This is a genomic window from Klebsiella sp. CN_Kp106 (assembly GCF_040064575.1).
GTDB classification, from domain to species: domain Bacteria; phylum Pseudomonadota; class Gammaproteobacteria; order Enterobacterales; family Enterobacteriaceae; genus Klebsiella; species Klebsiella michiganensis.
The window spans coordinates 1-98,945 of the sequence record NZ_JBEAIG010000007.1 but is presented as its reverse complement, the minus strand read 5'-3'; the positions used below and the strand labels follow the sequence as shown (position 1 = coordinate 98,945).

At 55.4% G+C, this 98,945-nt stretch carries 87 protein-coding genes, 1 tRNA gene and 2 pseudogenes; 45 read left to right on the top strand and 45 right to left on the bottom strand.

All coding sequences use genetic code 11. From position 1 onward, the window contains the following. The 6 genes from ABLU96_RS05680 to ABLU96_RS05655 all read left to right on the top strand — a co-directional run. A partial coding sequence (locus ABLU96_RS05680; protein ID WP_348862372.1) for a type I secretion C-terminal target domain-containing protein occupies positions 1–3,125 on the top strand: 3,125 nt, incomplete at its 5' end. 167 nt (positions 3,126–3,292) lie between these two features. After that, positions 3,293–4,729: a TolC family outer membrane protein gene (locus ABLU96_RS05675; RefSeq protein ID WP_014228671.1), complete on the top strand. Its 1,437-nt coding sequence runs from the start codon at positions 3,293–3,295 to the stop codon at positions 4,727–4,729. Further along, on the top strand, positions 4,726–6,873 hold the full coding sequence (locus ABLU96_RS05670) for a type I secretion system permease/ATPase (protein ID WP_046877472.1): 2,148 nt from the start codon (positions 4,726–4,728) through the stop codon (positions 6,871–6,873). The genes ABLU96_RS05675 and ABLU96_RS05670 overlap by 4 nt, the downstream gene beginning before the upstream one ends. Then, positions 6,870–8,075: an HlyD family efflux transporter periplasmic adaptor subunit gene (locus tag ABLU96_RS05665; RefSeq protein ID WP_064405591.1), complete on the top strand. Its 1,206-nt coding sequence runs from the start codon at positions 6,870–6,872 to the stop codon at positions 8,073–8,075. Before ABLU96_RS05670 ends, ABLU96_RS05665 begins: the two co-directional genes overlap by 4 nt. Positions 8,076–8,272: 197 nt before the next feature. Next, positions 8,273–11,416, top strand: coding sequence for a glycosyltransferase (locus tag ABLU96_RS05660; RefSeq protein ID WP_064405589.1), 3,144 nt, complete (start codon positions 8,273–8,275; stop codon positions 11,414–11,416). A 42-nt stretch (positions 11,417–11,458) separates the two neighbouring features. Next, the gene (locus tag ABLU96_RS05655; RefSeq protein WP_064405587.1) at positions 11,459–12,397 is read left to right on the top strand and encodes a hypothetical protein; all 939 of its coding nucleotides are present in this window, start codon (positions 11,459–11,461) and stop codon (positions 12,395–12,397) included. A 13-nt stretch (positions 12,398–12,410) separates the two neighbouring features. Here the strand turns inward: ABLU96_RS05655 and ABLU96_RS05650 are convergent, their stop codons facing one another. The 3 genes from ABLU96_RS05650 to rlmI form a co-directional block, all read right to left on the bottom strand. Beyond that, positions 12,411–13,112, bottom strand: coding sequence for a helix-turn-helix domain-containing protein (locus ABLU96_RS05650; RefSeq protein WP_032749730.1), 702 nt, complete (start codon positions 13,110–13,112; stop codon positions 12,411–12,413). A gap of 459 nt (positions 13,113–13,571) precedes the next feature. After that, positions 13,572–13,889: a heat shock protein HspQ gene (hspQ, locus tag ABLU96_RS05645; protein WP_009651933.1), complete on the bottom strand. Its 318-nt coding sequence runs from the start codon at positions 13,887–13,889 to the stop codon at positions 13,572–13,574. Positions 13,890–13,949: 60 nt separating this feature from the next. Then, positions 13,950–15,152: a 23S rRNA (cytosine(1962)-C(5))-methyltransferase RlmI gene (gene rlmI, locus ABLU96_RS05640; protein WP_009651924.1), complete on the bottom strand. Its 1,203-nt coding sequence runs from the start codon at positions 15,150–15,152 to the stop codon at positions 13,950–13,952. 191 nt (positions 15,153–15,343) lie between these two features. On the opposite strand from rlmI, the gene ABLU96_RS05635 reads away from it, so the two are divergent. The 3 genes from ABLU96_RS05635 to yccX are packed head-to-tail and all read left to right on the top strand — an operon-like array spanning position 15,344 to position 17,034. Beyond that, the gene (locus ABLU96_RS05635; protein WP_014228676.1) at positions 15,344–15,898 is read left to right on the top strand and encodes a YbhB/YbcL family Raf kinase inhibitor-like protein; all 555 of its coding nucleotides are present in this window, start codon (positions 15,344–15,346) and stop codon (positions 15,896–15,898) included. A 16-nt stretch (positions 15,899–15,914) separates the two neighbouring features. Further along, a complete protein-coding gene (locus ABLU96_RS05630) occupies positions 15,915–16,703 on the top strand; it encodes a helix-turn-helix domain-containing protein (protein ID WP_014837988.1) in 789 nt (262 codons plus the stop codon). Between the two features lie 49 nt (positions 16,704–16,752). Further along, complete coding sequence (gene yccX / locus ABLU96_RS05625; RefSeq protein ID WP_004849561.1) at positions 16,753–17,034, top strand: acylphosphatase; 282 nt, start codon at positions 16,753–16,755, stop codon at positions 17,032–17,034. On the opposite strand, the gene tusE is transcribed toward yccX, so the two are convergent. Both tusE and yccA read right to left on the bottom strand, forming a co-directional pair. Then, entirely contained in the window at positions 17,031–17,360 is a 330-nt protein-coding gene (gene tusE / locus ABLU96_RS05620) for a sulfurtransferase TusE (protein WP_004849563.1), read from the bottom strand. The two genes, yccX and tusE, sit on opposite strands and share 4 nt — an antisense overlap. A gap of 88 nt (positions 17,361–17,448) precedes the next feature. After that, the gene (yccA, locus tag ABLU96_RS05615; protein WP_004100829.1) at positions 17,449–18,108 is read right to left on the bottom strand and encodes an FtsH protease modulator YccA; all 660 of its coding nucleotides are present in this window, start codon (positions 18,106–18,108) and stop codon (positions 17,449–17,451) included. A 267-nt stretch (positions 18,109–18,375) separates the two neighbouring features. Between yccA and ABLU96_RS05610 the strand changes: the two genes are divergently transcribed. Together ABLU96_RS05610 and ABLU96_RS05605 are read left to right on the top strand one after the other, a co-directional pair. After that, on the top strand, positions 18,376–20,004 hold the full coding sequence (locus ABLU96_RS05610; RefSeq protein ID WP_064405585.1) for an ABC transporter substrate-binding protein: 1,629 nt from the start codon (positions 18,376–18,378) through the stop codon (positions 20,002–20,004). 141 nt (positions 20,005–20,145) lie between these two features. After that, positions 20,146–20,233: transfer RNA gene (locus tag ABLU96_RS05605), tRNA-Ser, on the top strand. Between the two features lie 178 nt (positions 20,234–20,411). Here the strand turns inward: ABLU96_RS05605 and ABLU96_RS05600 are convergent. The 11 genes from ABLU96_RS05600 to ABLU96_RS05550 form a co-directional block, all read right to left on the bottom strand. Then, positions 20,412–21,704, bottom strand: coding sequence for a haloacid dehalogenase-like hydrolase (locus ABLU96_RS05600; protein WP_064407432.1), 1,293 nt, complete (start codon positions 21,702–21,704; stop codon positions 20,412–20,414). 441 nt (positions 21,705–22,145) lie between these two features. After that, a complete protein-coding gene (locus ABLU96_RS05595; RefSeq protein ID WP_348862370.1) occupies positions 22,146–23,558 on the bottom strand; it encodes an OprD family outer membrane porin in 1,413 nt (470 codons plus the stop codon). Positions 23,559–23,608: 50 nt separating this feature from the next. Beyond that, positions 23,609–24,361, bottom strand: coding sequence for an SIS domain-containing protein (locus ABLU96_RS05590; RefSeq protein WP_024359664.1), 753 nt, complete (start codon positions 24,359–24,361; stop codon positions 23,609–23,611). A gap of 2 nt (positions 24,362–24,363) precedes the next feature. Then, positions 24,364–25,530 (bottom strand): glycoside hydrolase family 88 protein, encoded by a 1,167-nt coding sequence (locus tag ABLU96_RS05585; protein WP_064405583.1) that lies wholly within the window; start codon positions 25,528–25,530, stop codon positions 24,364–24,366. A gap of 9 nt (positions 25,531–25,539) precedes the next feature. After that, positions 25,540–26,244, bottom strand: coding sequence for a sugar isomerase domain-containing protein (locus tag ABLU96_RS05580; protein WP_014837994.1), 705 nt, complete (start codon positions 26,242–26,244; stop codon positions 25,540–25,542). Positions 26,245–26,247: 3 nt separating this feature from the next. Further along, the gene (locus ABLU96_RS05575; RefSeq protein WP_014837995.1) at positions 26,248–26,739 is read right to left on the bottom strand and encodes a PTS sugar transporter subunit IIB; all 492 of its coding nucleotides are present in this window, start codon (positions 26,737–26,739) and stop codon (positions 26,248–26,250) included. A 27-nt stretch (positions 26,740–26,766) separates the two neighbouring features. Then, positions 26,767–27,546, bottom strand: a complete 780-nt coding sequence (locus tag ABLU96_RS05570) for a PTS system mannose/fructose/sorbose family transporter subunit IID (RefSeq protein ID WP_014228686.1) — start codon at positions 27,544–27,546, stop codon at positions 26,767–26,769. Then, on the bottom strand, positions 27,539–28,321 hold the full coding sequence (locus ABLU96_RS05565) for a PTS sugar transporter subunit IIC (RefSeq protein ID WP_014228687.1): 783 nt from the start codon (positions 28,319–28,321) through the stop codon (positions 27,539–27,541). Before ABLU96_RS05565 ends, ABLU96_RS05570 begins: the two co-directional genes overlap by 8 nt. A 3-nt stretch (positions 28,322–28,324) precedes the next feature. Beyond that, positions 28,325–28,762: a PTS fructose transporter subunit IIA gene (locus ABLU96_RS05560; protein ID WP_014228688.1), complete on the bottom strand. Its 438-nt coding sequence runs from the start codon at positions 28,760–28,762 to the stop codon at positions 28,325–28,327. Then, positions 28,759–29,490 carry a GntR family transcriptional regulator gene (locus ABLU96_RS05555; protein WP_348862369.1) on the bottom strand — a complete coding sequence of 244 codons (732 nt, stop codon included), beginning with the start codon at positions 29,488–29,490 and terminating at the stop codon, positions 28,759–28,761. Before ABLU96_RS05555 ends, ABLU96_RS05560 begins: the two co-directional genes overlap by 4 nt. A gap of 324 nt (positions 29,491–29,814) precedes the next feature. Next, positions 29,815–31,023, bottom strand: coding sequence for a pyridoxal phosphate-dependent aminotransferase (locus ABLU96_RS05550; protein WP_014837999.1), 1,209 nt, complete (start codon positions 31,021–31,023; stop codon positions 29,815–29,817). Between the two features lie 68 nt (positions 31,024–31,091). Between ABLU96_RS05550 and ABLU96_RS05545 the strand changes: the two genes are divergently transcribed. Beyond that, positions 31,092–32,189 carry a CTP synthase gene (locus ABLU96_RS05545; RefSeq protein WP_048263177.1) on the top strand — a complete coding sequence of 366 codons (1,098 nt, stop codon included), beginning with the start codon at positions 31,092–31,094 and terminating at the stop codon, positions 32,187–32,189. Here ABLU96_RS05545 and ABLU96_RS05540 read toward each other — a convergent pair. Genes ABLU96_RS05540 through ABLU96_RS05510 form a run of 7 tightly spaced genes read right to left on the bottom strand, consistent with a single transcriptional unit; the run spans position 32,173 to position 38,852 of the window. Beyond that, on the bottom strand, positions 32,173–33,096 hold the full coding sequence (locus tag ABLU96_RS05540; RefSeq protein ID WP_004849574.1) for a dihydrodipicolinate synthase family protein: 924 nt from the start codon (positions 33,094–33,096) through the stop codon (positions 32,173–32,175). The genes ABLU96_RS05545 and ABLU96_RS05540 overlap by 17 nt on opposite strands. A gap of 10 nt (positions 33,097–33,106) precedes the next feature. Further along, on the bottom strand, positions 33,107–34,276 hold the full coding sequence (locus ABLU96_RS05535; protein ID WP_048263175.1) for a Xaa-Pro peptidase family protein: 1,170 nt from the start codon (positions 34,274–34,276) through the stop codon (positions 33,107–33,109). Beyond that, the gene (locus ABLU96_RS05530; RefSeq protein WP_064405581.1) at positions 34,263–35,363 is read right to left on the bottom strand and encodes a mandelate racemase/muconate lactonizing enzyme family protein; all 1,101 of its coding nucleotides are present in this window, start codon (positions 35,361–35,363) and stop codon (positions 34,263–34,265) included. Before ABLU96_RS05530 ends, ABLU96_RS05535 begins: the two co-directional genes overlap by 14 nt. Beyond that, entirely contained in the window at positions 35,360–36,535 is a 1,176-nt protein-coding gene (locus ABLU96_RS05525) for a M20 family metallopeptidase (RefSeq protein ID WP_064405579.1), read from the bottom strand. The genes ABLU96_RS05530 and ABLU96_RS05525 overlap by 4 nt, the downstream gene beginning before the upstream one ends. Before the next feature lie 13 nt (positions 36,536–36,548). Next, entirely contained in the window at positions 36,549–37,289 is a 741-nt protein-coding gene (locus ABLU96_RS05520) for an amino acid ABC transporter ATP-binding protein (RefSeq protein ID WP_025106180.1), read from the bottom strand. Next, complete coding sequence (locus ABLU96_RS05515) at positions 37,286–38,011, bottom strand: amino acid ABC transporter permease (protein ID WP_025106181.1); 726 nt, start codon at positions 38,009–38,011, stop codon at positions 37,286–37,288. Before ABLU96_RS05515 ends, ABLU96_RS05520 begins: the two co-directional genes overlap by 4 nt. A gap of 28 nt (positions 38,012–38,039) precedes the next feature. Continuing rightward, the gene (locus ABLU96_RS05510) at positions 38,040–38,852 is read right to left on the bottom strand and encodes an ABC transporter substrate-binding protein (RefSeq protein WP_064405577.1); all 813 of its coding nucleotides are present in this window, start codon (positions 38,850–38,852) and stop codon (positions 38,040–38,042) included. Between the two features lie 190 nt (positions 38,853–39,042). On the opposite strand from ABLU96_RS05510, the gene ABLU96_RS05505 reads away from it, so the two are divergent. Further along, positions 39,043–39,939: a GntR family transcriptional regulator gene (locus ABLU96_RS05505; protein WP_014838004.1), complete on the top strand. Its 897-nt coding sequence runs from the start codon at positions 39,043–39,045 to the stop codon at positions 39,937–39,939. A gap of 51 nt (positions 39,940–39,990) precedes the next feature. Next, a complete protein-coding gene (locus ABLU96_RS05500) occupies positions 39,991–40,776 on the top strand; it encodes an SDR family oxidoreductase (RefSeq protein ID WP_014228700.1) in 786 nt (261 codons plus the stop codon). 165 nt (positions 40,777–40,941) lie between these two features. Here ABLU96_RS05500 and ABLU96_RS05495 read toward each other — a convergent pair whose 3' ends face one another. Then, the gene (locus tag ABLU96_RS05495; RefSeq protein ID WP_025106184.1) at positions 40,942–42,378 is read right to left on the bottom strand and encodes a DHA2 family efflux MFS transporter permease subunit; all 1,437 of its coding nucleotides are present in this window, start codon (positions 42,376–42,378) and stop codon (positions 40,942–40,944) included. Between the two features lie 163 nt (positions 42,379–42,541). Here ABLU96_RS05495 and ABLU96_RS05490 point away from each other — a divergent pair, with 163 nt between their 5' ends. After that, positions 42,542–43,132: a TetR/AcrR family transcriptional regulator C-terminal domain-containing protein gene (locus ABLU96_RS05490; protein WP_064405602.1), complete on the top strand. Its 591-nt coding sequence runs from the start codon at positions 42,542–42,544 to the stop codon at positions 43,130–43,132. Positions 43,133–43,222: 90 nt separating this feature from the next. Then, positions 43,223–43,585 (top strand): RamA family antibiotic efflux transcriptional regulator, encoded by a 363-nt coding sequence (locus ABLU96_RS05485; RefSeq protein ID WP_032749715.1) that lies wholly within the window; start codon positions 43,223–43,225, stop codon positions 43,583–43,585. Between the two features lie 184 nt (positions 43,586–43,769). Here the strand turns inward: ABLU96_RS05485 and ABLU96_RS05480 are convergent, their stop codons facing one another. Then, the gene (locus tag ABLU96_RS05480; protein WP_025106186.1) at positions 43,770–45,077 is read right to left on the bottom strand and encodes an alpha-glucosidase/alpha-galactosidase; all 1,308 of its coding nucleotides are present in this window, start codon (positions 45,075–45,077) and stop codon (positions 43,770–43,772) included. A 200-nt stretch (positions 45,078–45,277) separates the two neighbouring features. Between ABLU96_RS05480 and ABLU96_RS05475 the strand changes: the two genes are divergently transcribed. Then, on the top strand, positions 45,278–46,117 hold the full coding sequence (locus ABLU96_RS05475) for an AraC family transcriptional regulator (RefSeq protein WP_064405600.1): 840 nt from the start codon (positions 45,278–45,280) through the stop codon (positions 46,115–46,117). Positions 46,118–46,159: 42 nt separating this feature from the next. On the opposite strand, the gene ABLU96_RS05470 is transcribed toward ABLU96_RS05475, so the two are convergent. Continuing rightward, positions 46,160–46,720: a TetR/AcrR family transcriptional regulator gene (locus ABLU96_RS05470; protein WP_014228707.1), complete on the bottom strand. Its 561-nt coding sequence runs from the start codon at positions 46,718–46,720 to the stop codon at positions 46,160–46,162. Between the two features lie 216 nt (positions 46,721–46,936). Here ABLU96_RS05470 and ABLU96_RS05465 point away from each other — a divergent pair, with 216 nt between their 5' ends. The 5 genes from ABLU96_RS05465 to ABLU96_RS05445 all read left to right on the top strand — a co-directional run bounded on the left by ABLU96_RS05465 (position 46,937) and on the right by ABLU96_RS05445 (position 54,190). Further along, complete coding sequence (locus ABLU96_RS05465) at positions 46,937–47,761, top strand: oxidoreductase (RefSeq protein ID WP_064405575.1); 825 nt, start codon at positions 46,937–46,939, stop codon at positions 47,759–47,761. Positions 47,762–47,927: 166 nt separating this feature from the next. Beyond that, positions 47,928–48,935: an NADP-dependent oxidoreductase gene (locus ABLU96_RS05460; RefSeq protein ID WP_064405573.1), complete on the top strand. Its 1,008-nt coding sequence runs from the start codon at positions 47,928–47,930 to the stop codon at positions 48,933–48,935. Positions 48,936–49,313: 378 nt separating this feature from the next. Next, positions 49,314–49,928 carry a TetR/AcrR family transcriptional regulator gene (locus ABLU96_RS05455; RefSeq protein WP_025106190.1) on the top strand — a complete coding sequence of 205 codons (615 nt, stop codon included), beginning with the start codon at positions 49,314–49,316 and terminating at the stop codon, positions 49,926–49,928. A 75-nt stretch (positions 49,929–50,003) separates the two neighbouring features. Next, a complete protein-coding gene (locus ABLU96_RS05450; RefSeq protein WP_049102213.1) occupies positions 50,004–51,113 on the top strand; it encodes an efflux RND transporter periplasmic adaptor subunit in 1,110 nt (369 codons plus the stop codon). After that, positions 51,110–54,190 carry an efflux RND transporter permease subunit gene (locus ABLU96_RS05445; RefSeq protein WP_047724135.1) on the top strand — a complete coding sequence of 1,027 codons (3,081 nt, stop codon included), beginning with the start codon at positions 51,110–51,112 and terminating at the stop codon, positions 54,188–54,190. Before ABLU96_RS05450 ends, ABLU96_RS05445 begins: the two co-directional genes overlap by 4 nt. Positions 54,191–54,381: 191 nt before the next feature. Here ABLU96_RS05445 and ABLU96_RS05440 read toward each other — a convergent pair whose 3' ends face one another. From ABLU96_RS05440 to ABLU96_RS05425, 4 genes are all read right to left on the bottom strand, one after another. Next, a complete protein-coding gene (locus tag ABLU96_RS05440) occupies positions 54,382–54,573 on the bottom strand; it encodes an aromatic amino acid transport family protein (RefSeq protein ID WP_048263158.1) in 192 nt (63 codons plus the stop codon). 217 nt (positions 54,574–54,790) lie between these two features. After that, positions 54,791–56,020, bottom strand: coding sequence for an aminotransferase class I/II-fold pyridoxal phosphate-dependent enzyme (locus ABLU96_RS05435; RefSeq protein ID WP_048263155.1), 1,230 nt, complete (start codon positions 56,018–56,020; stop codon positions 54,791–54,793). Next, the gene (locus ABLU96_RS05430; RefSeq protein ID WP_064405568.1) at positions 55,993–57,132 is read right to left on the bottom strand and encodes an MFS transporter; all 1,140 of its coding nucleotides are present in this window, start codon (positions 57,130–57,132) and stop codon (positions 55,993–55,995) included. Before ABLU96_RS05430 ends, ABLU96_RS05435 begins: the two co-directional genes overlap by 28 nt. 44 nt (positions 57,133–57,176) lie before the next feature. Continuing rightward, positions 57,177–58,079 carry a DMT family transporter gene (locus tag ABLU96_RS05425; RefSeq protein WP_014228716.1) on the bottom strand — a complete coding sequence of 301 codons (903 nt, stop codon included), beginning with the start codon at positions 58,077–58,079 and terminating at the stop codon, positions 57,177–57,179. Between the two features lie 213 nt (positions 58,080–58,292). Here ABLU96_RS05425 and ABLU96_RS05420 point away from each other — a divergent pair. Next, positions 58,293–59,388: pseudogene (locus ABLU96_RS05420) on the top strand (iron-containing redox enzyme family protein). Here ABLU96_RS05420 and ABLU96_RS05415 read toward each other — a convergent pair. From ABLU96_RS05415 to ABLU96_RS05395, 5 genes are all read right to left on the bottom strand, one after another. Further along, complete coding sequence (locus tag ABLU96_RS05415) at positions 59,364–59,942, bottom strand: TetR/AcrR family transcriptional regulator (protein ID WP_004849617.1); 579 nt, start codon at positions 59,940–59,942, stop codon at positions 59,364–59,366. The pseudogene ABLU96_RS05420 and the gene ABLU96_RS05415 sit on opposite strands and share 25 nt — an antisense overlap. A gap of 433 nt (positions 59,943–60,375) precedes the next feature. Continuing rightward, a complete protein-coding gene (locus ABLU96_RS05410) occupies positions 60,376–61,341 on the bottom strand; it encodes an aminotransferase class IV (protein ID WP_064405567.1) in 966 nt (321 codons plus the stop codon). Positions 61,342–61,356: 15 nt separating this feature from the next. Beyond that, complete coding sequence (locus ABLU96_RS05405; RefSeq protein ID WP_064405565.1) at positions 61,357–62,136, bottom strand: amino acid ABC transporter ATP-binding protein; 780 nt, start codon at positions 62,134–62,136, stop codon at positions 61,357–61,359. A gap of 16 nt (positions 62,137–62,152) precedes the next feature. After that, on the bottom strand, positions 62,153–62,818 hold the full coding sequence (locus ABLU96_RS05400) for an amino acid ABC transporter permease (RefSeq protein ID WP_014228720.1): 666 nt from the start codon (positions 62,816–62,818) through the stop codon (positions 62,153–62,155). Positions 62,819–62,831: 13 nt separating this feature from the next. After that, positions 62,832–63,503 carry an amino acid ABC transporter permease gene (locus ABLU96_RS05395; protein ID WP_025106197.1) on the bottom strand — a complete coding sequence of 224 codons (672 nt, stop codon included), beginning with the start codon at positions 63,501–63,503 and terminating at the stop codon, positions 62,832–62,834. Positions 63,504–63,645: 142 nt separating this feature from the next. Here ABLU96_RS05395 and ABLU96_RS05390 point away from each other — a divergent pair, with 142 nt between their 5' ends. Next, complete coding sequence (locus ABLU96_RS05390) at positions 63,646–65,055, top strand: MmgE/PrpD family protein (protein ID WP_064405563.1); 1,410 nt, start codon at positions 63,646–63,648, stop codon at positions 65,053–65,055. Positions 65,056–65,059: 4 nt separating this feature from the next. On the opposite strand, the gene ABLU96_RS05385 is transcribed toward ABLU96_RS05390, so the two are convergent. Continuing rightward, a complete protein-coding gene (locus ABLU96_RS05385) occupies positions 65,060–65,884 on the bottom strand; it encodes a transporter substrate-binding domain-containing protein (protein WP_014228723.1) in 825 nt (274 codons plus the stop codon). Between the two features lie 399 nt (positions 65,885–66,283). Further along, positions 66,284–67,210: a LysR family transcriptional regulator gene (locus ABLU96_RS05380; RefSeq protein ID WP_004131117.1), complete on the bottom strand. Its 927-nt coding sequence runs from the start codon at positions 67,208–67,210 to the stop codon at positions 66,284–66,286. Positions 67,211–67,368: 158 nt separating this feature from the next. On the opposite strand from ABLU96_RS05380, the gene ABLU96_RS05375 reads away from it, so the two are divergent. The 12 genes from ABLU96_RS05375 (at position 67,369) to ABLU96_RS05320 (ending at position 80,812) form a co-directional block, all read left to right on the top strand. Beyond that, positions 67,369–68,457 (top strand): 4-oxalomesaconate tautomerase, encoded by a 1,089-nt coding sequence (locus tag ABLU96_RS05375; protein WP_064405562.1) that lies wholly within the window; start codon positions 67,369–67,371, stop codon positions 68,455–68,457. Between the two features lie 94 nt (positions 68,458–68,551). Next, positions 68,552–69,790, top strand: a complete 1,239-nt coding sequence (locus ABLU96_RS05370) for an MFS transporter (protein WP_004849622.1) — start codon at positions 68,552–68,554, stop codon at positions 69,788–69,790. 79 nt (positions 69,791–69,869) lie between these two features. Then, positions 69,870–70,772, top strand: coding sequence for a fumarylacetoacetate hydrolase family protein (locus ABLU96_RS05365; protein ID WP_032749698.1), 903 nt, complete (start codon positions 69,870–69,872; stop codon positions 70,770–70,772). 21 nt (positions 70,773–70,793) lie between these two features. Next, positions 70,794–71,867, top strand: coding sequence for a [citrate (pro-3S)-lyase] ligase (gene citC, locus ABLU96_RS05360; RefSeq protein ID WP_014228728.1), 1,074 nt, complete (start codon positions 70,794–70,796; stop codon positions 71,865–71,867). Positions 71,868–71,891: 24 nt separating this feature from the next. After that, on the top strand, positions 71,892–72,182 hold the full coding sequence (gene citD / locus ABLU96_RS05355) for a citrate lyase acyl carrier protein (RefSeq protein ID WP_004849626.1): 291 nt from the start codon (positions 71,892–71,894) through the stop codon (positions 72,180–72,182). After that, positions 72,182–73,057 (top strand): citrate (pro-3S)-lyase subunit beta, encoded by an 876-nt coding sequence (citE, locus tag ABLU96_RS05350; protein ID WP_014228729.1) that lies wholly within the window; start codon positions 72,182–72,184, stop codon positions 73,055–73,057. The genes citD and citE overlap by 1 nt, the downstream gene beginning before the upstream one ends. 33 nt (positions 73,058–73,090) lie before the next feature. Then, positions 73,091–74,611: a citrate lyase subunit alpha gene (gene citF, locus ABLU96_RS05345; RefSeq protein ID WP_064405560.1), complete on the top strand. Its 1,521-nt coding sequence runs from the start codon at positions 73,091–73,093 to the stop codon at positions 74,609–74,611. Further along, positions 74,608–75,156, top strand: a complete 549-nt coding sequence (gene citX / locus ABLU96_RS05340; RefSeq protein ID WP_014228731.1) for a citrate lyase holo-[acyl-carrier protein] synthase — start codon at positions 74,608–74,610, stop codon at positions 75,154–75,156. The genes citF and citX overlap by 4 nt, the downstream gene beginning before the upstream one ends. After that, positions 75,131–76,003, top strand: coding sequence for a triphosphoribosyl-dephospho-CoA synthase CitG (gene citG / locus ABLU96_RS05335; RefSeq protein ID WP_064405557.1), 873 nt, complete (start codon positions 75,131–75,133; stop codon positions 76,001–76,003). Before citX ends, citG begins: the two co-directional genes overlap by 26 nt. Positions 76,004–76,035: 32 nt before the next feature. After that, positions 76,036–76,602 (top strand): alpha/beta hydrolase, encoded by a 567-nt coding sequence (locus ABLU96_RS05330; RefSeq protein WP_064405554.1) that lies wholly within the window; start codon positions 76,036–76,038, stop codon positions 76,600–76,602. 67 nt (positions 76,603–76,669) lie between these two features. Continuing rightward, positions 76,670–79,270, top strand: coding sequence for a bifunctional aconitate hydratase 2/2-methylisocitrate dehydratase (gene acnB / locus ABLU96_RS05325; protein ID WP_064405552.1), 2,601 nt, complete (start codon positions 76,670–76,672; stop codon positions 79,268–79,270). A 108-nt stretch (positions 79,271–79,378) separates the two neighbouring features. Next, on the top strand, positions 79,379–80,812 hold the full coding sequence (locus tag ABLU96_RS05320) for an anion permease (protein WP_025106207.1): 1,434 nt from the start codon (positions 79,379–79,381) through the stop codon (positions 80,810–80,812). A 137-nt stretch (positions 80,813–80,949) separates the two neighbouring features. Here ABLU96_RS05320 and ABLU96_RS05315 read toward each other — a convergent pair whose 3' ends face one another. Beyond that, a complete protein-coding gene (locus ABLU96_RS05315; protein ID WP_004849644.1) occupies positions 80,950–81,162 on the bottom strand; it encodes a cold-shock protein in 213 nt (70 codons plus the stop codon). A 663-nt stretch (positions 81,163–81,825) separates the two neighbouring features. On the opposite strand from ABLU96_RS05315, the gene ABLU96_RS05310 reads away from it, so the two are divergent. The 3 genes and pseudogenes from ABLU96_RS05310 to ABLU96_RS05300 all read left to right on the top strand — a co-directional run bounded on the left by ABLU96_RS05310 (position 81,826) and on the right by ABLU96_RS05300 (position 84,220). Continuing rightward, positions 81,826–82,047, top strand: a complete 222-nt coding sequence (locus ABLU96_RS05310; protein WP_004849645.1) for a cold-shock protein — start codon at positions 81,826–81,828, stop codon at positions 82,045–82,047. 579 nt (positions 82,048–82,626) lie between these two features. Then, the gene (locus ABLU96_RS05305) at positions 82,627–83,004 is read left to right on the top strand and encodes a RidA family protein (RefSeq protein ID WP_048263131.1); all 378 of its coding nucleotides are present in this window, start codon (positions 82,627–82,629) and stop codon (positions 83,002–83,004) included. A gap of 191 nt (positions 83,005–83,195) precedes the next feature. Next, positions 83,196–84,220 (top strand): annotated as a pseudogene (locus ABLU96_RS05300) (LLM class flavin-dependent oxidoreductase). 43 nt (positions 84,221–84,263) lie between these two features. Here the strand turns inward: ABLU96_RS05300 and ABLU96_RS05295 are convergent. The 5 genes from ABLU96_RS05295 to ABLU96_RS05275 form a co-directional block, all read right to left on the bottom strand. Continuing rightward, complete coding sequence (locus ABLU96_RS05295; protein WP_014228743.1) at positions 84,264–84,599, bottom strand: gamma-glutamylcyclotransferase family protein; 336 nt, start codon at positions 84,597–84,599, stop codon at positions 84,264–84,266. Between the two features lie 107 nt (positions 84,600–84,706). After that, positions 84,707–85,465 carry a thiol:disulfide interchange protein DsbG gene (dsbG, locus tag ABLU96_RS05290; RefSeq protein WP_025106210.1) on the bottom strand — a complete coding sequence of 253 codons (759 nt, stop codon included), beginning with the start codon at positions 85,463–85,465 and terminating at the stop codon, positions 84,707–84,709. A gap of 44 nt (positions 85,466–85,509) precedes the next feature. Continuing rightward, positions 85,510–86,232, bottom strand: a complete 723-nt coding sequence (locus ABLU96_RS05285) for a DsbA family protein (RefSeq protein ID WP_064405551.1) — start codon at positions 86,230–86,232, stop codon at positions 85,510–85,512. A 6-nt stretch (positions 86,233–86,238) separates the two neighbouring features. After that, positions 86,239–88,263 (bottom strand): protein-disulfide reductase DsbD domain-containing protein, encoded by a 2,025-nt coding sequence (locus ABLU96_RS05280; protein ID WP_064405550.1) that lies wholly within the window; start codon positions 88,261–88,263, stop codon positions 86,239–86,241. Positions 88,264–88,309: 46 nt separating this feature from the next. Continuing rightward, positions 88,310–88,690 (bottom strand): hypothetical protein, encoded by a 381-nt coding sequence (locus tag ABLU96_RS05275; protein ID WP_064405547.1) that lies wholly within the window; start codon positions 88,688–88,690, stop codon positions 88,310–88,312. Between the two features lie 908 nt (positions 88,691–89,598). Between ABLU96_RS05275 and leuO the strand changes: the two genes are divergently transcribed. The 5 genes from leuO (at position 89,599) to ABLU96_RS05250 (ending at position 95,441) form a co-directional block, all read left to right on the top strand. Then, the gene (gene leuO, locus ABLU96_RS05270) at positions 89,599–90,546 is read left to right on the top strand and encodes a transcriptional regulator LeuO (protein WP_014228748.1); all 948 of its coding nucleotides are present in this window, start codon (positions 89,599–89,601) and stop codon (positions 90,544–90,546) included. Positions 90,547–91,056: 510 nt separating this feature from the next. Then, entirely contained in the window at positions 91,057–91,536 is a 480-nt protein-coding gene (locus tag ABLU96_RS05265; RefSeq protein WP_162763189.1) for a hypothetical protein, read from the top strand. Between the two features lie 261 nt (positions 91,537–91,797). Beyond that, positions 91,798–92,814 carry an iron ABC transporter substrate-binding protein gene (locus ABLU96_RS05260; RefSeq protein ID WP_025106214.1) on the top strand — a complete coding sequence of 339 codons (1,017 nt, stop codon included), beginning with the start codon at positions 91,798–91,800 and terminating at the stop codon, positions 92,812–92,814. 23 nt (positions 92,815–92,837) lie between these two features. Beyond that, positions 92,838–94,412 (top strand): iron ABC transporter permease, encoded by a 1,575-nt coding sequence (locus ABLU96_RS05255; protein ID WP_064405546.1) that lies wholly within the window; start codon positions 92,838–92,840, stop codon positions 94,410–94,412. After that, positions 94,413–95,441 carry an ABC transporter ATP-binding protein gene (locus ABLU96_RS05250; RefSeq protein ID WP_064405544.1) on the top strand — a complete coding sequence of 343 codons (1,029 nt, stop codon included), beginning with the start codon at positions 94,413–94,415 and terminating at the stop codon, positions 95,439–95,441. It abuts the gene before it with no gap. Positions 95,442–95,451: 10 nt separating this feature from the next. On the opposite strand, the gene ABLU96_RS05245 is transcribed toward ABLU96_RS05250, so the two are convergent. Together ABLU96_RS05245 and hpxD are read right to left on the bottom strand one after the other, a co-directional pair. Then, the gene (locus tag ABLU96_RS05245; RefSeq protein ID WP_064405542.1) at positions 95,452–96,420 is read right to left on the bottom strand and encodes a PDR/VanB family oxidoreductase; all 969 of its coding nucleotides are present in this window, start codon (positions 96,418–96,420) and stop codon (positions 95,452–95,454) included. Positions 96,421–96,433: 13 nt separating this feature from the next. After that, on the bottom strand, positions 96,434–97,471 hold the full coding sequence (gene hpxD / locus ABLU96_RS05240; protein WP_014228754.1) for a molybdenum cofactor-independent xanthine hydroxylase subunit HpxD: 1,038 nt from the start codon (positions 97,469–97,471) through the stop codon (positions 96,434–96,436). Positions 97,472–97,596: 125 nt separating this feature from the next. Here hpxD and hpxR point away from each other — a divergent pair, with 125 nt between their 5' ends. Next, positions 97,597–98,529, top strand: coding sequence for a LysR family hpxDE operon transcriptional regulator HpxR (hpxR, locus tag ABLU96_RS05235; protein WP_025106218.1), 933 nt, complete (start codon positions 97,597–97,599; stop codon positions 98,527–98,529). Positions 98,530–98,945 lie beyond the last annotated feature (416 nt).

Sequence of the window (98,945 nt, the reverse complement as noted above, 5' to 3'; positions counted from 1 at the left end):
ATTCGGATTCGTACAGCGACTCGGATTCTGACAGCGACTCGGATTCGGACAGCGACTCGGACTCTGACAGCGACTCGGATTCTGATAGTGATTCCGACAGCGACTCCGACTCTGACAGCGACTCGGATTCTGATAGTGATTCCGACTCCGACAGCGACTCGGATTCCGACAGCGATATCGAGGCCATCCCCGATAGCAACAGCCCGGACGTTGTCGCGCTGGAAGGTAACCTGAACAACGTCAGCGGTACCAGCGGTCAACTGGTTGGCCTGACGTTACTCAGCACCGTCGATGTCTCGCTGCTGTCGGGCAATAATCTGCGCTTTAGCGTGGGTTCCGGAACCGTTGAGGATATGACGGTATCGGTGAACGGCAACTCGCTGCTGACGGCGAGCGGATTGCTGACCACTATCGTCAACCTGCTGGGAGCAGGAAATACCCTGACGGCCGATCTGTCGGTGGTGAATACGGCCACCGGCGAAGTCGTGGCGATTGCGGAAAACAGCGTCTCTATCTCGGCGAGCCTGCTTGGCGGGCTCTCCTATAACGGCACGGTCTCCTTCGCCAATCTGCCGGCGGGCGACTACACCATGGTTATCTCTGCGCCGGAAAGTAACGGCCCCCTGGTATCGTTGATCAACGCGCTGGCGGCGGCCCAGGTGGCAAGCTTCGTCAACGTGGACGTGACGGATTCCGTTGGCTACAGCGTCGGCGCCATTGAAGGTAACGTGCTGGATACCACAGCCAGCGGCGATATGCAGGATAGCGGTCAGGGCATCTCGGTCACCAGCGCGGTATCTGACTCCGTCGACGGATCGACCCCGGTTAACGTGACCAGCGCTGGCGTCAATATCACCGGGGCTTATGGGGTACTGACGATTCACTCTGATGGCAGCTATAGCTACCAGTTGACCAAAGGCGGGGCCGCTATCGGTCAATCGGATGTCTTTAGCTATACCATTACCGATGAAGCGGGCAATACCTCGACGACTAACCTGACGATTAATATCGGCGGCAACATCGAACCGGCGCAGGCCAATCCGGATGCTCAGGAAACAGATCTGACCGCGACGTTCGATACCCTCAACGGAGAAAGCGGTACCGTTGGCCAACTTGTCGGCGTCTCGTTACTTGGTTCCGTCAACGTTGGCTTACTCAACGGCAATAGTTTTGACTTTGACGTCGCCGCGGGGGCAAACGAAAAAGTGCTGCTCGCTGTCTCTGGGACCACCGGCCTGAGCCTGGGCGCGGCCCTGAGCACGTTGCTGAGCCTGCTGGGTGGCGCATCGTCCTTTACGGCGGATCTCTCTATCGTCGATAAGGCGACCGGCGAAGTGGTGCAGGTTCTGACCAACGCCGTCAACATTAATGTTAATGGACTGGGTCTCAGCCTGGGCTATAGCGGCGGCGGCTGGTCCTCAATGTTACCTTCAGGGTCGTACACGGCGGTGGTCTCTTCACCGAATACCGGCGGTCTGTTGGGCGCGCTGCTGGACCTGAACCTGGGCACCTTTGTCAACGTGTCGGTCACCGACTCTGAGGGCTATCACACCGACAGCCTGACGGGGAACGTCCTGCAAAGCGATGGCGACGGCGATGTGGCGGACACCGGGGTAAATATTAAGGTGACGAGCGTCACCGCCACCTCGGTGACCGACGCCGATCCGGTATCGGTCACCAGCAGCGGAACGACGATAGCCGGTGCCTGGGGATCGCTGACCATCCATAGCGACGGTAGCTATACCTATCAGCCGTACGGCGGAGTGAATAGCGTCGGCCAATCGGAGGTCTTTACCTACACCATAACCGACAGTCTGGGCCACACGGCGAGCACGACGCTGACGATCGATATCGACAGCCCGGCTTCGCTGGCGGTGAATGATGTCGTTGCGCTGAACGTGGCAACGGCGCTGGCAACGGTGAATGTTCCGGCGATTGACACCGCGGGGCTGAACACAAGCGGTAAGTCGACAACGGGCGGAGTATCAGCGAGTAAGTCGATTAGCTTTAGCGTGGGGGCCGATCGCGAAATGGATACCCTCTCGGTGAATGTGAACTACACCGCAAGTGGCTCGGTGGTCAATACCGTCAGGATTGACAGCACGGTCAGTATTTATCATGTGCTCGGCGACGGCAGTAAGGTTCTGGTGTGGCAGGGGGTACCGACAGAAAATCTGACCACGATTATCGGCGCAACAGCTAGCGCTACGGATACGCTAACGCTAACGGGTGTGGCATTGAGCGAAGGAAATTACGAGATGGTCCTGGCTTCGAAAGCCACCGCCACTCTGGATTCTTTCTTAACGCCAGCGCCGAATTATACGGTTGGAGCTTCTATCACCGGTACAACGTTCGATACCGCAACGCATTATACGGTGGCAGGAACCAACGTCAGCGGGAATATCCAGAACGGAAACAACTCGGGCGGTACGGAAGATTTCCATGGCGTGCTGTATGCCTCATACACCGTCGCCGGACATACTTCCTCTGGCAGTGCCGAATCCTGGACCTTCAACAGTAATGGCAGTATCACCACCAGCAACGGTAGCGCAGTAACCGGAAGCAGCGTCACAATTTACGGTGACTATGGCACCCTGACGATGGCGAATAATGGTTCTTATACCTACAGTCTGAAGGCAGGGATGGATGTGTCGACAATCAGGCACAAGGAGGTCTTCGCCTACACGGTAAACGACAGCAATGGCGTTTCTTCCGCGGCGACGCTGACCATCGATCTGCATCCGCAGATTACCGGCAGCGTGAACGGCGACGATATCCACAGCACCGCTTATGACGATACCTTCACCCTGGGTATCGGGGCCGACACGGTGGTTTACAACCTGCTGGCCGATGACAATACCGGCGGCAACGGCAGCGATACCTGGAAGGATTTCTCGGTTGCGCAAGGGGATCATATCGATGTGTCGGCGCTGCTGGTTGACTGGGATGGGAACAGCAGCAGTCTGGGCAACTATGTGACCCTGAGCTACGTTGGCAATAACACGGTGGTATCCATCGACCGCGACGGCGGGGCCGGTGACCATCAATCAACAACCTTAATTACGCTGGAAGGGGTGCATATCAATTCGCTCAACGAGCTGCTTGATACAAATAACTCCAACTAATCGGCGTTATAGCGAACGGCACACGGAAGTGCCGTCCAGATTATTTATTGCGGAGGAATGAATCGGGCAGCGATCCGGGAGATAGCAGACCGTTATTTAATAAAAATAATGATGCGGAAATTATTATATCCGTTTTTTCAGTGCGTGAATTCTGAAGGGTAAATTTGATGCGTCTATTTAAACAAAAAAGGAATGTCATAACCTGCGGCTATACCGCTCTCTTTATTGCTTTGAATCCGCCGTTTTCAGGTCATGCGGAAAATTCATACTTGATGCCGAATGATATTAGCAGCCAGCGTTTAACCGATAGCCAACAGGTCGCGGGGTACAATGAAGAGATTATTAATAGCCAGACCCGAATATCCGGCCCGCTGGATATTAAAAAAGCGGTAAAAAATGCGGTCAACTGGCATCCGGCGATTACCCAGGAGGTCAGCAAACTCCAGGAAATGGCGCAGAAAGTTGACGTGGCGAAAGCCAAATATTACCCGCAAATTAGTGCGGGTATGAATAATGGTTATAGTAATACTTATTCTGATGCCGGATATACGCCATCGCTGGTCGTCTCGGTATCGCAAATGCTTTACGACTTCGGCAAAGTGTCCAGTTCGGTCAGAGCCGCCGACTCCGGCGTGGCCCAGCAGCAGGCCACCGTCATGCTGAATATCGACCAGGTCGCTCACGACACCGCCGCGGCGGTAGTGCAGGTGCAGGGCTATCAAAAGCTGGTCGACATCGCTAAAGCGCAGGTCGATTCGCTTAAACAGATTGGCGATCTTATTCGCCAGCGCAACGATGCGGGGGCGTCATCATTATCGGACGTTGTGCAGACCGATACCCGCGTGGAGGGCGCGCAATCTACGCTCCTGCAATATCAGGCGGCCCTTCAGCGCTGGAAAGCCACGCTCGCGACCTATATCGGCATCGGCGGCATTGCCACGGTGACGGATGACCTTCCGCAGGGGATGGACGCCGCCTGCGCGGTATCCAAAATCGATTACCGCTCTGTTCCGGCGGTATTAGCGGCGCTGGCCCAGGCCGGCCAGGCTCAGGCTCAGCTGGATAACGCCAACGCGCAAATGCTGCCGACGATTTCCCTTGAGCCGGAAGTCACCCATTACCTCAACGATAACTACGCCAACAGCGCGGTACTGAATAAAACGCAATACTCCGCCTGGGTGAAAGTGCAAATGCCCATCTATCAGGGCGGTGCGATGACCGCCTCCCGCGACGCCGCCCAGCAAAGTCTGGCGGCGGCGAATGCGGCGATCAAAACCGCCCAGCTGGACGCCAGCCAGAAGCTGAACGCCTCTCGCGATGAAGCGGTTAATCTTGCCCAGTCGCTGGGGATTCAGAAACGTCAGCAGCAGCTGGGTGAGCAAACCCGGGCGCTGTATCAGGATCAGTATCTTCAGCTCGGCTCGCGGCCGCTGCTGGATCTGCTCAACGTCGATCAGGAAATTTACCAGGCCAGATTTAGCCAGGTCCTGACGGAATCACAACTGCGTTCGCTGGAGCTGGACTGCCTGTTCAGCACCGGCAAGATGCGCTCGGTGTTCGCGCTGGAAAAACAAAATATCCAGGGCGTGGAGATCCGCCCATGACCTCACAAAACGAACGCGCCGGGATACCGCATTTGCTCGATTGGTCTAATGCGATTGCTTTTATTGCCAACCACTATCGACAAAGCTTTTCTCCCGGCACGCTGCATGCCGCCGCCGAGTGGGCGACGCAGAAAACCCTGCCGGAGGCGCTCCGGCACCTGGCGCGCCACGCCGGGCTAAACTGCCAGTTTTTATCTCCGGGCGATGAGAAAATGTCGGCCTGGCGGCTACCGCTGGTCGTCCAGCTGCGCGACGGGCAAGTCGCCGTGCTCGAAAGCTTTGACGTTAATAACGCCGTCGGGGTGCGGTTTGTGAAGGAGCTCGCGCTGCTCAGCTACTGCCCGCTGGAAACCCTGCTGCCGGAAATTGAAAAGACCATTGCGTTTCGCCCGTCAGCGCCGGAAAGGGATATTCGCACCGAGAGCTACCTGGCCCGCTTTCAGCCGGACTGGCTGCGCAAAATTGTGCTGAAAGATATTCGCCCCTACCTGCACGTGATGCTGGCGTCTTTTGCCATAAACGTTCTTGCGCTGAGCGGTATTCTGTTTTCGATGCAGGTTTACGATCGGGTGATCCCGGCGCAGTCTTATCCCACTCTGTATGTCCTGTTCAGCGGCGTATTGCTGGCGGCGGTATTTGCTTTTGTGCTGAAAATTATGCGCGGGCACGTCACGGATCTGCTCGGCAAACGCGGGGATATTCGCGTTTCTGACCGGGTCTTCGGCCACGCGCTGCGCCTGAAAAACAGCGCGGTACCGCGCTCGACGGGGAGCTTTATTTCGCAAATCCGCGAGCTGGAGCAGGTGCGCGAAATGATGACCTCAACGATGATGACCATCGTGGCGGATTTACCGTTCTTTTTGCTGTTTCAGGTGGTGCTGTTTATCGTCTCGCCGTGGCTAAGCTGGATTGCGCCGGTGGCGACGATTCTGATGATCCTGCCCGGCCTGCTGCTGCAGCGCAAGCTCGCGGCGCTGGCCAATAAAAACCAGCATGAAAATACCTTGCGTAACGCCATTCTGGTGGAAAGCATTCAGGGGTTGCAGGACATCAAAATGATGCAGGCGGAAAGCCGCTTTTTGCATCAGTGGAATAGCTATATTGCCATTACCGCCGAGTCGGGGGTCAAAACGCGCAGGCTCACCCACGGCCTGGTCAGCTGGGGAATGTCGGTGCAAAACCTGCTCTATGCCACGGTGGTGGTGGTCGGCGCGCCGCTGGTGATTAATGGCGACATCACCACCGGGGCGATGGTGGCGGCATCAATGCTCTCGACCCGCATGGTGGCGCCGATGACCGCGCTGTGCGGCGTACTCGCTCGCTGGCAGCAGGTGAAAACGGCGAAGGCCAGCCTCGATAATCTGATGGCGCTGCCGGTCGAAGGGGGGCAGGACGAAACCCGGGTTCACCGCGCCGTGCTGCACGGCAACTACGAGTTCCGGCAGGCGGAATTCCGCTACGGCCTTAACGATGCCGCGATCCCGCTGCGTATCAACCAGTTATCCATTAAAGCCGGCGAGAGAATCGCCATCCTTGGGCGAATCGGCGCCGGTAAATCGACCCTGCTGCAGGCGATGATGGGCAACGTCGAGCTGGTTTCGGGCGAGCTGCGGCTGGATGATTTAAGCCTGCCGCAGATCGACCTCGCGGATATTCGCCGTAACGCCACCTTGCTGACCCAGGAGGCGCGGCTGTTCCACGGCACCCTGCGTGAGAACCTGATCCTCGGGCGACCGGCGGCGACGGATGATGAAATCTTCTCGGTGCTTACCCTGTGCGGCGCGCTGGAGTTTGTGCGCAAACTGCCCCTCGGTCTTGAACACGTCATTATGGAAGGCGGGCTGGGGCTTTCAGGCGGCCAGCGGCAGTCGCTGCTGCTGGCCAGGACGCTGCTGCGCGATCCGAACATTATCCTGCTCGATGAACCGACCTCGTTTTTCGACGAGCGAACGGAAAAGGCCTTTGTGGAACAGCTGGCGCAGTGGGCCGGCGATCGAACGATGATCATCGCCACGCATAAAGCGGCGGTGCTTAATATCGTCGACCGGATCCTGGTTATCCAGGACGGGCAGCTGGCGCTGGATAAACCCAAAGCAACGGTTTTTGAGCAAGAGAAAGCCCGCGGCCAGGTGGTGAATATATGAATAAAATCCCCCTGATGGCCGATCACGACCCGGTGGCGCTGCTGCCGGATAGCGAAGAAGACGAGGCGAAAATTGTTAAATCGCGGCGGCTGATTCTCCTGCTGGCCATTATGCTGCTGGTGGGCGGCGTCTGGGCATGGTTCGCGGTACTGGACGAAGTCTCAACCGGTACCGGAAAAGTGATCCCCAGCTCGCGGGAGCAGGTGATACAAACCCTCGACGGCGGTATTTTAACCGAGCTGAACGTACGGGAAGGCAGCAAGGTACAAGCCGGACAGGTTGTGGCGCGCCTCGATCCCACCCGCAGCGAATCTAACGTCGGCGAAAGCCAGGCGAAATATCGCGCCTCGCTGGCGGCGAGCATTCGCTTAACCGCCGAGGTGAACAATCAGCCGCTGGCGTTTCCCGACTCCCTGAAAGCCTGGCCCGCGCTGCTGGCGGAGGAGACGCGTCTGTACCATAGCCGCAAAGAGCAACTGAGCAAATCGACGCGCCAGCTGGATGAGTCGTTAAAACTGGTGAATAGCGAACTGGCTATCACCGAAAGGCTGGCGAAAACCGGGGCGGCGAGCAATGTCGAAGTGCTGCGTCTTCGCCAGCAGGTCGCGGATATTAGTTTTAAAAAGATCGATCTCAATACCCGCTATTTTGTTGACGCGCGTGAACAGCTGTCAAAAGCCAATGCCGACGTGGCCAGCCTGGCGGAAGTGATAAAGGGGCGCGCCGATTCGGTCACGCGCTTAACCGTCCGTTCGCCGGTGCAGGGGATCGTTAAAAATATTAAGGTCAATACGATTGGTGGGGTTATTGCGCCCAACGGCGAGCTGATGGAAATTGTTCCGGTCGATGGCCGGTTATTAATCGAAGCGCGGATTTCACCTCGTGATATCGCTTTTATTCATCCTGACCAGCAGGCGCTGGTGAAAATTACCGCCTATGATTATGCCATCTATGGCGCGCTGAACGGCGTGGTGGAAACCATATCGCCGGATACCACTCAGGATGAAGCTAAACCGGATGTTTACTACTATCGGGTGTTTATTCGCACTGACTATGATTACCTGGAAAATAAAAGCGGCAAGCGTTTTTTAATTGGCCCGGGAATGATTGCCACCGTTGATATTAAGACCGGCGAAAAAACGGTCATGGATTATCTGGTCAAACCGTTTAATCGGGCAAAAGAAGCCTTAAGGGAACGTTAATCAACGGGCGAGCTTCTTATCGGCTACGGGCCATCGCCGTTTGCGGTCCGCCAGCCCGGACAAGACGCGTTGAGCGCCGCCTCCGGGGAGTGTGCCGGGACGAGCCATCGGCGCAATATCTAAAATGGGTTTGTTTGCAGTCTCTGATAATAATTTTTAAACATTCAACGCATTCTTGAATAAACGGAGAGGGGAAGATGGCGCTAAGTGATTTACTGCAACAAGCCTGCTTTCAGGCGAAAAAATTAAAATCCACCGTATTGCCCTCTGACTATCCGGCATGGGTAATCTTCTTTAGCGTCAGCGATGGCCAATCACGCGCGCATATGCATATTTCTCGCGGTACCAGCTTCGATCTCGCGTGGCTGGCGGGGGCCAGGGCGCTGCAGGAGTGGCGTAAAAAACAGGACAGCGAACCGCAGTGGCTGCGGGTTGACGTCGTGGACAGCGTGGAAAAGCTCAGCTGGCAATCCCTCAATGAAAAATTCATGGTCACCAAGCGTAACTATTTTCGCTTTGGCCTCGCGTTTGACCCGCAGTTTAATTGCGCAATGCTCGAGCAGGAAATTGCCGGCAACGCGCTGCTCTACGATGGTGATAACGGCGTCGTGGCGCCGAATAGCGTCAATCTGGAAAACTACGCCCGGCGGCGGTTTAAACAGACGCTTAGCTGGCCGCAGGATCCGCAGCAGCCGCTCTGGCGCTTTAAAACGCAGGGGATCTTCTGCGATCGTTTTGGGTCAAAAGTGATGGAGCAGAGCGGGCGAGGTTCCGGCTATCGCGTTATCGGGGAAAACTGGCAGGACGAGTGCCTCGCCGAGGTGATTAAAAAAGGCACCGATTATCTGGCCCGTCAGGTAAAGCAAGACGGCCTCTACCATTACGGCTGGTTTCCCTGTTTCGACCGCCCGGTTCGATCCTATAACGCGCTGCGCCACGCCAGCTCCACCTATTCGCTGATTGAGGGCTGGGAAGCGACCCGTCAGCCGTCGGTTCGTCAGGCGATAGACCGCGCGATTGCGTACCTGGTTAACACGCTGATTGAAGTACGGACGCTGGACGATGGCCGCGAGGCGGCGTTTCTCTGCGACGTGGGCGATGAGATCAAGCTCGGCGGTAACGCGGTAAGTATCCTGGCGCTGGTGAAATACACCGAAACGACCGGAGACCGGCAATATCTGCCGCTGATGGCGCAGCTGGCGACCGGCATTGCCTTTATGCAGGATCCGCTCAGCGGCCAGTTTGTTCACGTATTGAATAGCCACGATCTGTCGCTGAAAGCCAAATTCCGCATCATTTATTACGATGGCGAAGCGGCTTTTGCCCTTATGCGCCTGTACGGCCTGACCAAAGCGCCGCAGTGGCTGGAGATGGTGGAAAAAGCCTTCGCCTATTTCATTAAAAATAAGCACTGGCAGCACCATGACCACTGGCTGAGCTACTGCGTTAATGAGTTAACCCGCTTTCGCCCGGAAGAGAAGTACTTTCGCTTTGGCCTGAACAACGTGCACGATCATCTTGATTTTGTGCTGCATCGCGTCACCACCTATCCCACGCTGCTGGAATTAATGATGGCGGCGTCTGAGATGGTGACCCGTCTGGACGCTTCTCCCGAGCATCGCCATCTGCTGGCGGATTTTGACCAGCAGAAGTTCTGGCAGGCGCTGGAAGTTCGGGCGCGCTATTTGCTGAACGGCTTCTTCTGGCCTGAGCTGGCGATGTTTTTTAAAAATCCCGCACGGATCGTCAACAGCTTCTTTATTCGCCACCACAGCTACCGCGTGCGTATCGATGACGTCGAGCACTACCTTTCCGGCTTTATCGCCTATCAGAAATACCATTTAGCGGCAAAAAAGCCGCTGCTCCCGCAGGACGACGCGCCGCCGTCGAATAACGCGATCCCCATTTTTCTGCTGGAGACGCTGCGCGACGTCGGCAACGGTATTGAGGTGGCGGCCATGCGGCGGGCGAAGCTCTTTACCGAACATTTGCGCACCGTGCCCTGGATAGTTACCGCGACGTGGAATCCCGAATTGTCCAGAGCGGTGCGGGCGCTGAAAGCACGCGGCGCGCTGCCCGAAGAGGTGCCGGTTTATAACCTCTATGAGTGGCTCAGCGATTGCTTTGAGATGAACGCGATCGCTGCGCTGGCGCCGCTGGTGGGCAATATCGAGCTCAGGCATGCCGTCAATCCCGGCGCGGATGTCGCGGTGGGTAAACACAACTTCCTGCTGCGTCCGCAGGGGAGAATCATCGAAGACTACATTGATAGCGCCGGCAATATTCTGCTGCGCAAAAGCTTTGACGAGAAAAAGGGCAACGTGCAGCTAAGCCATCTTGAAATTGCCCTGGCGGGCGGTGAAGTCAAACGCTTTGCTCAGGAAGAGGCGTTTTATGCGTGGATGCTGGAAACCCGGCTGGCGGAAAAAGGGCGCTGGCATTTTATCGTCGATAAAAATAAAACGTGGAAAAGCTTCGTCTGCTCGCGGCCCGCACAGCGCATGGCGTGTACGCTGAGCGCGATTATTCACTCCCATCATCAGCTGTCTAACGGCGCGCTGAAAAGCTCCTACCGGCATATCCTCGAACAGCCGGAGCTTGTCGATCGGCTGATTGTCCTCACCGATGAGCAGTGGCAGGACCTGCAGCTGGAGGGTTTCCCGGCCGCGCGGATGGCGGTGATCCCCAATCATCTCGATAACGGCAATATTCCGGCGAACCCGCAGAAAGCGCCGTCGCAGACGGTCATTTATCTGGCGCGCTACTCGGAAGAGAAGCAGCATGCCTTGCTGCTGAACGCCTTTCGTAAAGTGCTGACGGCGATCCCCGATGCGCAGCTGCACACCTACGGGGTCGGTCCGCTGCGGCGCAGCTTAAGCGCGCGGGTGGCGGAGTGGGGGCTGGAGAAGGCGATCCATATCAACGGCTTCACCTCCGACATCGCGCAGGCGCATAAAACGGCCTGCTGCGCGGTACTTTGTTCGACTCAGGAGGGGCAGTCTCTCTCCGCCGTGGAGGCGATGGCCTACGGTACGCCGCTGATTAGCTTTGCCATTAAGTACGGCCCGCGCGACATCCTGCAGGACAGGGAGGCGGGGATTCTGGTGCCCTGCGGCGATGAGGAGGCCCTGGCGGCGGCGCTGATCGCCGTTATCTCCGACAAGTCGCTGCAGCAAAGTATGCAGCAGGCCGCGCTGCGCAACGCCCAGCGCTACTACGGCAGCGCTATCGCCGGACGCTGGGCGGCATGGCTGCAGACAAGCGAGCGTCAGCTGGATGCCGGCGCGGAGCGCGGAAACGGCCTGGAAAAAAAGCGTCCTCGGGTGGTTAACGTTGGCTAACCGTCAGCGCCTTTTTTATTCCCGCGGCCCTCAGGCGTGGCGATGAGGCGAGTCATCGCGCTCCTGCTGGCATCCTGCTGCTGTTCGCCGCTGCTGGCGCGCGATGTGGTGCAGGTTTCCCGCTGCGTTCCCGGCTCTTTGCTTCATGCGCATCGCCTGGAAAAAGCGCACGTCGTGGATGACTTTCATATTTACTACAGCCTGCAGGGTAGGGACGCCCTGCAATATCCGCAGGATAGTACCGGCGACGGCGTGCCGGATGTCGTGAAAGACATTGCGAGCCAGCTCCAGGCTGCGAAATATCTCTACACCTCGCTGCTGGGCCTGCGCTCGCCGCTGCAGCAGAAAATTTATCGCCAGGCCCGACAGATCAACATCTACCTGCTGACGCTCCCCAAAGGTCACGGCCTGGCCTTCGATCGGGTGGCGGCAGAAACCACGGGTGACGGAACGGCGCTGCCCTGCGGCTTAAAAATTGTCCTTAACGCCGCGCTGTGGCCGGCGCGCAACATTACGCCAGCGCATGAATTATTCCATTTGTATCAATACGGCTACGGGGTTTTTAAACAGAAATGGTACCTGGAAGGTATGGCGCGCTGGATGGAAAATGCCTTCAGACCCGCGCAGGAAAGAGTCGTGCCTTCACCCGGGGAGGTTACCTGCGAGAGCAACGTTTCTCGCGGCTATAGCGCGGCCACCTTTTGGGCCAGCTATGCGCAGCAGGCGTTTGCCGCCACGCTAGTGCCGGATAACGCGCTGGCGTATCGCTATGTCGACGGCAGCCCGGTGTTTCAAACCCGGACGGTGCCCGGCGGCGCGATGCTGGCGCCTTTTTTTCAGCAGCTTGCGCTCAGCAGCCGGCGCATTTCTGGTGAAATGAAGCTGCCCAATATCCGCTGGAGTGAACAGCAGCAGCGCGACGGGCGGTTCAGTCGCCTGATTTGCCAGGCGTTAGCCGCGACGGCGCAGAATAAAAAATAAGCGGTATGCATACTCATTCTGCTGGCTGCGCGGGCCCGGATTTTGAATAAAGCCTGTTCATCTTTTCCGGCAGATCAATAATATCCGTCAGGATGCCGCGCGATAAATGGATATAGCCGTCACTCTTCAGCTTCGATAATACCCGCATGATGCCGCTGCGGGACAAAAAAGAGTGGTCCATAATATAATTCACAGCAGTGATGTTATTCTTAATTGCATTTGGTTCATCAATAAGTTCGAGCAGATGGGTACGTATAATTTCGTATGCGGAGAGTTGTGATATCGTCATGCAATGGGCATAGACTTTGGCCGAACTATAATCCTGCAGCATCGCCAGCGATTGCCAGAGATGATATTTGACGACCTGCTCATGAAAAAAACGTTGTGGAATCAAAAGCAAGCGCGATGTTTCTTTCGTTTTAACATACAGGTGGCGGGTATATGCCAGCTGGCAGCTGGCGCCAAAAATAAACGGTGCGCTTTCAGCATTAAGGATCATCCCATCGCTTATGCGGTTTAACGCCACGCTCCCGTCGAATAAAATGAGGCACTGTCTTTCACCATTCCGCGTCAGGCTGATGTTGCGTTTTTTGCTAATGGTGCAGGGCGTATGCTCTTTAGCGATTATCTCAATCAATTTTTCAATATGATCGGTGGGCTTCACGACTTTGCTTAAAATTTCATCGCGGAGCAGCGAGTGATTATTCCTCTTCATTGTTACCCTTTTAAAACAATGAGTTGAAAATATTATTGAATGGATATTGTACGCGTCTAATAATCAATAATATGCTTTCTGTTGGCAACTTATCGAACATTGCCAGGATTATTTTCCTGCTATAAATTACGATTTGTAATCTAAAACCTGTAATTCATATTAGTCAATATAAATTGATTTTTTTTATTGTTTTTTTTAAGCCAGGTAGATCTTTTTTTGCGGCTGGTCTTTTTGCGCAAAAAGTCACGTTATTGCGCGTGAGGAATTTCTCGCTTCGTTTTTGATTTTTTAACGCGGCGATAAGCGGAGTGAGTCAGATAGGTATATGTGTTTATTAAATAAAAAAGCGCGGCGTTTATTTTTTATCCTATTTGCCGCATACGCGGCGGCAAGGAGGAGATGAAAATAGCCAACGGGGTTTTAAACCTGGCGGTATCCAGGCGTAAAACCCACAAATGACTAGTTGCGCAATCGAGGCGCCTGCAGCTGCTGGCGAATGGTTCTGGCCAGTTCGTCCAGCGACGGCTGTTCAGGATGTTCGTCGCTGGGCTCGCTGCTCAGCTGCGCTTCTGCGAGATAAGTGTGAATCGGCTGGCCATCATCGTCTTCCATCACCACATGATACCAGGGCGCAAGGCGCAGTTCGTCATTAGCGGCGATTTCATCCTCTTCCGGCTCCGTGAGCGAGTACTCGGGATCGACATCGACGATCACGCCCAGGTAGCCCAAAAGCGTGTGGCGAACTTGTTGGCCGATACCGAATTTGCTGGCTATCATAAGCACCTCCTGGGAGACATGATTACCTGCTATATGCGGGCCGATTCTCCACTTTTCAAGTTACATGATGCGGCAAGCAAACCCTTTCAGATACAGTCCTTCGGGGTAGGTTGCTATCACCGGGTGGTCGGCAGCCTGGCGGAACTGTTCTATAAATTGTACATCACGTCCGGCATCCAGGGCGGCATCGGCAATGATTTTCTGAAATAAATCGGTGGTCATCAGGCCGGAGCAGGAGAAGGTCAGCAGGACGCCGCCGGGATTCAGGAGCTGAATCGCCAGCATGTTGATGTCCTTATAGCCGCGGCAGGCGCCCATCAGCTGGCTTTTGTTTTCAACAAACTTCGGTGGATCCATCACAATCACGTCAAACTTTTCGCCGGCGTCGCGATATTTCCGCAGCAGCTTGAAGACGTCGTCGCGGATGAACTCCGCTTTAGACAGATCCAGCTTGTTCAGCTCAACGTTCTGCTTTGCGACGTCCAGCGCCTCCTGCGAGGTGTCAACGCTGACAACCTGACGGCAGCCGCCCATCAGCGCGGAGATGGCAAAACCGCCGGTATAGGAGAAGCAGTTCAGCACGCGCTTATCGGCGACGTAGCGACGGGTCGCCAGGCGGCTGTCGCGCTGGTCAAGGTAATAGCCGGTTTTGTGGCCGCCCTGAATATCTACCAGCAGCTGCATACCGTGCTCGGTAATCGGCAGCAGGGCAGGCGGCAGTTCGCCGACAACCGGCCCCTGCGCCAGCTCCAGCCCCTCTTTTTTACGCACCGCGACGTCGCTACGATCGTAGATAGCGCAGTTCGGAAACAGCGTTTGCAGCGCGCTGACAATCGACGCCCGCTGGTATTCGGCACCGGCGCTCAGCAGCTGCAGTACAAAAAAGTCGCCAAAACGATCGATGGTCACGCCCGGCAGGCCGTCGGACTCACCGGCTATCAGGCGATAGCTATCGAGCCCGTCGCGGGCCGCCAGCCACTCGCGCCAGGTTTGCGCCTGCTGCAGGCGACGTTCGAAAAAGGCGTTATCAATGGCTTCATTGCGATCGAAGCTCCAGACGCGGGCGCGGATCTGTGAAGACGGCGAATAGGCGCCGCGGGCCAGCCATTTTCCCTGCGAATCAACGATATCGATGGTCTCACCTGAACGGGCTTTACCTTCCATCCGGGCGACGGCGCCGGAGAAGATCCAAGGATGGCGACGCAGCAGGGATTTCTCGCGTCCTTTGGTTAACACTAAGCGGGGGAAAATGGAGTCTGTCATGGGGCTACCTTTAAGCAACGGGAATGTCGGCACCGAAAAAATGGCGCGTAGGTTAGCACAAGTGGCTGAGGCAAGCACCATTCCACCGGTATCGACAAGTGAGCGTTTCGGCACAAAACGCAGGCGCTTTGGCACAATAAAAAACATGCCGGGATCTTACAGTATTTCCTCACCTTACGGAGGAAAATACGATGAAAACAGGATTGAAGGTCGCAGCCGCGATGATGGTTATTATGAGCGGGACGGTGATTGCCGCGCCGTTTAGCGTCAGCAGCGCGGATATGCGCGACGGCCAGACGCTGGCGCAGACGCACTGGTTTGGCGGTTTTGGCTGCACCGGCGGCAATATTTCACCGCAGATCGCCTGGAAAAATGCTCCGGCGGGTACCCGCAGTTTCGCGGTGACCGCTTACGATCCGGATGCGCCGACCGGGAGCGGCTGGTGGCACTGGACGGTGGTGAATATTGCCCAACAGGTGACTGGCTTAGCCGCTGGCGCCGGAGACAAAAATAACGCTAAACTGCCCGCCGGGGCGATACAGGGGCGCAATGACTTTGGCTATGCGGGTTTTGGCGGCGCGTGTCCGCCCGCCGGAGATAAACCGCATCGCTACCGCTTTACGGTATGGGCGCTTGATACCCCGACGTTGCCCATTGATGGCGAGGCCAGCGGGGCGTTAGTCGGATTTATGTTACACAGCCACGCTATCGCCAGCGCGCAGTTAACGGCGCTGGCCGGAAGATAATAAAAAGGGCGGCATGATGCGGAACATCCATTTTCACCATAACGCGTTAACGGCGGCGGAAATCACTACCCGTCGTTTATGCAAACTGCACCGCGTCACGCTGTTCTCGCCCGCGATCTGCCGGGTAAACCGCGGCAGTAAGGTCATTGTGCAGGGCGCCAGCGAGATGCTGGCAACGCCGCAGCAGCTGATTATTTTGCCCGCCGAGGTTGAGCTCGAGGTGATTAATCAGCCGGAAAACGGGCTGTTTTGCTCCGACCTGCTCTCTCTCACGCCGGAACTGCTGGCGGATTTTAAGCATCGCTATATGAGCGAGCCGCAGACCGGTCGTCTGACGTCGCTTTGCGCGCCGCTGGCGCCGGAAATGTCGTTTATGTGGCAAAGCGTCCTGCGGGCGGTACGGGAGGGGCTCAGCGCCGAGCTGCAGCACCATCAGGCGATGGGATTGCTGCTGGCGCTGTATCAGGCTGGCTACGCCGGGCCGCTGCTCAACGAGCGGCGCGAGGACATAACCGGTCAGGTCAGGCAAATTATTATGCTGTCGCCTGCCGAAGCGTGGAGCGTGGCGAAAGTGGCTAAAATGCTCTTTCTTGGCGAATCGACGCTGCGCCGTCGTTTGCAGCAGGAGTCCCGGAGCTTCCGCCAGATCGTGGAAGAGGTCCGTATGGCCTACGCGCTGGGGCAATTACAGTCGACGTCGCGACCCATTGGCGACATTGCGCAAAGCAGCGGCTACCTGTCAGGCTCGCGCTTTAGCGCCCGTTTTCGTCAGCACTATGGATTATTACCTAAGCATGTACGTTGACGGAATTTGCTATCCTCTGTATTGAGTCATTGGCCGAAAAGGGGGGAACATGGCAACGGTTTGCACGATGGCGTGGGTATACGGCTCCGTTCAGGGCGTCGGGTTTCGCTATTCGACCCAGCGCGAGGCGCTGCAGCTGGGATTAACGGGATACGCGCGCAATCTCGACGACGGCGGCGTGGAGGTTCTGGCCTGCGGAGAACCGGACCAGGTGGAGAAACTTATTGCCTGGCTGAAGGCCGGTGGGCCGCGCAGCGCGCGGGTGGACAGGGTTCTGACCGAGCCCCATCAGCCCACCAGAGAGTGGCAGAAATTCGCCATTTTGTATTAGATGCATTTAACCGGTTTAGGCAGTCCGGCGATTTTTGTCGCCTGCTTAGCCGGGCCTTTCGGGAACAGGCGGTAGAGATAGCGGCTGTTGCCTTTCTCTTCGCCAAACTTGTTCGCCATGGCCTTCACCAGCATACGAATCGCCGGTGAGGTGTTAAATTCCAGATAAAAGTCGCGCACAAAGCGCACCACTTCCCAATGCTCAACGGACAGGCTGATGCCCTCCTGTTCAGCGATAACGGCCGCCATCGCTTCGTTCCACAGGGTTGTGTCCTTTAGATAGCCTTCGCTATCGGTCTCTATTTCATTGCCTTCAAAGATAAACATGATTCTTCACATACCGCTGAAAATGGCGGCAGTGTAGCAAAAAATAAGGCCCCGCATAAGCGGGGCCTGAGTACAGACGGGGAGAGGATTAGTCTCTGCTGGCGAAGCCAAGGATGCTCAGCAGGCTGACGAAGATGTTGTACAGCGAGACGTACAGGCTAACGGTCGCGCGGATGTAGTTGGTTTCACCGCCGCGGATGATGTTGCTGGTCTCAAACAGAATGGCGCCTGAAGAGATCAGGATAAACACCGCGCTAATCGCCAGATGCAGAGCCGGCAGCTGCAGGAAAATGTTGGCAACCATACCGATAAGCACGACCACCACGCCCGCCATCAGCATTCCGCCGAGGAAGGACATATCTTTACGGGTGGTCAGCACGTAGGCCGAGCAGCAGAAGAACACCAGCGCGGTACCGCCCAGCGCCAGGCCAATCAGATCGCCCATACCCGCAGACAGGTAGGCGTTAAGCATTGGCCCCAGGATGTAGCCCAGAAAACCGGTAAAGGCGAACGCGGAAATGATACCCGTTGGCTTATTCGCGGTTTTATAGGTCAGGAACATCAGGCCGTACATACCGACCAGCGTCAGAATCAGACCCGGAGAAGGCAGCATCAGCACCGTGCTGGCCGTCGCCGTAATAGCGGAAAATGCCAGCGTCAGGCTAAGCAGGAAATAGGTGTTCCGCAGAACTTTGTGCGTGCTAAGTAGCGATGAACGGTCTCGCGACGATGTAATTATACGATCCATGAGTCACTCTCTTATGACAGATGTAATTAATAACGAAGCATAAAAAAAACAGGGCCTAAGCCCTAATGCTTTTACCCATCTTTACTCAAAGTCAGCGGGCTGAATGCAGCACATTATTCCAGGAAAATCGGGATAAGTGGCATTTTTATTTGTTCGCCTTCCGGAGTCAGATCGAAATCTGATAACTCACTGAAAAATATTGCGTTATAGCCATTCTGCGACTAACTCTGGAGAGGGTACTCACGAAGCGTAACAAAGGCAAGGGATATGAAAACACAAAAATATAATCACATCACACGCGTACTGGTGGCCGTCGGTCTGTTCTCCATGGTCATCCCGGCGCTGGCCGCTCAGGTACCGCCGGGAACGGCGTTGGCCGAAAAGCAAGAACTGGTCAGAAATAACGGCAGCGAACCGTCGTCGCTGGATCCGCATAAAGTGGAAAGCGACGTTGAAAACAACATTATCAGCGATCTTTTTGAAGGGCTGGTCAGCGTATCGCCAACAGGAGAGATTGAGCCCCGGCTGGCGGAGAAGTGGGAGAATAAGGACAACACCGTCTGGACGTTCCACCTGCGTCCCGGGGTGACCTGGTCCGACGGTACGGCGATCACGGCGCAGGATATTGTCTGGAGCTGGCAGCGTCTGGTGTCGCCGCTCACGGCGTCGCCTTACGCGAGCTATCCCGGCAATATGCATATCGTCAACGGGGCAGAGATAGCGCAGGGCAAAAAAGCGCCCGAGACGCTGGGCGTCAAGGCGCTGGATGATGCCACCTTCGAGGTGACCTTAACTCAGCCGAATGCGGCGTTTTTGGCGATGTTGGCGCACCCGTCTCTGGTTCCGCTCGATAAAGTGCTGATATCGCGCTACGGCGACAAATGGACCAAACCGGAGCATATCGTAACCAGCGGGCCCTATAAGCTGTCGCAGTGGGTGGTGAATGAGCGCATTGTGGCCGAGCGCAATCCGCGCTACTGGGATAACGCGCATACGGTCATCAATAAGGTGACCTACCTGCCGATAAGTTCTGAAACCGCCGACGTCAACCGCTATAAGGCGGGAGAGATCGACATCGTGTATACGGTGCCGATTAATCAGTTTGCCCAGCTCAAAAAAACCATGGGCGATCAGCTGGATGTTTCGCCGCAGCTGGCCACCTACTATTACGAATTCAACACCACCCGGCCGCCGTTTAACGACCCCCGCGTACGACGGGCGCTCAATATGGCTCTCGATAAAGACATTATCGCGGAGAAGGTGCTGGGGCAGGGGCAGCGTCCGGCCTGGCTTATCAGCCAGCCTGACATCGGCGGGGTAAAGCTGCACAATCCAGAGTACGCCAGCTGGCCACGCGATAAGCGTATCGCCGAGGCGAAAAAGCTATTAAGCGAAGCCGGGTATAATGAGACCCATCCGCTGGTCTTTAATCTGCTCTATAACACGTCCGAATCTCACCAGCGAATTGCCATCGCCGCCAGCTCAATGTGGAAAAAGAACCTTGGCGTTGAGGCGAAGCTGCAAAACCAGGAGTGGAAGACCATGCTCGACGCCATGCATACGCATAATTTTGACGCCGTGCGCTACGCGTGGATAGCCGACTATGACGACGCCGCGACGTTTCTCAATAACTTCCGCACCGGCGACAGTGAAAATACCAGCCAGTACAGCAACCCGGCCTACGATGAGGCGCTGCGCAATGCGGCAAAAGCCTCTGACACGACGGCACGGGGCAAGTTCTACCAGCAGGCGGAGGATCTGTTAGGTCAGGATGTCCCGGCCATTCCGGTCTATCACTACGTGCGCACCCATCTGGTCAAGCCATGGGTAGGGGGATTTACGCCGGATAAGCTGGGGTATTACTACACCAAAGATATGTACATCAAAAAACATTAACGCGAAGAGGGCGGTTTGCGCTGAAAATCTGCGCAAACTGCCTGAATTTCAGACGAATAACGCGTTTTTGTTTAATTTTAAGGCAGTTGAATAAATTGGTGCTTTACAGCCTGAACAGAGGTGTTTATAGTGCGCCTCATTGGAAGCGTGGCCGAGCGGTTGAAGGCACCGGTCTTGAAAACCGGCGACCCGAAAGGGTTCTAGAGTTCGAATCTCTACGCTTCCGCCAAATTCTAAATAAAATCAATAGCTTGAAGAATGATTTTGATTTTATGGTACATAGAGTGATGTAAAAAAGCCCGTTTATACGGGCTTTTTTACATCTAAAGTCCGTCCTTTGCTCAATAAATATCCTTTCAGTAGCAATGCCCCCTTTTCAGGTAAGAGGCATTACTGTAAGTCGATACCTATGGTAAAGATACTTTGTTATTAGTGCCCATCAATATGCTACTTTGTGATGGTAAAAATTCCCCTTTATTTTCATCTCTTCCTTGTAATAATATTTTTGCATCATCTTTATTATAGTCACGAACGGCTTTAGCTGATAACTCACCGATAATAGTGTCAGATGAGCGTAGCCGGTTAATAATGAGAACACAGTTTGTGTCATTAAAGTCGGACATCATGTTTTGATCTCCTTCGCTATCGCCAGCAACTAATATTGGTCCTGTATTTTTGTAATGTTGTTGTATAAATTTCTTTATAGTTTCGGTTTTACCTTTACCTTGCGTCTGGGGATAGTATGGATCGAGGCTGTGAGTCAATCTACCTTCTTTATCATATAAGGGATGCATTGCATAGACATGAGACTCAGGAACAGAAAAACCATATTTTTCTGTAGTAACGATGCTTTTTATCACATCTAAAGCAGAAGCGGAAATGACATAAACATCAACACCTGCCTGCTGTAGGTTTTTATATAATGTCTGCATTTCTGGGATCAGCCTGAATCCATTTTTCCATGTTACTGATACGATACCAGCTCGGCCTGCCATATCTGCTGGGCTTACCCATGTCACCTTTCCGATAGGCTGGTTATTTTGCCACTCAATAGTATCGTGCACTAAATCAGCTACTTCTTTTTTGGACATGCCAGAAAAGAGATACGTCACCCATGGATAAGATACCTCATGGTCGAATGACCCACCGATTGCATCATATAAATATCTCATTTTCACTATAAAATTCATATAATTGGAATTTTTTTTAATTTCATCAAGCGTTTTATTACCCGCAAATCCGCTGTAATTATTGTATAGCCATGTGTAGCTATCAATAATGTCTTGACCAATGAGGTTTATATTAACCGGTTGATGATTTTTATTATTATAATCCGAGTTAAAGTTTGAAGGCGGTATATCTTTGTAAATTATCTCTTTCAATATCTCAGGTTTCATCGAAAATTTAAGGTTTTCTAGTTGATAGATAAGCGTTGCCTCTTCGATATCCAGAAAAGCTGTTGTGTTGTCAAAATCAAAAACAGCATATAAAGAATGCGCAGGCTTCTGCTTTGCTTCTTGAATGAGTCTGTCAATTTTTCTTGAGTTGAACTCGTCCCAATTGCCGATAACTATTTGCTTTTGTTGGGGAATCGCAGTTTCTAAATTTTGTGACACTTGATTTGTGTTACTGGCACTGGCCGTTGTTCCATATACTCCAAAAAATACGGATAGTAGTGCATATATTATTGTCATTTTCATGATTAATTCCTTTTTTAGGGTGCATTACCATCTGTAGCAAAAAGTAAAAGCCAGCTATATCAAAAATTGGCACCCTGATCATGAATGTGATGGTTATCATATTTTATGAATATATGAAAATGGTGAGGGAGTAAGCCAGAATTATCTACAGAGAAATGTTTAGTATGACAAGGTAGCAGGTCAAAAACAGTTCGAACTATCTCCGAGTGTTATTTTAATGTCACTTATCTATCTACGGCTAGTCCTGATGGTTCTTTTGCTTTCTTCGGCATCGTGCAAGCCGGTCATACAAACCCCGAGCTCTTTAATCGCTCGGGGTTTTTTCTTATGTGCCGCTATTCTGTATGCCATTCGGTTGAGTAACCCGCTCTGGCCGTTTGAAGCTGACAGGTGCGGTTCCCCTCGCAAAGTCCCCCTCATGCGCTGTTGAGGGGGGCGGGCTCAGAAGATATTGATGCTGTAGCCGACGATAAACTTCACGTCGTTACGATCGGTTTTATAGTTGCTGTCTGTCGCCCGGAAGAGCGCCGGGAGCAGGGTAAAGGAGAGGCCTTTCGCCATGCCGTCCGCCACCTGATAGCGAGCGGAAAGATCGAACGACACCATGCTCCCGTCGTACTTTCTCGTCGAACCGGTTTTACTGACATCGCTAACCACGTGCCAGCCGTAGGTTCCGGCACCGGCCAGGGTTAACTCCGGTAGATTAAGATCGGCAAAGTTATAACTCACGCCAAAACGAACCGCGCGGGCGCCGGAAACGTTAAAGTCTTCCAGCTGCGACAGCGTCGGCTGATAATCACGCTTATCGGAGTTCGCCCACGGGGTTAAGCGGAAGTTGTAATCTCCGGTGTTCGGGGCGTAGTTCTGACTATAGCCAAGGGACCACACGGTGTTGTCGTGGCTCAGGTTAAAACCAACCCCCACATAATATTCCGTTGCAGGATCTTTAATTTTCGACAGATCTTCAATGTAGCGCGCGCCCTGGTAGAAGAGCTTACTCTGCAGGGAGACATCCTTTGTCAACGTATCGTGACGCTCTACCTGTGCCTGCCAGTTGCGACGGTAGCCTTTACCTTCGCCATAGCCCACGTCAAGCACGGTACTGCCAAAGTTATAGACTGCGCCCACCGTGTGAATGTAATCGATGATTGCACCGGCTTTAATGGTTTTGCCGTTGTCATCGAGTCCGGCGGCGTTGTTCTGGTGCCAGGCCGTAGTCATCGGTTTAAAATCACGGCTCCAGTCGTTCTTGAAGCGGTCGGCCCAGGCGTAGGTCAGCCTCAGTTTGTCGAGGGTCAGGGCACTGTCAAACCCGCGAAAAGCGTGAGGGTTGAGGCCCCAGCTGCTTTTTACGGTACCGGAGTTAATGGGGGTATAGCCCGCGGCCAGCTTGAAGTTGGTGCCTGCATCGCCAAGGTTGAGCTTGAGTGCGGCAACCGACACGCTCATGTAGGACTTCTCGCACGGGCTGAACTTGCCCGGCTCGCCGCAATCGTAGTCGTAGTAAAGGATCTCCGACTGACCGACGGTATGCCCGAGCTTAATGTTGGCGTTGCCCCAGAAATCAAAGCCAATAACGTCCTGGTAATAGCCTGAAATATAGCTAATTGCCACGTTACCGGTCTGGTTCTGGATCCCGGCTGGACCCAGTCCGTATTTACCGGTCGCGGGGTCTTTTACAGCACGATGACGAATATATAGTGAGGTATTGAGATTTAATTTGCCTTCATCATAAAACGCTTTCTCAAACTGAGAAGGCGCTTCATAATCCGTTTCTTCTTCCGCAAAGGCATCTGCGGCAATAAAAAGAAACAGCGGTGTACACAGAGAAACTCTGAGTCTATGACTTGTCATTATTATATACCTTATAAAACCATGTATTATAGGGCGAGGGGATGTACTGCTTATTTAAAACTCGTGTTATTTATGAGCTCCGGGATTTGCGCACCGTATTTTTCGAGAAGATATTCATTATGTTTTGCGGAATTCGCAATGTTACCGCTCAAAAATACCGGCAGAGATTTATTTTCACTCCCCAGGTTCGCTATGATTTCCGCGAACAGGGTGTGCATAATAAACAGCCCGGTCATTGAGGAAACCGGCGCGAACGGCGTTGCATGCTCCGTAAGGGAAAGCACCGCATCACCGATGGGCACCTGGTTATCAATGGCGACATCCACGCAGTCCCGCAGCTTAAGGCCAGCCTTGTGCTTCGACGGTTGGGTCTCGGCATACAGAAAGCTGGTCAGCGCCAGGGTAAATGCCCCGTGCTGTTTTGCCCAGAGCGCTGCATCGACCGGAGCGGGGTTAATCCCGGAAGTTGAGATAACAATCAGCGCATCTTTACTGGTGATCGAGAATCTCTCCAGGTGCTCAGCAATATAGTCATTCTGTTTTTCATAATATGATGAGGCCGCCGCCCCCTGATGTAACATTAAAGGTTCGATAAATATTGGCCGAACCGGGGCGATTCCTCCGGCACGATAAAATACATCTTCAGCGAAAATATGTGAGTGGCCGCAGCCGAAAATATAAATTACACCTCCCTGGTTAATGATTTTTGCCAGTTCCACGGCGGTGGAAGTGATTTTATGGCTTTGCTGTTGAGTAATGTCGTTAAGTTTTTTCTGGACGATATCTAAATAGCTCTGAATCATTGTCATAACCAGTATCCTGACCATTGTGGTTGGTAGACTCGGTATAACGCTTCCATATAGAAGTAATCTCCCCAGAGATTACATTCATCGATGCCTTTACCGAGGGCATAGGCGTAAACACCATGTTTAAGTAAGCCTTCGCAGACATCATCATCGCGGGCAGACGCGCCGCGCATTAATGCCAGCAGACACTGACGCGCCAGTTTCTGGTAACCGGCATCCGGAAAGTGCTTATGCGCTTCCAGCAGGCCGCAGACCGCAATCGCCAGCGCGGAGCTGTCTTTCGGGGCGTCCGGATCTGCAGCCAGCAGCAGATCCCAGGCGGGAACGCCGTCCTCCGGCAGGTAGCGGAAGAAATACTCGCAGGCCTGCTGCCACCGTTCGTAGTGGTCGGTTTCGCCGGTAGCCGACCAGTGAAGCGGGATGCCGAGAATGGCCCACGCCTGGCCGCGGGCCCAGCAGGAGTTATCGCTGTAGCCCTGAAAGGTTTTCCCGTGCGAAGGCGCACCGCTTGTCTGGTCAAAATAGAAGGTATGGAAAGTGGAGCCGTCTTCGCGAAAAATGTTGTTGATGACCGCCGCATAGTGGCGTTCAGCCACTTCCCGATAACGTGATTCACCGCTGATCTTTGCCGCCACGTGGAGCAGGGGAAGGTTAATCAATGAATCGATAATAAGCCGGTACTCCTGCGGGTCGTTAAGCGTCCCCCAGGCCTGGATAAAACCGGCGCTGGGGTGAAAACGGTTTACCAGCAGATCGGCCGCCGCCAGAATAAGCGGGGTTAGCGCTTCGCGCTCCGTCAGTTTCCAGTACGCGACTGCCGACAGGCTATAAAGGAAGCCGATATCGTGGTGATCGAGGACGTGGTGCGCCGCCAGGCGGGCTTTAAAACTCGCCACGTTGCGTTCAACGCCGTCCAGGTAGGCGCGATCGCCGCTGAACTCCCAGGCCATTGCCTGCATCCCGGTCCAGAATCCGTTGGTCCAGTCGTTATTCTCTTTCAGAACGTAGCGATTATGGATCGTGCAGGCTGAGGGGAATTTCTCGCCGTACAGACCCATGTTACGCGCGATGCGCCGCGCGCACGCCGTCAGCTCATCCCGACAGGCGTCGGGCGTGAGGGCAGGAAAGGGCAGCGGTGTGAGGCGATTCGACAGACTCTCTTTCATGATTTTTCCCTACAGCGTGAATACGCGCTCTTTGTACTGACTCATCAGCATGTCGTTGTATTCTTTACCGCCGGGCAGATTGATGCTGCGCATCACCGGCGGCGCGATACCTTGTTCCAGCAGCATCTCGATGCAGCGGATCACCACGTTATTGATGATGAAGGCCGCAGACAGCGAGGACACCGGACCGGTCATGATGTTGCCGTTATCCATACTTAGCGTGCAGTCACCGGACGGGCAGCCGTTATCGAGAATGACATCGGCATAGTCGCGAATGCTCTCGCTCGTTGGCGTCGACTCACCGGCGTAGCGGGTGATAACCACCAGCTTCAGCCCCCTCTCTTTGACATTGCGTGCCAGCTCAACGTGCAGCGGTTTAGTGCCGGAGTTGGAGATAATCACAAAGCAGTCTGACTCGCGCAGATCGAGCAGCCCGGAGAAGATGTCGCCAATCCCTTTCAGCGAATCAAACCAGCCGGTTGGCCCATAGAACTGGTCAATGGCTTTGGTATTGACCAGGCCGCCCGCACGACCGGCCAGCTCAACCGCCGCGGCAAACGAGTGGCCGGAGCCAAAGCCGTGAATAATGCCGTTGGCTTTGACGCACTCGGCAAACAGCGCCGCCGCCTGCTCAACTTCAGCGCTCTGAGTAAGAAACACCTGATTCAGCGTCGCTAAAACATGCTGATAATACTGCTGCTGATGTGGTGACATCCCTTATCCCTTATCGGCTTTTAAAAACGTGGTGATACAGGCGTTCGGCTCTTCCGGCGTCATCTGCGCCGTCACCGCCACGCCTTTTTCCAGCAGCGCGTTGATGGCCGCAATCTCAGCATCGTTGACGCTGACCGAGCGTTTGATCTGGCGGCGATCGTCTTTGTTGGACATATTGCCGATATTGAGCTGGGGGAGGGCAATCCCGGCGTTCATTAGCTTCAGCGCCAGCTCCGGGGTCTTCAGCAGGATCAGTACGCGCTGACCGTCGTAGTTGCCGGCGAGGATATTGGCGCTGGCTTTCTCAAAAGAGAGAATAGAGGTGTTGCAGCCTTCCGGGGCTGCACTGCGCAGCAGCATTTTCTCTACGTCGTTTGCAGCTACGGCGTCGTCAATCACCATAATACGGTTGGCGTTGAAGTGGCTTACCCAGCGGGTGGCCACCTGGCCGTGGATCAGCCGGTCATCGACACGAATATGCACAATACCTTTCATGATAAGTTCCTTAAATCAATGTGTTACTTAACCGAGAATATTCAGGTTGTAGCCGATAATACCTAAAGCAATCAGGACAAAAATGACCCGAGTCGAGTTCATCTTTTTGAGCCCCAGCAGCCACCAGGTGAACCCCACAACCAGCAGCGGAATAAGCCCGGGCATAATCTGGTCGGCAATGCTCTGCAGCTTGAGCGACACTTCGCCGTAGCTGAATTCGAAATTAAGATTCGCCTTCACCACCGAGGGGATAAGCGCCCCGATAACCGTCAGTCCGAGAATATTGGCTGCGCGGGTAATTTTGTTGAGGCTATTGGTCAAAGACCCCAGCAGGTTGACCCCTTCCTGATACCCTTTGCTGATGCTAAAGCGCATAAACAGCATGCGAACCAGGGCGAACAGTAGCCAGAGAACAAGCCCCACCGGGTTGCCCTGCAGCGCGAGGTACGACGCGACAGAACCGATAATGGTGGTCGGAATAACAAAGAACAGCGTATCTCCGATGCCCGCCAGAGGCCCCATCAGACCGGTTTTGATCCCGGCAACCGCATCTTTGCCCGCAAGCCCGGTCTGCTCTTCCAGGGCGATGTTCACCCCGAGGATCCCCGGCGCCATGGTGTTGTTGGTGTTAAAGAACTGGCTGTGTACCTTCGCCGCGTCCTTCTGCTCTTCGGGTTTTGCGTACTTTTTCTCAAGGAACGGATAGATGCTGTACAGATAGCCCAGACCCTGCATTTTTTCGTAGTTCCAGCCTGACTGACCGAACAGGAACCAGCGCCAGAACACGCGTTTTAATACTTTATTCATCGCCCATTGCTCCATTTGCCGGGGATTCGGTAGTTTGCGTTACCTGTTTTTCTGAGTTGAAGACGTAAAGCGCAATTGCCAGACCCAGCAGCGCGGCGCCCAGCACCGGCACTTTCAGATAGGCCGCCAGGAAAAAGCCCAGAATCAGAAACGAGATGTTTTTCTTAATCGGTAAATAGCGCAGCAGGATGGAGATACCCAGCGCAGGCAGTAGGCCACCGGCGACTTTAAGACCGTTCATGATGGACGCGGGGATCCAGGTCACGACGTCATTAACAAAGGTTGCCCCGAGGATCAGCGCCAACAGCACCGGCAGCATACGCGAGAGCGAAATAGGCACCTGGCCCAGCAGGTTCATCCTGGCCGCCGCCTTCACCTGACCCTCTTCAATCAGCCTGTCGGCCTTATGATGTATAAAGGTGTTGCTGAAGCGGGCGAGGATATCCAGCTGTACCATTAAGAGACCAATCGGCACCGCAATGGTGGCGCCAAACGCCGCGCCCTGGCCGCTGATGATCGCGAAAGTGGTACCCAGCACCGCACCGGTCATGTAGTCCGGGATCGACGCGCCGCCGAAGTTGCCCACGCCCAGTACCAGCAGGTTCAGGGTGCCGCCGACGATAAGCCCGGTGGTCATATCGCCCATAATGAGACCGGCAAAGAAGCCCGCCATGCTCGGTTTCACTAACCCAAGCGTCGTGTTGTTGCCGTCGTATATCGCCAGCCCTGAATAAAGCGTCAGTAACGCTATCTGCCAGACCGCAATGTGCTCCATTTTTTACTCGTCTCCGTCGTCTGTGTGGGCGGCAAGCGCTGCCTGCTGTAAATGGTAAATACCATCACGCGCCGTAGTTATTATTTCATTCAGCGAGGCTGGCGAGTGACTTTCATCAATTGCCATGGCCATTTCCAGAATTAAGTTTAAATTCATCCCAGAGAGTAGGGTGATATTATTCCATAGGTTGTTAGTGACAATAATCTCCATTGCGGAGTTATACGGCGAACCACTTTTTAAATCAGAGAGGATAATAATTTTGGATTTTGCTGCGCTAAGGATGGTGATTTTATCGAGAAGTTCCTGTTTAAATACTGCTATCCCTTTCTCACCATCCAGTTCAACTACATGAAGGTTTGGCTGCGCTCCGAGTATTAATTCTGTGGCCTGTCTGGCACCGCTGGCGAAACCCCCATGAGAGATTAATAATAATTGGTTCATCCTGCCCCCTTATCTGGCGTTCTTATTTCAATATAAAATGATTCTAACCGTTTCCAGGTCTCAATATATTCAATCACCTGACCTTGCTCGTCGTGGGTATAGCGTTTCATCATGATAACGGGCTGGTGAGCCGTGAGCTCAAGGTGCTGCAGGACTTCTGGCGCAGCATCGGTCAGGGCGCAGATGGTCTGCCGATAGGGCATGGTGTACATATCAAGACCATTGTTAACCTTAAAAGCCTCATAAATAGAGCTGAGTACCGAATTCTTAATCGTCAATTGACTGGCGAAGTAGCGGGCCGGAATATGCGAAATCTGTAATGCATAAGGTTTGTTATTATCAAACTTTAAGCGCGCAATACGATAATATCTTTCATCATCATTTAACCCGAGTTTTTCTTTAATACACGGATCGTTTTCCAGTTCACAGGCGATAACTTTAACCGACTGCATGCCTTTTAAATCGTTATCTGATTCTGAGAAAATAATGTTCTCATTACGTTTGGCTTTCGAAACAAAAGTGCCTTTACCCTGATAGCGAATCAGGTAGCCTTCATTGACCATTTCGTGAATAGCGCGAATAACCGTGGCGGAACTGACGGAGTAACGCTCTTTTAATTCCGACTCACTGTAGAATTTTTCCCCGGGTTTAAAAGTACCGTTTCTTATTTCATCTAACAGTGCTGCCTTTATCACCTGGTATTTCGTTGACTGTGCCGTTGCTTTCATTGTTTCGCCAGTTTCTGTTTACATTTATTTTATTTCGTAGGCTTACGATACCCGTACCCGATTGTCCGATCAACCTCTCAACCCAACTTAACCGGTTAACCTGTTAAGTTATTTCCTGGACTGTGATGCATTTCGCAATTTCGCCCCGACGGAGGGGGCAGGGGCGAGGAATTTTTGCCGCAGCGGCCGGGCGTGAACGCAAACTGATTGCCGCGCTATTGCGCTGGCGAGCTGAGAAAACGGAGCGCCCGCATTCAACAACCCCGGCCAGTACATCGCGCGGGGTTTTCTTTTTACAGGGCGCCATTGTGGTGCTTGCGTGCCCTAACGCAGCTGCGCGCAGGCTTCGGCAATCCGCTGACAGGCCTGCGTCAGCAGCCCATCTTCCACCGCGTAGGCAATACGTAAATACCCCGGCATGCCGAATGCGGACCCGTGTAACACGGCCACCTGAGTGTGTTCTAACAGCCAGTTCGCCAGTCCGCTGTCGTCGCGGAGAGTTTCGCCGGTGGGCGTCACTCGCCCAATGAGCCGCTGGCAGTTGGCAAACACATAGAATGCGCCCTGGGGAATGCCAGCGCTCAGGCCCTCGGTGGCGGCAATCATCCCCAGCACCTGCTGACGGCGCTTATCCAGCGTGTGCAGCCAGCCGTCTAAGAAGTCCGCCGAATGGTTAAGGGCAGCGACCGCCGCAGCCTGCGAAATCGCGCTTGGGTTGGAGGTGCTTTGTGATTGCAGGATCTGCATGGCGGCAATGAGCCACTGCGGCCCACCCGCATAGCCCAGACGCCAGCCGGTCATGGCGTGGCTTTTGGACACGCCGTTCACCGTCAGCGTACGCGAAACCAGCTGCGGCGCGGCCTGAGCAAACGTGGTGAACGGGGTATTGTCGTAACGCAGCGGCTCGTAAATGTCGTCGGCCATCACCAGCACCTGCGGGTAGTCCGCCAGCACGTCTGCCAGCGCGCGCAGCTCCCGTTCGCTGTAAATCGCCCCGGTCGGGTTGCCCGGCGAATTGAGGATCAACCAGCGCGTTGACGGGGTGAGGGCGGCGGCCAGTTGTTCCGGCGTCAGCTTCCAGCCGTGTTGTTCATCGCAGGGCACAATCACCGGTTCGCCGTCGGCCAGAGAGACCATATCCGGGTAAGAGACCCAGTAGGGCGCGGGAATAATCACCTGCTGCCCGGCGTCCAGGGTTGCCAGAAAGGCGTTGAAAATAAGCTGTTTGGCGCCGCTCCCGGCGATGATCTCTTCCGGACGGTAGCGCAGCTGATTGTCGCGAGCGAACTTGGCGGCAATGGCCGCCTTGAGCGCTGCGGTGCCGGAAACGGCGGTATACTTAGTCTGGTGATGCACGATAGCTTCAATGCCCGCATAGCTAATATGGGGCGGGGTAGCAAAATCCAGTTCCCCTTCGCCCAGGTTGATAACCTGCTTGCCTGCGGCTTCCAGTACCCGTACCTGGTCAGAAATGGCCGCGGTCGGAGAAGGCCGTACGGATTGCATACGACGGGCGATTTGACTGTTATTCATAAATCCTCTTTTGTATCTAATGATTCAATTAATACAATTAGGTACCCAACATCAGCAGGAAACTCGCCGTGTCACCGATCTTTATTCTCGATAACAGCTCCGCGCCCGCCCGCTACGGTATCACCGCCAGCCTGTGGGCCAATCGTCTTGGGTTGCCCCTCTGGAGCCTTCGCCCCGACTTCGCCGGGGATGTACCCGATAGCCACCAGCACGTCATTCGTGCAGGGTACTGCGTGACCAGCGGCCTCTGGCGCAGCGATACGCTGCGTGAAGAGGTGCGCGATATCGCCCGCCTGCCGTCATCAGATGCCGTCATTGTGCTGGCGTCCTCGCAGGCGCCGCTTATCGCCGACCTGCCTGGCCAGCGGCTTTACAGCGACGACAGCCGCCACCGCCTGACGCTCAGCGATGGGCAACACACGCTGTTAGATCTCACCACCGACCGCTACGGCCGCTGGGATAGCGGCGTGTCGTCGTCTGCCGGCGGGTCCTTGCGCATCGCGCTGATTGGCCGCGAGGCGGACCACCGTCTGGTCTATCCCGCCACGCTCGGCTCGCTGGGCGATGCCGCGGCGTCGCTGGGGCTGAACCTGGAGGTCCATTTCTTTGCGCCGGTCAGCCTGTCCACGGGATTACACGAGCTTCAGGCCTTCCAGGGCGTGGTGCTGCCAGGCGGTTCCTCGATGGCGGCGGTCAACGGACAAATCCGCGTGGCGGAAGAGACCCTGGCCCGCGGGCAGCCAACGCTGGGGCTGTGCCTGGGAATGCAGAGCATGATGACCGCAGCCGTGCGCCGAAGCCCGGGTTTCGAATCGGCCATTCCCGCGGAAGTCGCCCCCGATGAAGCCCTGCACAGCTTTGTTCCCTTTGCCGATGGCCGTCATCGCTGCGGCGTATTCCCTTTTTCCTCCGGGCTTATCCCCGGCGATATCCGCGAAATGCACTACAACCATCGCTACTGCTTTAACCCCGAGTTATTGCCGGCGCTGTCTCCCGGCGGGGTCAGCGTGAGCGCGCAAAGCGACGGTATCGTGGAAGCCGTTTCCCAGCCTGAGCTGCCGTTCTGGCACGGGGTTCAGGGGCATCCGGAACTGATGTCCCGCCCGGATGCGCCCCATCCGCTGTTCGTCGCGTTCCTACAGGCGGCGCTTAACGCGCCAGCGTAACCCCGCTGCGATGGTCGCTGGCAAGCTCCTGCATTACGCGGGTCAGCTCTGCCAGCGCCGCGTCGCCGATCGGTTTTAACGGTGCGCGTACGGTGCCGCCGTTAAAGCCGCGCAGCGCCATCGCCGCTTTCACCAGCTGCGGCTGACCGTGTTTGCGCGCCAGCGCCCGATACGCGTACCACAGCTGATGCAAATCGCGGGCGGTGGCGGCGTCGCCCCGTTCTACGGCGCGGAAGGTATTGACGATCAGCTCCGGCAGCGCGCCGCTGTTGGTCGTGCTGATGCCGTCAAACCCGGCCATCATCGGCCCGAGGAAAGCCAGATCGGAGGCACAGAACAAACGCAGCCGCCCGCGCAGGCGGTTGGCAATCTGATCGATGGCGGTTGGGTTGAGATCGCCCTGTTTGATGCCGACCACGTTCGGGATCTCTGCCAGCCGTTCCAGCAGCGCCGGGGAGAGGGTGATGCCGATGCCCGGCGCGTTGTACACCAGAATGCCGGTTTTGGATAACGGCGCCATCTCATTGAAGTAGCTGACGATCTGTTCGTCAGTGATTTCGCTAACAAAGGGGGCGGTGACCATCGGCAGCCCGCCCAGTTCGCTTGCCAGCAGGGTCAGCTCGCGGGCGTCGCGCGGGTCGGAACTGGCGCTGCACAGCATCACCGCCACGCGGTCGTCCACGCAGCCCATCACCTCATGAAACAGCTCGCGGCGTTCTTCGACGGTCATTACCGGAAACTCACCGTAGGTGCCGCCAATCAGCAGGCCGTCATAGCCCAGATCAATCACGCGTTCGATATTTTCACGCAGCGCCGGGAAGTCGATCGCGCCGCTGGCGGTGAACGGGGTGACGGTGATGTTGAAAATGCCGCGCAGACGTTCACGGCACTCGTTGATATCTTTCATCTTTCTTTCCTTACAGCAGCGTTAATGGGCGAGCCAGGGAACCCAGCTGGCGATATCCGGTTTCAGTCACCACCACGGTTTCGCTGACGCCGACGGTGAATTGACCGTAGATACGCAGGGCCGGCGGGATGTGGAAGGTCATGCCAGGCTGCAGCTCGGTGGTGACGCCGCTGTACAGGCTGAGAATGCCGCCTTCGCCCCAGTCCGGCGCGAAGGCGATACCGATGGAGTAACCTGTGCGTTTTTTGAAGTTTTCGGTGAATCCCGCGCGGTCGATCACCTTCTGGCAGGCCAGGTGCGGCGATTCGCAGGTGGCGCCCGGACGAATGGCGTCGAGGGCGGCCTGCAGGGCTTCCTGACAAACTTTTTCCATTTCGATGGCGATAGCGGGCGGACGGCCCAGCCAGGCGGAGCGCATCATCGCGGCGTGGTAGCGATCGTGGGCGGCGGACATCTCCAGAAAGACCGGATCGTTATCCTGCATCACCCGACGTCGCCAGGTGCCGTGCGGCACGCCGCTGCGTGGGCCGGTAGAAACCAGCGGTTCCATGCCGACATACTCGGAACCGGCGGCAATAGCGGCCCCCATCATCGCGGAGACCAGCGCGTTTTCGTCCGCGCCGCTGCCAATCGCCGCCATCCCGGCGCGCATGCCCGCATCCACATAGCGCGCCGCGAGGGCGATTTTTTCCACCTCCGCCGCCGATTTCACCGCGCGCAGCGGTTCGATGACGCCCGCGGTATCGGCGATGGTGCCGAGCTTCGCCTGCAGGGCTTCATAGACGGCAATCGGCAGGAACCAGCCGCGTTTGTCCAGCCCAATGCGTTTGTTGAGCCAGCCGCGCTGTTGCAGCATGCCCACCAGAAAATCCACCGGGTTATCGCCATCCTGGTAGATGGCGGCGTCTGAAATAAAGGTGTTGGCGATAAAGTTAAAGTATTCGAGCTGGCGAATCACAAAGACCGGATCCCCTTCTACCGGCAGCAGCAGCGCCTGAAAGGTGTAATAGCCCGGCGTTTGCTGACCGGTAAGCCAGAAAATGTTTTCCGGGCCGGTCACGATCATCACGTCCACGCCCGCGCGGCTTAAGCGTTCGCGGGTACGCTGAATGCGCTGCGCATATTCGTCGGCGCGAAAGGCGGACTCGCTGCCCTGAATCACATTGTTAACATCTTGCATCATTAAACTCCTGGAGTAAGTTGGCCCGCGCGGCATCGAACTGCACGCCCAGACCGGGAGAGTCGTTAACGGCGACCATGCCATTGCGGTATTCCAGCCCGCTGACGGGATCGTCGGTTAATCCATCGGCGCCATACAGTTCGGCAAATGCCGGTTGTACCACGCGGCACAGCTGGAGCGCGGCGGCGGTGGCGGCATGGCCTTCATTCATCTGGCCAATCATGAACGGCACGTCGGCGAGTCGCAGACGACCGGCGGCGGCAAGCGTCGGAGCAAGTCCCCCCAATTTCACCAGCTTGAGATGCCCCCACAGCGCACCTTTGGCGGCGATAAGCCGGGTGATGGCCGCCTCGCTGTTGAGGCTTTCGTCGAGCATGATCGGGATGCCGTAGCCGTACAGTTCAGCAAGCTGGCTATCGTTTGCCGGGCTTAACGGCTGTTCGATATAGCTGAGATTCAGCTCGCGCAGATAAGGGAACGCCGCGTGAGCCTGCGCCAGCGACCACTGGCCGTTCACGTCAATCGCCAGCGAAATCTGCTGACCAAACCGCAGCCTCAGCTTTTGCAGGCGGGCCAGGTCGGTGGCGAAATCCGCTACCCCCGTGCGTAACTTCAGCTGGGTAAAACCGCGATCGACATAGCGCTGCGCCTGCGCCAGCATCTCTGCTTCGCTGCCCCAGAACAGCGTCTGATTGGTGTGCCAGGCGGGCAGGCCAGCTGGCGCCCCCAGCCAGGCGGCAACGCTGACCCCGTTCTGACGCGCCATCAAATCGTGCAACGCCATATCCAGCGCCATGCGCGACGGCGGCAGCAGCGTGCGGTCCTCCTCGTGCAGCGCGGCAAGTTGCGCCGCGGGCTCCTGGCGCCAGTCCCAACCGTTGAGACGCTGAAGCAGGTTGTTCAGCACCTGCTCTTCGCGGTAGCCGTGCAGGTAGCGAATGTTGAGACGCACTTCGCCAATCCCCGTCACGCCACGGTCCTCCAGGCGCAACCAGAGGGTGTCGAGCGCCGTCACCGGGCCGGAGGCGGCGGTATGCAGCGTCACGCCGGCGTAATGCAGGTCTCCCCGAAAGAGCTGCGCTTTCATAAATCGGACGCCGGCGGCAGCATGGCGAGCGCAATATCGAGATAGATATCTGCCGCGGCGATAAATTCATCGACGGGGACGAATTCATCGGGCTTGTGGGCCACGGCCAGCGAGCCGGGGCCAATCACCACGCCCTTTGCGCCCAGCGAACGGAAATGCACCAGGTCGCAGCCGCCCTGAAAACCAAACGGGCCGGGTTCGCTCTGTCCGTGACGGCGGCAGGCGGCAAGGCTTTGCTCGACAATGGCTTCGCTGCTGTCGGTTTGCGTCGCGCCGCCGGTGGTGGGCTGCCAGGCGATAATTTCCGCTTCCACGTTTGCCCGCGCGTACGCGTGGTCGAGCAGCTGTTGCAGTTCGGCTTTAACAACCTCTTCGTCTTCCCCCGGTACCATGCGGCGATCGAGCAGCAGCTCGCAGCTGTCTGGCACCACGTTGTCCGCATGGCCGCCGTGGATGCGGGTCACCGTCAGGCTGGCGTTGCCGACCAGATCGTGGCAGCGGCAACGCACCTGCAGGTGGTGGGCCTCTTCGATCAGCCCTAAAAGGCGCGCGGACTGGTAAATGGCGTTAACCCCCAGCTCCGGCGTGCCGGAGTGCGCGGTGACGCCTTTTACCCGCACGCGAGGGCGCAAGCTGCCTTTGTGAGCCGAGAAGGTCGCATTCGATGTCGGCTCGCCAATCACCGCGAAATCAATCGCCGGCGGGGTGTCGCGTACGTAAAATTTCGCCCCTTCGCTGGCGACCTCTTCATCGGCGGTGAACACGCCCATCAAGGTGCCGGACCAGCGCTGACGGTTGGCGGCCAGCAGACGCAGGGCTTCAACCATCGCCACCAGCGGGCCTTTGGCATCGCAGGCGCCGCGCCCGTACAGGCGGCCATCGCGTTCGCTGAGGGTGAAGGGATCGCTCGCCCAGCCGCTGCCCGCCGGAACGGTGTCGATATGGGTGTTGAAGGCGAAGCACGGTCCCGGTCCATTGTGCAGGACGGCGATAACGTTGGTCCGCCCCGGCGCGTATTCGCTAAAGGAGAGATCGAACCCGGCGGTCAGCAGCCAGCCTTCCAGACATTCGGCGGCTTCACGCTCATGGCCCGGTGGATTTTCCGTATTGATGGCAACCAGCGTCGCTAAATCCTTTTTCATTCGTGCGCTGTCAACCTGGTAACTGGACATAGGAACTCCATAATTAATGTAATATTTGCGTCAGGAAGCGCTGCGCGCGCTCGCTGACGTGGCCGGCGAAGAAATCACCGGTGCTGGCGCGATCGATAATTTCGCCGTCTTCCATAAAAAGAATGTTGTTGGCGGCCCGCCGGGCGAAGCCCATCTCGTGGGTCACCACCATGCTGGTCATCCCTTCCGCGCTGAGCTCTGCCATCACTTCCAGCACTTCGCGGATCATCTCCGGGTCGAGAGCTGAGGTAGGTTCGTCGTAGAGCATCAGCTCGGGCTTCATCGCCAGGGCACGGGCAATCGCCACGCGCTGCTGCTGGCCGCCGGAGAGCTCGTCCGGAAAGTGGTCCGCGCGTTCGTTGATGCGCACCTTCGCCAGCAGGTTGTCCGCCAGCGTGCGGGCATCAATGCGGTTCATCCCCAGCACCGTCATTGGGGCCAGCATGATGTTTTCCGCCGCCGTCAGGTGCGAGAACAGCTCGTAGTTCTGGAACACCATGCCAATACGCTGACGCAGTTTGTGCACCGGCACTTCGCCCCGGCTGATGTGCTGGCTGGCGAAAAAGATGTCGCCGCTGTCGGCAGGTGAGAGCATGTTGACGCAGCGTAGCAGGGTGGATTTTCCCGAGCCCGATGGCCCAATCAGCACCACGGTTTCCCCGCGCTGCACCTCAAGTGAGCAGTTCTTGAGCACGGTCTGGCGACCAAAAGTCTTATCAATGCCGATCATCTCCAGCAGCGGTTTCTCGCTCATGGTTCCTCCCGGGCGATTTTCGGTAATTTAAACAGGCGGGTCAGTCGCTTCTGGCTCTTGCTGCGCCGCTGTTTGGGATCCAGTACGCTTTCAAGCCACGACTGGAAGATCATGAACAGGCTGGTGAGCAGCAGGTAATAGAGACCGGCGGCGCAAAGCGCTTCGAAGTAGCGGAAGCTGGCGCTGGCGGTCTGGTTGGCGACCAGCAGCAGCTCCTGAACGGCGATAACCGACACCAGCGCGCTCGATTTCAGCATGCTGATCATCTGGTTACCCATCGGCGGCAGAACGATGCGTGCGGCCTGAGGCAGCACGATTTTTCGCATGATCTGCCCGTGGGTCATCCCGAGCGCCATGCCGGCGGTGCGCTGGCCGCTTTTTACGGCCTGCAGGCCAGAGCGCAGAATTTCCGCCATGTAGGCGCCTTCATTAAGCGAAAGCGCCAGCACTGCACAGGTAAACGCGGAGAAGCGTAAGCCGAAGCCTGGCAGCACGTTGTAGACAAAGATTATCTGGAACAGCACCGGCGTCCCGCGAAACAGCCACAGGTAGAAAAAGGCCAGCCCTCTCCCGGCGCGAAACGGCGCTTCCTGCAACAGCGCCAACACCAGGCCCAGCACCACGCCACACAACAGTGAGCAGAGGGTAATCAGTAGCGTCATCCACGCACCCTGAACAAACTCGGGTGAGAGGAAGTACTGCCACATTAGTTCGATCGACATAGCTTTCTCCGGTTAATGGCAAAACGGTTTAGAAAAGGGCAACGGAGTCAGGGAAGTTCCATTTCTCAATCAATTGTTTATAGGTGCCATTTTTGACGAGACCCTGGAGACCTTTCTCCAGCAGGGCCCGGGTTTCGGTGTCGCCTTTACGCACGGCAAACGCGATATGGGTATCCGCTTCGAATTCGTCGCCAACCGCGGCAAACATGCCCGCTTTTTCGGTTAACAGGGCGACGGTCCCCGGCGTGGAGAGGAACTCGGCATCGGCGCGGCCCTGGGCGACGGCGACGGCGGAGTCGGTGGCGGCGGGGAAGGTCATGACGTTAATGGCCGGTTTTTTGGCGTCCAGGCAGCGCTGGTTGTCTGCCCGGGCCTGGCTCTCTTCGATCCCGCCGAGCGTCACGGCGATGTTTTTGCCGCAGAGGCTCAGGTCGCGTCCGGTGATTTTTGCCGGGTTACCTTTGCTCACCACCACGCGGCTGCCGATTTTCAGATATGGCACGAAGTCGACCTGCGCGGCACGGGTAGGATTGACGTACATGGCGGAGTTGATGATATCGAGACGTTTCCCCTGCAGCGCTGGGATAAGCCCTTTGAATTCCATCGGCATCGGCGCAGGCGTCAGCCGGATCTCTTTGCTTAGCGCATTAATCAGGTCGATATCGAAGCCGGTGAGCTTGCCCTCTTTCATGAACTCAAAAGGCATAAACGTCGCCGCCGTGCCGTAGGTCAGCTTGCCTGGGGCGATGGTTTCCACCGCTGCATGGCTTACCAGCGGAAGTGCGGTCAGCGCGAACATCAAGGTACGCACGCGGCGAAACAGTAAAGAATTGCTGGACATAGTCGTCTCCTGGTTAAGATTTAAATTGAATTTATTGAGTCAATAAATACAATCAAGCGTGTGAAAAAATGTCTCATCCTGGTGCGTATTGCACGCTAATCGTGCAGTCCTTGCTTTGTTTTGCTGCGTTTTGTTGCCCGTGATATTGTATATATCGATCACAACAATGCATTTCAGGGAACCGTTCTCCATGCAGCCTGACTCCACTGCGAGCAGTCGCCGGATTGCCCGGCAAATACTCGACCTGATATCCGAAGCAAAATTCGATCCAGGTCATCATTTACGGGAGCAACATCTTGCCGATGCGCTGGGCGTGTCGCGTACGCCGGTGCGCGCCGGGCTAAAAGAGTTGACCCGAATGGGGGCGGTTGAAGCGCGTCCGAATCAGGGCTTTTTCCTGCTTAAACGCAGCAATGAGCTGGAGCTGCTGGAGATTGAGCAGTCCAAGAGCAATGATCAGAAGCTGTACGAGCAGCTGGTACACGATCGTATTGCGGGTGCGCTGCCGGAATCGTTTACCCAGACCGAAATCAGCCAGCGCTATGATGTCGATCGCGGCGTGCTGACCCGTACGCTGGTGAAGCTATCGGAGGACGGCCTGATTGCCCGTAACGCGGGGCACGGCTGGCGCTTCCTGCAAACCCTCAACTCCGATGTCGCCCTGCGCAACAGCTACGGTTTTCGCCTGATGATTGAACCAACGGCGCTGCTGACGCCCGGCCTGCATGTGGACAGGCAGATGCTTAAACGCCTGCGCGCCCGGCATCTGCGGCTCATCACCCACCCGGACATTACGCAGGTGCCGGCAAAAGAGATTTTCGAAACCGACGCTGAGTTTCACGAGCTGCTGGCAGAAGCCAGCGGCAACCTGTTCGTGTTACAGGCCATTCAGCAACAAAACCGGCTGCGCCGTCTGCTGGAGTTTGGCAGCTATCACAATAAGCGCCGCGTAAAAGCTTGGTGTGAAGAGCATGTTGCCATCATCGATGCTCTGCGAGAGAACAAGCCGGAACTGGCGGCAGAGTTGATGAGAACGCATCTGCAATACGCCTTTGACCAGGTCAATGTTAAAAACGCCCGCGCATAACTGGCATCGTTCTTGCACATGTTGCTTCTGAAAATACAATCAGGAGCACTTATGGATTTTCAGATACAACAACGTGTGGCGCTGGTCTGCGGTGCCGGCAGTGGTCTGGGACAGGCTATTGCCCTGTCCCTGGCGCAGGAAGGGGTGAAGGTGGCGGTCACCGGCCGCAGCGCGGAAAAACTGGCGCAAACGGTGGAACGTATCACCTTATTGGGCGGTACTGCCCGCGCCTGGCGGTTGGATCTCGCCGCCCCGGAGCAGTTTGATCGAGTGATTGCCGATATCCGCGAGCGGTGGGGCGATATCGATATTCTGGTTAACAACTCCGGTGGTCCGCCGCCCGCACCGGCGCAGGGGACGGATGGCGCAGTCTGGCAACAGCAGTTTTCAGTCATGGTCGCCTCGTTGATTCAGCTCACCGATAAACTCCTGCCCGCCATGCGCAGCCGCGGCTGGGGACGCATTATTACCACCACTTCATCCGGCGTGATAACCCCCATTCCCGGACTCGCCCTGTCGAACGCGCTGCGCATGAGCCTGCTCGGCTGGTCGAAAACCCTCGCCAGCGAAGTGGCTGGCGACGGCGTGACGGTGAATGTGATGGTGCCAGGGCGCATTGCGACCGACCGCGTCAGTCAGCTGGATGCTCTCAAGGCGCAACGGGAAAACAGCAGTGCGGAAGCGGTCGCCGAAAAGAGTCGTCAGAGCATTCCGGCCGGGCGCTATGGCGAACCGCAGGAGTACGGCGCCGTCGCTGCGTTTCTGGCAAGCCAGCCTGCCGGCTACATTACCGGCGCGGTGATTCGGGTTGATGGGGGATTGATCGGCGCGATTTAGTCACTGAGAATGCGTCATGCCGGTCGGTTTCGCAGTGGACCGGCATGACTGCCTATCAGCCGCTCCGAATGGTTTATTTTGCAGGCAACGAAATCCATTACTGCAAATTTAACCAGCAGGCATTGGGATCGGGTCTGACAGCGATTCATTTTCTGTATAACGGGTTTATTCTTCCGGCGTTGTTAAAGTGGAATGGTTCACCATAAATAATGCGCAAAGCGCGAGCAGTACGGCCCCGCCGGTAAGTAGCCACCCGGCGTGGTGAAACGCGGCTAAGCTCCCCCGGGTATGGGCAAATCTGACGTAGCAGGCGGTCACCAGCGCCGCGCCCGCCATCGCCCCAACGCGCTGGAGGATATTCAGAACAGGTGCGGCATCAGCGACGTGACGGCTGCCAGCCATAGCCAGGCCCGCAGCCATCGCGGGCACAGTTGCCAGGGCTAAACCGAACCCTCTGACCGCTATTGCGCCCCCCACAAGCGTATAGCGACTTCCCGCATCAATCATTGTCAGTGGCAATGTGGCAAATGCCGCGAGCAAACCGCCAATGATAAGCACCGTTCGTGGCCCCAGCTTATCAGCGAAGTAGCCGGCCACCGGAAATCCTATCGCCGAGCCGATTAACTGAGGGGTGAGAAGCAGGCCCACTTCAGCAAGCGTTACATGGCAAACGTCGCGGAAATATAAAGGAAGCAGGAACTGACCGCCAAAATTCACCGCGCCGCCGATAGCCATCAATACGGCAGATAAAGTGAAACCCCGATGCTTGAAAAGCTCGAGATGCAGTAAGGGGGACTCAATGCGCAAAGAGCGATAAATAAACAAGCAGGTGAACAGGGCGCCCACGCTGAGCATGATGACGTTCCAGCCATATTTACCACTATTCAGGCTGAGCTCTTTCATGCCTTCCATCAGCATCGGCAGGCTGCAGAAGACCAGCGCCAGTCCCAGCCAGTCCAGGGAGAGGGGCCTGTCAGTTTTTATTGTTGGACGGGGAAGCAGCTTCCATCCGGCAAGACAGGCGCACAGACAGAACGGCACCGTGATCCAAAATAACCCTCGCCATCCGCAGATTTCAAGCAGGACCGCGCCCAGCGATGTTCCCAGCAAGGGAGCAATGACGATCGCCACGCCAATCGTGCCAATCACCCGCCCCAGACGTTCGCGTCCGACGACCAGACCAAGGATCGTTTGCCCTGCCGGTACGAGTAATCCCCCTGCCAGGCCTTGCATAACTCTTGCGGCAAGCAGCACCTCAAAACGCGGGGAAAGGGCGCAAACTGCCGAAAAAATCGCAAATAAAATAAGGCCATAGAGCCAAAGCTGCGTAGCGCCAAACCGCCTGGCCGCCCATGCGCTAAGCGGAACGCCTGCCGCAAGGGCCATAAGATACGCCGTTGCTATCCATTGTATTGCCGTGTCCGTCACGCCAAGGCCGGCGGCCATCGCGGGCAGCGCCGCGCTCAGCATCGTTGATGAGAGCATCGTTGCAAACGCCCCCAGGGTAATGATGGCCGCCTGCATCCACAGCGTCGGAGGTATGGCGTTTATCGGTCGTGGATGGGTCGTTTCCTTGACCCGCTTGTCTTGATTGATATTCATAAAAAGCCCCCTAAGGACGATGAGCGAAGAAATCTATCATTGATCAATAAACCTAACAATGATAGATTTATTTGCATTAAAGATTCCGTCAGGCGCTGAGTTCAGACAAAATGGCGCTTCACAGACCACTGGCCGGTTTGATGCATCAATAAAGGGGAATATCATGGCGAAAATCCAGCGAGATCAGGTGATTGAGGCAGCATTAGCATTATTAGATGAGGTCGGCCTGGAAGCGATTACGACCCGTAAGCTGGCACAAAAACTGGGGGTGGAATCAGCGACGTTGTACTGGCATTTCAAGAACAAGGCCAGTTTACTTGAAGAAATGGCTTCCGCGGTTTTAGCCAAACACCATTCCCTGCCTGTCCCCGAAGACATTGCTGAATGGGCAAACTGGCTGGCGGAAAACGCCCGTAGTTTCCGGCGCGCTCTGCTCGCCCATCGGGACGGCGCCCTGTTACATGCCGGGACATCACCGGCCCGGGTGGGAGGGGATACGTTTCGTCCCAAGGTGGCGTATCTTGCGCGCGTCGGTTTCACTGAAGCCGACGCCGCAATGATATTACTCACTCTGAGTGAATACACCCTGGGATGCGTATTAGAGGAGCAGTCCCGCTCGGGCGGTGATGGTAAGCAAATTTTATCAAAGACATCGCCAGGAAGTCCCTCTATCGAATCGCTGGTTTATCCCCATCCGGATACTGCGTTCGAATTCGGTCTGTCGTTGATAATGAGAGGGTTATTAGTGCCCTGAGCTTCACGCTGTGTCGGTGACAACATGATGTGCATACCTTACGCAAAAACTATCTTGATAAAACCGGCAGCATTCAGAAGGGGAGGCGACATGTTTATTTCCGAAGCAGTGATAGCCGTCATCATTGACTGGATCGACAATAACTTACATAAACCACTGCGTATAGAACAGATAGCCCGTTATTCAGGGTATTCCAAATGGTACCTGCAGCGTTTGTTCTTGCAATATAGAGGCGAGAGCCTCGGGCGCTATATCCGTAATAAAAAACTGGACTCAGCGGCCCGCGATTTACGCGAGACCGATGAGAATATTTACAGTATTGGTTTGCGCTACGGCTATGACTCGCAGCAAACATTCACCCGATTATTTACGCGTCATTTTCATTTGCCGCCCGGTGAATATCGCAAGAAAAACAAAACAGCCTGTTACGTACCGGGTAAGGCTGAATCTTAATCTCCTTTCCGATAGCCCTCGCAAAGCCGCCGCAGAAAAATCGATGCGAAGAGATTTATCAAAAAATAGAAAAACAGACAGCGCCGAAAAGACAAAACCTCCTGTTCTTTGAGTAAACATGGGGAACGGCGCGGAAAACGCCGCGCCTGGTGAGTTATCAGGAGGTTGCTGGTCAGCAGAGCGATTAATGGTAGGCGGGAAGCCAGCTGCCGTGTGCTTCAATAAGTTCGTCGCACAGTTTGCGGATGTCATCGATCGACAGCTCTGCGGAAGTATGCGGGTCGAGCAGGGCGGCATGGTAGATGGCTTCGCGTTTGCGCGTCACCGCCGCTTCGATGGTCAACAGCTGAGTATTGATGTTGGTCCGGTTCAGCGCTGCCAGCTGCTCCGGCAAATTGCCGACGTAGCATGGCGTGACGCCCTGGCCATCGACCAGGCAAGGGACTTCGACGCAGGCCTCGGAAGGTAAGTTGGTAATCAAGCCGGTGTTGAGCACGTTACCGCCAATTTTGTAAGGCCGATCGGTTTCCATCGCTTCGATGATGTAAGACGCGTATTCATGGGTACGGCTGTGGGTCAGGCTGGTGTCATGGGTCAGCGACACTTTCTGCTGCTGCCATTGGTCAATCTGTTCAATACACCGGCGCGGATATTCATCCAGCGGGATATTGAAGCGTTCAATCAGCTCCGGGTAGCTGCGTTTGATCCAGTAAGGCATGTATTCGGCGTTGTGCTCTGACGATTCGGTGACGTAATAGCCGAAAGTTTTCATGATTTCATGGCGCACCATATCATCATGCTTGCCCTGCAGGGCGCTGGCCCGGCGCTTGATTTCCGGGTACAAATCCTCGCCGTGACGGCGAATGTCCAGCAGCCAGGCCATGTGATTAATACCCGCGATATGAAATTGCACGTCGTCGGTTGGCATATCCACGCTTTTCAACAGCGTTTCAGCACACACCTGAACGCTGTGGCACAGTCCTACCGTTTTCACTTCCGTATGGCGCAGCATGGCGCCGGTTATCGTGGCCATCGGGTTGGTGTAGTTCAGCAGCCAGGCGTCCGGGCACACGGCTTCAATATCCCGTGCGAAATCAAACAGCACGGGTAGGGTGCGCAGCGCGCGGAAGATACCGCCAATGCCCAGGGTATCGGCAATAGTTTGCTGAAGACCATATTTTTTCGCGATCGTGAAATCGGTGATGGTACACGGATCGTAGCCGCCAACCTGAATAGCATTCACCACGTAATTGGCGTTTTTCAACGCCGCGCGGCGGTTCTCAACGCCAAGGTAGGCGGCGATCTTCGCTCTGCCCGCATTGGTATTGCGGTTGATATTATTCAACATGGCGAGGGATTCATTGAGACGGGCGCTGTCGATGTCGTACAGCGCAATCTCCACCTCTTTCAACGCCGGCGTCGTCATAATGTCGCCGAGTACGTTCCTGGCGAAAATGGTGCTGCCTGCGCCCATAAATGTCACTTTAATCATGGTATTTCTCCGTTCCTGCTGTTTTCACCAGGCAGAATGTACGCTGCGGCATGAACAGGAAATATGGCTAAATGTGATATTGGTATGGCGAAAAATGATGTCGATATGAAAGTGTGAGCCAGCTCCGAATCTGGCTGAAACGCGGTGACTTTACTGCAGGCATCTCTGATAACGTGGGTGAAAAAGAGAGAGCGCGACTGATGCACAAGACTTTTACCCTTAATCATACCGACAATATCGAATTGAATTTGTACCAGTACGGCGAGGAGAATTGTCATAAGGGACACCGCTTTGGCCCCGCAGTCCGCCAGCATTACCTATTTCATTATGTGATAAGTGGAACCGGCACATTTTACAGTGAGTTTGGCGCTTTTCCTGTCGGCGCCGGGGAGGGGTTTCTGATTCATCCCCATGAGGTGACAACCTACTGCGCTGATAATAGGGATCCGTGGCATTATATGTGGCTTGAGGTCGATGGCCTGATTGCCGCCAGAATTTTCGAGGAGTGTCATCTTAGTCGGCAATCTCCGGTTTATCGCCCCAACCTGAATAAAGACGACTCCAGCGCCTCTGGCTACCTGCGGCAAATTGTCGAACATGGCGATGAACATCCGCTGAAGGTGCAGGGATTGTGCTATCTCTTCTTTTCTTCGCTAATCAGCAATAGGCCCGGCGAAAAGGCTTCCCTCCCTGATGACAAAACCCGGCATCTGCAAAGGGCGATCAAAAAAATTGAAAATCGCTACCACGAACATCTGACGGTTGATAGCCTGGCCGCCTATTGCAATATCAATCGCAGCTACCTCTGCCGGTTGTTCAAAGGCGCCTACGGTATAGGTCCTAAGGAATACTTGCTAAATTTTCGTATGAACATCGCAGTAAGCCTGCTGAAAAACAGCGCTACGGCGATTAAAGTCGTGGGCATTTCCGTAGGCTATGAAAATCAGCTGCATTTTTCTAAAGCCTTCAGGAAGCTGTACGGCGTATCTCCGGCTAAATGGCGGCAAAAATACCTTTCTGAACAGCAGGCGCTGAGATGACGTTCAGCGCTTATTCTCATCGGCGGTGACTCTGCGCGATCGCTATTTTGCGGGCGTATCCTGATTGAGAATGCGCGATCGACAAACATCCAGAATTTCATCTGCCAGAGAGGAGCTATCAGGACAGGCGCGGGAAAGGACCAGCGCGCCGACAAGATGCGCAATCGTATCGATCAGGTCGGCACGCGTAAGGCCTTCCGCGGCTTTCTCATTTGCTAAGGTGGCCAGCTGAGCTTCAATGCCAGCCGCAAAGGTTGCCTTAATGGCTTCAGATTGACGCGCGGCGTCACTACCCAGAGCCGACATCACACACCCCTTTGCCATGTCATCACGATGTTGGCGGGAGAGGTAATACTCCACAAACGTTTTCCGGCTCACATCGGCCGTACGTTCTGCCGAACGCGTAAAGCCGCAATGCATCGCCTCCGATAATAAATCGGCCTTGGAACCAAAGTGTTTGTAAAACCCTCCGTGGGTTAAGCCAGCCGCTGACATCAGCTCCGCTACGCCTACGCCGTCGTAACCGCGCTCACGAAAAAGTTCTGAAGCCGTTTCAACGATTCGCATCCTGTTTTCGCGAACCTGCTCTTTTGACACTTTCATGGCTTACCCCCCTCAAAACAAAGGCTAAGTATACATTGATGATGATCATAATCAAACCAGTTGACTTTATAGATGATGATCATCATCATTAATCCTGCGCCTTTACCCGCTACCCAGCAGAGGAATAAACATGACGAATTCCCCCTTATTTCACCCCTACGAACCTGGAACGATAACGCTTGCTAACCTGAACAACATCCTGAGAGCGTACTCAGAATGAACAATAAACGTGTGGCTCTGGTGACGGGCGCTTCTTCAGGCATCGGCGAAGCGACGGCCCATCAACTTTTAGCGGCGGGTTATAAGGTTTATGGCACCAGTCGGCGTGGCTCTCAGGCGGGTACACACCGCTTTCCGCTGCTGACGCTTGATGTGACTGACGATGCTTCGGTCGGGGCCGCTATTGACGATCTGCTGCGCCTGGAAGGGCGGATCGATCTTCTGGTCAATAATGCGGGCTTTGGGGTCGCGCCTGCCGCCGCGGAAGAAAGCTCTATTGAACAGGCCAGGAGCATTTTCGATACCAACTTTTTGGGCATCGTCAGGCTGACGCGGGCTGTGCTCCCTCATATGCGCCATCAGGGCAGCGGGCGCATCATCAATATCGGTTCAATTCTCGGGGTCGTGCCGTTGCCGTATGTCGCGCTTTATGCGGCCAGCAAGCATGCGGTCGAAGGGTACACGGGAGCACTCGACCATGAACTGCGCACCCAGGGCATCAGGGTTTCCGTGATCGAACCTGCCTACATAAAAACGCAGTTTGAAGCCAATAACAGAGAAGCGGATGCAAAGCTGGAAGAGTATGACCTTATCCGGGCTAAGCTGACGAAAGTGGTCAGTAAGGCAATGGCCGAAGCGGAAAGTCCGGAGGTTGTGGCTAAGGTGGTGGTTAAAGCGGCCCAGGCTCTACGGCCCAAGATCCGCTACACGGCAGGAGCGCTGGCCGGTAAATTGAATTTCATTCTCCGATTCGCGCCTGCAAAAATCCTGGATAAGGTCGTGCGCAACAGCCTTCAGCTTGATGCGAGAGAGTCATCATGACATTTTCGCGACTGGCCGCGTCAGGCATCGTCGAGCGGCGTGAAGGATATGCTAACGGGCAAATTCTGTTTGCCGTATTTATCGAGCCGTTACTGGGAACCGCTTTTTTACTCGGCAATAGCGGCGCCAGAAAACATATCAGGACAAATACCAGGAAACCAGCACCATGAAAGCCTTCACGTTTAAACGCTACGGTAAATCCCCGGCGCTGGGATTTGATGACGTCGATTATCCCACCCCCGCGGCTGATGAACTTCTGGTTAAAGTTTACGCCGTTGGCCTGAATCCCATTGATAACGTGATTCCTGGCGGCCTGTTCAAACCGATTTTGTCTTTTAAACTTCCCGCAACGCTGGGCAGCGACTTGTCCGGGGTGGTTGTGGCAACGGGAAGCCGCGTGACGCGTTTTAAGCCAGGCGATGAAATCTTCGCCAGTATTTTCGACAGGGGAACCGGTTCTCTTGCCGAATTTGTGCGAGTACCTGAAAATCTCGCCGCCATGAAACCCGCAAACCTGGATTTCGAACAGGCAGCGTCGCTCCCGATGGTGAGTCTCACCGCCTGGCAGGCGCTGACAGAGAGAGCCGGACTGCAGCCAGGGCAGAAGGTGTTCATCCCGGCGGGGTCCGGGGGAATAGGCAGTTTCGCGATCCAGCTGGCAAAGCATCTTGGCGCAAAGGTGGGAACGACCACAAGTTCAGGCAACCTTGCGTGGATGAGTCGTCTTGGCGCAGATGAGGTGGTTGACTACAAAAAGCAGGCGTTTGAAAACGTGCTGAGCGGCTACGATATTGTACTCGGCACTCTCCGGGGAGATTCGATTGAAAAAGCCGTTAAAATACTCAAGCCTGGTGGCAAGATTGTTTCCCTCACCGGACCATTGGATGCCGCGTTCGCCCGTGACCGGGGGTTAAATTTCTTTTTGCGTTTTATCTTTGCGCTGATGAGCCGAAAGATCCTGCGTCTTACACGAGTGCGGGGTCTTAGCTATTCGTTTTTATTTGTCCGCCCCGATGGCGAGCAGCTCGCGCAAATTAGCCAACTCATCGAATCCGGGCAGATCGGGCCTGCGATCGACAAGGTGTTTCCCTTTGCCGAAACAAAGGAGGCGCTGGACTATCTTGCCCGGGGCCATGCTAAGGGAAAGGTGGTCGTTAGGGTGTCTGGGTCATAACCGCAGCGGTTTTCCGCTTCAACAAAAACACTTTCGTTTAAATCCGTCGTCCTTACTCTCCATCGGGAGCGCCCTGAGGACGGCCTTAGCCCGCTGAGAAAAGCGGGCGTCACGCCGTAGCGTTCACTTCCATCATTGAGATAAGCTGTCATAGGTGAGCCGATGCTTTTGTTGGCAAAGGATTTTGTCTGATACAATTTTGCTCGGGGAGCATCCGAATCTGGCCCAACAGCGTATGTCGCCTGACGCGGACGCTCCGGGCAGGTGCCGTCACCTGTGAGGATGATATTGCGCGATCCTGAAACAAGTCGAAATCGTGACTTAATTCTAAAATGGTCACTTGTTGTCAATCAAGGCGCATCACGCTAAGCTGAAAAAATGACTAAGAATATGAACGTCCCACCATCACGCGGCCCGCTCGATCACAGCGTCCGGGAGCAAATCGTCGACGCTGCCTTTGAGCATTTCGGGCATTACGGCTATGAAAAAACCACCGTGGCGGAGCTGGCTAAATCTATCGGTTTTTCAAAATCTTATATCTATAAGTTTTTCGAATCCAAACAGGCTATCGGCGAAGTGATCTGCGCTAACCGCCTGGAAATGATCATGGCCGCGGTACTCTCAGCGGTGGCTGACGCGCCGTCAGCCAGCGAAAAATTACGCCGCCTCTTCCGGGCGCTCACCGAAGCGGGGAGCGAACTCTTTTTTCACGATCGTAAACTCTACGATATTGCCGCCGTCGCCTCGCGGGAGAAGTGGCCTTCAACAGAAAGGTATGCGGAACGGCTGTTAAAGCTGATTGAGAGCATTCTTGTCGAAGGCAGGCAGGCCGGGGAGTTCGAAAGGAAAACCCCCCTTGATGAAGCCACTTATGCGATATATATGGTGATGTGCCCCTTCATCAATCCTGTTCAACTGCAGTTTAATCTCGAAACGGCCCCAACGGCGGCGGTTCTTCTCTCGTCGCTGATTTTAAGAAGCCTGGCCCCCTGATTTGTGACCATTGACTTTATTGGTCACTAGTCTGAGAATGCGGAAACCATCCTGTTATTTGATTAAGGGTTTCCCATGCTCAGGCTTCATTCAGCCCGCTTTGCCGCTTGTCTTCTGCCGTTGGCCCTCGTGGCCTGCGGTGATAACGCCTCGAGTGACGATCCGCGCACCCAGCCGCCGCTCGTCAGATCCGCATCCGTAGCACTCGCGCACGATACCTCTCGCACCTATACCGGCGTGGTGGTGGCAAGAACGCAAAGCGATCTTGGTTTTAGAGTGCAGGGTAAGATCCTTGAACGCTTTGTTGATACTGGCCAGACCGTTAAGCGCGGTCAGCCGCTGATGCGGCTGGATCCCGCCGACCTGAAGCTGCAGGCCGTGGCTCAGCAACAGGCCGTTGACGCCGCCAGGGCGCGGGCGCGAAAAGCCATCAGCGATGAGGCGCGCTACCGTGGCCTCGTTGGCGCTGGCGCAGTCTCCGCCTCGGAGTATGACCAGATTAAAGCGGCGGCAGATTCCGCGAAAGCGGATCTCAGCGCAGCCCAGGCGCAGGCAAACGTGGCGCAAAATGCCACGGGCTATGCCGTGCTGCTGGCCGACTCTGACGGCGTGGTGATGGAGACGCTTGCCGAACCCGGTCAGGTTGTCAGTGCCGGGCAGGCGGTGATCCGGCTGGCCAGAGCGGGGCAGCGAGAGGCGCTGGTACAGCTGCCGGAGACGCTGCGCCCCGCCATCGGCAGCGAAGCGCTGGCGACGCGCTATGGCGACGAAACGCAGCCCGTCGCCGCAAAACTGCGCCTGCTTTCCGATGCCGCCGATGCCACCACCCGTACCTTTGAGGCGCGGTACGTGCTGGAAGGCCCGTTAGCCAACGCGCCGCTGGGGGCGACAGTAACGCTGCACATCAAAAAACAGAGTGGGGAAAGCCAGGTCATGCAGGTGCCGCTGGCCGCGCTTTATGATGCGGGTAAGGGACCGGGCGTCTGGCGGATCTCCGCGCAGCCAGCCAGGGTCGCATGGCAGCCCGTCAAGGTGCTGAGCGTGGGCGAGGAGGCGGCGCAGGTAACGGGCGAGGTGAAGCCCGGTGAGAAGATCGTTGCGCTAGGGGCGCATCTTCTGCACGAGGGCGAGGCTGTCCGCCTGGCCGGGCAACCGGATACGGCCCGGACGGGGGATAAACCATGAGCCAGGGCCGCTTTAATCTGTCAGCGCTTGCGGTGCGCGAGCGCTCGGTCACGCTGTTTTTAATTATTCTGGTGACTATCGCCGGTATTTACGCCTTTTTTGGCCTCGGGCGAGCGGAGGATCCCCCCTTTACGGTTAAGCAAATGACGGTTATCACCGTCTGGCCCGGCGCGACCGCGCAGGAGATGCAGGATCAGGTGGCTGAGCCGCTGGAAAAACGCCTGCAGGAGCTCAAATGGTATGACCGCACGGAAACCTATACCCGGCCCGGCATGGCCTTTATCACGCTCTCACTCCAGGACAATACGCCGCCATCACAGGTGCAGGAAGAGTTCTACCAGGCGCGGAAGAAGCTTGGCGATGAAAGCAGAAACCTCCCCGCCGGCGTGACGGGGCCGATGATAAATGATGAATTTGCCGACGTCACTTTCGCCCTGTTTGCGCTGAAAGCGAAAGGAGAACCGCAGCGCCTGCTGGTCCGCGATGCCGAAACGTTACGCCAGCAGCTCCTGCACGTCCCGGGGGTCAAGAAAGTCAATATTATCGGCGAACAGGCCGAACGGATTTATATCTCCTTCTCCCATGAGCGTCTGGCTACCATGGGGCTCTCGCCGCAGGATATTTTCAATGCGCTGAATAACCAGAACGCATTAACCGCGGCAGGTTCAATTGAAACGCGCGGCGCGCAGATCTTTATCCGCCTCGATGGCGCTTTCGATGAATTGCAGAAGATCCGCGATACGCCATTTATTGCTCAGGGTAAAACGCTCAAGCTGTCCGATGTGGCAACGGTAGAACGCGGTTATGAAGATCCGCCCACTTTGCAGATTCGTAACCAACATGAACCTGCGCTGCTGCTGGGGATCGTGATGCGTGAAGGCTGGAATGGGCTGGCGTTGGGTAAAGCGCTGGATGCCGAAACGGCAAAAATCAATGCCAGTATGCCGCTGGGGATGACCCTGACGAAAGTCACCGATCAGTCCGTGAATATCAGCGCCGCAGTCGATGAGTTTATGATCAAATTCTTCGTCGCCCTGCTCGTGGTGATGGTGGTCTGTTTTGTCAGCATGGGGTGGCGCGTGGGGGTCGTGGTCGCGGCGGCGGTTCCCCTGACGCTGGCGGTTGTTTTTGTGGTGATGGAGGCCGCCGGTATCAACTTTGACCGCGTGACGCTGGGCTCCCTGATTCTTGCGCTGGGCTTACTGGTTGACGACGCGATAATCGCCATCGAAATGATGGTGGTGAAAATGGAGGAGGGCTACGACAGAATCAAAGCCTCCGCCTACGCCTGGAGCCATACCGCCGCGCCCATGCTGGCCGGTACCCTGGTCACGGCTATCGGCTTTATGCCGAATGGTTTCGCCCAGTCCACCGCCGGGGAATACACCAGCAATATGTTCTGGATTGTTGGCCTCGCCCTGATTGCCTCATGGCTGGTCGCCGTTGTTTTCACCCCTTATCTGGGGGTGAAAATGCTGCCGGATATCGCAAAGGTAGAAGGGGGGCATACCGCCATCTATGACACGCCGCGCTATAACCGCTTTCGCCGCCTGCTGACCCGCGTTATCGCCAGGAAATGGCTGGTGGCCGGTTCCGTCATTGCGCTTTTCGCGCTGGCGGTCATGGGGATGGGGCTGGTGAAAAAACAGTTTTTCCCCACCTCTGACCGCCCGGAAGTGCTCGTTGAAGTGCAGATGCCCTATGGCACCTCGATTGAGCAGACCAGCGCGGCAACGGCCAAAATAGAGGACTGGTTGGAAAAACAGCCGGAAGCCAGGATAGTTACCGCCTACATTGGCCAGGGTTCACCGCGTTTTTACCTGGCGATGGCCCCCGAACTCCCCGACCCGTCGTTTGCCAAAATAGTGATATTGACGGACAGCCAGGCATCACGCGATGCGCTCAAGTTGCGGCTGCGGCAAGCCGTGGCCAGCGGACTGGCGCCTGAAGCACGCGTTCGCGTGACGCAGCTGGTGTTTGGCCCGTATTCCCCTTTCCCGGTCGCCTGGCGAGTGATGGGGCCGGATACCGATACGCTGCGCGACATCGCGGACCGGGTTAAGGGCGTGCTGCAGGCAAGCCCGATGATGAGGACCGTCAACACCGACTGGGGATCGCGCGTGCCGACACTGCATTTCACCCTCGATCAGGACCGTCTACAGGCAACCGGCTTAACGTCCAATGCCGTTGCTCAGCAGCTCCAGTTCCTGCTATCGGGCATTCCCATCACCGCCGTGCGGGAAGATATTCGCTCGGTGCAGGTGACGGGGCGCGCCGCGGGGGATATACGTCTGGATCCGGCCAAAATTGAGGGGTTTAGCCTGGTCGGCAATGCGGGCCAGCGCATCCCGCTCGCGCAAATCGGGAAGGTGGAGGTCAGAATGGAAGATCCTTTACTGCGTCGCCGCGACAGAACGCCCACGATTACCGTGCGGGGGGATATTGCCGACAATCTTCAGCCGCCGGACGTTTCCGCCTCCATCATGAAACAGCTGCAGCCGATTGTGGACTCGCTTCCGCCAGGGTACCGCATCGAAATGGCGGGGTCGATTGAGGAATCGGCTAAAGCCACCCGGGCGATGGCGCCGCTGTTCCCCATCATGATCGCCCTGACGCTGCTGATCATCATTGTGCAGGTGCGCTCAATGTCGGCCATGGTTATGGTATTTCTTACCGCTCCGCTCGGGCTTGTCGGCGTGGTTCCCGCGCTGCTGCTTTTCAATCAGCCATTTGGTATCAACGCCCTCGTCGGGCTGATTGCGCTTTCGGGCATTCTGATGCGTAATACGCTGATTCTTATCGGGCAGATTCACCATAATGAGAAAGAAGGTCTCGATCCGTACCATGCGGTCATCGAAGCGACGGTGCAGAGAGCCAGGCCCGTCTTACTGACGGCCATGGCCGCCGTTCTGGCGTTCATTCCTCTGACCCATTCGGTGTTCTGGGGGACGCTCGCCTATACCCTGATTGGCGGGACGTTGGGGGGAACCATCATGACGCTGGTGTTCTTGCCCGCCATGTATGCGATCTGGTTCAGGATCCGTCCTGAAGCCCGGCGCCATGCTGAACAACATTAAGGCGCTCGCCGGCCTGCTCAACGAACGCCTGGCATGACCGTCCGAAAGTAGAGAAAAGCGCCGCAGTCCGCGGCGCTTTTCATCACGCCTGAATATAGCGATGAATATTGGGTCCCATGGTGTATTGTTCGGCTGTCAGATTGGTAAAACCGGGAGTTTTTGAATATTCGGGTTATCCCGGTTCTTTTTTATTAAAGAAAAGCGTAAATCATCCGTAGCCAGAGTATGGCTCCAACGGCAATAATCATTTTCAGGATGAAGTTACTTGCCGGGAAAAAATATACCGCCGGCAGTGCGGAACGCCTGGCCTTAATGAGTAAATAAGGCGGCAATAATATACTCCACAGCACCAGCGAGATGCCGGCAAAGGCCAGGGCAGACAAAAATCCTTGCGGGGCAAAAATAGAGGCTAGCGCGGCAGGAAAATAGGTCAAAATATGGCCAGCGGGCGTGAGCCCCGACGGTTAATTTTGTTCAGCATATCCTCGAGATAATCACTCAAACCGATTGAGGCTGACATCAGTGAGGCTAAAACGGCAATACATCCAAAAGAGACCAGCATCCGTAGGCGGCCTGCCGAAGCAGGCCGGCAGCAGCTATTTATTTCGTGGCTTCAGCCAATGATTCTCTGAAGTTTTTATGGAAGTCGTCGATTTGCCCGCTCTCGTGGAGCGCCGACAATGCGCAGCGCAGAATGGCGTGCCCTTCTTCAACGGTTGGATACATCGCCACGGTCGTCGCGAAGCCGCGATCGTGCAGTTTTTTGCACATCGTGATGGCGAGATCTTCGTTACCAATCAGGATCCCCCGAATCGGCATCGTCGTACCCCGGTTAACGATGTCGATCTTGCCGAAAACTTCGTCAAAATAGCGAATGACGTTCTGAAGCTTCTCCTGGCGGGCAGCGACGGTGCCGTCCAGGTGGAGATCGGCGGCGGCTACGCAGGCGGCAATTCCAGGCAATGAAGGCGGCCCACCAAAGGCGTAGGTTGTGCCGTAGGTCTTAATAAATTTGATGGTCTCAGCGTCGCGACAGGCGATAAATCCGCCGTGTGAGCCAAAGGCTTTAGACAGCGAGCCGGCGATAATAATACGCTCGTCAAGCCGATGGCCGAGGCATGACATAACGTATCCGGAACCGTACTCTCCGTAGATAGAGGTGCCGTGCGCATCGTCTATATACGCGTAGCCGTCATACTGATGCGCCAGGCGGACAATATGCGCGACGGGGGCGACGCCGCCCATTGAGCCTACGCTGTCGGATACCGAGATCGGCGTTAAACCCTGGCTGGCCGCATAGCGAAAAGCCTCTTCAATCCGCGCCTTATCCTGAAAATCAATTCTGACGACTTCCCCAAACTGCTGTAAAAGCCCGCGGTTGATCTGCAACGTCGCGTGCGCGGTCTTCTCCATAATAAAGTAGGGTTTTTTGCTGAACGTAAAATGCGGCAGCGTCCCGGATGCCAGCAGCGGCAGCACCGCGATATGGCAAGGGGTCACGGCGTTAAACGTCAGAGTATGAGCCCCATGCATGATGTCGTTCAGTCGTGCTTCCAACTGCGGGAACAGATCGACTTTTACCCGCGTTCTGGCGACAGAAACCTGCACGCCAAAACGCTCAATGGCGTCGACAACCGCTTTTTTCAGCGCCGGGTGAGTCTCTAGCCCAAGATAAGAGCATGAGACAAATTCCACCATTTTTCTGCCATCTTCGAGGGTGATGACCTTACCGTCCCTTTTTACCGCGACCAGTTCATTAATATGTTCAGAGAATACCCGGGTCTGATATTTTAGCGACCTGTCTATTTTCCTTTTTTGCCAGTTTTCCATTGCGTTACCTTCATTGTCGTGACTACCAGAAGAGACAGAATTGCCAGCGTTAACGTGCTTGCACCGAGGGTTCTGTCAAACCCCATACCGGTATCCGTTAGTTTTACGGCGAAATAGCTGATGGCGCCGGCGCTCACCGTTTGAATAAATCCGGTGACGGACGCCGCAATACCTGTTTTGCTGCCTTTGATTTGCAGCGCGATAAAATTCGCGCTCGGGTAATAGGCGCCAAGGGTGAGGTTAAAAACCATCGATCCGGCGATACATAATAGTAGTGAGTGGCTGCCGATAATAAATGGGGTAACCGCCAGCGCATTCAGGATAAATAAAATCCACGGGTTAATTATTCGCTCGAATTTGGCGATCTGATTGCCAATAATAAAAAATAATACGGAAGCAGAAAAGAGCAACGAGTAGTGCATGGTGCTTAGCCCCAGCTGCTGCATAAAAATGGCCGGCGACAGCGAGATATAGCAAAACAGCGAACTCAGAATCAGCGAAACCAGCAGCGTTCCCTGAATAAATGCCGGGGTGATAAACCCGGAAGAGGAGGGCGCCGCGACCGCATCATGCTGCTCAAGGCGACGCGGAGAGAGCACAAGGGTGACGACGCTAAACAGGGCCATAACCAGGAATATCCAATTCCAGCTCAGATAGCCGAGGAGTGCGGCGCCGGCCAGCGGCGCAATAAGAGGAACCACCGCGCTGGCGGAAGAAATATCGGAAAGCGCGCGCTTGAGCGTTAGCGGGGAGAACGTCTCTTTAGCGATAGCTTTAGACAGGACCGGCCCGGCGCCGGCGCCCAGGGCCTGTAATGCCCTGCCGGCCAACAGCATCATTAAACTATCGGACATAAAACAGAGGAGGCTGCCCGCGAGGAAAAGCAAAAAGCTGGCCGTCAGTACGCGTAATTTACCCAACTTTTCGCCAAGAAATCCTGATAATAACTGGCTCGCCGCGTATATCACCAGAAAACCACTAATGGTTAACTGAATAGCCGAATAATCGGTATTAAACGCTTTTTGTAATAGGGGCAGCGCGGGCACGATCATATCTGTCGCCAGCGCGGAAACCGATGCGGCGAGAATAAGGTATAAGTATATCCTGAGCATATTAAACTCTTCGGTGAATATGGGTTAAAACGTTAGATTATTATTTATGAATACGCCGCTGCTTTTTTAGCGAATGAGCAAATCGCGATTCCGGTCAAAATTAACAGCGAGCTCAGTAAATGATAGAGATGCGGCTGGGTATGTAAAAACACAATGCTTAATATGCCGCCGGAAAGCGGAATAATATGGGTATAAATCTCACCGCGAGTCGCGCCAATAGCCGCGATGCCTTTATTCCAGAACAGGTAGGCCAGCCATGAGGGGAAAATCACCAGATACGCCAGTCCAGTAAGGAAAGCGATATCGTGGTAGGCGGCGAATGAGGTGGCGGGGTGCAGCCACAGCCAGAAAATCACCACCGGAAGCAGAATAAGGGCGCCAAGAAGCGAACTGACGGCGACGAAAGCATTGGCGGGGATACGACGATCTTTGTTACGCAACAGCGAGCAGTATACTGCCCAGCTTAGCGCCGAGCCCATTGCCCACAGATCGCCCTGGCTAAACCCTTTTAGCCCCTCTGCGTTGCTCAGGTTGCCATGCAGCAGGAGCAGCAGCACCCCTGCGGTACTAAAGATCACGCCCCACCAGTTCCGCGCCGATACCCGGTCATGGAAGATCAGGCGATTAATCATCAGCACCATACAGGGGGTCGCAGACATGTAAATCGCCGCGTTCAGCGCAGACGTCGACTGCAGACCAATATAGAGGGTTAAGGGAAAGCTCACCTGTCCACACAGCGTTAGAACCAGCAGCGTTGCGCCATTCTGGCGGAACAACGGCCGACTGTCGCGGATTTGACGCTGATACAGCAATACCAGCAGTAGTGCGGTCAACGCCCATCTCGCTTCGGTCATGAGAATCGGATCCGCGCCCTGAACGAGAATATGCCCTACGACATAATTCCCTCCCCAAAACAGGGCCGCCAGCGTGAGTAACAGGTAAGGCATGCTCATTCCTTGCATCGCTTAGAACTGTACTAAATGGTAACTTTATTTTTTTTAATATATCAATTAAATTTTATGGTTATTGGGGGATTTTATTATTTTTTTATTTTAAATCATGTGTTTAAAAATTAGTTACCTGTGTGCAAAAAATCTGATTGCAGCATATTTGTCTGTACGATAACGTATACATACCATGCATTAAACAGGGATAAATCAATGCGTAAGACAGAAAATGGTTTCACCGGGAACGAACAACATTCCGCAATGGCCAGGCTCTCTCTGGATGACATGATTGACCAGCTTCTTCACAGCAACGCGCTTTCACTGAAACTGACGGCCAATCCGCTACTGGCGGACAGAGCCTGGTACCTGACCGAAAATACCTGTACTAAGGCTTTTACCGCCAACAATCCGCAAGCGAAAAAACGTGCCCACAGCGCGCTGTTTAAACTCTACCAGGCGTGGCTGGCGGAGCCGCTATCGGCGGCGGCAAAAAACCAGTTTCATCCATTACTCTGCGGGATCAGAAGCTACATCGAATCAGAATGGCTCCGGGTGGAAAAAAAACGTTTCAGTTTCCCGATACCCGCGCTTGACGCCGGGAATATCGTTGAGGAACTCCGTCATTTATGTCAGAAACACCCGGCTTCGCACCATCCCCTCTTTGATTTCCTCTCCTCTTCCGCCTCTGCTACGCAAATAGACTATTTCTTCAAAAGCGATAGCGCGCTCAATTTGCTGTTTTTCGATCTGGTCGCGATGGGGCTGGTCGGCTCTCTGCCAGAAACGCGTGCAGAAATTGCCCAGAACCTTTGGGATGAAATAGGCCAGGGCAGCCAGGAGTTTACGCACGTTAATCTGTATAAGGATTTGCTGAAGCGCAGAGATATTGCGCTACCTGAAAACCATTTCGCCCATCTGTATGACTGGCAGGGGCTCGCCGGGTATAACGCGTTCATGCTGGGCGGCGTTAACCGTCAGCATTACTACAAATCGCTCGGCGTGATGGCGATGACGGAACTGCTGGACCCGCCGCAGTACCAGAAGCTCGTGACCGGGTGCCGTCGCATTGGCCTTACGGATCGCGACGTGCATTATTACGCGGAACATATCGAGGTTGATATCGGTCACGCCGATGGGTGGCTGAATAACGTTATCGTTCCGATCGGCAATAAAAACCCGGCTGCGCTGGAGGAGGTCTACGTTGGCGCAGCGCTGCGTCTTCAGACCTGCTGCGATTACTACGATTGTCTGCTGGAGGCGTTACGTACCGTTGTTGAACGCGAGTCAGAGGGTGCCGCCCTCTGAATAAATAAGCGCTTTTGCCGCGCTCCAGGCCGTTATTCCGGGAGGGATCTCCCGGCATTCCGAGGACTCCGCCTGCTGAGCGGCAATGGCGCCGTCAATCAGCATGAGCATCATCATCGCCACCCGTTCCGCAGGTTCCGGTTTTAACAGCAGGGTAAGAATGTCGCGGAAAAACTGGTAGAGGCGCGATTTAAACCGTGAGCATGTCGCCCGGATAGCGGAAGACGAGGTTCCATATTCAAACAGGGCGCGGGTGAACATGCAGCCGTGGAAATCCTCACAGGTGAACCAGTTATTGTAATATTCGAAGACGGCAAACAGCTTCTCGCGGCCCGAAGGTTTATCGGCGGTAATCTCCTGCAGCGCCTGCATAAACTCACTCTCTTTCTGCTGTAAAATATCAAGAATGAGCGCCTCTTTATCCGCATAGTAGCGGTAGAAGGTCATTTTGGAGATGCCTGCATTCTCCGATATCCGGTCAATACTCGGCGACTGATACCCCTCTTTGTTAAACAGAGACATTGACTGGCGGATAATTTCCGCTTGTTTTGGCTTCATACTGTTTCCCGTGGAATGAAGTAATACAGAGGGTTTCTGGTAGCGAGCAGTCATTCATTTGATATGGCGGGCGGCACGCTGCAACGACGTATGCGCAATGTCATCCCGATGGCCGATATCCCAGCCCCTGCGGTGAGCGGCATCAGTGAACGCGTTGACCCATAAAAATTGTTGTCGATTCTTACATCCGGCTGCAAAAAAAGCAAAAATCCCTCAGGCGATCTTTGCGCTACGCGAATCAGGGCTGCGCTGGGCCGTCACGTTATGCCCTTAGCCCTCCACGCTGCGCGCGGGGAGGATAAAGAGAGGCCCGGGAGAAGTCAGCATCCCCCCCGAACAGGGGGTGATGTTTTTGTGATGCACATCATAAAATAACGCCTGGTTATTGTGATGTTATTTGCAGTCAATGGATTTGCATTTGAATCAACCCGCGCTATCTCTGCGGGTTTTTTTTCGTCCGGCGATGGTCGGCGGGCGGCGACTCCGCCTGCTGTAAATAGTCCTGATACCAGTCGCTGATACGTCGGGTCACCGGATTTTCGTTGAGGTCGAAGCGCCTGCCGTCGAGCCTGTTTACCGGGGTAATACCTGCCAGCGTTCCGGTGACAAAAGCTTCGTCCGCAGTGAAGGCTTCGGCAAGAGTAAAGGATCTTTCCTGCACGCCGAGGCCCTGCTGGCGCGCCAGTGACAAGATAGTGTGGCGGGTAATACCGTTAAAGCAGTACAGGCCGTTTGAGGTCCACAGCTCGCCCTGGCGTACGATAAAAAAGTTGGTGGAATTGCAGCTGGCGACAAACCCATGAGGGTCCAGCATCAGCGCTTCATCTGCGCCGGCGTCCAGCGCCTGCAATAGCGCCTGGATCAAATTCAGGCGGCTGTGGGAATTAAGACGCAAATCGAAAACATCCGGCGCGCTGGTACGATAGGTCGAGGTTAACAGGGCAAGGCCGCGCCGTTTGGCCTGTTCATCCACAACCTTATATTCCGCCACGCAGACGATAGTGGCGCCGCCGAGGATAAAGCGCGGGTCCTGATTTGGCGTGCGCTTTTTGCCGCGGGTGATCATGAGCCGCAGATGGGCGCCGTCCGTCATACCGTTGATCTTCAGCGTGCTGTACATAATATTGGTTAGCTCCTCACGACTATGGCCGATATTGAGCTGGATAGCGGCCGCCCCGGCAAACAGGCGATCGAGATGCGCCTGAAGGGCGATCAGCTTGCCGTTCACCAGCCGCAGCCCCTCCCAGATCCCGTCGCCGCAGACGTAGCCGGAATCGAAAACGGAAACCGTGGCGCGATCGCGGTGAACGAATTCGCCGTTGACGTACACCTGCACATTGTCGTTGCGCGTATCCTGCAGGTACGCCTGACTGCTTTGAGCGGAGAGAGCTAAACTCATCATGTTTCCTTGCGGTTAAAATGCCCGTTCAGCGAAACGGGAAAGGAAGGCCTGGGTGCGCGGTTGGCGCGGATGGCGCAGCACCTCTTCCGGGGTGCCCATTTCATGAATCACGCCGTTTTCGATAAAAATCACCCGATCGGCGAAATGCCAGGCAAAGCCCAGCTCATGAGTGACCAGCAGCAGCGTCCGCCCCTCATCTGCCAGTTCACGGATGGTATGCAGCACTTCCCCCACGAGTTCAGGGTCGAGGGACGAGGTGGGCTCATCGAACAATATTATCTCTGGCGCCATTGCCAGGGCGCGAGCAATAGCGACGCGCTGCTGTTGACCGCCGGACAGGCTGCCGGGCCAGGCCTGGTGCTTATGGCCCAGCCCCACTTTTTCCAGCTGCGCGTGGGCAACGCGCATCGCCTCTTCGCGACGCATCTTTTTCACCGATATCAGGGCTTCGCTGACATTTTGCAGCACCGTCAGATGCGGGAAGAGATTAAATTGCTGAAACACCATCCCCACGCGCTGGCGAACATCGCTCAGCTGTTTTTCGCTATAGCGCCGCTGACCGCGGCTGTCGATTTTACCGAGGGTAACGCCGTCCAGTTCTACGGTGCCAGCGCTGGGTATTTCCATAAAGTTCAGACAGCGCAGCAGGGTGCTCTTACCCGAGCCGCTGCCGCCAATGATGGCGATTTTCTCACCGGCATAGATATCTAAATCGATGCCCTGTAACACGCTTTGCGCACCAAAGCGTTTGTGCAGGGCGCGTATCCGCATGACGACTTTTTTCTCTGACATGGCCTTTCTCATCATATTAAGGATGTGGACGGTAGCGGCGCTCCAGACGTGCCGCCAGGTAACTTCCGGGCCAGATCAGCACAAAATAGAGCAGGGCGACGACGGTGAAAATCTCCACCGGGCGATACCAGGTACTGCTTAGCAGCCTGCCCTGATACATCAGTTCGTTAACCGTGAGAATCGAGGCCAGGGAGGTCACCTTCGCCAGTTCAATCATGCGGTTTGTCAGGGCTGGCAACATACGGCGAAATACCTGCGGCAGGATAATACGCCGCAGCATCACGCCCGGCGGCATGCCTAAGGCTTTTGCCCCTTCCCACTGCCCGCGTTCGATGGACTGTAGCCCGGCGCGAAAAATCTCGGTGCTGTAGGCGGCGGTGTACAGGGTTAACGCCAGCGCGGCGGCGCCAAAAGTGGAAAACTGAATGCCCACCAGCACCGGAAAGGCATAGTAGAACCAGATGAGCTGGATAAGCACCGGCGTATTGCGGAACACCTCGACAAAGGCGCTGGTAAGGGGATAAAAATAGCGCGGCCCGCGGGCACGGACGACGCCAACGGCAAGCCCGATCAGCGTGCCGACAATTCCCGCCAGCAGCCATAGCTCCAGCGTAACGCCCAGTCCCTTCAGCAGTACCGGCAAGTTTTGCCAGACAAGGGAAAAGTCCCACTGATAATGCATGGTTGTTCTCTCGTTAACGTGAGTCGGAGACGGCAAGGCGTCGTTCAAGCAGCTGGCTGCCCTGGCTGATAATCAGCAGCAGAGTGAAGTACATCACCGCAATAAGCGAATACACTTCCAGGGGCCGGTAAGTCTGACTGTTGATTTGCATCGCCTGATACAGCAGCTCGCTGTACGCCAGAGACGAAGCAAGGGCGGTGGATTTGAGCAGTTCGAAAGAACGCTCAAGGAAAGGAGGAATCATTCTGCGCAGCGCCTGAGGGAAAATGACCCGGCGGAGCGCGGTGGCGCGCGACATGCCCAACGCCTTCGCGCCTTCCCATTGTCCGGCGCCGATCGACTGGATGCCGCCGCGGTAAACTTCGGCATAAAACGCGGCCGACTGGGCGGAGAGCGCCAGTACCGCGGCAGCAAACGGCGAGAGCGTCAGCGGGCTGACGACTGGCAGAGCGTAGTAGATCCAGAAGAAGTGGACGATAGCGGGAGTATTACGATAAAAGCCGATCAGTATCAGCGCCGGAAGACGGAAGAACGTTAGCGGCGAGGCCTTCATCAACGCCAGCGCAATGCCGGCCAGCATGCCGAATAAAATACTGGTGACGCCGATCTGAATGGTACCCCACAGCCCCTCCAGCAACAGCATGCGATATGGCCAGATGGCGGCAAAATCCCATTGATACGACATAGTTCTGGAACCCCTGAAAAACGCAAAACGATGGTGATGGTTTTAGAACGACATCATCTTAGCAGTAGCGAAATGTGATAATTAAATAATAAAAACCATTGCTATTATCTCTTTTGGTTATAAATATTTACGCGAGAAAGCAATGCCAAACTCTGATTCCTTAACCGCTACGCTGGCGCGTTTTGCCGGCGAACTCACCCCGGCTGCGATACCGGCGTCGGTGAAAGCCAGGATCGCTCTGCATTTTATCGATAGCCTGGGCTGCGGCGTTGCCGGCTGCGAAGACAGCGTGCTGCGGAAAAGCGCGCGGGTTATTCGTAGCCAGTACGCGACCGGCAAAAGCGCGGTGCTCGACGGTGGAACTCCGCTCTCCGCCAGCGGCGCCGCGTTCCTCAACGCCGCTGCGATAAACGCGCTGGATTATGATGATGGTTTTGAAGTCGCCGGGCGGGGGATGGGGCATCCCGGCGCCACGCTGGTGGCCGGGGCGCTGGCCGCGGTGGGCCAGGGCGGGCCGGTCAGCGGCGGGGCGTTGCTGACCTCTCTGGTGGCGGCCTGGGAAATCAACAGCCGCGTGATTATCTCTCAGCAGCCGAGTCCTGAACGGTTTCAACAAGTGTACGGCGTGTGCCAGCACGAATCGCTGGGGGCGGCGGTGGCGTATGGTTTACTGCGCGGCTGCGATGCCGCGGGGCTGGAAAATAGCCTGGGACTGGCCGCCTCGTTAACCCCTTTGCCCACGTTGCATAAATACAACTGGCAGGCGCGTCCACTGGTTTCGTTTAAGGATTACAACGCGCCGGCGGCAGAGGCCGGCGTACGCGCGGTGGAGCTACACCTCGCGGGGATAGTGGGGCCGCGCGAGATACTCGATGGTGAACAGGGATTCTGGCGGATGTCAGGCTCCGACCGCTTTCAGCCAGAACGGCTGACGGATCATCTGGCGATGCACTGGCAGCTCAGGCACGCCAGTTTCAAAGACTATCCGGTATGTCGCTGGATGCATACGGCGCTGGCGTCGTTTGAGCGTCTGCTGGACCGTATTCCGTCGCCAGAGTCGATTGAGCGGATTCGCGTTTACGGTAGTTTTACCCTGGCGCGTTTTTTCGCCGACGCGCGTCCCGTCAGCAATACCGATGCGCAGTTCAGTCTGCCGCTGGCGATAGCCTGCCTGGCGTTTAAAATCGCGCGTCATCAGTGGAGCAGCGATCGGACGCGCGGCGCGGCGCCACTCCTTGCCTTCGCTGACCGGGTTGAAATCATCGCCGATGAGACCTTTGAACAGCTGATGCTGCAGCATCGCCGTCCCGCCGCGCGCGTGGACATTGTGGTAAAGGGAAGGACGATCGCCGGGGAGCGTATCGACTTCCCGCCGGGGTGTGCAGAAAATCCGCTGCCGGAACAGCGGATCGTTGATAAATGCGTGGCCAACCTGTCATCACGCCTCAGCGCGCCGCGGGCAGCGCGGCTGATTGACGCTCTGCTGGATATGGAACGCTGCGCGGACATTGGCGCGGCAATCTCGCCGCTTCTGTCCGCGCCAGGAGAGTAGTCGCTTATTTCCACTCTTCTTTAATCACCGAGGGCACTTTGCTGATATCCACACCGCGTAGCTTAAGGGCGTCTTCATAAAACTGTTTGCTCTGTCCCGACTGGTAAATTTTGGCAAACTCTTCATTCAGAAAGTTGCGGAAGCGGGGATCGCTCTCTTTGCGCAGCGCGCCACCGGTGCTGATGGCAATAATCGGTTTTGGCAGAATCAGGTTGCCTTTGTGCACTTTTGCCTGCTGCAGAGCCAGCGCCGGGTGAACGTACGAGAGGGCGTCGACGCGTCCGGCGTAGAAGGCTGCGACGCCTTCATCCATATTGGTAAAGCGCACCAGCTGCACTTTGGGTAATTTTTTGGTCAGTATCAGATCCGGGCTGCTGCCGAGCGTGACGCCAATCTTAATATCCGGGCGATTGAGATCTTCCCAGCTCTCGGCCTTCACGCCGTCTCGGATCAGGACCCCCTGCGCATACCAGAGGAAAGGCTGGTCGGAAAAGTCGGCGGCTTTGCGGCGTTCATCGGTGGGGTCCAGCACCAGCATGGTATCAATCTGCCCGGCCTGCAGCGCGGCGACCGCATTTCCCCAGGTGGTCTCCACCGGCACCAGTTTTACGCCTAAATCTTTTGCCAGTACTTTACCCACGTTATAACCAATGCCGTTCCACTGACCGGTGGCTGGATCTTTGAAATACCACGGTTCTCCCTGCGCGACGCCGACGCGCAGTTCGCCCGATTGCTTAATATGATCCCAGGTGGACTCTTCGGCATGGCTGAAAAAAGGCGCGGCGGCGATCGCCAGCGACAACAGCAATTTATGAATTTTTGTTGGCATATTTTTACCCTGATGAGAAAGTCATTTCTGAAAAACAACGTATTACGCGAACACGATAACGGAGTTTGTTATCAGTGCATTATTATTTTTTGGTTTAACTCATGCCCGAATGTTATTTGCTGATACCTAACCGGTTTCGCTTAAATTACGGCGCGTTGCACATATTATTCATAACTTAATGCGCTATTGTTCTAAGGTACTTTATTTCCGTCGCCGAATATAAAAATTCCGACCTGGTGGGAGTCATAGTTTGCCGGGACGTTAAAAATATCACTTCTGACAGCCAGGCTTATAAACGATCGACAATAATTGCCAGACGAGCGCGTCCCGGCCTGAAAATGATATCGCCGCGTCCCTCGCGCAGCGTCAGGCGCTAGAGTGCAGAAGATAAAAGCGGCTCTACCGGGTAAATTTCCCTATCCACGGGCTGCTTGTATCCTGTGACCAGAGTTGTAATAGCATCTCCCTGAACTTTTCCGCCGCAGGGCTCAGCGCCGTTTCTCTGCGCAGCACGAGACCGAGCGTGCGGCGAATAACCGGCTCAACGAGCGGACGGCTGACAAGAATGTGATGCTCATCGGTCGGCATGGCCAGACTGGGGACCACCGCCACGCCAAGCCCGGCCTCTACCATACCCAGCGACGTCGACAGATGCCTGACTTCATAGAACCAGTTGGGCTTCCAGTCCATATTCTCCAGCGCTTGATCGATCAGCGAGCGGTTACCGCTTGAACGTCTAACGCCAATAAGCCTGAAGTTGGCCAGGTCTTCCCATAAGATCAGCGATTTCTGCGCCAATTCGTGGTCCCGTCGGCAGGCTAATACGAAAGGTTCATTGACCAGCGGCGAGAAATCGATATTGGGATGTGTGATGTTTATCATGTTTATGCCGAAATCTGCGTCACCGTTTAAGACGGCTTCAAGACAATCGCTGGCGCTATGCTCGAGGATACGGATACGGATATTGGGGTAGTGATTGTTATAGTCCCTGATGACCGAAGGGAGGAAATAGAACGCCGCGGTGGGGAGGCAGGACAGGGTGACAACGCCGCTTTGATGGGTGGCCATTTCTTTAATACTCAGGATCGAGCTTTCATAAAAATCTATTAAATTCTTTGCCTTAGGTAAAAACTCTCTGCCTACAGCCGTGAGTTTAATGTTTCTGGTTGTCCGTTCAAATAGCGTAGCTCCCAGCTGCTCTTCAAGTTTTTTAATCCGGCGGGTTAACGCCGGTTGAGATGTGTGAAGAAAATGTGATGCTCTTGTGAAACATCCAATTTCTGCAATTTTAACAAACGCTTGTATACCTTGAAGATCGTGCAGCATGAGATTTCACTCCAGACTTTATCGCGATGCAAACACACTAACCTAACCGCTATTTATACGCAAAACGTATTAATGGTTGGTTTTATTGGCATTAGCATTATGTATTCGTCTGTGGAATCCTGACATTGCTCTTATCAATGCGTGAAACGAGAAACATAATGTTAAAGATTCCTTGTGTACTGATGCGTGGCGGTACTTCGAAAGGCCCGGTGCTTCTGGCCAGTGATTTACCGACAAAAATTGAAGAACGCGATGCTGTGCTGCTGGGCTTAATGGGCGCGGGTCACGAACTTGAAATTGATGGTATTGGCGGCGGCAGCCCCCAAACCAGTAAAGTCGCGATTGTTAGCCCCTCGGACAGTCCGGATGCTGACGTCGACTATTTATTTGTTCAGGTGATGGTCAACGAGCGCCGCGTCGATACCACGCCTAACTGCGGTAATATGCTCTGTGCCGTAGGGCCCTTCGCGATTGAAAAAGGCCTGGTTAAGGCGCAAAGTCCGGTGACGACAGTGCGAATCCGCAACCTGAATACCGGTACGCTGGTTGATGCGGAAGTACAAACGCCGAATTTTTATGTCAACTATGAAGGCGATACGCACATTGATGGCGTTCCCGGCTGCGCTGCGCCGATTGGCCTGACTTTCCTTAACTCCGCCGGATGCAAGACGGGAAAGCTGCTGCCAACCGGTAACGTCGTTGATGTGATTGATAATGTGGAAGTCACCTGCATTGATATGGCGATGCCGATGGTGCTGATTAGGGCAGAGCGGATGGGCAAAACGGGAGACGAATCACCGGCCGACCTCGATGCCGATCGCGCGTTTATGAATAAGCTGGAAACGATCCGGCGCAAGGCAGGTGCGAAAATGGGGCTGGGCGATGTCGCCGATAAAGTGATCCCAAAACCGGTTCTGCTGAGCGCGCCCGGCACAGGCGGGACCATCAGAGTTCGTTATTTTATGCCTCATACCTGCCATAAATCACTGGCTATTACGGGCTCTATCGGCATATCCACGGCCACGATAATTGAAGGATCGGTGGCCCATCACATTGTGGCCGACCAGCCGAGGACGCCGTATACCAATATTATTAATATTGAACATCCGAGCGGAAAAATTTCCGTATCTTTACTCAAAGAGGGAGATGATATTGAGAAAACGCGTGCCGCAGTGATTAGAACCTCCCGTAAATTATTTGAAGGCACGGTTTGCGTCCCGGAATATGTTTTAGCGGAGGAATTATAAATATTTTATATCATTAATGCGGTGCAATACTGATGTCCTCTCGCGTGTAGTTGCTACATAACTCTGTACCTAAAAAAATAATGTCGAGGATTTTATGGCTATAACCCATACGAAAGATAATCAGCTTAATTCTGCTCCCGTCAAGGTCAGTAATTATATTCGGATCATCCTGGCCCTGGCGCTATCCGGCCTTGCAGAATTAGCCTCACTCTTTTTTATTCAACCTCTGTTACCCGTTCTCGCCGTCGAATATGATGTGCCGGTGAGTCAGGTGAGTATCATTCTCTCCGCAGAAACGGCGCTTCTGGCTATCGGATTATTATTCACCGGGACGCTGTCCGATCATTACGGCAGGAAAAAATTAATTATCGTTTCGCTGCTACTTGGCGGACTGCTGACGATGCTCTGTCCTCTGGTCGAATCATGGGCGATGCTGGTGGCCCTGCGTGCGGTTATTGGCCTGGCGCTCAGCGGTATCGCTGCTGCCGCAACCGCCTATATCAGCGAGGAGGTCGCGCCGGTGGTGGCGGGGGTGGTCACCGGATACTTCGTCTTTGGTAACTCGATGGGAGGGATGTCCGGGCGTATTGTGGCCAGCCAGCTGATTGACCATATCTCAATAAATACCATTTTCTATGGTTTTGCGATCAGCCTGATTTTGGTGGCTTTGCTGGTTTACTTTTTACTCCCGGCATCTCAGAACTTTAAGCCAACGCAAAACCTCAACGTTCTTCGCGTGGTGAAAGGCGCGGCATCTCACTTTAAAAATAAAAAGCTGGCGTTAGCCTTCGTGATTAGCTTCATCATCTTTGGGGTATTCACCTCTCTCTATAACTACCTGGCTTTCTTCCTGAAAGGCGAACCCTTTCATATTTCTCCGGCGAATGCGGGCCTGCTCTCCTTTAGCTTTGCCTTAAGCTTTTTTACCGCCCCTCAGGCGGGACGACTTTCCGCAAAATACGGCAGTATGAGAGTCCTGCGCGCGCTGTTTGTGATGATGGCGCTGGGAATGCTGCTGACTTTAACGTCTAACGTCGTCACCTTTATTATCGGCGCGGTCATTTTTACCGGTTGTTTCTTTGGTTGCCACTCCATTGGCTTAAGCTGGGTAAGTAAAAATGCAACGCATGCACGTGGCCAGGCCGTCGCGCTGTATCTGTTCTTCTACTACATGGGCGGCTCAGTGATTGGTTTCGTGAACGGCTTTGTTTTCCACTCTATGGGCTGGCAGGGGATGACGGGATTCATTATTGCGCTACTGGCCGTGGGGGCGGTGGTTGCAACGTATTTGTCTTCCAGCGAAACAAAAGCCATGGTTCCGGTTGAGTCTTAACCCCTTCGTGGCGAAGTGAATGACTCACGTCATCTCCAGTGGCGTGAGTAAAGAAATTCAATGTTAGTAAGGTGTCATCATGAAATTAGCAAGCTATGTTCATCATGGTCGTAAGAGTTATGGAATTTTGACGGATACAGGCATTATTGACCTGGGTGGCAAGATTGGTCATCAATATCGTACGCTGAAGGACTTACTGCAGTGGGGCGCTATTGAGATCGCCGGCCAATATGTTAATTATCCGGTCGATGTCATGATGGCTGATATTACTTTTTTACCGGTCATTGAAAATCCAGGGAAAATTTTCTGCGTCGGTATGAACTATGCGGAAAAAAGAAAAGAGTTTTCTGAAACCAGCGATGCACCGACCCTCTTTATTCGTTTTCCTGACTCGCAAACCGGTCATGCAACGCCGATATTAAAACCCGCGCTATCCAATGAATTTGATTATGAAGGTGAGCTGGCCGTTATTATTGGCAAACCGGGTATGAATATCGATACTGACGCTGCCCTGAGCCATGTTGCAGGCTATAGCTGCTATATGGATGGATCGGTGCGCGACTGGCAGCATGCCTGGTTTACCGCCGGGAAAAACTGGCGGCAGACCGGCGCGTTTGGTCCCTGCCTGACAACCGTTGATGAAATACCCGATCCCCACCGCTTGTCTATTCAAACCTATTTGAACGGCATTATGGTTCAGAATGATTCGACGAGCAGTATGATCCATAAAGTTGCCGATCTGATTAGCTATATCAGTACTTTTACGGCGCTCAGCGCCGGCGATGTCATTATTACCGGCTCCCCTGGCGGCGTCGGTAAAAAAAGAACGCCCCCACTCTTTATGCACGAAGGCGATCGGGTCGAGGTGGTAATTGAAAATATTGGGCATCTCATGAATACGATTGTCGAATCAAAACCGCAGCACGAATTGCAGATGTCGTCGTCTCCGCGGGCTCAGACAAGATTATTTGACGCTCATTAAGGTATGGGTAGGAGAAACAAGATGTACACCGACCAAACGCTAGAATTCGAGAAAGTGGAAACTAGCAACGGTACCTTCAGAGACGAAATTATTCTCTTTCTGAAGAACAATGGATTAGGCATCGACGGCGACATTGAGCAATTTGTTGTCGCGCGCTGCCAGCGGCAGCTGGTTGCCTGCGCCGGGCTTGCGGGGAATACGTTAAAATGCATTGCGGTTGCCAGAGAGTGGCGCGGGACGGCGCTAGGCCTGAAGATCATTCATGAAGCGGAGCTGCAGGCTGTTCAGAACGGCGAACATCAGCTTTTTCTCCTGACGTGTCCAGATAATGTGCGGTCGTTCCAGGGATGCGGATTTTATCCTTTGGTCACCCTCGATAACAGGGCGACGCTGATGGAGAATTCGCCGGTTGGCATCCATCGCTACTGCCGCCAACTGCGGGGCCAGCATTTGGTGACGGCCGGAAATATCGGCGGGATTGTGATGAATGCAAATCCCTTTACGTTAGGGCACCAGTATCTGATTGAGCAGGCTGCAAAAGCGTGCGACTGGCTGCATGTCTTTGTCGTTGAGGAAGATCTGTCCACGTTTTCCTTTCGGCAACGGTTTGCCATGGTTCAGGAGGGGTCACGGCATCTGCCTAATATTACGGTCCATCCTGGCTCAAAATATATTATTTCTCGAGGAACATTCCCCGGTTACTTTCTCAAAGAAAAACAAATTATTAACGAGGTGTATGCCGCAATAGATTTGCTTATGTTCCGCCGTTACATTGCACCGGCTTTAAATATTAATCAGCGCTTTGTTGGTACTGAACCCTTCTGTAAGGTGACCGCGCAATATAATGACGCAATGCATCACTGGCTGGAGGATGAGATGACAATACCTGCCGCCAGTATCAAGGTGAATGAGATTCAGCGGATGACCGATATGAATAATCTTCCCATCTCCGCCTCTGCGGTCAGGAAATTGTTAAGTCACGAAGATATGCACACCGTTAAAAGTATGGTGCCTGCAACTACGATGCCTTATTTATATAAATGGTTATCAGCGAATCAATCTAAGCAGCCCGATTTAGATATGGTTGATGCTTAATAAATCATTGTTCAGGATATTTATATGAAAATATTACATGCGGCAATCGCCGGGACGCTGGAATCCAGCGACCTGGTTGTCAAAGTCAGCCCCTACGATGATGGGCTCGATATTACTATCAACAGCGAAGTGTACAAACAATTTGGTGAACAGATTACGGCGGTGGTTAATGAAACACTTTCCGCATTAAACGTTACGCAGGGGCAAATTATTGTTGAGGATAAGGGTGCGCTGGACTGCGTTATCCGCGCCAGAATGCAGGCGGCGATTTTACGGGGAACGGCCAGCAACGAAATTGCGTGGGAAAAATTATGATGAAAAAATTACGCCGTAGCATGCTTTTTTTACCGGGTTCAAGCGCCGCTATGCTTTCAACAGCCTTTATTTATAAACCCGATTCAATCATGTTTGACCTGGAAGATGCGGTCTCGTTGAAAGAGAAAGACAGCGCGCGGCTGCTGGTGTTCCATGCGCTACAGCATCCTATGTATAAAGATATTGAAACCGTTGTCAGGATTAATCCGCTGAATACGCCATTTGGCTTAAAAGACCTGGAAGCGGCGGTGCGCGCCGGCGTCGATGTTATCCGTTTACCCAAAACCGATACGCCGGAAGATATTTACCAGCTTGAGCGTGAAATTGTGCGTATTGAAGAGAGCTGCGGCCGCCCGGTGGGCTCTACGCAGCTGATGGCGGCGATTGAATCGGCGGTGGGGGTCATTAATGCCGTCGCTATCGCCAGGTCCTCTCAACGCCTGATGGGGATTGCGCTGGCGGCGTTTGATTACGTCATGGATATGCAAACGGAACGCGGCGACGGTACCGAGCTGTTTTACGCACGCTGCGCGGTATTACATGCGGCCCGCGGGGCAGGTATTGATGCGTTTGACGTGGTCTATGCCGATATTAATGACGAGGCCGGCTTTTTGAAAGAAGTGGATTTGATTAAACGTATGGGCTTTAACGGTAAGTCGCTTATTAATCCGCGGCAGATAGAGATCTTACATAATGCCTATGCCCCCACTCAGGAAGAAGTTGATTACGCGGAGCGTGTTATTGCCGCGGCCGAAGAAGGGGAGCGTAGCGGACTTGGGGTGATTTCACTGAACGGCAAAATGATTGACGCGCCGATCATCAACCATGCCCGGGTGGTTATTGAACGTAAAAATGCCTCCGGCATCCGGCAATAATCTCCATTCAGTCACCAGCAACAGGATTTAACTATGAATCAATTAACCGAAGCCCTTCATAATATATCCGGCGCCCAGCATCAGTATGAGGTATTTACCGGCGCAAATACCCATACGCCCTATCTTGCGGATACCCGGCAAAAATATCAGCGCAAACTTTTTGACACGCTGGATGAAGTTTTATCGCGCTGCGATTTACGCGATGGGATGACCGTTTCATTTCATCACGCCTTCCGCGAGGGTGATCAAGTGATTAACTACGTTATGGCCAGGCTGGCGGAAAAAGGCCTGCGAGGGCTGACGCTGGCGTCAAGTTCCCTGATGACCTGCAACGCGCCGCTGATCGAGCATATTAAACACGGCGTTATTAGCAAAATCTATACCTCAGGGATGCGCGGTGAATTAGCGGATGCGATTTCACACGGCCTGATGGAGGAGCCGGTACAGATCCACTCGCACGGCGGCAGGGTCAATCTGATTGAAAAGGGTGAAATTAATATTGATGTCGCGTTCCTGGCGGTCTCCTGCTGCGACGAATATGGCAATGCCAGCGGCAGCGGCGGCAAATCCCGATGCGGCTCGCTTGGCTACGCGATGGTCGATGCAAAATATGCCCGCAAGGTGGTTTTGCTGACGGAAAGCATTGAGCCGTTTCCGTATATGCCGGCCAGCATTATTCAGGATCAGGTTGATTATATTGTCAAAATCGACAGCGTAGGCGACCCGGCGAAAATCAGCGTTGGCGCCGCGCGCGTGACCAGCAATCCGCGAGAGCTGATGATCGCGCGGTCTGCTGCGGACGTCATTGAGCATTCCGGTTATTTTCGCGATGGTTTTTCTCTGCAAACGGGATCGGGCGCGGCGTCCACCGCCTGTACGCGATTCCTGGAATCCCGCATGAGGAAACACAATATCGTCGCCAGCTTTGCCTTAGGCGGCATTACCGGCAGTATTGTCGATCTGCATGAAAAGGGGCTGATTACTAAGCTGCTGGATACACAAAGTTTTGATGGCGCGGCGGGGGAGTCGCTGGCGAAAAATCCGCACCACGTTGAAATCTCGACCAGCGTTTACGCCAACCCGGCGGCGAAAGCCGCCTGCTGCGACCGCGTGGATATCGTCATCTTAAGCGCCCTGGAAATTGATACGGATTTTAACGTCAACGTTCTGACCGGCTCCGACGGCGTGATGCGCGGGGCATCGGGCGGACATTGCGATGTCGCGGCGGCGGCAAATTTAACTATCGTGGTCGCGCCCCTGATCCGCAGCCGCATTCCCACCGTCGTCAGGCACGTCACGACCCGCGTAACGCCGGGAGAGAGCATTGACGTGCTCGTCACCGACCACGGCATTGCCGTGAATCCTGCCCGTCCGGAAGTCAAAGAGAGGCTGACGGCGGCCGGTTTGCGGGTCGTTGACATCGAAGCGCTTTATCAGACATCGCTGGTGATTTCTGGCGAGCCCAAACCTATTGAGTTTACCTCGCGCATTGTCGGCGTCGTGCGTTATCGCGATGGCAGCGTCATTGACGTGGTAAGGCAGGTGAAAGAATGATCGGCGAAACAACCAACGCTTCCTGCGCCCCTCTCACCCTTGAGGAAGTCCTCAAAGCCAGAGAAGCGCGCGCGAGTGTACAACAGGCGTGGCTGCGCCGCTTCGAACAACCGATGGTATCCACCACGCTCGTCTGGCCCGGAGAGGTAAAAGATACGCCGCTTGCCCGGCAGGTTATGGCGGAGGCGACGGACGCGTTCAGCCAGCTGCTGCGGAAACATCGCTGGGGCGTTTCCAGACACGACGTTCGTTTTCAGCCCACCGGGCCCGAAGCGTTCTGGTCCGTAGCGGCGCCAGCCTGGATGATCAAGCACGTGACGGCGCATCTTGAAGATCATCATCCTCTCGGGCGTCTGTGGGATATCGATGTCTTTTGTCCCACATCCGGATTAATTAAGCGCAGCGCGATCCGACAGCCGATGCGCAAATGCTTCATTTGCAATGAGGCTGCCCACGTCTGTTCCCGTATGCGCCGCCATTCTCAGAATGAACTTGCGCAAGTGATTGAGGATTTAGCCTATGACTATTTTCGCGGTCAACGCTGAACGGGCTGAGCAACGGGAAAGCATCGCCTGGCTGGCCGCCGAGGCGATGTATCGGGAAGTGAGATTAACGCCAAAGCCCGGGCTGGTTGATGGCGAGAACAATGGCGCGCATCGTGATATGAACATCGCCCTGTTTATGGCCAGTATTCGCGCCGTCTCACCCTGGTTTCCGCGCTTTTTTGCGCAGGGAAAGGCGACGGCGGATTTGCCTGCCCCGCAGACGCTATTGGCGATAAGGCCCACAGGACTGGCCTGCGAACAGGCGATGTTTAACGCCACGGAGGGAGTAAACACCCACAAAGGCGGCATTTTTTCCCTCGGCCTGCTGTGCGCCGCCGCTGGGCGCCTTGTTAAGCGCAACCAGATGCTTAGCCAGCGCAATCTGTGCGAGGAAACCCGCGCGATGTGCGCGGGCCTGGTTAGCCAGGAACTGAAAAGAAAGGGCCTCGCTAAAACCAAAGGCGAGCATATTTTTCAGCGCTTCGGGCTTAGCGGCGCGCGAGGTGAGGCTGAGAACGGCTTTTATACCGTCAGGCAGTTCGGGCTGCCGCAGTGGCAGAAAGCGCGGCGGGAGGGGTTATCTGAGCAGGATGCGTTGCTCAGGATGCTGCTGGCCCTGATGGCCTTCAACCCCGATACCAATGTGGTGTCCCGGGGCGGGCTGAGCGGCCTGCAGTATGTGCAGCGCTATGCGCAACGCGTTCTGAATATAGAACACCTGGCGGGTGAAAAGCTCAGAAAAGCGCTGAGACACATGGATAAGGCGTTGATTGACAGAAATATTAGCCCTGGCGGCAGCGCGGATCTCCTTGCCGTTGGCTGGGTACTTTCCCATTACCCGGCCTGACGGGCGGTACTGAACGTGGAGAGGAAGGCTTTATGACTACCCAACGTCTGGAACAGCTCAGCGAGAAGTTGACGATTATTCTGGTGCCGGGCCTGCGAGACAGCGATGCGCATCACTGGCAAAGCTGTTGGAGTCGTCGTTTTCCTTTTTGGAAGCGGATAAGCCAGCGGAACTGGCTGGAGCCGGATATCGATGCCTGGGTATCCGCTATCCGTCGGGAGCTGGCTACCTGTCAGCGGCCGGCCGTGCTGGTCGGCCACAGCTTTGGGGCGCTCGCCGCATGTCGCCTGATTCAGACGCAAAAGGTGAACATCGCGGGTATCGTCATGGTTGCGCCTGCGGAGCCATCGCTCTTCGAACTGGACGAGGCGGTACTTCCCGAGAGGCTGCGGGTGCCCAGCCTCCTGTTTGCCAGCCGAAACGATCCGTTAATGACCTTTAAGCGAGCGCAGTACTGGGCGCAATGCTGGGGAGGGCGGTTAATCGATCTGGGTGACGTCGGGCATATTAATGCTGAGTCCGGATTCGGGGAGTGGAATTATGGTCTGGAGCAGTTAGCAGAATTTTGTGAAGGCTTACCGCAATTTATTAAAAGTTAATTTTACCACCCGATATCGCTATTACATAAACAACCTTCAGATAAATAACATCTGAAACGGAGAGCATATGTTAGAAGCTTATAATAAGCATGTGGACGAACGCGCTGAAAAAAATATTCCACCGAAGCCGTTAACCGCTGAGCAAACGCAAGAATTAATTACATTACTGACCAGCAAGACCTGCGATGATAAACATGCCCTTGTACAGCTGTTAGCGCATCGCGTGCCGCCGGGCGTCGATCCGGCGGCGAAGATTAAAGCCGATTTTCTTTATCAGCAGATCAAAGAAGAAAACCCGGCGAGTATTATTGCGCCTCAGCAGGCTATTGAACTGCTGGGCACCATGCAGGGCGGTTATAATATTCAACCGCTCATTCACTTACTGGACGATCCCCGCTGGGCCAGCAGCGCAGCGGAACAATTAAGCGCCACGCTGCTTATTTTTGAAAAATTTAAGGATGTGGAAGAAAAGGCGAAACAAGGAAATGCCTGGGCGCAAAAAGTGATTCAGTCATGGGCCGACGCCGAATGGTTTTTACGTCGTCCGGCGCTGCCGGAGAAGATCACGCTGAAAGTATTCAAAGTGACGGGGGAAACCAATACTGATGATTTGTCCCCTGCGCCCGAGGCATGGTCACGTCCGGATATTCCTCTGCATGCCTTGTCCATGTTGTGTCATCCGCGCGACGGCGTCAGCCCGGATGAACCGGGAAGCCGCGGGCCGATACGACAGCTAGAGCAGTTAAAGAAAGAGGGCTATCCGCTGGTCTACGTCGGCGATGTCGTCGGCACCGGCTCTTCGCGAAAATCGGCCACTAACTCTATTTTATGGCACCTTGGCAACGATATTCCATGGGTGCCGAATAAACGAAGCGGCGGCTTTGTTTTTGGCGGCAATATTGCGCCCATCTTTTTTAATACCCTGGAAGATTCCGGCGCGCTGCCCCTTGAAATGGATGTTTCCGCGCTATCCACGGGAATGCTGATTGATCTCTATCCGTATCGCGGGGAAATTTGCGAAGCCCACAGCCAGCGTCCTGTCACCTCATTTTCCCTGAAAACGGACGTTCTGCTGGATGAAGTGCGCGCCGGAGGGCGCATTCCGCTGATTATTGGCCGCAGCCTGACGGCCAGAGCGCGGCAATCACTGAACCTTGCGCCCTCCGACGTTTTCCGCCGGCCGAAAGCGCCGGCACCCTCCGCCGCCGGCTTTACGCTGGCGCAGAAAATAGTGGGGAGAGCCTGCGGCGTTGCCGGGATCCGACCAGGACAGTACTGCGAGCCGCGAGTCACCACCGTCGGTTCGCAGGATACCACCGGAGGAATGACGCGCGATGAGCTTACCGATCTGGCCTGCCTGAATTTTTCCGCTGATTTGGTTATGCAGTCTTTCTGCCATACTTCGGCCTATCCCAAGCCGGTTGATGTGAAGCTGCATGAAACGCTGCCCGAGTTTATCAGCCGCCGAAACGGCGTGGCGCTGAAGCCGGGTGATGGCATTATCCACTCCTGGCTTAACCGTATGCTGATTCCTGATACCGTGGGGACCGGGGCGGATTCGCACACCCGTTTCCCGCTTGGCATCTCTTTTCCCGGGGGCTCCGGGCTGGTGGCCTTTGCTGCGGCAACGGGCATTATGCCGCTGGATATGCCGGAGTCCGTACTGGTCCGTTTTACGGGAGAGATGCAGCCGGGGATAACCCTGCGCGATCTGGTTCACGCTATTCCGCTCTATGCCCGCAAGCAGGGATTACTGACGGTGGAGAAAAAAAATAAGATCAATATTTTCTCCGGCCGTATCCTGGAAATCGAAGGGCTCGGGATGCTGAAAGCGGAGCAGGCCTTTGAACTGGCCGACGCCTCGGCCGAACGCTCCGCAGCGGCGTGCGTGCTGCGTCTGGAAGAGGAGAACGTGGCGGAATACCTGCGCTCCAATGCCACATTGCTACGCTGGATGATTAATCAGGGTTATGAAAATGCCGACACGCTGGCGCGGCGAATTGCGGAAATTGAGGCATGGCTGGCGAATCCGTCGCTGCTGGTGGCCGATGAGAACGCCGAATATGCCGCGGTGATTGAGATCGATCTCACGGAAATTACCGAACCCATCGTCTGTGCGCCGAACGATCCGGATGACGCCCGGCTGCTGTCGGAAGTCGCGCGTACGCCGATAGATGAGGTCTTTATTGGCTCCTGCATGACGAATATTGGCCATTTCCGCGCCGCCGGTAAAATTATTGCCGACGCCCGCGAGATACCCGTACGGCTGTGGCTGGCTCCGCCGACGAAAATGGATGCGCGTCAGCTTGCCAGTGAAGGCTACTTTAATCAGTTTATAAAAACGGGCGCCAGAATCGAACCCGCCGGCTGTTCACTGTGTATGGGGAACCAGGCGCGGGTACGTCAGGGCAGTTCCGTTGTTTCAACATCGACTCGTAACTTCCCGAATCGTCTGGGCACCGATGCGAACGTTTTTTTAGCATCGGCGGAGCTGAGCGCCGTGGCGGCGATGATAGGGAAAATGCCGACCGTTGAACAATATTTCTGGCACATGGATAAAATCAAAGCAACAAGGGACGATATTTATCGTTACCTGAACTTCGATCGGCTGCCAGAGTATCAGTCAACGAATGATGGAAAAAATATTATTAAAACATTCTCTGGCTAATTCTTTACTGCATTAAGCAATAACGGTGAATAGCTCACTTGTTCAGCGGAAGCTTCAGAAGAAAGAGGCTTCTGCTTTTAATGACACGGATTGTAGCCGAGGTGAAGCATGTTGAAGTCAAAGCTAATAAAAATAGCGGTGCTTATTTTTATTATTATATTAGCAATCATCATTCCACCCCCCGCGGGATTAACGAAAGAAGCCTGGATACTGGCCGGTATCTACCTGGCATCCATTATAGGTCTGGTGAGTAAGCCTTATCCTGAGCCGGTTATCATGCTGTCGGCGGTAGGCTTGTCGTGCTTAACGGTGGCACGATTTGATGACTCCCCCGTCAGGTCAATGGATGTACTGAGCGGTTTTTCCTCGGGAACGACATGGCTGGTATTTAGCGCGTTTACTTTGAGCGCCGCTTTTGTCACCACCGGATTAGGGAAACGTCTGGCGTACTGGTTTATTTTAAAGTTCGGTGGGACAACCCTGCGGCTGGGGTATGTCACGGCGCTGTTGGATTTAATGCTGTCACCGGCGACGCCTTCTAACACCGCACGCGCCGGCGGCGTCGTATTCCCGATTATCAATAGCATTGCCCTGGTGTTAGGTTCAACGCCAAAAGAGAGTCCGCGTCAGGCCGGACGTTATCTGATGGTGAATATCTATATGGTGACTAAAACCACCAGCTATATGTTTTTGACCGCGTTTGCCGGAAATGCCTTAGCGTTACAGTTAATTTCCGATATTTTTCATATCCGCATAAGCTGGGTAGGGTGGGCTCTGGCGGGGGTACCGCTTGGGCTATTGATGTTAGCCGTCATTCCTTATATCACCTACAAAATAGTGCGCCCGCAATTAAAAGAAATAGACAATGTAAAAATAGCCACTGCGGGCCTGAATGACCTGGGGCCCATCAGTTCGAAAGAGAAAGGGCTGATCGTGGTCTTTATCTCCGCACTCTCCGGCTGGATATTTTCTCATTATCTGGGGCTGAATGAATCCTCCGTTGCGGTGATTGCCATGGCTGGCGCTTTGCTCACGAATGTCATTTGCTGGAATGATGTGCTGCAAAATAAGGGCGGCTGGAATACGTTAATCTGGTACGGCGGCATTATTGGACTGAGTGCGACCTTAAGCAAAGAGGGATTTTTTAAATGGCTTGCCGCCTTTATGTCCGAGCATCTGGATTTCCTCGGCGCCGGTAACACGACCATTGTGATTATTGTTTTTTTAAGCATCGTCGTGCGCTATTTATTCGCCTCCGGCGGTGCATACGTCGCGGCTATGGTTCCCGTCTTCGCCACCGTCGGACTGGTTACCGGAACGGCGCCTGCGCTGCTGGCGCTCGCCATCCTGTTTTCTAACTCTTACGGGGGCTGTATCACGCACTATGGCGGTGCCGCTGGGCCGATTATCTTTGCCGCCGGTTATAACGATATTAAATCCTGGTGGTTAACCGGGACCATAATCGCTTTATTAACGTTTCTGCTGCATATGGTTGTCGGCATTCCGTGGTGGGGCTTTTTGATTCAGCACGGAATACTCTGAGGCCAGCCTTGTTTTTTATTACCTGACGGCTCGCGATATAACGAAAAAACCCCGACATGATGTCAGGGTTTTTTAACTGGCGTGAGTCCATCATCGGCAGCGAAGCTGAAATCTACCGCCAGCAAATAAAGCGCAGCTTAGATGGCGAAGACGTTACCGGCAGAAGGGCCTTTCTGGCCATCTTCAATGGTGAATTCGACTTTCTGGCCTTCGTTCAGGGTTTTAAAACCGCCGCCCTGGATAGCGGAAAAATGTACAAACACATCTTTGCTACCGTTGTCCGGGGTGATGAAACCAAAGCCTTTCGACTCATTAAACCATTTTACTAAACCAGTCATTTTATTAGACATTGATAATACCTCAACATATCTGAGCCTTACGGCGAAAAGGTTTCGCACAGAATCTAATTAATAACGATAAGGAGACTCAAAAGGAAGAATTATCAACGGATAACACTTAAGATGAGGACTGCTTTACTGAACCGCTTTATTATGTCTGTGTACTTAACCGACCAATCATTAGTCACATACTTCACCGCGGATAGCAAGACTTATTTCAATTGATATTGCCGGGGCGGAGGGTGATTCGGGAAGAGGGGGAGTGATTCACCAGCGCCTTGCTGATGGCGTAATGATAATAACTTTCAGAATTTCATTGAGTTAAATCGATTTTTGGTTAAGGTAACGTGGATGAATCTGCAGAGAATGTTTTTTTATTTTTCCGAACAGGCTCACCCGGCGGTGAAGCCATATCACCGGTCGCAGCGCGATTAATTTAGGCCGTTTCTCATTATTTATCCCTATCGGGGTATCTGGACGGCTAAAATTTCATTTGCTTATTAATGGTATTCATGCCTTAATGAAATTATTAATCCGAAAAAACGCATGCACTTAAAAATTTTACCGGCCCGTTCTCATTACCAGGCGCTATCGCTGATACCCCCTTTCTTTTGAGTCCATACGTTTAATCCGACACGTTTTCTGTCAATTACCTGATGCGCAACTGGAGTCAGTATGTCCTCAAGAATTAAAGGTCTGGTCAAGTGGTATAATGAGTCGAAGGGATTTGGTTTCATTTCACCTCTCGATGGCGGTAAAGATATCTCGGTCCATTGCTCGGCGCTGCGTGGTGATAATTTTAATACCCTGTTTGAGGGCCAGAAAGTTGAATATGCCATCCTCCATAGAGATGACAAAGGCCCTGCCGCCACCCATGTCATACTGTGCGATAAATAACGATTTATAGCGTTACGCCCGCGATAGCGAAAGCCGTGCTGGCGATATCACGACGGCCTGTCCCAGGATTTTCCTCCCTTATTCCATGTCCTGTCCCTGAGCGCAACGACAGCCGCGTTGCGTACGGTTTTTCTTATCCGGCGATGCGGCAGAAATGCGTTCAACGGATTCTGGAAGCGCGTACAATTCATCGGCTTTCAGTCAGTATTTAAATCCGATGACAGGGGATAGTGATGGTCAGACGCTTTTTGGTGTGTTTCTTCATGCTGTGCGCATGCTCAGCCTATGCCGCTAACGGCGGGAATGGCGGCGACGGCGGGAATGGGAATAACTCGGATGGGGGCAATGGCTCTGATGGCAGCGCGACCGCATCGGGACGCGATGGTTGCCCCGGCGGAACGCAGCCTGACTCGTCCGGAAAATTTTATCTTCCAGGCACAAAAGAGCCGTGCAATCCGGGCAGGCAGGATGCCATGAAAAGCGCGCGCCATTAGCCTTATCAGCCGCTGTTTAGCGGCTGACGACAAGACCGCCGAACGAGTGAGGCAAGTCAGTTTCTTGTTAAATAAGGAGGAGTGTATGGGTCAGATGGTACGAAAAAATTACCCTGAACTGGGCGAGGTCAAGGCGCCCTACGTTCATTCGGTTAAGCACGGGAACACGCTCTATATTTCAGGGCTCACCGCGTTTGGCACCCGTGCGCAGCAGGCCGGTATTGGCGCACAGGCGGAGGAGGTTTTTACGCAGATACGAACCGTTGCCCGCGCCGAAGGCATCGATTTTTCCTCTCTTATCAAAGTCACGATCTTTATCACTTCTTTTGATGAAATCGACGAATTGCGCAAAGTGCTTTACCGGAACTACGGCGATCATCTACCCGCCAGCTCGCTCGTAGAAGTCAGCCGCCTGTTTTCTGCGGATCTCAAAATTGAAATTGAGGCAATATTCGGCCTGTGAGCCAGTGTTTATTGCCCGGGCCGCGGTCTGCGCCGCCGGGCAGACTCAATCAATTTATTTGATGCATTCGGTTAAACAAACAATATTTATTCTCACCTGGTTATGCGTAAAGTAGAGGCATAACGCGGCAGACACGTTTTTCATTATGCGCCACCTGCCAACGACCTCCCTGCAACCCAGGACACCACGTCATGAAAAAGATTGGCTTTTTGTCATTTGGTCACTGGACGCCGTCGCCGCAGTCCGGGACGCGTTCGGCCGCTGATGCGCTGCTGCAATCCATCGATCTCGCTGTTGCCGCCGAAGAGCTGGGCGCGGATGGCGCCTATTTCAGGGTGCATCATTTCGCCCGCCAGCTTAGCTCGCCGTTTCCCCTGCTGGCAGCGGTCGGGGCGAAAACCAAACGTATTGAAATCGGCACCGGCGTTATTGATATGCGCTATGAAAACCCGCTGTATATGGCCGAGGATGCGGGCGCAGCGGATTTAATCTCCGGCGGCCGTTTACAGCTGGGTATCAGCCGCGGCTCGCCGGAGCAGGTGATCGATGGCTGGCGCTATTTTGGTTATGTTCCCGGCGAGGGCGAAAACGAGTCCGACATGGCGCGCCGCCACACCGAAGTGCTGCTGGACGCGCTGCGCGGAGAGGGGTTTGCGAAACCTAACCCGCAGCCCATGTTCCCCAATCCGCCGGGACTGCTGCGGCTTGAGCCATATTCTGAAGGGCTGCGCGAGCGAATCTGGTGGGGCGCCGGTTCGAATGCGACGGCAAGATGGGCGGCAACGCTGGGGATGAACCTGCAAAGTTCGACGCTGAAAGACGATGAAACCGGTGAGCCGTTCCATATCCAGCAGGCGAAGCAGATCCGCGCCTATCGCGAGGCATGGGCAGAAGCGGGCCATACGCGCACGCCGCGGGTTTCGGTCAGCCGCAGCATTTTCGCTCGAACGATCGCGACCGGATGTATTTCGGTTCAGGCCGTGACGAGAGCGATTCGATAGGTTTTCTCGACGAGAAGACCCGCGCCATTTTTGGCCGCAGCTACGCCGCCGAGCCGGATAAGCTGGTCGAACAGCTGAAGCAGGACGAGGCGATTGCCGAAGCGGATACGCTGTTGCTGACGGTGCCGAACCAGCTGGGCGTGGAGTATAACGCCCACGTGATTGAGTCCATACTGAAGCACGTTGCGCCGGCAATGGGCTGGCGCGACGCATAAACCCGCGCTGAGCGACGCCCCGCAGGCGCGGGGCGAAAGGGTTTTACGCTGCGACCTTTGGCTGTAGCTGATAGATCCAGGCGGTCACGCGCTGGCCGTCTTCCATGGTAACGTCAACGGCAACGCGGTCGTAGCCCTCTTCAAACGCATCCAGCATTGGCCAGTGGGCGCTAAGATTCGCGGACAGGAACAGATAGCCGTCGACCCGAGGCCCGTTGTTGTCGAGCACGATCCCCGGAAAATCCGCCGCCGCTCCCCAGCCGCGTTCATAAAACAGACCCTGCACATAGCCGGGCAGCCACTCGCCGCCAATGTTGTCCATAATATGGGCATTGGAGTGGCCCGGACGCAGCGTGCCGTAGACAAATAAACGTTCCATTATTCCTCAATCACTCAAGCGTTGAAGGCCCGGACGGGCAGAGCAGGTCTTAAAATACGAGCTCTGGCCGGGGTTGGCAAGGCGCCCCGTAGGACGCCCGCTCTTCATCAGGGCTCAGGTCCGAACATCTCCAGCAGCTGTTTCTTGTCGGGCATGCCGACCACCTGCTGGAGTTCATTCTGTTCATTCATGTAATAGATGGCCGGCGTCGCGCTGGCGCCCAAATCATCCATCAGCTTTTGGTTATGCTGAAGAAGATTAAAGGTTTCGCGCGGCGTCACGCCGTCAAAGCGCGGCACTTTTTTGCCGCCGGAGAGTTCATACTCTTGCCAGGCGGCTACCGGATCTTTGGCATTCAGGATTGCCGTGGCGTATCGGCCGCTATTCGGGTTGAGAAAGGCAACCAGCAGGGTATTCAACTGGACCTTACCGGCTTTTACCCACGGCTGCGCCGCCGACCAGAACGTCTTGCAGTAAGGGCAGAACGGATCGGCGAAGACGATAACTTTTCGGGCCGCCGAATCCGCGCCCTCCTTGAGCGGCCGGGCATCGTTCAGCTTCTTCCACATTTCGCGGCCTAATGGGGTATAGATCGCTTCTTTAAAATACCCCTCGCTGAGGTTTTGCCCTTTATCATCATAAAGATACCCGGAAATGACGTGCTTTCCGTCCGGGGTTAAAAACAGGGTCACCCCCATATCCTGATACTGACCGACCCAGCCTTTTACGCCGCCGGGGGAGTCTATCTCCTTGATAATTTTGATCCCTTGCTGTTCACCAAAGTCTTTAACTATCTGGGGAATCGCCCCCTCCGCAAGCGCCAGGCCCGGTATCATCCAGGCCGCCAGCAGGAAAATATATTTCATCATATCGCCTCTCAATGCAGGGGGAACGCTCCCCCTGACGTGGGTTACTGTTTTTTCAGCGCATCGCCGATTGTGGCATCAAATTGCTCCCAGGGGATCCAGCCCGACAGCATCTCATCGCCAATTAGCGTGGCCGGCGTTCCCTGAATGCCGAGCTTTTCGGCGACAGAGAAGCTTTTCTGAATCGTCTCCAGGCTTTGCGCATCCGGCTTAGCCACGATGACGCCCGCCTTTTTTTTCGCCTGCTCAAGGCTGGCGCCGTCGTGATACCCCTTTTTTGCCATCAGGATCGCGTTAAATTTGGCGAACTGTTCAGGATGCGTGCGCCACAGGGTGAGCGCATCCCTGGCCGCGGTCATTGAGCTTTCGGAGCGCCAGGGCAGAAACTTAAAGATCACCGCAACATCCGGGTATTTTTCCACAATCTTCTCCAGATAGGGGTCAAACTTTTTACAATACGGACAGTTATGATCCGTAAAGACCACCAGCGTCAGCTTCGGCTTTTGCGCGCCGATTCGCGGTGAGTGGGGGTCGTGAAAGAGAAAATCGCCGTACTGCGACAGCACCTGCTTGAGCGATTCCTGTTCCGCCCGGGCATTCTGCCGATCGAGCTTATCGGCCGCGGCGATCAAAATTTCAGGATGGCTGAGCAGCGTCTCCTGGACCAGTGCCTGCACGCGGGCCTCCTGCGCCGGCGTGAGCGGCGACGAGGCTGACGCCGTCAACGACGCCGAGAGAAGCAGAAAAGTGAGCAGCGTAGTTTTCATCGTTAATTAACCTCTGGCATGAGTGAGCGCGTTCAGGACGCTTTGTTGATCGAGCAGCGGCGGGAGCGTCTCACCTTGCGGCACGCCTGGACCGTAGACCTGATTGAAGGGAATGGCGTAACGATTTCGGCTTTGCAGGAAACGGGCGATCGGCTCAGAGGGCTTGCTCCAGTCGCCGCGCAGCGCAACGACATCCGGCTCAGCCAACGCGCTGATGATGGCGGGCTGATTTAACACCCGGTGTTCATTGACTTTGCACGTGACGCACCAGTCGGCTGAGATATCGATAAACACCCGTTTGCCATCCGTCAGCGCGCTCTGGATCGCCGCCTCGCTGAGAGGCTGCCAGCGAATTTGCTGAGCGTTAGCCTCCGGCGACGAGACGATGGCACCCTCGGCGAGCAGGCCGCGAACCTGAAAGCCGGCAAACGCCGCCAGCGCGATAATCACCAGCCAGAAGGCTGGCGTCGCTCGCGGACGAGCGACTAACAAGGCGATCGGGGCCGCCACGGTGAGGGCCAGCGTCAGCATGCCGCTCGCCGTTTCGCCCAGGTGCAGGCCGAGCAGCGTCGTCAGCCAGAGGCTGGAGGCCAGCATCATGACGCCAAGCGCCATTTTCAGGGTGTTCATCCAGCGGCCGGGGCGGGGGAGCAGGGCGGCGGTTTGCGGGAACAGGGCGACGAACAGCCACGGCGCAGCCATCCCCAGCCCGAGCACCAGAAAAATCAGCCACAGCTCCTGAAGCGGAGCGGCAAGCGCGAAAGCGACGGCCGTACCCAGGAAGGGGGCCGAGCAGGGCGTTGCCAGCAGGGTGGCAAAAACGCCCTCGCAGAAGCTACCCGCCATCCCGGCGCCGCCGGCGGTCGCCATCCGGCTCACGGCTGCCGAGGGAAGCAGCATCTCGACTACCCCGAAAAGGTTCAGCGAGAAGAGAAAGGTGACGGCAACCATTAAGCCGATAAACCAGGGATTCTGAAACTGGATCCCCCAGCCCAGCGATGCGCCGGTGAGCTTCAGTATCGTCACCATCAGCGCCAGCAGAGCAAACGAGGTCAGAATACCCGCGCTGGTGGCCAGAAAACGCAGCCTGACCATGCCCCTGTCTGAACCGGCCTGCAGCACCGCGCTGAGCTTCATGCCCATCACCGGCAATACGCACGGCATCAGGTTAAGGATTAAGCCGCCGAGCAGCGCGAAAAGCACTATTTTCCCGAGACTAACCGTCGCCGCCGGGGCGAGATCCGCGCCAGTCGTAAGGTTTATCTGCTGCGCTTTTTCACCATTTGTCAGCACCAACGACAGCGCTTTTCCTGCCAGCGTGGCGGGTATTTCTCCCCATTCGTCGGTGACCGGTACCGTCACCTTGAGGTGGCTGCCCTCGGCGCGAATGTCCGGATCGCCGGCCACAATTCCCCCGTCCATAGGGTCAAAATAGATCCCGGGGTTTTTCCATTCGCCGGTTGCGGTGGCGGTGATGACCAGCTGGCTCCCGACCCGATGCGCGGCAAGATCGTTGGTCACGCCGGTATCTGCCGGGACAGTGCGCATGGCCCGGGCAAAGGCGTCCCGGAAATCGCCGTCCGCGGGCTGATTGAAATCGAGACGCAGCCGGTAGTCGGTCAGCAGACAGACGTTGCTGCAGGTCGATAGCGTAAGCGTGCCTTCCAGCACGTCGCCGGGGGCGGCGGCGATCGTCATCGGGATCGCGACCCGGTCATGGTAGCCCTGGGTCGTCAGGCCGGAAATCTTGAATCTTGACGGGGCAGGCCAGTACCACCGCGCCTGTTCCCCGTTGTTCCAGATGATTTGCGGGGCGACGCCGCCTTCGCCCGGCGAGCGCCAGTAGGTTTTCCAGCCGGAGGCCAGATCAATAGAGAGCAGTCCGTCGATCCGATCGTTTCCTTTTTCCGCCTGGAAGCGGATCCGGGCATGGTCGTTTTGCGGGGATGTCAGCCATCCGGTGTCCGCCCCGTGGGCAACGCCCGCGCAGGCCAGCAACAGGAAGACGAAGCCCCTGAAGATATTCAGCATTTTTTTCTCCGTGAATTAAAAAATTAATCGTCTAAGAACGATTTTTTCATTCACGGAAAACGCAGTTTTTAAGGTGTATTCGCAGCGTGGGCGGCCGGACGGGATCGTCCCGGAAAACCACCGGACGCCCAGCGGTGAGCAGCTGAAGCAGGGCGAGGAAGAGTATGACGGCAGGTAAGGCGCCATCAAAGAATAGCGGCTGCGCGCAGACCAGGGATTTAGCGCTCAGCTGACAGGGCGAGGGTCCTGGCTCAGCCTCCTCAGAAGACGGCTGCTGGGCCTGCGCGCTGAAGGGTATCGCCTGCGTGCCGGCGCCGACATCGGCCAAAAAATGGTGCAGATAGGCCGCCCGCTGAACAAGGCAGAATGCCATGACCAGGCAGGTCAGTATCAAAAACCATTTACCAGGAAGCCGACGATTGTGCATAGGGTACCAGGACAAGACAGAACCCGAGGATCATAAACAATCCTTATCAATGTACAAGAGGCTGGCGTGTAAGGTTTTGTCTGGATGGATAACGTTGCCGGCGTATGCGGCGGAAAGGCGGGCGTTCAGGTATTTCGTACATTTATATTATTTACAGCGTTGATGCATCCGGCTACTATTCGCGTCGCTAAGCGGTACCGGCACGCCGCTGCCGGACGTGACTGCTTAGCGCTTGACCGCCATTAGCTCATCTGGAAGAGCGAACGACGTACGTTGTAGGGAACGGGGTTCGAGGCCTCGATGGCGGCCCAACACTTGCTTAGCGAATCTGCGCGGTATCGGTAATAAAGCTTCCCGCTTCTGTTGAATACGCCTCTGAACATCTTTAATCATTCCTCTTAGATCTCTTTCCTGCTATTGCTACATAGCCGTTATTATTGCCTGTGAAATAATTTCTCTTCTCTCGCTATTACTCGCGACGGAATGTGATTGCCTGGTTTTATCGCGACTGCCCTGGCAAAGGAATATCTGAATTTGGAGTGTTTAAGATTTACCTAAGCAAATCTGAATAATTTTAATGTGAATCTACTTATTAGGATTTAGTCGCGTATTTTTCAGAAATTTCATCACTTTTTATATGGTATTCTCCCTTGTTCAAGGAGTGAACGAAGGAAAAAAGAATGCTTTACCGCTATGCCGTTTTCTCCAGAAAACATAATACGTTTCATATTCTTTTACTGTTTACCATTTTGATAATAAGTTTCATACATTTGAGCGTGCTGCTGGAAACCGATAACACATGGCTGCTGGGGCCGATGGTGATTTATCTGCCCATTTTTTTCCTTTGGCGAAAGGTCTCAGTGTTACGAAGCAGAATCGCTGATTAATGTGCTGGTGGAGTTCCCTACATGAGTGAAAATACAACATCTAAAGCAACCTCTGAACCGAAAGTCCGGCAGCCCGTCCTGCGGAAAGTCGATCTTAACCTGTTAACCATTTTTGATACCGTTATGCAGGAGCAAAGCTTAACCAAAGCGGCGCACACGCTGGGCATGTCTCAGCCGGCGGTCAGCAGCGCGGTCTCTCGCCTGAAGGTGCTGTTTAAGGATGAACTGTTCGTCCGCAACGGCCGCGGGATAAAACCGACGGAGCGCGCCTTTCAGCTGTTTAGCTCCGTTCGTCGCGCGCTGTCGCTGGTGCAAAATGAGCTACCGGATACGCTTTTCGACCCGCTGGACTGCGAACGTAATTACAACCTTTGCGTCTGTAGTCCGCTGGATAACTACCTGACTCCGCTTATTTTTAACAAAATCAGCGAGATTGCTCCCAGGGTCACTCTTTCCTTTAAATCTTCGCTAAGTCAGCAGGTGACAAATCAGCTGCGCTATCAGGAGGTGGAATTTGTACTCGATTACAACAAATTCAATCATCCGGAATTTACCAGCATCCCGCTGTTCCATGACCGAATGGTGCTGGTGGCCAGGCGCAACCATCCGCGTATCGCATCGCCGCTAAGCGAGGAGGATATTTATCGCGAGCAGCACGCCACCGTCGCGCTGGATCGCTACGCCTCCTTCAGCTATCCCTGGTATAGCTCTGAAGAGCAGCAGGCCTGCGTCGCTTTTCACGGTAACGCGATGGTCAGCGTGTTGAGCGTGGTGTCGCAAACCAATATGGTGGCTATCGCGCCGGAATGGCTGGCGAAAGAGTTTGAAGAGCAGTTTGCGCTACAGCTGCTGCCGCTGCCTTTAGAAATGGACAGCCGTACCTGCTATCTTTCGTGGCATGAAACGGCGGGCCAGGAGAGAAGCCATCGCTGGATGGCGGAGCTGCTAATAAAAATTTGCCAGCGCTAAATAGACCTGAAGAAATGCCTGGTAAGACGCCAGGTATTTTATTATTCACGCTCAACTCTCGCCCTGAAAATTAATTAAGATCCCTCCTTTATTCTTGTTCATCAGGCAATGATGACCGGATAAAATACGCTGTATTAATAAAATTAACCCGCCAGAATTTCATTAAAAAATCTATTTACCGAAAATCGCGCATTTCTCCGGCAGAGCCAACCGGCGGTTTCTGTACCCAATGGATTTCGAGTTGCTTTGAGGCGGCAAGAGAGAGACAAATTCGTCGGAACGAATTTGACCAGCCGAAGGCTGACCGCCGGTGAGCGGCAGGAGCCTCTCATTAATCCCCAGGAGTTTACTCAAGTAAGTGACTGGGGTGAACGAACGTAGCCAACAAAGAAGCCACTTGAAAGACGACGGGTATATACTCTTATTATCCAGCCGGGCCGACGCCTGAACCAGGGGATGATGTTGATGCGCAGAAAAATGATGAAGCCTGCGGTGGCCGTCGCCGCCCTGATGATGTCATCGACGGCCCTACAGGCGGATGAAATCAACCTGTATTCGGTTAATACCGGCTCCTGGATTTACCATCTGTCGAACAACCACGGCCAGTACACCGAAGGTTTTGACAACCAGTTTGCCTCCGTTGAGCGCAGGTTCTCCGAAGATTCGCCGTACAGCCTGCTGGCCGGAACGATGAAAAACAGCTTTGACGATCGCTGCATTGCGCTGGGGGTTCGCCGCGACTGGGTCTCGTTGGGCAACGGCTGGGTGTTTAAGGGAATTTATGGCTACGTTGGCGAGTTTTTTTTCTCGGCCTTCGAGCACTGCGGCGATCATGGTTCTTATAAGGATTTTAAAGACGCCACCGGCATCGGCTTTTCTCCCTATATTTATCATGGTTTTCAGTACAACTTTACCGATTATTTCGGCGTTGAAAGCGGAATTATTCTTCCCGCCGTCTTTGTGGTGAGCATACAGTGGAGTTTTCGCTAATACAGTGGCGAAAACCCGCCCGCTGTGGGGCTTTGAAAGAACCGTAATAAAAAATGAAGTCATCTTAAGGTTATTTTAATCTTCACCGCGACGGTTATTTTTTTATAGCATTTTTCTCGCCCTTATCCGCCCGCGCTCAGTACATTTCACTTTTTTCATTAGATGGTAATTGTTTGCATTATCATTCACATTCCTCTGTGATTTAATCCTTGCCGGCCGGCGGCCAGTGACTCTTCGCCCACCTCTATTAAGGATTAGTTTATGCGTTTTCGTCTGGTGTCTTATTGCTCCGCTGCATTGATGGCTTCTTCCGCGTTTATTGCCCCGCAGGCGCTGGCGGCGGCCAGCAGCGACGGGATTGTGGTCTACAACGCGCAGCATGAAAATCTGGTGAAGTCCTGGGTTGACGGCTTTACCAAAGAGACGGGAATTAAAGTGACGCTGCGTAACGGCGGCGACAGCGAGCTGGGTAATCAGCTGGTGCAGGAGGGGACGGCATCCCCGGCGGATGTCTTTCTGACCGAAAACTCCCCGGCGATGGTGCTGGTGGATAACGCGAAGCTGTTTGCGCCGCTGGCGGCCGAGACCCTTCAGCAGGTCGCCCCGCAGTACCGCCCTGAGCACGGCCGCTGGATAGGCATTGCCGCCCGCAGCACCGTATTCGTCTATAATCCGGCGAAAATCAGCGAAGCGCAGCTGCCGACATCCCTGATGGATCTGGCGCAGCCGCAGTGGAAAGGGCGCTGGGCCGCTTCGCCATCCGGCGCGGATTTTCAGGCCATCGTCAGCGCCATGCTGGCGCTGAAAGGCGAGCAGGAAACCCTGGCATGGCTTAAAGCGATGAAAACCAATTTTGTGGCCTACAAGGGCAACAGCACGGTGATGAAAGCGGTGAATGCCGGTCAGATTGATGGCGGCGTTATCTATCATTACTACCGCTTTGTCGATCAGGCGAAAACCGGCGAGAACAGCAAAAATACCCGTCTCCACTACTTTAAAAACCAGGATCCGGGCGCCTTTGTCAGCATTTCCGGCGGCGGCGTGCTGGCCTCCAGCAAACATCAGGAACAGGCTCAGGCCTTTATCAAGTGGATCACCGGCAAGCAGGGACAGGATGAACTGCGCACCAATAACGCCTTTGAATACGCCGTTGGCGTCAACGCCGCGTCCAACCCGAAGCTGACGCCGCTGAAAGCGTTAGAGGCGCCGAAGGTTGAGCCGTCTTCGCTGAACAGCAAAAAAGTGGTTGATTTGATGACCCAGGCTGGCCTGCTGTAATCGTCCGTTAAAGTGAACACGCTATGTCTTCTCTGAGTTTCGCGCTCGGAAAAAAAGCCCAACGCCTGCCCGAGCGCAGGCGTCCTGCTTTTCCGATGATCGCGTTAGCCGTTCTGTTTTCTCTGCTGGCGCTTTTGCCGCCGGGTTTTGTTATTGCCGTAGGGGTCGATACCGGCTGGGAGACAATCCAGGCGCTGGTCTTTCGCCCGCGCGTCGCTGAGCTGTTGAGCAATACCCTGTGGCTTATCGCGCTGACGGTACCCCTGTGCATTGCGCTGGGCGTTGGCCTGGCCTGGCTGACGGAGCGCACGCTGCTGGCGGGGCGGCGGCTCTGGTCGGTGCTGGCGGTAGCGCCGCTGGCGATCCCGGCCTTTGTGCAAAGCTACGCCTGGGTCAGCGCGGTGCCGGCAATGCACGGCCTCTCTGCCGGGGTGTTTCTTTCGCTGCTGGCCTACTACCCGTTTATCTATATGCCGGTTGCCGCCGTTCTGCGGCGGCTGGACCCGACGCTGGAAGATGTTGCCGCCTCATTAGGTACGCCGCCGTGGCGGATCTTTTTCCGCGTGGTTTTGCCCCAGCTCAGGCTGGCGATATGCGGCGGCGCGCTGCTGGTGGCGCTGCATCTGCTGGCGGAGTTTGGCCTGTTCGCGATGGTGCGTTTTGATACCTTTACCACCGCCATCTATGACCAGTTCCAGTCAACCTTCAGCGGCCCGGCGGCGAACATGCTGGCCGGAGTGCTGGCGCTCTGCTGTCTGGCTATTTTGCTGCTGGAAGGGGCGTCGCGGGGGAAAGCGCGCTATGCCCGCATCGGTTCGGGCGCCGCGCGCGAACAGCAGCGGCAGCCGCTGGGCCGGCTGGCGACGATCCCTCTCCAGCTCGCGCTGCTGACGCTGGTGATGCTGGCGCTGGGCGTTCCGCTGATGGTGCTCTGCCGCTGGCTATGGCTGGGCGGCGTGGAGAACTGGTTAAACGCCGACCTCTGGCTCTCCCTGCGACAAACGCTGCTGCTCGGCGCGGTGGGCGCTCTCCTCACCACCGCCTGCGCTATTCCCATTGCCTGGCTGGGCGTTCGCTATCCGCAGCGTCTTATTCGACTGCTGGAGGGGTGTAACTACATGACCAGCTCTCTGCCCGGCATCGTGACGGCGCTGGCGCTGGTGACGGTCACCATTCACTATGCGCGCCCCATCTATCAGACCGAGGTCACGCTGCTGCTCGCCTGGCTGCTGATGTTTATGCCCCGGGCGCTGGTCAACCTGCGCGCCGGCATCGCGCAGGCCCCCGTGGAGCTGGAAAACGTCGCCCGCAGTTTGGGCCGCAGCCCCGGCCGGGCGCTGTGGAGCGTGACCATGCGGCTGGCGGCGCCGGGCGCGGCGGCAGCGGCGGCGCTGGTGTTTCTCGGCATCACCAATGAGTTGACCGCCACGCTGCTGCTCTCTCCGCTCGGCACCCGCACGCTGTCGACCGGCTTCTGGGCGCTAACCAGCGAAATTGATTACGTCGCCGCCGCGCCTTACGCGATGCTGATGATTCTGCTTTCGATGCCGCTGACCGGCATTCTCTATATCCAGTCGAAAAAAATCGCAGGCCTGTAAATGCTTGAACTCTCCTCAATCTCAAAATCTTTTGCCGGTACGCGGGTGCTCGAAAACCTGAATCTGACGGTGGCCGCAGGCAGCCGGACGGCGATCGTTGGCCCCTCCGGCTCCGGTAAAACCACGCTGCTGCGGATCCTCGCGGGTTTCGAAACGCCGGATAGCGGACGCATTGTTATGCAGGGGCGCACGCTGTTTGCGCAGGGGACATTTATTCCCGCCCACCTGCGCGGGGTGGGCTACGTGCCGCAGGAGGGCGCGCTGTTTCCCCATCTGAACGTCGCGGACAATATCGCCTGGGGCCTCGACGGCAGCCGGCAGGAGAAATATCAGCAGGTGGCGGCGCTGATGGAGAGGGTGTCGCTGGACCGTCAACTGGCGAACCACTGGCCGCACGAAATCTCCGGCGGTCAGCAGCAGCGCGTAGCCCTGGCGCGCGCGCTGGCGCAGCGGCCCGCGCTGATGCTGCTTGATGAGCCTTTTTCCGCTCTCGATACCGGGCTGCGCGCGGCCACGCGCAAAGCCACCGCCGATTTACTGGCGCAGGCCGGGGTCGCGTCGATTCTGGTGACTCACGATCAGAATGAAGCGCTCTCCTTTGCCAGCCAGGTCGCGGTGATGCGCCAGGGACGTTTTACCCAGGTCGGCACGCCGTATGAGGTCTACAGCCGTCCCGTCGATGAAGAGACCGCGCTATTTCTCGGCGATGCGCTGGTGCTGCCCGCCGAGCTTCGCGGCGGGCGGGCGCGCTGTGCGATTGGCGAAATTTCAATCGATGATCCGCATGCCGTCGGCCAGGGAAGGGTCATGCTGCGCCCCGAGCAGTTGGTTATCTCTCCCTCTCCGGCGGATGGACAGCCGCTCACCGTACGCGATGTGGACTTTAGCGGCCACCTGTCAACGTTAACCCTGGCGATGCCCGGCCAGGGCGAGCCGCTGATCGTCAAAACCGTCAGCCGGCAGTTATGGCGGCCGGGGGCGGCGGTACGCATTGAGGTGGTGGGCGAGGCGCGGGTCTTTGCCTGCTAGCGCCGACGGGCTATAAATCAATGCACAGATTCGCCGACCGGCTGCGGGAGCAGCACAGGGCGATCTGCTGCGCGCCGGCGGATTTCTCCGCCTCCGACTGCACGGTGTCGCGGTGGTCGACAACCCCCTCGAGAACCGGCGTCAGGCAGGCGCCGCAAATCCCCATCTCGCAGGAGAGGGGGACGGCGACGCCGTTCTCCTGGAGCACCTGGGCGATGGTCTTATGCGGGGGCACCGGCCACCGCTCTCCCGAGGACGCAAGCGTCACGCTAAACGTTTCTCCCTCCTCAGCGCCGGCGGGCATCGCGACAGGCTGAAAGGCTTCGCTATGGATCAGCGTTTCCGCCCAGCCCTGTTCAATGGCGACCCGGCGCGCGGCGGCCATAAATCCCTCTGGCCCGCAGAGATAAATCGGATATCCGGTATGCGTCTTGTTCAGCGCGGCGGCTAAATGCTGCCGGGCGCTGTCTCCTTCGCAAGAGCTGTGAATCACCACGCTTTCGGCGCGGAATCGCCGCTGTAGTTCGCGGACAAACGCCCCCTGGGCGCGATTTTTCAGGTAATAGTGCAGCGTAAACGGCACGCCCTCCGCCTCCAGCCTTAGCGCCATTGCGTACAGCGGCGTAATGCCGATACCGGCGGCCAGCAGCGTCACTCGCTCCGCCGCCCGTAAGGGAAACAGATTGCGCGGGGGAGAAATCAACAGCGTCTGGCCGGGGCGCAGCTGCTGATGAATATAGCGCGAACCGCCGCGTGACGCTTTCTCCAGCGCCACGCAGATCAGGTAGCCGTCGTCTGCGTCCTCCGGGCCGGTCAGCGAATACTGGCGGATAATGCCGCACGGCAGATGAACGTCAATATGCGCGCCGGGCTGCCAGGCGGGGAGCGGTCGCCCGTCCCGCGCCACCAGCCTGACGGCGAGGTTCTGGCTGCCCTGGCGCCAGAGGCCGTCAACGATAACCTCTACTACATCGCTCATGATGGCTCTCCACTTAAACGAGGAAAAAGTCGCCGAAGCCCATTTTTTTCAGTCCGCGGCGATAGGCGATGGAGCTGCGATCGGCGGGGATATGCGCTTCGAGCGTTAAATCCAGCGGCAGTCTCTCCGGGCGCTGGGTCTCCACCATCAGGCGATCTTCCTCAAAGACGCGCAGGTTAAAGGCGTGAACATCCTCTACCGGCACGTGCAGATCGAAATTACGCGCGATGGGCGCGAACATCCGGGTTATCCGCGAGGAAACCGGCGAGGCGGCGTTCATAATCACCAGCCTGGCCTCACCGGGAAAATGAATCGTCAGGGTGGCGGTAAACGGCAGATGCATCTCGAAATGACGCAGCCACTGGAAGCCCTCCGGCGCGCGAAACTCGGAGCTGGCGGGATAGTTGCCGACCGAACTCCAGTAATCGGCGATAAAACCAAACGACGTCTCCTGCGGGTTATAGTTCGGCACCACCTGGTTATCCGGGTCGGCGAAAGTATCGGTATGGATCCAGGCGAAATGGGCGACATCCAGAAAGCCCTCGACCTGGCGCCCCGCAAAGCCGTTGACCTCAAAGGCCGGGCAGTTGATTTGCTGAAAGCCGTCGTCGTGCCAGTGCGGCATCACCGGCAGCGGCATCGGGTTCTCCGGGTCGAAGGCCAGGCAGGTCCAGATCAGGCCATAGCGCTCCTCAACCGCAAAGCTGGTGAGGTTGAGCTTCGCCGGTACCGGCTGGTCGGGGCTGGATGGGATACGGTTACAGCGGCCATCTTCGCCGAAGCGCAGGCCGTGGTACGGGCAGACGATCCCTTCTTCATCGTGAAAGCCGAGCGTCAGCGGCACGCCGCGGTGGGGACAGACGTCGCGAGCGACCACCACCTGGCCCTTAATACGATAGATCACCAGCTGCTCATCAAGCAGGGTGGCTTTTACCGGCGCGGGGCCGATATCGCAGGCGCGGGCGACCGGGTGCCAGCATTTCGCCAGGCGCAGCCAGTCCTCCGGCTCAAAGGTGCAATGGGCGGGTGGGGTGGGTTGTGGTCTGTTCATGGCTTCTCTTCCTGCTCACAAAAACATTTGTTTAATTGTTGTGAGTTTATTGTTGTCATATTAGGGTGTTGACATCCATCAGCAAGAATTCATCCAGCCGTTGCAAAAAAGAGAACAGGTCACCGATGAGCCCATTTTCACGTTTCGCCCTCTATTTTGCCGAGGTCGCCCGCAGCGGTAGCCTGCGGCGGGCGGCAGAAAAGCTGCATATTTCCGCCTCGGCCATCAACCGGCAAATCTTGCAGGCGGAAGAGGCCTTCGGCACGCCGCTGTTCGAACGCCTGCCGGAAGGGCTGCGCATGACCACCGCCGGAGAGCTGCTGTACGACAATCTGCTGCGCTGGCAAAAGGAGTTTCATCTGACGCGGCAAAAGTTTGATGAGCTGCAGGGGCTAAAGCGCGGCACCGTTAGCCTTGGCATGGTGCAGGCGCTAGCGGAAGGGAGCTTTGCCGCCGCGCTGGCGGAGATTATCGGCAGCTGGCAGTGGCTCGAGCTGAATTTGCAGGTCGCGGATAGCCATACCGTCAGCCAGAAGGTGCGGCAGGCGGATCTTGATTTCGGCCTGATTCTGGATCCTGAAGGCCAGGCCGGACTGAGCGTACTGGCCTTTGCTGAGCTGGAGATGGGCGCGGTGATGCGTCCGGATCACCCCCAGGCGCAGGCTGCGATGCTGTCGCTAGGCGAGCTCAGCGAGGAGCGGCATATTGTTCCCGGCGCGCCGCTGATCGTCCACGATCGGGTCGCGATGCTTTATCGCCATTATGATTTTTTCCCGGCGAACAGTATCAGCTGCAACGATATCCGGCTGATTAAATCGCTGGTGCTTAAAGGCGGCGGCGTGACCATTCTCAGCCGTCTGGACGTGCTGGAAGAGGTGAAGCTCGGGCAACTGGCGTTTGTCCCGCTGCGCAACAAGCTGCTGCGCCCGCTCACCCTGGCCCTGTGCACCGCGCCATCGCGCCAGCTCTCCCGCCCGGCGCAGATGGCGATCCAGAAGCTGACCGCCGTGATGGAGGAGATGCAGGCCGGGACAGCGGCTTCCCCCCCGTCTGCGTAATATGCCCGGCCTGAAATACTCTGCGGCCTGCTTCCCCGGTGGCGCTGCGCTGACCGGGCTACGGGTTCACCTACGTCTGCGATCCGGTAGCCCGGACAAGCGCGCAGCGCCGCCTCCGGGACGGTGTCGGGGTGATGCATCGGCGTGGCTTCTTCCCGGCTCGCGCTGCGCTTAGCCGGGCTACGAGCTGACCGGGGCTACGGGTTCCCTGGCGTCTGCGATCCGGTAGCCCGGCTAAGGCGTTTACGCCGCGAGCCGGGAACAGGCCCGGCCTGAAATATTCTGCGGCCTGCTTACCCGGTGGCGCTGCGCTGACCGGGCTACGGGTTCACCCACGTCTGCGATCCGGTAGCCCGGACAGGCGCGCAGCGCCGCCTCCGGGACGGTGTCGGGGTGATGCATCGGCGTGGCTTCTT

Bases quoted from the DNA above. Each gene is read 5' to 3' on its own strand.
- ABLU96_RS05405 (WP_064405565.1), bottom strand. From the start codon at position 62,136: ATGTCAGAGAAAAAAGTCGTCATGCGGATACGCGCCCTGCACAAACGC.
- ABLU96_RS05675 (WP_014228671.1), top strand. From the start codon at position 3,293: ATGCGTCTATTTAAACAAAAAAGGAATGTCATAACCTGCGGCTATACC.
- ABLU96_RS05435 (WP_048263155.1), bottom strand. From the start codon at position 56,020: ATGGAAAACTGGCAAAAAAGGAAAATAGACAGGTCGCTAAAATATCAG.
- ABLU96_RS05500 (WP_014228700.1), top strand. From the start codon at position 39,991: ATGGATTTTCAGATACAACAACGTGTGGCGCTGGTCTGCGGTGCCGGC.
- ABLU96_RS05470 (WP_014228707.1), bottom strand. From the start codon at position 46,720: ATGAAAGTGTCAAAAGAGCAGGTTCGCGAAAACAGGATGCGAATCGTT.
- rlmI (WP_009651924.1), bottom strand. From the start codon at position 15,152: ATGACAGACTCCATTTTCCCCCGCTTAGTGTTAACCAAAGGACGCGAG.
- ABLU96_RS05375 (WP_064405562.1), top strand. From the start codon at position 67,369: ATGTTAAAGATTCCTTGTGTACTGATGCGTGGCGGTACTTCGAAAGGC.
- ABLU96_RS05255 (WP_064405546.1), top strand. From the start codon at position 92,838: ATGTCTTCTCTGAGTTTCGCGCTCGGAAAAAAAGCCCAACGCCTGCCC.
- citE (WP_014228729.1), top strand. From the start codon at position 72,182: ATGAAAAAATTACGCCGTAGCATGCTTTTTTTACCGGGTTCAAGCGCC.
- ABLU96_RS05485 (WP_032749715.1), top strand. From the start codon at position 43,223: ATGTTTATTTCCGAAGCAGTGATAGCCGTCATCATTGACTGGATCGAC.
- ABLU96_RS05320 (WP_025106207.1), top strand. From the start codon at position 79,379: ATGTTGAAGTCAAAGCTAATAAAAATAGCGGTGCTTATTTTTATTATT.
- ABLU96_RS05455 (WP_025106190.1), top strand. From the start codon at position 49,314: ATGACTAAGAATATGAACGTCCCACCATCACGCGGCCCGCTCGATCAC.
- ABLU96_RS05305 (WP_048263131.1), top strand. From the start codon at position 82,627: ATGGGTCAGATGGTACGAAAAAATTACCCTGAACTGGGCGAGGTCAAG.
- ABLU96_RS05475 (WP_064405600.1), top strand. From the start codon at position 45,278: ATGCACAAGACTTTTACCCTTAATCATACCGACAATATCGAATTGAAT.
- yccA (WP_004100829.1), bottom strand. From the start codon at position 18,108: ATGGATCGTATAATTACATCGTCGCGAGACCGTTCATCGCTACTTAGC.
- ABLU96_RS05495 (WP_025106184.1), bottom strand. From the start codon at position 42,378: ATGAATATCAATCAAGACAAGCGGGTCAAGGAAACGACCCATCCACGA.
- ABLU96_RS05465 (WP_064405575.1), top strand. From the start codon at position 46,937: ATGAACAATAAACGTGTGGCTCTGGTGACGGGCGCTTCTTCAGGCATC.
- ABLU96_RS05550 (WP_014837999.1), bottom strand. From the start codon at position 31,023: ATGAATAACAGTCAAATCGCCCGTCGTATGCAATCCGTACGGCCTTCT.
- leuO (WP_014228748.1), top strand. From the start codon at position 89,599: ATGAGTGAAAATACAACATCTAAAGCAACCTCTGAACCGAAAGTCCGG.
- ABLU96_RS05460 (WP_064405573.1), top strand. From the start codon at position 47,928: ATGAAAGCCTTCACGTTTAAACGCTACGGTAAATCCCCGGCGCTGGGA.
- ABLU96_RS05530 (WP_064405581.1), bottom strand. From the start codon at position 35,363: ATGAAAGCGCAGCTCTTTCGGGGAGACCTGCATTACGCCGGCGTGACG.
- ABLU96_RS05660 (WP_064405589.1), top strand. From the start codon at position 8,273: ATGGCGCTAAGTGATTTACTGCAACAAGCCTGCTTTCAGGCGAAAAAA.
- ABLU96_RS05610 (WP_064405585.1), top strand. From the start codon at position 18,376: ATGAAAACACAAAAATATAATCACATCACACGCGTACTGGTGGCCGTC.
- ABLU96_RS05650 (WP_032749730.1), bottom strand. From the start codon at position 13,112: ATGAAGAGGAATAATCACTCGCTGCTCCGCGATGAAATTTTAAGCAAA.
- ABLU96_RS05480 (WP_025106186.1), bottom strand. From the start codon at position 45,077: ATGATTAAAGTGACATTTATGGGCGCAGGCAGCACCATTTTCGCCAGG.
- ABLU96_RS05505 (WP_014838004.1), top strand. From the start codon at position 39,043: ATGCAGCCTGACTCCACTGCGAGCAGTCGCCGGATTGCCCGGCAAATA.
- ABLU96_RS05390 (WP_064405563.1), top strand. From the start codon at position 63,646: ATGCCAAACTCTGATTCCTTAACCGCTACGCTGGCGCGTTTTGCCGGC.
- ABLU96_RS05560 (WP_014228688.1), bottom strand. From the start codon at position 28,762: ATGAACCAATTATTATTAATCTCTCATGGGGGTTTCGCCAGCGGTGCC.
- ABLU96_RS05245 (WP_064405542.1), bottom strand. From the start codon at position 96,420: ATGAGCGATGTAGTAGAGGTTATCGTTGACGGCCTCTGGCGCCAGGGC.
- ABLU96_RS05515 (WP_025106181.1), bottom strand. From the start codon at position 38,011: ATGTCGATCGAACTAATGTGGCAGTACTTCCTCTCACCCGAGTTTGTT.
- ABLU96_RS05575 (WP_014837995.1), bottom strand. From the start codon at position 26,739: ATGAAAGGTATTGTGCATATTCGTGTCGATGACCGGCTGATCCACGGC.
- citG (WP_064405557.1), top strand. From the start codon at position 75,131: ATGACTATTTTCGCGGTCAACGCTGAACGGGCTGAGCAACGGGAAAGC.
- ABLU96_RS05580 (WP_014837994.1), bottom strand. From the start codon at position 26,244: ATGTCACCACATCAGCAGCAGTATTATCAGCATGTTTTAGCGACGCTG.
- ABLU96_RS05280 (WP_064405550.1), bottom strand. From the start codon at position 88,263: ATGCTGAATATCTTCAGGGGCTTCGTCTTCCTGTTGCTGGCCTGCGCG.
- ABLU96_RS05445 (WP_047724135.1), top strand. From the start codon at position 51,110: ATGAGCCAGGGCCGCTTTAATCTGTCAGCGCTTGCGGTGCGCGAGCGC.
- ABLU96_RS05585 (WP_064405583.1), bottom strand. From the start codon at position 25,530: ATGAAAGAGAGTCTGTCGAATCGCCTCACACCGCTGCCCTTTCCTGCC.
- ABLU96_RS05525 (WP_064405579.1), bottom strand. From the start codon at position 36,535: ATGTCCAGTTACCAGGTTGACAGCGCACGAATGAAAAAGGATTTAGCG.
- ABLU96_RS05655 (WP_064405587.1), top strand. From the start codon at position 11,459: ATGAGGCGAGTCATCGCGCTCCTGCTGGCATCCTGCTGCTGTTCGCCG.
- hpxD (WP_014228754.1), bottom strand. From the start codon at position 97,471: ATGAACAGACCACAACCCACCCCACCCGCCCATTGCACCTTTGAGCCG.
- citC (WP_014228728.1), top strand. From the start codon at position 70,794: ATGTACACCGACCAAACGCTAGAATTCGAGAAAGTGGAAACTAGCAAC.
- ABLU96_RS05260 (WP_025106214.1), top strand. From the start codon at position 91,798: ATGCGTTTTCGTCTGGTGTCTTATTGCTCCGCTGCATTGATGGCTTCT.
- ABLU96_RS05400 (WP_014228720.1), bottom strand. From the start codon at position 62,818: ATGCATTATCAGTGGGACTTTTCCCTTGTCTGGCAAAACTTGCCGGTA.
- ABLU96_RS05600 (WP_064407432.1), bottom strand. From the start codon at position 21,704: ATGAAAATGACAATAATATATGCACTACTATCCGTATTTTTTGGAGTA.
- ABLU96_RS05540 (WP_004849574.1), bottom strand. From the start codon at position 33,096: ATGAAAGATATCAACGAGTGCCGTGAACGTCTGCGCGGCATTTTCAAC.
- hspQ (WP_009651933.1), bottom strand. From the start codon at position 13,889: ATGATAGCCAGCAAATTCGGTATCGGCCAACAAGTTCGCCACACGCTT.
- ABLU96_RS05385 (WP_014228723.1), bottom strand. From the start codon at position 65,884: ATGCCAACAAAAATTCATAAATTGCTGTTGTCGCTGGCGATCGCCGCC.
- ABLU96_RS05275 (WP_064405547.1), bottom strand. From the start codon at position 88,690: ATGCACAATCGTCGGCTTCCTGGTAAATGGTTTTTGATACTGACCTGC.
- ABLU96_RS05635 (WP_014228676.1), top strand. From the start codon at position 15,344: ATGAAAACAGGATTGAAGGTCGCAGCCGCGATGATGGTTATTATGAGC.
- ABLU96_RS05250 (WP_064405544.1), top strand. From the start codon at position 94,413: ATGCTTGAACTCTCCTCAATCTCAAAATCTTTTGCCGGTACGCGGGTG.
- ABLU96_RS05520 (WP_025106180.1), bottom strand. From the start codon at position 37,289: ATGAGCGAGAAACCGCTGCTGGAGATGATCGGCATTGATAAGACTTTT.
- ABLU96_RS05535 (WP_048263175.1), bottom strand. From the start codon at position 34,276: ATGCAAGATGTTAACAATGTGATTCAGGGCAGCGAGTCCGCCTTTCGC.
- ABLU96_RS05450 (WP_049102213.1), top strand. From the start codon at position 50,004: ATGCTCAGGCTTCATTCAGCCCGCTTTGCCGCTTGTCTTCTGCCGTTG.
- ABLU96_RS05265 (WP_162763189.1), top strand. From the start codon at position 91,057: ATGATGTCATCGACGGCCCTACAGGCGGATGAAATCAACCTGTATTCG.
- ABLU96_RS05665 (WP_064405591.1), top strand. From the start codon at position 6,870: ATGAATAAAATCCCCCTGATGGCCGATCACGACCCGGTGGCGCTGCTG.
- ABLU96_RS05415 (WP_004849617.1), bottom strand. From the start codon at position 59,942: ATGAAGCCAAAACAAGCGGAAATTATCCGCCAGTCAATGTCTCTGTTT.
- citX (WP_014228731.1), top strand. From the start codon at position 74,608: ATGATCGGCGAAACAACCAACGCTTCCTGCGCCCCTCTCACCCTTGAG.
- ABLU96_RS05285 (WP_064405551.1), bottom strand. From the start codon at position 86,232: ATGAAAACTACGCTGCTCACTTTTCTGCTTCTCTCGGCGTCGTTGACG.
- yccX (WP_004849561.1), top strand. From the start codon at position 16,753: ATGGCAACGGTTTGCACGATGGCGTGGGTATACGGCTCCGTTCAGGGC.
- ABLU96_RS05570 (WP_014228686.1), bottom strand. From the start codon at position 27,546: ATGAATAAAGTATTAAAACGCGTGTTCTGGCGCTGGTTCCTGTTCGGT.
- ABLU96_RS05630 (WP_014837988.1), top strand. From the start codon at position 15,915: ATGCGGAACATCCATTTTCACCATAACGCGTTAACGGCGGCGGAAATC.
- ABLU96_RS05395 (WP_025106197.1), bottom strand. From the start codon at position 63,503: ATGTCGTATCAATGGGATTTTGCCGCCATCTGGCCATATCGCATGCTG.
- ABLU96_RS05555 (WP_348862369.1), bottom strand. From the start codon at position 29,490: ATGAAAGCAACGGCACAGTCAACGAAATACCAGGTGATAAAGGCAGCA.
- ABLU96_RS05490 (WP_064405602.1), top strand. From the start codon at position 42,542: ATGGCGAAAATCCAGCGAGATCAGGTGATTGAGGCAGCATTAGCATTA.
- ABLU96_RS05670 (WP_046877472.1), top strand. From the start codon at position 4,726: ATGACCTCACAAAACGAACGCGCCGGGATACCGCATTTGCTCGATTGG.
- ABLU96_RS05380 (WP_004131117.1), bottom strand. From the start codon at position 67,210: ATGCTGCACGATCTTCAAGGTATACAAGCGTTTGTTAAAATTGCAGAA.
- ABLU96_RS05565 (WP_014228687.1), bottom strand. From the start codon at position 28,321: ATGGAGCACATTGCGGTCTGGCAGATAGCGTTACTGACGCTTTATTCA.
- ABLU96_RS05510 (WP_064405577.1), bottom strand. From the start codon at position 38,852: ATGTCCAGCAATTCTTTACTGTTTCGCCGCGTGCGTACCTTGATGTTC.
- ABLU96_RS05365 (WP_032749698.1), top strand. From the start codon at position 69,870: ATGAAATTAGCAAGCTATGTTCATCATGGTCGTAAGAGTTATGGAATT.
- hpxR (WP_025106218.1), top strand. From the start codon at position 97,597: ATGAGCCCATTTTCACGTTTCGCCCTCTATTTTGCCGAGGTCGCCCGC.
- dsbG (WP_025106210.1), bottom strand. From the start codon at position 85,465: ATGAAATATATTTTCCTGCTGGCGGCCTGGATGATACCGGGCCTGGCG.
- ABLU96_RS05595 (WP_348862370.1), bottom strand. From the start codon at position 23,558: ATGACAAGTCATAGACTCAGAGTTTCTCTGTGTACACCGCTGTTTCTT.
- tusE (WP_004849563.1), bottom strand. From the start codon at position 17,360: ATGTTTATCTTTGAAGGCAATGAAATAGAGACCGATAGCGAAGGCTAT.
- ABLU96_RS05330 (WP_064405554.1), top strand. From the start codon at position 76,036: ATGACTACCCAACGTCTGGAACAGCTCAGCGAGAAGTTGACGATTATT.
- ABLU96_RS05315 (WP_004849644.1), bottom strand. From the start codon at position 81,162: ATGTCTAATAAAATGACTGGTTTAGTAAAATGGTTTAATGAGTCGAAA.
- citF (WP_064405560.1), top strand. From the start codon at position 73,091: ATGAATCAATTAACCGAAGCCCTTCATAATATATCCGGCGCCCAGCAT.
- ABLU96_RS05370 (WP_004849622.1), top strand. From the start codon at position 68,552: ATGGCTATAACCCATACGAAAGATAATCAGCTTAATTCTGCTCCCGTC.
- ABLU96_RS05590 (WP_024359664.1), bottom strand. From the start codon at position 24,361: ATGATTCAGAGCTATTTAGATATCGTCCAGAAAAAACTTAACGACATT.
- ABLU96_RS05410 (WP_064405567.1), bottom strand. From the start codon at position 61,341: ATGAGTTTAGCTCTCTCCGCTCAAAGCAGTCAGGCGTACCTGCAGGAT.
- ABLU96_RS05295 (WP_014228743.1), bottom strand. From the start codon at position 84,599: ATGGAACGTTTATTTGTCTACGGCACGCTGCGTCCGGGCCACTCCAAT.
- ABLU96_RS05430 (WP_064405568.1), bottom strand. From the start codon at position 57,132: ATGCTCAGGATATACTTATACCTTATTCTCGCCGCATCGGTTTCCGCG.
- ABLU96_RS05425 (WP_014228716.1), bottom strand. From the start codon at position 58,079: ATGCCTTACCTGTTACTCACGCTGGCGGCCCTGTTTTGGGGAGGGAAT.
- acnB (WP_064405552.1), top strand. From the start codon at position 76,670: ATGTTAGAAGCTTATAATAAGCATGTGGACGAACGCGCTGAAAAAAAT.
- citD (WP_004849626.1), top strand. From the start codon at position 71,892: ATGAAAATATTACATGCGGCAATCGCCGGGACGCTGGAATCCAGCGAC.
- ABLU96_RS05310 (WP_004849645.1), top strand. From the start codon at position 81,826: ATGTCCTCAAGAATTAAAGGTCTGGTCAAGTGGTATAATGAGTCGAAG.